Source organism: Aminipila butyrica, assembly GCF_010669305.1.
In the GTDB taxonomy this organism is placed as follows: Bacteria; Bacillota; Clostridia; order Peptostreptococcales; family Anaerovoracaceae; genus Aminipila; species Aminipila butyrica.
On sequence record NZ_CP048649.1, the window covers coordinates 2,360,754 to 2,476,096 of the forward strand.

111 protein-coding genes, 1 tRNA gene, 1 pseudogene, 1 riboswitch and 2 other annotated features (2 of these 116 cut by a window edge) are annotated in these 115,343 nt (G+C 45.1%); of the genes and pseudogenes, 20 read left to right on the top strand and 93 right to left on the bottom strand.

Translation table 11 applies throughout. The annotated features are described in order from the left end of the window. The 3 genes in view from spoVAE to Ami103574_RS11195 are tightly spaced (at most 12 nt apart) and all read right to left on the bottom strand, a layout consistent with a single transcriptional unit that may run on beyond the window. Nucleotides 1–225, bottom strand: the 5' portion of a protein-coding gene (spoVAE, locus tag Ami103574_RS11185; RefSeq protein ID WP_163067094.1) for a stage V sporulation protein AE. Its footprint begins 129 nt before the window's first position; 225 of the gene's 354 nt are visible here — the first part of the coding sequence; the start codon lies at nucleotides 223–225; the stop codon falls past the left edge of the window. A 12-nt stretch (nucleotides 226–237) separates the two neighbouring features. Then, a complete protein-coding gene (locus tag Ami103574_RS11190; RefSeq protein ID WP_163067095.1) occupies nucleotides 238–1,332 on the bottom strand; it encodes a stage V sporulation protein AD in 1,095 nt (364 codons plus the stop codon). Between the two features lie 12 nt (nucleotides 1,333–1,344). Continuing rightward, nucleotides 1,345–1,824: a SpoVA/SpoVAEb family sporulation membrane protein gene (locus Ami103574_RS11195; RefSeq protein ID WP_163067096.1), complete on the bottom strand. Its 480-nt coding sequence runs from the start codon at nucleotides 1,822–1,824 to the stop codon at nucleotides 1,345–1,347. 128 nt (nucleotides 1,825–1,952) lie between these two features. On the opposite strand from Ami103574_RS11195, the gene Ami103574_RS11200 reads away from it, so the two are divergent. Continuing rightward, complete coding sequence (locus Ami103574_RS11200) at nucleotides 1,953–2,537, top strand: Maf family protein (RefSeq protein WP_163067097.1); 585 nt, start codon at nucleotides 1,953–1,955, stop codon at nucleotides 2,535–2,537. 117 nt (nucleotides 2,538–2,654) lie between these two features. Here Ami103574_RS11200 and Ami103574_RS11205 read toward each other — a convergent pair whose 3' ends face one another. The 11 genes from Ami103574_RS11205 to rny form a co-directional block, all read right to left on the bottom strand. Continuing rightward, on the bottom strand, nucleotides 2,655–2,882 hold the full coding sequence (locus Ami103574_RS11205; protein ID WP_163067098.1) for a 4Fe-4S binding protein: 228 nt from the start codon (nucleotides 2,880–2,882) through the stop codon (nucleotides 2,655–2,657). A gap of 166 nt (nucleotides 2,883–3,048) precedes the next feature. Beyond that, on the bottom strand, nucleotides 3,049–4,209 hold the full coding sequence (locus Ami103574_RS11210) for an NAD(P)-dependent malic enzyme (protein WP_163067099.1): 1,161 nt from the start codon (nucleotides 4,207–4,209) through the stop codon (nucleotides 3,049–3,051). A 181-nt stretch (nucleotides 4,210–4,390) separates the two neighbouring features. Beyond that, nucleotides 4,391–5,671: an electron transfer flavoprotein subunit alpha/FixB family protein gene (locus Ami103574_RS11215; protein WP_163067100.1), complete on the bottom strand. Its 1,281-nt coding sequence runs from the start codon at nucleotides 5,669–5,671 to the stop codon at nucleotides 4,391–4,393. Nucleotides 5,672–5,690: 19 nt separating this feature from the next. Then, the gene (locus Ami103574_RS11220) at nucleotides 5,691–6,485 is read right to left on the bottom strand and encodes an electron transfer flavoprotein subunit beta/FixA family protein (RefSeq protein ID WP_163067101.1); all 795 of its coding nucleotides are present in this window, start codon (nucleotides 6,483–6,485) and stop codon (nucleotides 5,691–5,693) included. A 21-nt stretch (nucleotides 6,486–6,506) separates the two neighbouring features. Then, nucleotides 6,507–7,652, bottom strand: coding sequence for an acyl-CoA dehydrogenase (locus Ami103574_RS11225; protein ID WP_163067102.1), 1,146 nt, complete (start codon nucleotides 7,650–7,652; stop codon nucleotides 6,507–6,509). A gap of 293 nt (nucleotides 7,653–7,945) precedes the next feature. Then, a complete protein-coding gene (locus Ami103574_RS11230; RefSeq protein ID WP_246213134.1) occupies nucleotides 7,946–8,689 on the bottom strand; it encodes a sigma-70 family RNA polymerase sigma factor in 744 nt (247 codons plus the stop codon). Beyond that, entirely contained in the window at nucleotides 8,679–9,116 is a 438-nt protein-coding gene (gene spoIIAB, locus Ami103574_RS11235; RefSeq protein ID WP_163067104.1) for an anti-sigma F factor, read from the bottom strand. The genes Ami103574_RS11230 and spoIIAB overlap by 11 nt, the downstream gene beginning before the upstream one ends. Continuing rightward, entirely contained in the window at nucleotides 9,106–9,489 is a 384-nt protein-coding gene (spoIIAA, locus tag Ami103574_RS11240; RefSeq protein ID WP_163067105.1) for an anti-sigma F factor antagonist, read from the bottom strand. The genes spoIIAB and spoIIAA overlap by 11 nt, the downstream gene beginning before the upstream one ends. A gap of 109 nt (nucleotides 9,490–9,598) precedes the next feature. Continuing rightward, on the bottom strand, nucleotides 9,599–10,789 hold the full coding sequence (thiI, locus tag Ami103574_RS11245; RefSeq protein WP_163067106.1) for a tRNA uracil 4-sulfurtransferase ThiI: 1,191 nt from the start codon (nucleotides 10,787–10,789) through the stop codon (nucleotides 9,599–9,601). Nucleotides 10,790–10,880: 91 nt separating this feature from the next. Continuing rightward, nucleotides 10,881–12,068, bottom strand: a complete 1,188-nt coding sequence (locus Ami103574_RS11250; RefSeq protein ID WP_163067107.1) for a cysteine desulfurase family protein — start codon at nucleotides 12,066–12,068, stop codon at nucleotides 10,881–10,883. A gap of 185 nt (nucleotides 12,069–12,253) precedes the next feature. After that, nucleotides 12,254–13,783 carry a ribonuclease Y gene (gene rny / locus Ami103574_RS11255; protein WP_163067993.1) on the bottom strand — a complete coding sequence of 510 codons (1,530 nt, stop codon included), beginning with the start codon at nucleotides 13,781–13,783 and terminating at the stop codon, nucleotides 12,254–12,256. Between the two features lie 279 nt (nucleotides 13,784–14,062). Between rny and rodA the strand changes: the two genes are divergently transcribed. Continuing rightward, nucleotides 14,063–15,169, top strand: coding sequence for a rod shape-determining protein RodA (gene rodA / locus Ami103574_RS11260; protein ID WP_163067108.1), 1,107 nt, complete (start codon nucleotides 14,063–14,065; stop codon nucleotides 15,167–15,169). Between the two features lie 109 nt (nucleotides 15,170–15,278). On the opposite strand, the gene minD is transcribed toward rodA, so the two are convergent. The 6 genes from minD to radC all read right to left on the bottom strand — a co-directional run bounded on the left by minD (nucleotide 15,279) and on the right by radC (nucleotide 21,911). After that, complete coding sequence (minD, locus tag Ami103574_RS11265; protein ID WP_163067109.1) at nucleotides 15,279–16,007, bottom strand: septum site-determining protein MinD; 729 nt, start codon at nucleotides 16,005–16,007, stop codon at nucleotides 15,279–15,281. Between the two features lie 18 nt (nucleotides 16,008–16,025). Further along, a complete protein-coding gene (locus Ami103574_RS11270) occupies nucleotides 16,026–18,818 on the bottom strand; it encodes a penicillin-binding transpeptidase domain-containing protein (protein WP_163067110.1) in 2,793 nt (930 codons plus the stop codon). Next, nucleotides 18,803–19,312, bottom strand: coding sequence for a rod shape-determining protein MreD (gene mreD, locus Ami103574_RS11275; RefSeq protein ID WP_163067111.1), 510 nt, complete (start codon nucleotides 19,310–19,312; stop codon nucleotides 18,803–18,805). The genes Ami103574_RS11270 and mreD overlap by 16 nt, the downstream gene beginning before the upstream one ends. Further along, nucleotides 19,309–20,127 (bottom strand): rod shape-determining protein MreC, encoded by an 819-nt coding sequence (gene mreC / locus Ami103574_RS11280; RefSeq protein ID WP_163067112.1) that lies wholly within the window; start codon nucleotides 20,125–20,127, stop codon nucleotides 19,309–19,311. The genes mreD and mreC overlap by 4 nt, the downstream gene beginning before the upstream one ends. A 13-nt stretch (nucleotides 20,128–20,140) precedes the next feature. After that, complete coding sequence (mreB, locus tag Ami103574_RS11285) at nucleotides 20,141–21,172, bottom strand: rod shape-determining protein (protein WP_163067113.1); 1,032 nt, start codon at nucleotides 21,170–21,172, stop codon at nucleotides 20,141–20,143. A 61-nt stretch (nucleotides 21,173–21,233) separates the two neighbouring features. Further along, the gene (gene radC, locus Ami103574_RS11290; protein WP_163067114.1) at nucleotides 21,234–21,911 is read right to left on the bottom strand and encodes a RadC family protein; all 678 of its coding nucleotides are present in this window, start codon (nucleotides 21,909–21,911) and stop codon (nucleotides 21,234–21,236) included. A 187-nt stretch (nucleotides 21,912–22,098) separates the two neighbouring features. Between radC and Ami103574_RS11295 the strand changes: the two genes are divergently transcribed. Together Ami103574_RS11295 and sigK are read left to right on the top strand one after the other, a co-directional pair. Continuing rightward, nucleotides 22,099–22,266 (top strand): DUF1540 domain-containing protein, encoded by a 168-nt coding sequence (locus Ami103574_RS11295; protein ID WP_163067115.1) that lies wholly within the window; start codon nucleotides 22,099–22,101, stop codon nucleotides 22,264–22,266. 79 nt (nucleotides 22,267–22,345) lie between these two features. Next, on the top strand, nucleotides 22,346–22,972 hold the full coding sequence (gene sigK / locus Ami103574_RS11300) for an RNA polymerase sporulation sigma factor SigK (RefSeq protein ID WP_163067116.1): 627 nt from the start codon (nucleotides 22,346–22,348) through the stop codon (nucleotides 22,970–22,972). Between the two features lie 84 nt (nucleotides 22,973–23,056). Here sigK and Ami103574_RS11305 read toward each other — a convergent pair whose 3' ends face one another. Further along, entirely contained in the window at nucleotides 23,057–25,636 is a 2,580-nt protein-coding gene (locus Ami103574_RS11305; protein ID WP_163067117.1) for an ABC transporter substrate binding protein, read from the bottom strand. A 311-nt stretch (nucleotides 25,637–25,947) separates the two neighbouring features. Here Ami103574_RS11305 and Ami103574_RS11310 point away from each other — a divergent pair, with 311 nt between their 5' ends. Beyond that, the gene (locus Ami103574_RS11310; RefSeq protein ID WP_163067118.1) at nucleotides 25,948–27,489 is read left to right on the top strand and encodes a sensor domain-containing diguanylate cyclase; all 1,542 of its coding nucleotides are present in this window, start codon (nucleotides 25,948–25,950) and stop codon (nucleotides 27,487–27,489) included. A 106-nt stretch (nucleotides 27,490–27,595) separates the two neighbouring features. Here the strand turns inward: Ami103574_RS11310 and Ami103574_RS11315 are convergent, their stop codons facing one another. From Ami103574_RS11315 to sigG, 10 genes are all read right to left on the bottom strand, one after another. After that, a complete protein-coding gene (locus tag Ami103574_RS11315; RefSeq protein ID WP_163067119.1) occupies nucleotides 27,596–28,474 on the bottom strand; it encodes a cysteine ABC transporter substrate-binding protein in 879 nt (292 codons plus the stop codon). A 45-nt stretch (nucleotides 28,475–28,519) separates the two neighbouring features. After that, nucleotides 28,520–29,290 (bottom strand): amino acid ABC transporter ATP-binding protein, encoded by a 771-nt coding sequence (locus Ami103574_RS11320; RefSeq protein WP_163067120.1) that lies wholly within the window; start codon nucleotides 29,288–29,290, stop codon nucleotides 28,520–28,522. Nucleotides 29,291–29,328: 38 nt separating this feature from the next. Further along, a complete protein-coding gene (locus Ami103574_RS11325; protein ID WP_163067121.1) occupies nucleotides 29,329–30,006 on the bottom strand; it encodes an amino acid ABC transporter permease in 678 nt (225 codons plus the stop codon). Continuing rightward, nucleotides 29,987–30,646, bottom strand: coding sequence for an amino acid ABC transporter permease (locus Ami103574_RS11330; protein WP_163067122.1), 660 nt, complete (start codon nucleotides 30,644–30,646; stop codon nucleotides 29,987–29,989). Before Ami103574_RS11330 ends, Ami103574_RS11325 begins: the two co-directional genes overlap by 20 nt. Nucleotides 30,647–31,028: 382 nt before the next feature. After that, nucleotides 31,029–32,270 (bottom strand): DUF1015 domain-containing protein, encoded by a 1,242-nt coding sequence (locus tag Ami103574_RS11335; RefSeq protein ID WP_163067123.1) that lies wholly within the window; start codon nucleotides 32,268–32,270, stop codon nucleotides 31,029–31,031. 51 nt (nucleotides 32,271–32,321) lie between these two features. After that, a complete protein-coding gene (cmk, locus tag Ami103574_RS11340) occupies nucleotides 32,322–32,990 on the bottom strand; it encodes a (d)CMP kinase (RefSeq protein ID WP_163067124.1) in 669 nt (222 codons plus the stop codon). Nucleotides 32,991–33,003: 13 nt separating this feature from the next. Further along, a complete protein-coding gene (nrdR, locus tag Ami103574_RS11345) occupies nucleotides 33,004–33,471 on the bottom strand; it encodes a transcriptional regulator NrdR (RefSeq protein WP_163067125.1) in 468 nt (155 codons plus the stop codon). Between the two features lie 173 nt (nucleotides 33,472–33,644). After that, nucleotides 33,645–33,893 carry a PRC-barrel domain-containing protein gene (locus Ami103574_RS11350; RefSeq protein WP_163067126.1) on the bottom strand — a complete coding sequence of 83 codons (249 nt, stop codon included), beginning with the start codon at nucleotides 33,891–33,893 and terminating at the stop codon, nucleotides 33,645–33,647. A gap of 145 nt (nucleotides 33,894–34,038) precedes the next feature. Next, nucleotides 34,039–35,187, bottom strand: coding sequence for a trigger factor (gene tig, locus Ami103574_RS11355; RefSeq protein WP_163067127.1), 1,149 nt, complete (start codon nucleotides 35,185–35,187; stop codon nucleotides 34,039–34,041). Between the two features lie 132 nt (nucleotides 35,188–35,319). Then, entirely contained in the window at nucleotides 35,320–36,090 is a 771-nt protein-coding gene (gene sigG, locus Ami103574_RS11360) for an RNA polymerase sporulation sigma factor SigG (RefSeq protein WP_163067128.1), read from the bottom strand. 244 nt (nucleotides 36,091–36,334) lie between these two features. Next, nucleotides 36,335–36,505: riboswitch (Lysine riboswitch) on the top strand. A gap of 99 nt (nucleotides 36,506–36,604) precedes the next feature. Here sigG and dapA point away from each other — a divergent pair. The 3 genes from dapA (at nucleotide 36,605) to Ami103574_RS11375 (ending at nucleotide 39,345) form a co-directional block, all read left to right on the top strand. After that, nucleotides 36,605–37,486 (top strand): 4-hydroxy-tetrahydrodipicolinate synthase, encoded by an 882-nt coding sequence (gene dapA / locus Ami103574_RS11365; protein ID WP_163067129.1) that lies wholly within the window; start codon nucleotides 36,605–36,607, stop codon nucleotides 37,484–37,486. 13 nt (nucleotides 37,487–37,499) lie between these two features. Then, nucleotides 37,500–38,246, top strand: coding sequence for a 4-hydroxy-tetrahydrodipicolinate reductase (gene dapB / locus Ami103574_RS11370; RefSeq protein WP_163067130.1), 747 nt, complete (start codon nucleotides 37,500–37,502; stop codon nucleotides 38,244–38,246). A 109-nt stretch (nucleotides 38,247–38,355) separates the two neighbouring features. Beyond that, entirely contained in the window at nucleotides 38,356–39,345 is a 990-nt protein-coding gene (locus tag Ami103574_RS11375) for a diaminopimelate dehydrogenase (RefSeq protein WP_163067131.1), read from the top strand. Between the two features lie 126 nt (nucleotides 39,346–39,471). Here Ami103574_RS11375 and Ami103574_RS11380 read toward each other — a convergent pair whose 3' ends face one another. Beyond that, nucleotides 39,472–40,965: a glutamate synthase subunit beta gene (locus Ami103574_RS11380; protein WP_163067132.1), complete on the bottom strand. Its 1,494-nt coding sequence runs from the start codon at nucleotides 40,963–40,965 to the stop codon at nucleotides 39,472–39,474. Further along, entirely contained in the window at nucleotides 40,965–45,545 is a 4,581-nt protein-coding gene (gltB, locus tag Ami103574_RS11385) for a glutamate synthase large subunit (RefSeq protein ID WP_163067133.1), read from the bottom strand. Before gltB ends, Ami103574_RS11380 begins: the two co-directional genes overlap by 1 nt. A 497-nt stretch (nucleotides 45,546–46,042) precedes the next feature. Between gltB and Ami103574_RS11390 the strand changes: the two genes are divergently transcribed. Further along, nucleotides 46,043–48,130, top strand: a complete 2,088-nt coding sequence (locus Ami103574_RS11390) for a glutamine synthetase III family protein (RefSeq protein ID WP_163067134.1) — start codon at nucleotides 46,043–46,045, stop codon at nucleotides 48,128–48,130. A gap of 164 nt (nucleotides 48,131–48,294) precedes the next feature. Next, nucleotides 48,295–48,867 carry an ANTAR domain-containing response regulator gene (locus Ami103574_RS11395; RefSeq protein WP_163067135.1) on the top strand — a complete coding sequence of 191 codons (573 nt, stop codon included), beginning with the start codon at nucleotides 48,295–48,297 and terminating at the stop codon, nucleotides 48,865–48,867. A 45-nt stretch (nucleotides 48,868–48,912) separates the two neighbouring features. Here the strand turns inward: Ami103574_RS11395 and sigE are convergent, their stop codons facing one another. The 9 genes from sigE to Ami103574_RS11440 form a co-directional block, all read right to left on the bottom strand. Next, complete coding sequence (sigE, locus tag Ami103574_RS11400; RefSeq protein ID WP_163067136.1) at nucleotides 48,913–49,659, bottom strand: RNA polymerase sporulation sigma factor SigE; 747 nt, start codon at nucleotides 49,657–49,659, stop codon at nucleotides 48,913–48,915. Further along, entirely contained in the window at nucleotides 49,656–50,486 is an 831-nt protein-coding gene (locus Ami103574_RS11405; RefSeq protein WP_163067137.1) for a sigma-E processing peptidase SpoIIGA, read from the bottom strand. The genes sigE and Ami103574_RS11405 overlap by 4 nt, the downstream gene beginning before the upstream one ends. 101 nt (nucleotides 50,487–50,587) lie before the next feature. Next, complete coding sequence (gene rplT / locus Ami103574_RS11410; protein WP_163067138.1) at nucleotides 50,588–50,944, bottom strand: 50S ribosomal protein L20; 357 nt, start codon at nucleotides 50,942–50,944, stop codon at nucleotides 50,588–50,590. Between the two features lie 18 nt (nucleotides 50,945–50,962). Beyond that, nucleotides 50,963–51,163 carry a 50S ribosomal protein L35 gene (gene rpmI / locus Ami103574_RS11415; protein ID WP_163067139.1) on the bottom strand — a complete coding sequence of 67 codons (201 nt, stop codon included), beginning with the start codon at nucleotides 51,161–51,163 and terminating at the stop codon, nucleotides 50,963–50,965. A gap of 50 nt (nucleotides 51,164–51,213) precedes the next feature. Then, nucleotides 51,214–51,807, bottom strand: a complete 594-nt coding sequence (infC, locus tag Ami103574_RS11420) for a translation initiation factor IF-3 (protein ID WP_456298133.1) — start codon at nucleotides 51,805–51,807, stop codon at nucleotides 51,214–51,216. Beyond that, nucleotides 51,761–51,884, bottom strand: a sequence feature (ribosomal protein L20 leader region). Its footprint overlaps the gene before it by 47 nt. A 70-nt stretch (nucleotides 51,885–51,954) precedes the next feature. Then, nucleotides 51,955–52,635, bottom strand: a complete 681-nt coding sequence (gene lexA, locus Ami103574_RS11425; RefSeq protein ID WP_163067140.1) for a transcriptional repressor LexA — start codon at nucleotides 52,633–52,635, stop codon at nucleotides 51,955–51,957. A gap of 103 nt (nucleotides 52,636–52,738) precedes the next feature. Beyond that, nucleotides 52,739–53,935 carry a vWA domain-containing protein gene (locus Ami103574_RS11430; RefSeq protein ID WP_163067141.1) on the bottom strand — a complete coding sequence of 399 codons (1,197 nt, stop codon included), beginning with the start codon at nucleotides 53,933–53,935 and terminating at the stop codon, nucleotides 52,739–52,741. Nucleotides 53,936–53,939: 4 nt separating this feature from the next. Beyond that, a complete protein-coding gene (locus Ami103574_RS11435) occupies nucleotides 53,940–54,785 on the bottom strand; it encodes a MoxR family ATPase (protein ID WP_330587047.1) in 846 nt (281 codons plus the stop codon). A gap of 27 nt (nucleotides 54,786–54,812) precedes the next feature. Beyond that, the gene (locus Ami103574_RS11440; RefSeq protein ID WP_163067142.1) at nucleotides 54,813–56,057 is read right to left on the bottom strand and encodes an N-acetylmuramoyl-L-alanine amidase; all 1,245 of its coding nucleotides are present in this window, start codon (nucleotides 56,055–56,057) and stop codon (nucleotides 54,813–54,815) included. 230 nt (nucleotides 56,058–56,287) lie between these two features. Here Ami103574_RS11440 and Ami103574_RS11445 point away from each other — a divergent pair, with 230 nt between their 5' ends. Further along, complete coding sequence (locus Ami103574_RS11445; protein WP_163067143.1) at nucleotides 56,288–57,655, top strand: PhoH family protein; 1,368 nt, start codon at nucleotides 56,288–56,290, stop codon at nucleotides 57,653–57,655. Between the two features lie 88 nt (nucleotides 57,656–57,743). On the opposite strand, the gene Ami103574_RS11450 is transcribed toward Ami103574_RS11445, so the two are convergent. From Ami103574_RS11450 to Ami103574_RS11545, 20 genes are all read right to left on the bottom strand, one after another. Further along, nucleotides 57,744–59,144, bottom strand: coding sequence for an N-acetylmuramoyl-L-alanine amidase family protein (locus Ami103574_RS11450; RefSeq protein ID WP_163067144.1), 1,401 nt, complete (start codon nucleotides 59,142–59,144; stop codon nucleotides 57,744–57,746). A 163-nt stretch (nucleotides 59,145–59,307) separates the two neighbouring features. Further along, nucleotides 59,308–60,201: an EFR1 family ferrodoxin gene (locus Ami103574_RS11455; RefSeq protein WP_163067145.1), complete on the bottom strand. Its 894-nt coding sequence runs from the start codon at nucleotides 60,199–60,201 to the stop codon at nucleotides 59,308–59,310. Nucleotides 60,202–60,231: 30 nt separating this feature from the next. Continuing rightward, nucleotides 60,232–60,966, bottom strand: coding sequence for a pentapeptide repeat-containing protein (locus Ami103574_RS11460; protein WP_246213135.1), 735 nt, complete (start codon nucleotides 60,964–60,966; stop codon nucleotides 60,232–60,234). Between the two features lie 118 nt (nucleotides 60,967–61,084). Continuing rightward, entirely contained in the window at nucleotides 61,085–61,822 is a 738-nt protein-coding gene (locus tag Ami103574_RS11465) for a GNAT family N-acetyltransferase (RefSeq protein WP_163067146.1), read from the bottom strand. A gap of 161 nt (nucleotides 61,823–61,983) precedes the next feature. Beyond that, the gene (locus Ami103574_RS11470) at nucleotides 61,984–62,376 is read right to left on the bottom strand and encodes a metal-dependent transcriptional regulator (protein ID WP_163067147.1); all 393 of its coding nucleotides are present in this window, start codon (nucleotides 62,374–62,376) and stop codon (nucleotides 61,984–61,986) included. Nucleotides 62,377–62,458: 82 nt separating this feature from the next. Further along, complete coding sequence (locus Ami103574_RS11475) at nucleotides 62,459–63,163, bottom strand: ABC transporter ATP-binding protein (RefSeq protein WP_163067148.1); 705 nt, start codon at nucleotides 63,161–63,163, stop codon at nucleotides 62,459–62,461. Then, a complete protein-coding gene (locus tag Ami103574_RS11480) occupies nucleotides 63,163–64,374 on the bottom strand; it encodes an ABC transporter permease (RefSeq protein WP_163067149.1) in 1,212 nt (403 codons plus the stop codon). Before Ami103574_RS11480 ends, Ami103574_RS11475 begins: the two co-directional genes overlap by 1 nt. Next, nucleotides 64,356–64,808 (bottom strand): DUF4418 family protein, encoded by a 453-nt coding sequence (locus Ami103574_RS11485; RefSeq protein WP_163067150.1) that lies wholly within the window; start codon nucleotides 64,806–64,808, stop codon nucleotides 64,356–64,358. Before Ami103574_RS11485 ends, Ami103574_RS11480 begins: the two co-directional genes overlap by 19 nt. Nucleotides 64,809–64,844: 36 nt before the next feature. Next, nucleotides 64,845–65,291 carry an FMN-binding protein gene (locus tag Ami103574_RS11490; RefSeq protein ID WP_163067151.1) on the bottom strand — a complete coding sequence of 149 codons (447 nt, stop codon included), beginning with the start codon at nucleotides 65,289–65,291 and terminating at the stop codon, nucleotides 64,845–64,847. A 17-nt stretch (nucleotides 65,292–65,308) separates the two neighbouring features. Further along, a complete protein-coding gene (locus tag Ami103574_RS11495; RefSeq protein WP_163067152.1) occupies nucleotides 65,309–65,974 on the bottom strand; it encodes an ABC transporter ATP-binding protein in 666 nt (221 codons plus the stop codon). Nucleotides 65,975–65,989: 15 nt separating this feature from the next. Then, complete coding sequence (locus tag Ami103574_RS11500; protein WP_207710496.1) at nucleotides 65,990–67,126, bottom strand: ABC transporter permease; 1,137 nt, start codon at nucleotides 67,124–67,126, stop codon at nucleotides 65,990–65,992. Between the two features lie 4 nt (nucleotides 67,127–67,130). Continuing rightward, complete coding sequence (locus Ami103574_RS11505) at nucleotides 67,131–68,414, bottom strand: ABC transporter permease (RefSeq protein WP_163067154.1); 1,284 nt, start codon at nucleotides 68,412–68,414, stop codon at nucleotides 67,131–67,133. Between the two features lie 13 nt (nucleotides 68,415–68,427). Beyond that, entirely contained in the window at nucleotides 68,428–69,678 is a 1,251-nt protein-coding gene (locus Ami103574_RS11510) for a Fe-S-containing protein (protein WP_163067155.1), read from the bottom strand. A 115-nt stretch (nucleotides 69,679–69,793) separates the two neighbouring features. After that, nucleotides 69,794–70,435 (bottom strand): iron transporter, encoded by a 642-nt coding sequence (locus Ami103574_RS11515; RefSeq protein ID WP_246213136.1) that lies wholly within the window; start codon nucleotides 70,433–70,435, stop codon nucleotides 69,794–69,796. Between the two features lie 85 nt (nucleotides 70,436–70,520). After that, complete coding sequence (locus Ami103574_RS11520; protein ID WP_163067156.1) at nucleotides 70,521–71,999, bottom strand: FTR1 family protein; 1,479 nt, start codon at nucleotides 71,997–71,999, stop codon at nucleotides 70,521–70,523. 240 nt (nucleotides 72,000–72,239) lie between these two features. Next, nucleotides 72,240–73,661: a MocR-like pyridoxine biosynthesis transcription factor PdxR gene (pdxR, locus tag Ami103574_RS11525; RefSeq protein WP_163067157.1), complete on the bottom strand. Its 1,422-nt coding sequence runs from the start codon at nucleotides 73,659–73,661 to the stop codon at nucleotides 72,240–72,242. Between the two features lie 154 nt (nucleotides 73,662–73,815). Beyond that, a complete protein-coding gene (locus Ami103574_RS11530) occupies nucleotides 73,816–75,930 on the bottom strand; it encodes a heavy metal translocating P-type ATPase (protein ID WP_163067158.1) in 2,115 nt (704 codons plus the stop codon). Between the two features lie 94 nt (nucleotides 75,931–76,024). Further along, entirely contained in the window at nucleotides 76,025–76,393 is a 369-nt protein-coding gene (locus Ami103574_RS11535) for an ArsR/SmtB family transcription factor (protein WP_163067159.1), read from the bottom strand. A gap of 383 nt (nucleotides 76,394–76,776) precedes the next feature. Continuing rightward, the gene (locus Ami103574_RS11540; RefSeq protein WP_163067160.1) at nucleotides 76,777–77,694 is read right to left on the bottom strand and encodes a stalk domain-containing protein; all 918 of its coding nucleotides are present in this window, start codon (nucleotides 77,692–77,694) and stop codon (nucleotides 76,777–76,779) included. A gap of 278 nt (nucleotides 77,695–77,972) precedes the next feature. Beyond that, nucleotides 77,973–78,048, bottom strand: a tRNA-Arg gene (locus tag Ami103574_RS11545). Between the two features lie 206 nt (nucleotides 78,049–78,254). On the opposite strand from Ami103574_RS11545, the gene Ami103574_RS11550 reads away from it, so the two are divergent. After that, on the top strand, nucleotides 78,255–79,151 hold the full coding sequence (locus Ami103574_RS11550) for a stalk domain-containing protein (RefSeq protein ID WP_163067161.1): 897 nt from the start codon (nucleotides 78,255–78,257) through the stop codon (nucleotides 79,149–79,151). An 82-nt stretch (nucleotides 79,152–79,233) separates the two neighbouring features. Further along, nucleotides 79,234–79,773, top strand: a complete 540-nt coding sequence (locus Ami103574_RS11555; RefSeq protein ID WP_246213137.1) for a CDP-alcohol phosphatidyltransferase family protein — start codon at nucleotides 79,234–79,236, stop codon at nucleotides 79,771–79,773. Between the two features lie 172 nt (nucleotides 79,774–79,945). Here the strand turns inward: Ami103574_RS11555 and fucO are convergent, their stop codons facing one another. The 18 genes from fucO to Ami103574_RS11645 form a co-directional block, all read right to left on the bottom strand. Next, nucleotides 79,946–81,094 (bottom strand): lactaldehyde reductase, encoded by a 1,149-nt coding sequence (gene fucO, locus Ami103574_RS11560; RefSeq protein ID WP_163067162.1) that lies wholly within the window; start codon nucleotides 81,092–81,094, stop codon nucleotides 79,946–79,948. A 239-nt stretch (nucleotides 81,095–81,333) separates the two neighbouring features. After that, nucleotides 81,334–82,152, bottom strand: coding sequence for a MerR family transcriptional regulator (locus Ami103574_RS11565; RefSeq protein WP_163067163.1), 819 nt, complete (start codon nucleotides 82,150–82,152; stop codon nucleotides 81,334–81,336). Between the two features lie 110 nt (nucleotides 82,153–82,262). Further along, nucleotides 82,263–82,724, bottom strand: a complete 462-nt coding sequence (locus Ami103574_RS11570; RefSeq protein ID WP_163067164.1) for a hypothetical protein — start codon at nucleotides 82,722–82,724, stop codon at nucleotides 82,263–82,265. Between the two features lie 165 nt (nucleotides 82,725–82,889). Further along, the gene (locus tag Ami103574_RS11575; protein WP_163067165.1) at nucleotides 82,890–83,312 is read right to left on the bottom strand and encodes an N-acetyltransferase; all 423 of its coding nucleotides are present in this window, start codon (nucleotides 83,310–83,312) and stop codon (nucleotides 82,890–82,892) included. A gap of 14 nt (nucleotides 83,313–83,326) precedes the next feature. Further along, a complete protein-coding gene (locus tag Ami103574_RS11580) occupies nucleotides 83,327–84,826 on the bottom strand; it encodes a histidine kinase N-terminal 7TM domain-containing diguanylate cyclase (RefSeq protein WP_163067166.1) in 1,500 nt (499 codons plus the stop codon). A gap of 50 nt (nucleotides 84,827–84,876) precedes the next feature. Then, nucleotides 84,877–86,019 (bottom strand): GGDEF domain-containing protein, encoded by a 1,143-nt coding sequence (locus Ami103574_RS11585; RefSeq protein WP_163067167.1) that lies wholly within the window; start codon nucleotides 86,017–86,019, stop codon nucleotides 84,877–84,879. Nucleotides 86,020–86,210: 191 nt separating this feature from the next. Beyond that, on the bottom strand, nucleotides 86,211–88,175 hold the full coding sequence (gene thrS, locus Ami103574_RS11590; RefSeq protein ID WP_163067168.1) for a threonine--tRNA ligase: 1,965 nt from the start codon (nucleotides 88,173–88,175) through the stop codon (nucleotides 86,211–86,213). A 101-nt stretch (nucleotides 88,176–88,276) separates the two neighbouring features. Beyond that, nucleotides 88,277–88,552 (bottom strand) — a binding site (T-box leader). Between the two features lie 75 nt (nucleotides 88,553–88,627). Next, a complete protein-coding gene (gene cobT / locus Ami103574_RS11595) occupies nucleotides 88,628–89,698 on the bottom strand; it encodes a nicotinate-nucleotide--dimethylbenzimidazole phosphoribosyltransferase (protein WP_163067169.1) in 1,071 nt (356 codons plus the stop codon). Then, a complete protein-coding gene (locus tag Ami103574_RS11600; RefSeq protein ID WP_163067170.1) occupies nucleotides 89,652–90,722 on the bottom strand; it encodes a hypothetical protein in 1,071 nt (356 codons plus the stop codon). Before Ami103574_RS11600 ends, cobT begins: the two co-directional genes overlap by 47 nt. Beyond that, on the bottom strand, nucleotides 90,694–91,143 hold the full coding sequence (locus Ami103574_RS11605) for a hypothetical protein (protein WP_163067171.1): 450 nt from the start codon (nucleotides 91,141–91,143) through the stop codon (nucleotides 90,694–90,696). Before Ami103574_RS11605 ends, Ami103574_RS11600 begins: the two co-directional genes overlap by 29 nt. A 69-nt stretch (nucleotides 91,144–91,212) precedes the next feature. After that, complete coding sequence (locus tag Ami103574_RS11610) at nucleotides 91,213–91,617, bottom strand: hypothetical protein (RefSeq protein ID WP_163067172.1); 405 nt, start codon at nucleotides 91,615–91,617, stop codon at nucleotides 91,213–91,215. A gap of 79 nt (nucleotides 91,618–91,696) precedes the next feature. Then, complete coding sequence (locus Ami103574_RS11615; RefSeq protein WP_163067173.1) at nucleotides 91,697–91,843, bottom strand: hypothetical protein; 147 nt, start codon at nucleotides 91,841–91,843, stop codon at nucleotides 91,697–91,699. A gap of 2 nt (nucleotides 91,844–91,845) precedes the next feature. Beyond that, a complete protein-coding gene (locus Ami103574_RS11620) occupies nucleotides 91,846–92,019 on the bottom strand; it encodes a hypothetical protein (RefSeq protein WP_163067174.1) in 174 nt (57 codons plus the stop codon). Nucleotides 92,020–92,072: 53 nt separating this feature from the next. Further along, the gene (locus tag Ami103574_RS11625) at nucleotides 92,073–92,717 is read right to left on the bottom strand and encodes a hypothetical protein (protein ID WP_163067175.1); all 645 of its coding nucleotides are present in this window, start codon (nucleotides 92,715–92,717) and stop codon (nucleotides 92,073–92,075) included. Nucleotides 92,718–92,751: 34 nt separating this feature from the next. After that, nucleotides 92,752–93,690 (bottom strand): type II secretion system F family protein, encoded by a 939-nt coding sequence (locus Ami103574_RS11630; protein WP_163067176.1) that lies wholly within the window; start codon nucleotides 93,688–93,690, stop codon nucleotides 92,752–92,754. Beyond that, nucleotides 93,662–95,101 (bottom strand): P-loop NTPase family protein, encoded by a 1,440-nt coding sequence (locus Ami103574_RS11635; protein WP_163067177.1) that lies wholly within the window; start codon nucleotides 95,099–95,101, stop codon nucleotides 93,662–93,664. Before Ami103574_RS11635 ends, Ami103574_RS11630 begins: the two co-directional genes overlap by 29 nt. Next, nucleotides 95,083–95,862 carry a hypothetical protein gene (locus Ami103574_RS11640; protein WP_163067178.1) on the bottom strand — a complete coding sequence of 260 codons (780 nt, stop codon included), beginning with the start codon at nucleotides 95,860–95,862 and terminating at the stop codon, nucleotides 95,083–95,085. The genes Ami103574_RS11635 and Ami103574_RS11640 overlap by 19 nt, the downstream gene beginning before the upstream one ends. After that, complete coding sequence (locus Ami103574_RS11645; protein WP_163067179.1) at nucleotides 95,859–96,512, bottom strand: CpaB family protein; 654 nt, start codon at nucleotides 96,510–96,512, stop codon at nucleotides 95,859–95,861. Before Ami103574_RS11645 ends, Ami103574_RS11640 begins: the two co-directional genes overlap by 4 nt. Nucleotides 96,513–96,817: 305 nt before the next feature. Here Ami103574_RS11645 and Ami103574_RS11650 point away from each other — a divergent pair, with 305 nt between their 5' ends. Further along, nucleotides 96,818–98,371: an ABC-F family ATP-binding cassette domain-containing protein gene (locus Ami103574_RS11650; RefSeq protein ID WP_163067180.1), complete on the top strand. Its 1,554-nt coding sequence runs from the start codon at nucleotides 96,818–96,820 to the stop codon at nucleotides 98,369–98,371. 380 nt (nucleotides 98,372–98,751) lie between these two features. Here the strand turns inward: Ami103574_RS11650 and Ami103574_RS11655 are convergent. The 4 genes and pseudogenes from Ami103574_RS11655 to Ami103574_RS11670 all read right to left on the bottom strand — a co-directional run. Then, a pseudogene (locus Ami103574_RS11655) lies at nucleotides 98,752–98,880 on the bottom strand (IS66 family transposase); the annotation flags it as partial. 101 nt (nucleotides 98,881–98,981) lie between these two features. Further along, on the bottom strand, nucleotides 98,982–99,578 hold the full coding sequence (locus Ami103574_RS11660; RefSeq protein ID WP_163067181.1) for a hypothetical protein: 597 nt from the start codon (nucleotides 99,576–99,578) through the stop codon (nucleotides 98,982–98,984). A 114-nt stretch (nucleotides 99,579–99,692) separates the two neighbouring features. Then, nucleotides 99,693–100,184, bottom strand: a complete 492-nt coding sequence (locus Ami103574_RS11665; RefSeq protein ID WP_163067182.1) for a hypothetical protein — start codon at nucleotides 100,182–100,184, stop codon at nucleotides 99,693–99,695. Next, nucleotides 100,181–100,582 (bottom strand): hypothetical protein, encoded by a 402-nt coding sequence (locus Ami103574_RS11670; RefSeq protein WP_163067183.1) that lies wholly within the window; start codon nucleotides 100,580–100,582, stop codon nucleotides 100,181–100,183. Before Ami103574_RS11670 ends, Ami103574_RS11665 begins: the two co-directional genes overlap by 4 nt. A gap of 400 nt (nucleotides 100,583–100,982) precedes the next feature. Between Ami103574_RS11670 and Ami103574_RS11675 the strand changes: the two genes are divergently transcribed. The 5 genes from Ami103574_RS11675 (at nucleotide 100,983) to Ami103574_RS11695 (ending at nucleotide 106,039) form a co-directional block, all read left to right on the top strand. Next, nucleotides 100,983–101,750 (top strand): LytR/AlgR family response regulator transcription factor, encoded by a 768-nt coding sequence (locus Ami103574_RS11675; RefSeq protein ID WP_163067184.1) that lies wholly within the window; start codon nucleotides 100,983–100,985, stop codon nucleotides 101,748–101,750. Nucleotides 101,751–101,754: 4 nt separating this feature from the next. After that, entirely contained in the window at nucleotides 101,755–103,053 is a 1,299-nt protein-coding gene (locus Ami103574_RS11680; protein WP_163067185.1) for a sensor histidine kinase, read from the top strand. 196 nt (nucleotides 103,054–103,249) lie between these two features. After that, nucleotides 103,250–103,597, top strand: a complete 348-nt coding sequence (locus tag Ami103574_RS11685) for a PadR family transcriptional regulator (RefSeq protein ID WP_163067186.1) — start codon at nucleotides 103,250–103,252, stop codon at nucleotides 103,595–103,597. Further along, a complete protein-coding gene (locus Ami103574_RS11690; protein ID WP_246213138.1) occupies nucleotides 103,584–104,963 on the top strand; it encodes an FtsW/RodA/SpoVE family cell cycle protein in 1,380 nt (459 codons plus the stop codon). The genes Ami103574_RS11685 and Ami103574_RS11690 overlap by 14 nt, the downstream gene beginning before the upstream one ends. A gap of 224 nt (nucleotides 104,964–105,187) precedes the next feature. Continuing rightward, complete coding sequence (locus tag Ami103574_RS11695; protein ID WP_163067188.1) at nucleotides 105,188–106,039, top strand: DUF6612 family protein; 852 nt, start codon at nucleotides 105,188–105,190, stop codon at nucleotides 106,037–106,039. A gap of 79 nt (nucleotides 106,040–106,118) precedes the next feature. Here Ami103574_RS11695 and Ami103574_RS11700 read toward each other — a convergent pair whose 3' ends face one another. After that, nucleotides 106,119–106,991, bottom strand: a complete 873-nt coding sequence (locus tag Ami103574_RS11700; protein WP_163067189.1) for a LysR family transcriptional regulator — start codon at nucleotides 106,989–106,991, stop codon at nucleotides 106,119–106,121. Between the two features lie 105 nt (nucleotides 106,992–107,096). Here Ami103574_RS11700 and Ami103574_RS11705 point away from each other — a divergent pair, with 105 nt between their 5' ends. Next, on the top strand, nucleotides 107,097–108,095 hold the full coding sequence (locus Ami103574_RS11705; RefSeq protein WP_163067190.1) for a YeiH family protein: 999 nt from the start codon (nucleotides 107,097–107,099) through the stop codon (nucleotides 108,093–108,095). Between the two features lie 32 nt (nucleotides 108,096–108,127). On the opposite strand, the gene pduB is transcribed toward Ami103574_RS11705, so the two are convergent. The 8 genes from pduB to fmt all read right to left on the bottom strand — a co-directional run. Further along, a complete protein-coding gene (gene pduB, locus Ami103574_RS11710) occupies nucleotides 108,128–108,832 on the bottom strand; it encodes a propanediol utilization microcompartment protein PduB (RefSeq protein WP_163067191.1) in 705 nt (234 codons plus the stop codon). Between the two features lie 160 nt (nucleotides 108,833–108,992). Continuing rightward, entirely contained in the window at nucleotides 108,993–109,649 is a 657-nt protein-coding gene (rpe, locus tag Ami103574_RS11715) for a ribulose-phosphate 3-epimerase (protein WP_163067192.1), read from the bottom strand. After that, a complete protein-coding gene (rsgA, locus tag Ami103574_RS11720; protein WP_163067193.1) occupies nucleotides 109,643–110,512 on the bottom strand; it encodes a ribosome small subunit-dependent GTPase A in 870 nt (289 codons plus the stop codon). The genes rpe and rsgA overlap by 7 nt, the downstream gene beginning before the upstream one ends. Continuing rightward, nucleotides 110,512–112,461, bottom strand: a complete 1,950-nt coding sequence (pknB, locus tag Ami103574_RS11725; RefSeq protein WP_163067194.1) for a Stk1 family PASTA domain-containing Ser/Thr kinase — start codon at nucleotides 112,459–112,461, stop codon at nucleotides 110,512–110,514. Before pknB ends, rsgA begins: the two co-directional genes overlap by 1 nt. 20 nt (nucleotides 112,462–112,481) lie before the next feature. Then, on the bottom strand, nucleotides 112,482–113,210 hold the full coding sequence (locus tag Ami103574_RS11730) for a Stp1/IreP family PP2C-type Ser/Thr phosphatase (RefSeq protein WP_163067195.1): 729 nt from the start codon (nucleotides 113,208–113,210) through the stop codon (nucleotides 112,482–112,484). A 16-nt stretch (nucleotides 113,211–113,226) separates the two neighbouring features. Beyond that, the gene (gene rsmB / locus Ami103574_RS11735; protein ID WP_163067196.1) at nucleotides 113,227–114,522 is read right to left on the bottom strand and encodes a 16S rRNA (cytosine(967)-C(5))-methyltransferase RsmB; all 1,296 of its coding nucleotides are present in this window, start codon (nucleotides 114,520–114,522) and stop codon (nucleotides 113,227–113,229) included. Nucleotides 114,523–114,526: 4 nt separating this feature from the next. Beyond that, entirely contained in the window at nucleotides 114,527–115,228 is a 702-nt protein-coding gene (locus Ami103574_RS11740) for a zinc metallopeptidase (protein ID WP_163067197.1), read from the bottom strand. A gap of 11 nt (nucleotides 115,229–115,239) precedes the next feature. After that, on the bottom strand, nucleotides 115,240–115,343 hold the 3' end of the coding sequence (gene fmt, locus Ami103574_RS11745) for a methionyl-tRNA formyltransferase (RefSeq protein ID WP_163067198.1). It continues 853 nt past the right edge of the window; only the last 104 of its 957 coding nucleotides appear in the window; the start codon falls outside the window, past its right edge; its stop codon occupies nucleotides 115,240–115,242.

Below are 115,343 nucleotides of genomic sequence, written 5' to 3' on the forward strand. Positions count from 1 at the left end.
CATGGCCCCTTTGGCCAGGGCATAGCCAAACCCCGGCAGCGGCACCGTAGCCCCGTTTCCTGCCAGCTTTACCAGCGGCTCATAAATGCCCATACCTTGCAGGATAGCTCCCGTAACCACAAAAATGACTAAAATCCGCGGGGCTGTCAGCTTGGTCGTGTCCAACAGAACTTGGCCTACCACACAAATTAATCCCCCAATGCAAAAGCAATAAATATATTCCATAGTTCTTCCCTCCTAACAGGTCTCCACACATACTGCATGGGCGATTCCAGGTATGGATTCCCCCTGTCCGGGGCTGATCGTGGATAGCAGCGCCCCGGTGGAGATCAACAAGACACGCTTTAGCTGTCCCTTTTTCATCTGCTTGTACACATAGCCGGTAAAAACACTAGCGGAGCAGCCGCAGCCACTGCCTCCTGAATGGGTATCCTGTTCCTTTTCATAAATCATCACGCCGCAATCATCATATATATTGAGTAAATCCTTCATCGGAATACCTGCATCTGCCAGCAGATCAACAGCAATCTGCTTTCCTACATACCCCAAATCTCCGCTGAGGATTAAGTCATAATCCGCCAGCTGCCTGCCCGTATCCTCCAGGTGATTCAGCACCGTATCTACAAAGGCCGGAGCCATAGCTGCGCCCATTTGATTGGAGTCCTTTAGACCCGTATCAATAATCTTGCCCAGGGTACCATGGGTGACGCAAACTCTTTTTTCCGTGGATGGTGCACTGCTGCTACCATCTATCACCAGCGGCCGTTCTTCTAGAATGTCCTGTTTACCTGCGGCCAGCAAAATAGCGCCCGCAGCCGTTGCCGTCCATTGAGCGGAAGGGGGCCGCTGATTGCCGTGTTCTAAAGGCATTCGAAATTGCCGCTCTGCGGTACAGTAATGGCTGGATGCTCCTGCAACAATGTGATTGCAATAGCCTCCATCGATGAGAACACTGCCCATCAGCAAACTTTCAGCCATGGTGGAACACGCTCCATAGAGACCGATAAACGGAATCTGCATGTCCCTGGCCATAAAGGCAGAGGACATAAGCTGATTCAGCAAGTCTCCCGTAAGGATGGCCTCTATGTCTTTGGGTTCTTTCCCCCCCCTGGCCATGGCCATCTGAACGGCCTCTTTCAGCATTTTGCTCTCTGATTTTTCCCAGGTTTTCTCTCCAAAAGTATCTTCCTTTAAAACCATATCAAACCAGCTTCCCAACGGCCCTTGACCTTCTTTTACCCCCACAATAGCTCCTCCGCTGGCGATAAGAGGTCTATTCGAAAAGGCTAAAGTCTGTTTTCCCAGCTTATTTTTAGCTTTACTGTATGTCATACTTGCACCTCCCTAAAAAAATTTGTAGGCTGCCCAATAGAGCAAGCCGATGGCTGTGGCCACTGTAATGCCGCAGACCAGCACGGGTCCCGCCAGACTAAACAGTTTCGAACCCACACCTAACACCAACCCTTCTTTTTTATATTCCATGGCCGGTGCTACCATGGAATTGGCAAACCCTGTAATTGGCACGATGACTCCTGCTCCGGCAAACTTGGCAATGGTATCAAACACGCCAATTCCGGTTAGAAGCTGGGCCGTGCAGACAAGAATAATGGTCACAAAGTTTCCCGAAGCCTCCTTGCCCAACCCGCTTCCCATCAGCGCATTGTTAATAATCAGCGCTACCAGACAGATAGCTCCTCCCGAAAAAAAAGCCCGTACACAATTGGCAAAGTACTTGGGCCGCGGGGTAAACTGATCCGCATATTTTTCATAGGCTTTTGCCACCGCCTTTTTTTGCTGCTGTTGCTGCTGATCTTTGTTTTCCATATTTTTTTCCTCCGTTCCTTCTGATTCTGTTATAGTATTTCCCATATCTTTTAAATTACACCCGCTTGGAATCTCCATATTTTATGGTAAAATAGAAAGTGAAATTTATTTGAAAGAGAGACGGATTTATGTTCAAAGAAAACGTGATTTTAGCATCTTCATCTCCCAGACGGATTGACATGATGCGCCAGCACGGTATCCAACCGATAATCATGCCGGCAGATGTGGATGAAACCATCCCGGAAGGCGCGGGTATGGCGGATGCCGTCATGTACCTGGCCCTGAAAAAAGCCTTGTTTGTAGAAGAAAAAGTGTTGAGTTCAGACCATAACAACCCAGTGATTGTAGCTGCCGACACAGTAGTCTACAGCGATAAAATTATTGGAAAACCAAAGAACAGGCAAGACGCCTACGACATTCTGTGGGATTTAAAAGGAAAGTCCCATTTTGTGGCCACCGGAGTATGCCTATTGCAAGCAGGTACTTCTATTCGTCACTGTTTTTGTGAAGTAACGAAAGTATTTTTTAAGGATTTTACTACTCAGGAGTTAAATGCTTATTTAGATACCCCAGAGCCCTATGATAAGGCTGGTGCCTACGCCATCCAAGGTGAATTTGGCCGTTATGTAGACCATATTGAAGGGGATTTGGATAACGTCATTGGCTTTCCCTGGAAGCGGATTGAAAAAGAGGCTGAAAAACTTTTTAAATAGAAGCAGCGACTTAGAAGCAAAGCTAGAAATGGATACAGAGAGTAACAAACAAAAAAGGCCCGTAACGTATTCTGCAAACTTGCAGCATACGTTACGGGCCTTGCTATAAGTAGTGCCCTACTCTTCTCGCTCTCCATAATCTATGGCTTCTGCCGGACAGACTTTCACACAAATCCGGCAACCAGTACATCGATCTTTATCGATGATGTAATATTCCTTCCCTCTGGATATGGCATCAAACTTGCAGTTTCTTTTACATCCGCCGCAGCCGATACATTTGCTGCCGTCAATGTGGGCCACATATTTTCCTCTAGGTTTCTTTTCTGTTTTTTCTATTTCGCTCATATCTGCTTCCTGCCTTTCTTCTCATCCTCGGCGTTTTTTCTATCTATTGTAACATAAGAAGAAAGAACCGCCTAGAGGCTTTTATATCTTATGCAGACAAAACGGCACCATTCAACCGCTGGTGCCGTTTTCCCAAACAGATCTTACTATCTTAAAGATAAAAGCTTCACTGCTTTTTAGCTGCCTCGCCTACTCGCCGGGCCACATGCTCTGCTACCCGTGAATCAAAAGGAGACGGAATAATGTATTCCGGCTTCAGTTCTTCCTCTGAAACTAACTCAGCAATGGCATAAGCTGCTGCCAGCTTCATGTCATAAGTAATATCCCTGGCTCTTGCCTGGAGAGCGCCCTTAAAAATGCCCGGGAATGCCAGCACATTATTAATCTGATTGGGATAATCTGATCGGCCTGTGCCCATAACCTTTACTCCTGCCGCCAAGGCTTCCTCATAAGGAATTTCCGGTACCGGATTGGCCATGGCGAAGACGATGGCATCCGAATTCATGGTTTCCACCATCTCCTTAGACAGAACATTAGCCTTGGATACACCTACGAAAACATCTGCACCTTTTACCGCCTCAGCCAAGTCGCCTTTCAATTGCTGTTGGTTCGTCTTTTTCGCCAGCTCCTTCTTATACGGAGTCATGCCTTCTTCTCGTCCTTCATAAAGCGTACCTTTGGAATCGCAGGCTACCACATTTTTTACTCCTGCAACCAAAAGCATGTTGATGATAGCGGTTCCCGCAGCTCCCGGGCCATTGAGGACAACCTTGATCTGGTCGATGTCCTTGCCTACTAGCTTCAGGGCATTGAGCAGGGCCGCCGTTACGACCACCGCGGTTCCGTGCTGATCGTCATGAAATACCGGAATGTCCAGCTCTTCCTCCAGACGCCGTTCAATTTCAAAGCACTTAGGGGAAGAAATGTCCTCTAGATTAATTCCTCCGAAGCAAGGAGCCAGCAGTTTCACCGTGCGGATGATTTCTTCTGGGTCCTTGGTATCCAAACAAATGGGCACGGCATCCACATCTCCAAATTTTTTAAACAGTACCGCTTTTCCTTCCATAACCGGGATAGCCGCCTTGGCACCGATATCCCCCAGTCCTAGCACGGCTGTTCCGTCAGACACCACCGCCACCAAATTGCCCTTGGAGGTGTATTCATAGACCTTGCTGGGGTCCTCATGTATTTCTGTACAAGGCTGAGCCACTCCGGGAGTATAGGCGATGCTCAGATCATCCTTGTCTTCCAGCTTCATCTTGCAGGCAATAGCAATCTTGCCTTTTGTCTCGGCGTGCCTTTTCAATGCTTCTTCAAAATAATTCATCTTTTTCTCCATTTCTTTCTATCATCCATCTCCTTTTACCAATAAAATCCATCTATAGAAAAGGAAAACTGCTGGCACTTTACAGAAAAAAGGCGAATGACTGCGTCATTCGCCCCATGCTTCCGCTAAGCCTGACACACCCCGAGGGCTGCGTTCTGGACCAAAGCAGAAAGCGTTCATCTTATTTTGTTGTTGCGTCGTACAGTGCTTCTGCGTTATCCCACTCAGCGATAATCTCAGGAATTACCTTGTACAGGTCGCCACAGATAGCATAGTCAGCCATTTCCATAATCGGTGCATCTGGGTCCTTGTTGATTGCTACGATGATGTCGGAAGTCTGCATACCAGCCAAATGCTGAATAGCACCGGAAATACCGCAAGCAAAGTAAATCTTAGGCTTTACAGTTGTACCAGTCTGGCCTACCTGGTGGGAGTGATCGATCCAGCCAGCATCAACAGCTGCTCTGGAAGAACCTACTACACCGCCAACCTTATCGGCAAACTTCTTAATCAGGTCGAAACCAGCTGCATCGCCCAGACCTCTTCCGCCGGAGCAGATGATGTCTGCGTCTGTCAGGGAAACCATTTCCTTAGCAGACTTTACGATTTCTACAATCTGAACATGAATATCGTCCTGGCTCACTTCTGGCTTGAATACGGTCAGGATACCCTTTGCGCCTTCAACCTTATCTCTCTTCTGCATTACACCAGGTCGTACAGTGGACATCTGCGGTCTTGTTCTAGGGCAGATGATAGTAGCCATCAGGTTACCACCGAAAGCAGGACGAGTCTGCTTGATGCCAGTGGATGGATCGGATGGGTCCAGTGTAGATGTATCTAATGTTGTATTCTTATTTGCATAGTCAATGTAGCTGGATACCTTTACGTCTAATCTAGTGCAGTCTGCAGTCAGACCAGTGTTGCATCTAGCTGCTACTCTAGGAGCCAGGTCACGGCCGATGTGTGTCGCACCGTACAGTACGATTTCCGGCTTATGCACGTCGATAGCATCTGTCAGAACCTTTGTATAAGCATCTGTCGTGTACTGCTTCAACAGCGGGTGCTCGATCAGAATTACTTCTTCTGCACCGTATGCATAGCACTCATCAGTCAGGTGAGCCACGCTATCGCCTACCAGAACAGCACATACCTTTGTATCTTCACTGATTTCTCTAGCCAATCTGTGTCCTTCGCCAATCAGCTCCAGAGCCACGTTCATCAGCTTGCCTTCTCTCTGCTCAGCAAATACCCAGATGTTCTTGTATGCGCTTAAGTCAACAACTTCATCTCCGCCTGTATTTTCGATGGCATCGAACGGACACTTAGAAATACAAGCCTTACAAGCTGTACACTTTTCGTTGATAACAGCTAATTTTCCTTCCATGTCGATTGCATCGAATGGACAAGCTTTAATACAAAGCTTGCAGCCTTTACATTTATCATTTATTACTCGAATAGCCATTGTATAAATCCTCCTCCGCTTAGATTACGTGCTTACCTTTTAGATTTACTAAAAGTGTCTTTGCAACATCATTTACCGTGTCCCCTTCAATTGTTACACCCTTGCCCTTTGGAGCCGGTGTAAATGAACGGAATACGTTTGTAGGAGAAGCTTCCAAGCCTACTGTAGCCAGATCTACTTCGATATCTGCTGCATTCCAAACCTTGATCTCCTTCTGTCCAAAGATACCCTTCATGGACATGTATCTTGGATCGTTCAGTTCTTTGATGGTAGTCAGCATGCAAGGAGTCTGAAGCTTAATCAGCTCATAACCGTCTTCCATCTGTCTCTTCACTGTGATGTCCTTCATGTTTGCATCGATGTTGAACTCTTCTACGTAAGTTACCTGAGGAATGCCCAGCTTTTCAGCCAACTGAGGTCCTACCTGAGCTGTATCTCCGTCGATAGCCTGACGACCAGCAAACATCAGGTCAAAGTGACCCAGTTTCTTTACAGCAGCTTCCAACGTGTTGGAAGTAGCCCAAGTGTCAGAACCGCCTACTGCTCTGTCGGAGATTAAAACGCCTTCATCTGCGCCCTTAGCCAGACATTCAAACAGCAAATCTTTTGCCTGCGGAGGGCCCATGGTGATAACAGTAATATAAGTATCAGGATACTGATCCTTAATCTTTAAAGCCTCTTCTAAAGCGTTTGCATCATCGTGATTCAAAATGCTAGGTACGCCATCACGGATAAGCGTTCCTGTCTTAGGGTTAATCTTAATCTCGTTTGTATCAGGAACTTGTTTTGCGCATACGATAATCTTAAATGCCATTTTCTATTTCCTCCCTCTTCTTTATTTACCCAGTACAGCTGCTGCAATGACGATCTTCTGAACTTCAGATGTTCCTTCGTAGATTTCAGTAATCTTCGCGTCTCTCATCATTCGCTCTACTGGATAATCCTTCGTGTAACCATAACCGCCGTGTAACTGAACGCACTTAGTCGTTACATGCATAGCAGTTTCTGCTGCAAACAGCTTCGCCATAGCAGATTGTGTACCATAAGGAAGGTGCTTTTCCTTCAGATCTGCTGCCTGGTAAATCAAAAGTCTGGAAGCTTCAATGCGAGTCTTCATGTCAGCAACCTCAAACTGCAGCGCCTGCATCTGAGACAGCTTCTTACCAAACTGCTTTCTAGCCTTCATGTATTCTACAGTTACATCAAATGCGCCCTGTGCAATACCCAGCGCCTGAGATGCGATACCGATACGGCCGCCGTCCAGTGTTGACATAGCAACTTTGAAGCCGTCGCCAATTCCGCCTAACATTCTGTCAGCAGGAATTCTGCAGTTTACCATAACCAGCTCTGTAGTAGAAGATGCGCAAATACCCATCTTGTCTTCGGTCTTTCCAATGGAGAAGCCTTCGTCGTCCTTTTCTACGATAAATGCAGAAATGCCGCCTCTGGTTCCCTTGGATTTATCAGTCATAGCCATTACCACGAACGTTTCAGCGTATCCGCCGTTAGTAATGAACACTTTTGCACCGTTCAGGATGTAATGATCGCCGTCTTTTATAGCTCTCGTCTGCTGTCCAGCAGCATCTGTACCTGCATTTGGCTCAGTTAAACCGAACGCACCCAGCTTCTTGCCTGATAACAGGTCCGGCAGGTACTTCTTCTTCTGTTCTTCTGTACCCCAAGCAAAGATTGGCCAGCAACAAAGGGATGTGTGGGCGGAGCAGATAACGCCTGTTGACGCACATACTCTGGACAGTTCTTCTACTGTGATGGCATAGGAGAGAGCATCTCCGCCAGCTCCACCGTATTCAGTAGGGAACGGAACGCCAAGCAGACCGTATTTTGCCATTTTTTCAACTGTTTCAACCGGAAATCTGTGCTCCTGATCAATTTCAGCAGCCAGCGGTTCAACTTCATTAACAGCAAACTCTCTTACCATTTTTCTTACAAATTCTTGTTCTTTCGTTAGTTGAAAGTTCATGTAAATGCCTCCTTAAATTATAATAACGGCGCACTTCCCTAGGAGAAAAGTGTCCTTACGCTCGCTTATGTGTTTGAGTTTTCATACCTAAAATCCTCATAAGCTCATGTTAGTTAAATATATAACAGCATACAATATATATTTAACACCACTTCACTTATATTTGCAAGCACTTTTTAGCACATTTCCCGGCTTTTATACAAAATCCTAGATTTTCCAGTAATAATCAAAAAGTTCTGACAAATTTGCCGAAAAAAACAGGGCAAAAGTAGCTTTTACCCTGTAAAATCTGACTATTTTTCACAACTCAGGCGCATGTTTTCCAACACCCGTTTTTCTATGCGTGAGACTTGAACTTGTGATATTCCTAACAAATTAGCAATTTGCTGCTGAGTCATATCCCGGAAGTACCTGAGCACAATAATCTTTCTTTCCTTTTCTTCCAGCTTACCTATGATATTTTTTAAACAAATGACATCCACCAAGTTCTCCTCGGCAGATTGATAGCCTTGACTACCCTCAGCGCTATATTGCTGGAGACTTTCCGGATCATCCATGCTCTGCAGATTATACAGGGCATCTTCCGCTTCCATAATTTCCAGCACCTGCTCCGATGGCACGCCCATCTCCTGGGCCAGCTGACTCAACTTAGGGGAGGTGCCATTCTTATAATAGAGGGCTTCTCGCGCCTGTTTTAACTTTCTTATGTCTAGCTTCATCTGCCGGCTAATCTTTATCCGCCCGTCATCCCGTATATACCGCTTGATTTCACCTAAAATCATCGGCACCGCATATGTAGAAAACATGACATCGTAAGATGGGTTAAAGCGGTCAATAGATTTCAGTAACCCCAGATAGCCGATTTGAATCAGATCCTCCAATTCATAGCCGACACCTACATATTTTAAAGCCAAGCTCTTGACCAGACCGGTATTTTGCGAGACCAACAGCTCCCGTGCTGTTTCATCGCCCTCTTTGGCCCGCTGAATTAGATCATAGGTATCTTCTTTTCTGACAGCTGTGTAACTATAGCTCATACCCGGCATCCAACTTCTTCATCATCGATACCCTAGTTCCCTCTCCCGGCTTAGAGGTTACTTCCACCCGGTCTGTGAAGCTCTCCATAACGGTGAAACCCATACCAGCCCGTTCTTCCGTACTCCCGGTGGTGAACAAGGGCTCCCTGGCCTTTTGAATATCTTCAATGCCCACTCCGCTGTCCTCAACAGACAAAAAAATGGTCCGATCTTCGTCGTAACTGCATTCCACCGAGACTACGCCAGTGGGTTCATTTTTATAACCGTGGATGATGGCATTGCTCACGGCCTCCGACACGCTGGTCTTAATTTCGGCAATCTCCTCAATGGTGGGATCCAGCTCCGCAAAGAATCCGGCCACCGCTGTTCTGGCAAAGCTCTCGTTGGCAGAGAGACTTAAAAATTCAATCTTTACCTTATTTACCATTGGCTGATACCTCCATCTGTTCTTCCATTACCTGAAAGGTCTCTAGGGCTTCGTACAAGTCATCGCAGCAGCGGATGATGGTAAAGATTCCTGCCATTTCCAGTATAAGCCGCACGTATTTAGAGCAGCCGCAGATTCGAATCTCACCGCCTCGTTCCTTCACCTTGTTATATCTTCCCATGACGACCCCGATGCCGGAGCTGTCCATAAACTCCACTTTTGAAAAATTTAAAATCATATTTTTACTCTTGAAGGCGTCCATCGTCCGGTCAATTTCTTCTCTGGCTTGAGTTGCCTGATGATGATCCAGATCGCCTACGATACTTACTATCAAAACATCGTCTTTCATCTGAAAGTCCAAATAAGTCTGCATGTTAAAACCCCCTCACACGCTGCAAGTATTTCCAACAATTTCATTATATGCTTTCTGAAATAACTTGTCCTTAAGAGAATAAGGGGGTTTCATTCTATTTTTGTCGAAACTAATCTCGGGGAAATATGTGGACCATTTCCTTGGAAGCGATGGCCGCTTCAATGAGTTCTTCCACCTGCAAGCGGCTTTCCGATTCCAAGATTTTTTCCAGCTTAGGTTTGGTGCTAGGATGTTTCGGCAAAAATACCGTGCAGCAATCCTCATAGGGCTGGATAGACGTCTCGAAAGTTCCAATCTCCTGAGCCTTGTCCATTATATCCACCTTGTCCATGGCAATCAGCGGTCTCATAACTGGCATTTGTACGGAAGCATCGGTGACCACCAAGGATTCTGCTGTCTGACTAGCCACCTGGCCTAAATTCTCACCGGTAATCAGCATGGTGCAGCCGGTGTTCTGAGCTACCTGCTCCGCAATTCGCATCATGAACCGTCGAACCAGAATAGTGGTTTCCTCCTCTGGACAGTTCTGAACAATCTGCTCCTGAATCGGAAGCAGGTTAATCACGTGCATTTTAAAACGACCGCAGTAGGTGGCGACAATACCTGCCAGCTGTTCCACCTTTTCCTGAGCCCGCTCACTGGTGTAAGGATAAGAATGAAAGTGGACAGCCTCAATCATCATGCCCCGCTTGGCCATCATCCAAGCCGCCACCGGCGAATCAATGCCTCCAGACAACAGCACCATCCCCTTGCCATTGGTTCCTAACGGCAGTCCGCCAAATCCAGAAATTTTCTGCTCGTAAATATAGGACTTCTCCCGCCGTACATCCACGAACAGCAGACACTCCGGATTGTGCACATCTACCTTCAACACCTTACAGCCGATGAGAATCTTGGCACCAATCTGCCGGCCGATTTCCGGCGAGGTAACTGGAAAGGTTTTATCCGCTCTTTTTGCTTCCACCTTAAAAGTTTTTACACCTTTTTCCTCAATCAGCTGAGACATAACCGCTACAGCCGCCTCTCCAATCTTCTCCATATCCGACTCCACTTCCAAAGCAGGACTGATGGAGGCTACACCGAAGACCTTGGAGATCTGCCCGATTACCTCGGCCTTAGGGTAGCTCTTGTCCGTCCGCACAAAGATCAGACCCTCGTGGCGCCGAACCTCGGCTCCTTCAAACCGCTTCAGCATCTTCTTAATCCGATCTACCAGCATCCGCTCAAAGTACGGCTTGTTCATGCCTTTCAGGGCTACTTCCCCGCAGCGCACAATAAAAATATTTCGATCATCTGTCATCTGTTTATTTCCTTTCCTTGCAGCCTGAGCTGCTTCCTTCCTTATATATTGTCAGCACTAGCTTCGAGAGCGTTCTTCTTCCCTATACGCCTTACCGAAAGCTGCCCAATTTTCTAAATCGGCCCACCGCTTGTTTTAACTGCTCTACTACGTAGTCTATTTCTTCCATGGTATTAAACTCACTAAAGCTGAAACGGATTGCTCCTTCAATTTCCTTGTCCTTCAGTCCCATAGCTCTCAATACGTGACTCTGCCCTTTCTTGTTAGAGGAACAGGCCGAGCCCGTAGATACGTAGATGTCTGCCTGCTCCAGAGAATGGAGTAAAACCTCTCCCCGGGTTCCCAGAAAGGAGACGTTCAGCACAGAAGGACAGCAAAGACCACCATCCCAGCCAAGACTGTCTGTTTCCGGACTGTTTAGCCGCACTTCCGGAATTTCTGCCTGAATCCCACCTAGCAGGCGGGCCCGGGCGGCAGATACGGCTTTCATCCGTTCTTCCATGCGGCTGCTCATTTGCTGTACGGCCTGTCCAAAACCCGCGATAGCCGGCACATTTTCTGTTCCCGACCGCAGGTGCCGTTCCTGGCCTCCTCCCAGCAGATAGGGCTCTATAGACAATCCCTTGCGAATGTACAATGCACCGATACCCTTAGGCCCGTGAATCTTATGACCGCTGAGGGAAATCAGATCGGCATCCCGAGCTAAAACCGGCAGCTTGCCGAAAGCCTGCACGGCATCGGTATGGAAAAGAATATCCGTACCGTGCTTTTCATTGTACACTTGACGGAGGCTGCCAATCTCCTGAATAGGTTGAATGGTACCCACCTCGTTGTTTACCCCCATGACGGAAATGAGAATAGTATCCTCAGACAGGGCTGCTGCTAACGCATCCATATCCACCAGACCTTTTTGATCCACGCCGATACGCTCTACGGTAAATCCGGTGTGTGCCAGCCGTTCGACAGCCTCCAGCACAGCCGGATGCTCCACTGCCGTGGTGATTACCTTCCGTCCCCGACGTTGACGGGCAGCAGCTGCTCCGATTAAAGCCGTATTGTCTGCTTCTGTACCGCCGGAAGTAAAAATGATTTCTTCTTCCCTGGCTCCCATGGCATCCCCTAGACTTTTTCTGGCTGCCTTTACCGCTTTTTCCGCCGTCAATCCCAGTCGGTGCAGAGAAGAGGGATTGCCAAAATCCTCTTGGAGGAAAATCATCATCCGCTCCGCTGCCTCCCGGTATGGCTTGGTGGTCGAGCTGTTATCCAAATATACAAACATATGCTTTTGTCCTCTCTATTTGCAGGGATCTGCCTGATGAACCCCTTGCTGCTTCGTTGTCTTCTACGAGTATACCACAGACGTCCTTCCTGTTCACCGTTTTTTTTCGGCAACCCAGGAGAGGCAGACGTCCAAAAGACCCCGCAGAACAAACTGCAGGGTCTTCAATTCATTTCATCATAATATTATTTTGCGTAATCGATGGCCCTAGTCTCCCGAACCACATTGACTTTAATCTGTCCCGGATATTCTAACTCGCTTTCAATCTTCTTGGAGATCTCACGAGCCAGGAATACGACTTCTTCATCTTTGATTTCTTCCGGCTTGGCCACAATGCGAATCTCACGACCTGCTTGAATGGCATAGGCCTTGTCCACTCCCGGCGTAGTGGTAGCAATCTCTTCCAGCTTCTGCAAACGCTTAATATAGGATTCCAGCGTTTCCCGCCTAGCTCCCGGTCTTGCTGCTGAAAGGGCGTCTGCGGCTGCAATAAGCACAGCCTCGAGGCTCTTGGCTTCATAGTCTCCATGATGGGCCGCCATACCGTTGATGACAGCTTCGGACTCCTTATACTTTCTCAGTACATCAATACCGATGTCTACATGGGTTCCTTCTACTTCGTGATCCAGTGCCTTACCGATGTCATGGAGCAAACCAGCTCGTTTGGCCAGTTTGGAATCCAGACCCAGCTCGCTGGCCATGAGGCCTGCCAAGTGAGCAACCTCAATGGAATGGTTGAGCACATTCTGACCATAAGAGGTCCGATACTTTAACCGTCCCAGCAACTTAATCAACTCTGGGTGGAAGTTATGAATGCCAATCTCAAAGGTCGCTTGTTCTCCTGCTTCTTTGATGGTGGTGTTCACTTCCTTTTCCGCTTTTTCTACCATTTCTTCAATTCGCGCTGGATGAATTCGTCCATCGACGATTAACTTTTCCAAAGCAATTCTGGCAATTTCACGCTTTACCGGGTCGAACCCTGATAAAATAACGGCTTCCGGTGTATCATCAATAATTAAATCAATCCCTGTCAGGGTCTCGATGGCTCGGATATTTCTTCCTTCCCTACCGATGATTCGGCCTTTCATTTCATCATTTGGCAAAGCGACAACGGAGACCGTACTTTCGGCCACATGGTCAGCTGCACATCGCTGAATGGCCCCGGTAATAATCTCTTTTGCTTTCTTGTCCGCTTCTTCCTTCGCCTTCGACTCAATTTCCTTAATCATCACAGATGCTTCCACCCGGATGTCCTTTTCAACGTTAGACAGCAGAATCGATTTTGCTTCATCCGCCGTGTAACCGGAAATCCGTTCTAATTCCTGCACCTGTCTTTCGATAAAGCCGTCTAGCTCACTTTCTTTTTCAACTAAAGACTGCTCTTTCTTGGTGAGGCCTTCTTCTTTTTTTTCTAAATTATCAATCTTTCGATCTAAGGTCTCTTCTTTTTGAATCAGTCTCTTCTCTGATCGCTGGATTTCTGCTCTTCTTTCCCGAACCTCACGCTCAATTTCATTTCGCATTTTGTGAGCTTCTTCCTTGGCTTCTATAGTAATTTCCTTCTTGATGGTCTCAGACTTGTTCTCCGCATCAAGAATTAAATTTCTCGCTTTCTGTTCGGCACTCCCTATGGCTTTCTCTCCAACAGTTTTTCTGACTATATATCCAACCAATAGCCCTGCGGCTAAGATAATCAATCCAATCAATACTTGCATCAGCACATTTGTAATATAAAACACCTCCTTCTACGTTTACTTCCCATATTCATACAACACTTGAACTTGTCCTTACAGCCGCCGGTTCTAGGCAGCCAAGGTTCAAAAAAACATAAAAACATTGTTGAAATAGGCTTCTCAGCCCCACAAAAAATTATGCTGCGGCAAGGCCTACAGCCAAATAAATCTTTGCATTACTTAATTAATTATTGATATAATGACACAATACTATTATAATGTTTAAAGCAACTCCATGTCAAGATGAATGAAAGGCAAACTATGAAGTATTTTTGGAATCTCTTTAAAAATATAGACCGAGCTTTGGTAATTTTACCACTGTGCTTCGCACTTATCAGCATTGTCATGATCAGCAGCACGGCTTCCGAGGGGCATTTTGTGTTCAACAAGTATGTGACTATTCAAATAGTAGCTTACTTCTTGGGATTTGCAGCCATAGCGCTGGTCCTGCTCATCGACTATAAGGTATTTGAAAACTGGGAAAGGCCCCTATACATTACGTCTGTCTTAGTGCTGCTGACTGTCTACATTCCCCACTTGGGCGTCGAACAATACGGCTCCAGAGCTTGGATAAACCTGGGCATCATGAATTTTCAACCTTCAGAAATTGTTAAGATAACTTTTGTAATTCTCTTAGCTCTGTACTTCCGACGAAATCATGACAACCTGTGGAGCTATAAGGGAGTACTAATGTCAGCCTTGTACGCCTCTCCCTTTATTGTCATCGTCCTCAAGGAGGATTTAGGCGGAGCCATTGTCCTCTGCTTCATCTGGCTGGCCATGGTCTTTTATGCGGGTATTGATTATCGTATTTTAGGCAAGTTTTCCTGCCTCTTTGCCATCTCGCTGCCCATCGTGTACCGATTCATGGCTTCTCATCAAAAGGAGCGGATCGATGCCTTTCTCCACCCGACCAACCTGGGGCTAGGGGGCAACTATCAGGTTTGGCAGTCCAAAGTAGCCATTGGCTCCGGTGGTTTTTTCGGCAAGGGTCTTTTCCAAGGTACTCAGAAAGAACTAAAATTTGTGCCCGTACAGAAATCGGACTTTATCTATTCCGTCATCGTAGAGGAATTAGGCATGATTGGTGGTGCAGTGGTCATCCTGTTGTACGCCATTTTCCTCTACCGCATTGCCAAGATTGCTTACAACGCAAAAGATGATTTTGGGGCCTTGATTGCTGTGGGTTTCATCGGCATGTTTGGCTTCCAAGTGTTTGAAAATATTGCCATGACCATGGGCATTATGCCGGTTACCGGTATCACCTTGCCTTTTATCAGCTATGGTGGTTCCTCCGTACTGGCCAATCTGATTGCTTTAGGCCTGATTCTCAACGTAGGAATCCGCAGCAAGATTATTAACTTTTAAAACCTCAGCAAACCTACGGATTCCGTTTCTGCTGAAAAGTAATGGGAGCCAATTGCTGTAAAGACGAAAAAAAAACGATTCAATCTCTACTGAGACTGAATCGTTTTTTTCATGGCTTTATTTCCACCATCCGTTCCACAATGTGACTGAAGTTCTCCGCTATGTAGGTGCCCTTTTTCAGGACCACCGGAATACCATTATTGGCAGCAATGTGAATGTTATCGTCGTATTGGATAATACCCGTCATCGGCATCTTCAACATGTCATTAATCTCGCTGATGTTGGGCACCACCCCTAAGTTCATCAAGTCAGCCTTTACTTTGTTGACAATGTACATCCGTTCCTTGATGTTCATCCCTTGCAAAATCCGGTCCAGGGTATCTGCATCCCGGACCGCCACGTGCTCGGGGGTGGTGATGATAACCCCGGTGTCCGCACCGGCGGCGGCCATTTTCAAACCATCTCCAATACCAGAGGGTGCATCCACCAGCACATAGTCAAAACGGGCTTTCAATTTTTCGCAGAGCACCTGCATGTGCAACGGCGTCAAATCGCCCTTGTCCCGATGATGAGCAGCAGAAATGAAGTAGAGCTCTTCAAACCGCCTGTCCCGGATCAAGGCCTGCTTAATCCGGCATAGACCGGTAAGGGCATCGGCGATATCATAGACAACTTTATTTTCCAGGCCCAGGCACAAATCTAAATTGCGCAGTCCCATGTCCATATCGATCAGGACCACCTTGTACCCTTTTTGTGCCAGCGCAGCACCGGCGTTTGCGGTAAAGACTGTCTTGCCCACCCCGCCTTTTCCAGATGCTATCAAAATAACTTTGCCCATGGTCTCTTGCCTCCTAGTTTATTGTATGGTTGTACTCAAGCTAAAATTCTCATATGTCTTATCTAACTGCAAATATTTGCCGATGACTTCGCGAGCTACCGGTGCAGCATAACCTGCCGTACCGCCCTGAACAATCATAACTGCCACAGCAATCTTTGGATTGTCCGCAGGGGCCATGGTCAGCACCCAAGCGAAGTTATCGTAATTGCTCTTATAGGCATCGATCTTCTCATAGTCCACTGTGCCTTTGCTCAGGTTGATTACCGCCTGGCGTACTGCACCATCCTTTGTCCTGTAAATATCCGGTTCCGCCTTCATCAGACGCTTCATCTCTGTTTCCACCTGCTCAAAGGTCAGTTTTCCGTTAATCTGCCGGAGGTGCTGCTGGATGTAGGCCACTTCGTCAGGTGGATGAATCTTACCAGATTTTTCCGCTGTACCGGTCTTACCGGCTACTTCCACGGGGAAACCAGCAAAGATGCTCCGTAAACTCCCTTTCGAGCCGTTAACCACCAGCTTCATGCCTTCGATAATGTCATCAAGATACTTATCATTGCTGAGTTCAATCTTGGTGCCTGGTTCCCGCTCAATCGGCTGCTGGTCTTCAATCGCTCGAATCAGACTCACTTGATTGTGAACGCCCTTGTTGCCTAAAGTAGCCACGTAATTGGCCATCTGCAATGGCGTATAGGCATTTTCTCCCTGTCCGATAGCGATGTTAAACTCATCACCCAAGGTCCAGGTTGCATAGTTAAAGTAGGTGTATTTGCACAAATCCGCCAGAGAATCAATCATGTTCTCCTTGACGCCCAGCTTCATTTCCGTCAGCCGTTTAACTACCACATTCTTTGTTGGATTTTCTTCCGTCCAGCCGACGATAACGTCTATGCTCTTGTTGAGCTTTTCCTCGTCCTGAAGGGTGCTTTTCTCAAAGTATTTCTCTGCCTTACCCTTCAGCACCGTTCGCAGGCTGGATTTCATCTGCTCCATCTTCTTTTCCGCCGTCGGCACGCCGATTACCCGCTCGGGGATCTCGATGCCGGTAGGCTTTCCTAGCCCATACTGTTCCGCGTAAGAAGTAATGATATCAATGCTGATGGGCTTATTGTACCCCAGCTTGGTTCCTTTGTAATAGTCCTTGCCTGTAGCAATATCATAAAAGTAGTAATTACAGGACACTTCCAGAGCCTCTGCCAGGTCAATATTACCGTGAGAGCCGCCGCTTCTGTGCCAAATCAAGCAGGCGTAAGGCCGATTTCCCACCATGACCACACCACCATCGTGAAGTTTACGGTTTGGGTCCAAGCCGCTCTCCAGAGCCGCCGTAGCCGTAACCATCTTAAAGGTGGAACCAGGCTGTACCGGCGTCATCGTGGCAACGTTGTACAAAGGTGCTGGAGACATAGAGTCTCTGGGATTCTGGCTTTGCAAGGCGTTCCAGTCCTCCTTGCTGATTCCACTGGCAAACAAGTTTGGGTCGAAATCCGGCGCGCTGGCCAAAGCCAGTACATCTCCGGTCTCCACCTCAATAGCCACTACGGCTCCGACATTTGCGTTTTTATAGGCAGTGGAATAATGGTAATTACCATATTCGCTTTTAAATGTTCCGCCTACCTGAATTTGCTTCAGTGCCTGCTCTAAGGCATCTTCGGCAGTTTTCTGCAATTCTAGGTCGACGGTCAAGTATACGTCCTTACCCTTTTGAGGCTCTGTTTCACTAATCGTGCGGACTAGCTCACCGATAGCGTTAACCTGAACGTCTTTAATGCCATCTTTACCCTTTAAGGTCGTCTCATAGCCGCTTTCAATCCCCTCTTTTCCAATTAGGTCGTTGGCATTGTAGCCTAATTTGTCCACGTAATGTTCTTTATCGCTTTCAGAAATCTGCCCCAGATAGCCAATAATATGGGCGGCCGTGTTGATGTTGGGATAATAGCGCATAGTCTCCGACACCACCTTCACCTGAGGGAGTTCTGCACTGCGCTCTTCGATTTCCACGATGGTGTTGTCAGAAATCCCCTTAGCAATGCTGGCCGGTAAATACTTTCGTGCACCCATGGCCTTGACCTCGTTGCGAATGACCATAATCTTTCTAGCCTGCTCATTGGAAACCATAGGGTCGATGGCAAAGTAGGTCCGCAGCCGCTCAAAAGCCTCTTCTGCGGAAAGCTCTGTATTGGCTTCCTTTTTTTCCGTTAAAGTCTCTTTATCTAATTTATATCTGCCAAGAAAACTTTGTTTGTCCAGTTCTTTGGTGAATTCCATATTTTTTACTGAAATAGGTGGATAAATCTTATATACATTCTGTAATTCTGATTGAGCCTCGTACTTGTCCAGGGCATCGCCAATCTCATAGCGAATCCGCAGCTCATCAAAAGCTTTTTGGGCTGTAAAATTTGTGGGCATCTCCTGCTCCGTCAGCCACTCTGCAATATCGTTATCATAAGTATAGGAAAATTTGCCGTTTTCCATGATGATAGGCAGATTATCAAAGTATTGTTCGCCATTCTTTTCCAAAATGCGAACGACTTCACTGCACACCCGGTTCACCTCTTCGTCCGTAGCTTCCCCTGCATTAATTTGCAGCGTAAAAGCCTGCTTATTGCCAGCGATGACCCGGCCATACCGATCGAGGATTTCCCCTCTGGGCGCTTTCGTGTAAATACTCTTGGTGCTTATGTTGGTGGCTTTCTCCTTCCACACTTCATTTTCCATAACAGTCAGGACAAATAACCGTAAAAACAAAATCACCATCAGTACGATGACGACCAACACAATCTGACCATATCTCGATTTTAATGCTTTTTCCATATCAGATACCTGTCATTTCTATACTTAACTACCCGCTTGATAAAGACCAGGTACAGGACAAACACGATCAGGGAATTATAGAGGATGTATAAGGGCTGCAACTTTAACCAGTATAGCAGAGAATAGCTGCTGCCTAATCCTGACCGAATCAGAAAATATATAAAGTTGTAAAGAACGGTGGATCCTACCGAAACGAGGATGATTGAAGCCAAATGTTCCTTGTTAATGGTCTCTCTCATATGGATAACCAACAAACTCACCAACAGGTAGGTAAGGGCCGCCACGCCCACATATTGGGCCATACACACGTCTGCAAGCAAGCCAAAAACTACTCCTAAAACAGGCCCGTTGAAATCCTCATATAAGAAAGAGAAAATTACCACCAGACACAAAATCAGATTTGGAGTAGCACCATAAATGGAAAATAGATGTAATACTGTTCCCTGCAACAAAAATGCGACGAAAAAAATCAGGGCGGCCCATCTCTTCTTCATATTATGACCGCCACCTTCTGCAAGCTCTTAAAGGAAACGCTTGGCTTAATCTTCACTGTTTTCAGCTGGGTATCGCTGTTGTATTCCACCGATTTAATCTTGCCGATTTTAATGCCAGCTGGATAAAGCCCTAAGTTGGAAGTCACCAACTCATCCCCTTCCATAACACTGGCCTTGTTATCCAACATAAAACCCGACAGCGAGCCGCTGCTGTCTCCAGATACAATGCCAATCAAGCTCATATCTCGGAGCACCATAAAACTAACGCTGTTGGACTCATCGATGATGGATACCACTTTGGACCAACCCGGGCCCGTCTGAGAAACCCGTCCCACCAAACCATCCCCATTGATAACAATGCAGTCCTTCTTAATGCCGCTCTCCTCACCTCTGTCGATGGTAAAGAGATTGAACCAGTTGGAGCCGTCCAGCGAAACGATGTTTGCAGAAACCACATTCTGGCTGTCTGCCACGCTCTCATAATTTAACACATTGGATAGCTCCTGCAGCTGCTGCAACTCATCCTTTTTCATAGTCAGCTTAATCACCTGCTGTTGAAGTTTGCTGACTTCATCCTTTAACTCGTCGTTTTCTGCTACCACCTGTTTAAATTGCAATAGCCCTCTGGCATTGCCTTTTACGGTGTCTGTACCTCCTGACAGAGGCTTCTGGACAGCCGTCGTACCAGTCTGGAGCAAATCGCCTATAAAGCCCTGCTTCCCTCCTGTCTTGTAAGAGACAATGATGGTGATGCTCAAAAGCAACAGGACTGTTATCAATAAGCTAAATAATTTATGTTCTCTGATAAACCTCATGTTTCATGCTTTCCTATCTTCTCGAAACGCAAGCGTACCGCTTCAGTTTGTCTAAATCCTCTAGGCTCTTTCCCGTTCCCAAGGCCACCGCTTCAAAAGCGTTTTCTTCTACCATGACCAGCATGCCTGTCTTCTGGGAAATCAATTTATCCAGCTGAGAAAGCATACCGCCGCCGCCAGACAGAACCAGACCGTTGTTGACGATATCTGCTGCAATTTCAGGGGGCGCTTTTTCCAAGGTTGATTTGATACCATCAATGATTGTTTCCACCGACTCCTCCAAAGCGATGAGCATATCCCGGTTCGTCACCTCTACTGTCGCTGGCAAGCCGGAGATGATATCCCGGCCACGAGCCTTTTCAGTGAGGGTGATTTCATTTCCGTCCTCATCGGTCTCAATCATGGCACATCCCACCTTGATTTTTAATTCCTCTGCTGTTTTATCGCCGATGGCCAGGTTAAAGTTCTTTCGCATATAAGCCACGATGGCATCGTTCAGCTTATCTCCTGCATACCGCAGAGAAATACTAGTGACGATTCCCCCCAGAGCAATGATGGCGATATCTGTGGTGCCCCCGCCGATGTCGCAAATCATACAGCCTTCCGCCTCGTCAATAGCCAGATTGGAACCGATAGCAGCTGCCATTGGCTCTTCTAAGATGTAAACCTCTTTGGCTCCCATTTGGCGAACCACTTCTTCCACAGCCCGCTTCTCTACTTCGGTGACACCGCTGGGAACACCGATGGAAATCCGCAGATTGTTGGAGGTTTTGTTACCCAAGGCCCGGCGGATAAATACCCGGATCATTTCGGTAGTCATGTCAAAGTCGGAAATAACCCCTTCCCTCAGCGGACGGACCACCTCAATGGTAGCCGGCGTCTTGCCAATCATCCGCTTGGCTTGCGTTCCTGTGGCCATGACAGAATTGGTTAATTTATCCATAGCGATAACGGACGGCTCATTTAATACTATGCCCTTTTCCTTCATATATATCAAAGTATTAGCCGTACCTAAATCTATGCCCATATCATTTCTAAAAAACATACTAAATCCTCCACTACGTGCTGTTTCACTGTCCTAACTTGAGAAAATGCAACTGTAAGGCCTATATTAGATCCTCATTCTTAAAGCTGAAAAACGTGCCGTCACCGATGATGATGTGGTCCAACACCCGAATACCCAACACCTCACCGGCCTTGGCCAGACGCTTGGTAATTTCCAGGTCTTCTCTGCTGGGCTTGGGATTGCCACTAGGATGGTTGTACACAAAAATGACAGCCGATGCGCTTTTTTTCACTGCTTTGCAAAATATTTCTCTTGGATGAACGATTGTACTGTTGAGGTCGCCGATGGCGGCCGTCTCCACAGATATCACATCGCCCTTGGTGTTAAGTATTACAACATCAAAAAATTCCTTTTTATAGTATCTCATTTTTTCCATAAAAAGGTTTGCGATCACTTCCGGGTTATTTACATTGATCTTTAAGTCCCTCGGTTTTGTGGCAATCCGTCTTCCAAGTTCTACTGCCGCCACAATCTGACAAGCTTTCACTCGTCCGATGCCTTGAATTTCAGCTAGTTCTTCCGGTACACATTCCGTCAAAAAATGAATGCCGTTTTCTCTGCAAGTCAACACTTCATTAGCCAGCGCCACAGCGGATTTCCTGTTGGTGCCGGTGCGGATAATTACCGCTAAAAGTTCTGCGTTGGACAGAGCGGATGTACCGTAAATCACCAGTTTTTCCTGAGGTCTCTCATCTGCTGGAAGTTCCCTTATTATCATGTATTGTCCCCCTGCACCTAAAATGGTGCTCTCTCTCGCCTCCTTATTTTCTAATCCCCATTATTCGTATCTTATATTTTAGCATTTTAACGAAGCTTGCACAAGAGTAAAGAAGCCTAAAAATTATTAATAAATTTTAAGAACTTAGGCATACTAAAATCGCAAATATAATTTAGGAGGTAATGTGATGAACAATTCTTATGTAAATGAAAGCATTCGTTGTACCGTAAACCAATGTAAGAACCATGCGCAGAGCAAGGATAACTGCGCACTTTCTTCCATTCTGGTAGGTACTCATGAACACAACCCAACACAGGATCAGTGCACCGACTGTAAATCATTCCAGATGAAATAAGACCATGCTTATTTCATAAGGTCATGCACGACAGCCCCTTTCTGAGCATATAGTAAAAGTCCAGAGGGGGGTTACATAAATGGGCAATTCCTTTCCAAAACCACTCACATGCAAGGAAGAGGAATACTACCTTAAACTTTTTGAAGAAGGCGACCTGGAAGCAAAAAATACATTGATTGTGCGTAACCTCCGTTTAGTTGCGCATATCGTTAAGAAGTATTCCGGCGGCAGTGCCAATCCCGATGACCTAATCTCCATCGGTACCATTGGACTGATTAAAGCCATCAATACTTACAGCAGCAAGCGGTCCACCAGGCTGGCTACCTATGCCGCTAAGTGCATCGAAAATGAAATTCTCATGTCCATCCGTTCTGAAAAAAAACGCAAGCTAGAGATCTCTCTCAATGAACCCATTGGCACCGATAAGGATGGAAATGAAATAAATTTCAACGATATACTTGGTTCGGATCCAGACACCGTTTTAAATGATATCCATTTAAAATTGCAGATAAAAGCGCTTTATCATGCCATCTCCCACATATTGACCAGGCGGGAGCAGCTAATCGTCACGAAGCGATACGGCATTTCAGGGGAAGAGCCCCTGACCCAGAGAGAACTGGCAAAAAAATTAGGTATCAGCCGTTCTTATGTCAGCCGCATCGAAAAGAAAGCCGTAGGCAAATTAAGGGATTACCTAAAGCCCTAGTCTTCGCTTCCAAAAAAGAAAAAAGAGGAAACTCTACTTTTATAGCGGTTGCCTCTTTTTTCTTTTTATTTATTTCTAACTGCTTTATTTTAACGGATTTTTCAGATCTTCCACTTCTTTTCCAGTAATCGGCTGACTAAAGTAGTAGCCTTGGATGTAATCACAGCCAAATTTCCGCAGTCTGTGGTACTGGCTCTTTTTCTCCACCCCTTCCACCGTGATTTTTAAACCCAAACAGTGAACCAGGCGAATAATATTTTTGATAAAGGTATCTTTCCCTGGGGTCAGGTAAATGTCTACCAGGGATTTATCTAGCTTGATTTTGCTCACCGGAATATAGGTCAAGTAGTTGATAGACGAATAGCCTGTGCCGAAGTCATCCAAGGCCAGCCGAACACCGATAGAAAGAAAATCCTTAAACAGTTTCATTGCTTTTTCATTGTTGTTCATAAAAATACTTTCCGTTATTTCAATCTCGATCAGCTCCGGTGAAATCTGGTGTTCTTCCAGCAATTCTTTTAAGTATTGCACATAGGTTTTGTCCTTAATTTGCTTGCTGGAAAAATTGATAGCCACCGGGCGCAATTCCAGCCCGTGCTGCCGCCACATTGCCATTTGCTCCACTACCTGCTTGGTCACCAAGCGTCCGATGGTCAAAATAGCTTTTGTTTCCTCTGCCACAGAAATGAACTGATTCGGCGGAATATCGTAATCTTTTAGCCGGACCAAGGCTTCATAGCCTTCGGTCAGACCAGTGAGTGCATTCACTTGCGGCTGATACACACAGTAAAAGCCGTCCTGATTACAGGCTTCATCAATAATAATTTTGATGTCCTTTCGCTTCAAGGCCTCATCTTTCATGTGCGCATTATAGTAGACGCATTCGTTCTTTCCCAGATTTTTTGCCGCATACATGGCAAAGTCCGCATTAGAGAGAATCTCTCCTCCATCAGCCACATGCTCGTCAAAATAGGCGATGCCCATGCTGCTTTGAATGTAACGTTCCTTTTCCTCAAAGACAACCGGCTTGGTAAATATCTGCTTAATCTGTGTCAAAATCTTGCTGTCTGATTCCAATTTTGCCTTTTTAATAATCAACAGGAATTCGTCTCCTCCCAACCGGGAAGCATAAAAAAGTTTATCACTCATCAGTTCCAGCAGACGTCTAGAAGTCTCTTTTAAAACCTCATCACCGCAGGCATGTCCGTAAGAATCATTAATTTCCTTAAAATCATCGATATCCATGACGATTACAGCAAATTGTTCTCCTGCCTTGATAAGCTGATCCAACTTTTCCATAGCAGCCCGCCGGTTCGGCAGTTGAGTCAAAAAGTCATGCTCCGCCTGATAACGGATGTATTCTTTTTGTGATTCCAAGTATTCGTTGTATGCCTTGATGGCATCGTACTGCTGTTTTAATTTCTCTTCTGCCCCAATCAATTTATTGCAGGTTTCCTGCAACTTGTCATGGGATGCCTGTGCTTCCCTGGTCAGCCGCCGATGCTTCAAGTTGTCAGCAACCACCACCAGCAGCACAAGCAGACACGCCAATACGAACAGCAGCAGCGGAATCAGCACTTCCCTATACTCTTGCAAGAAAGTAATTTTCTTGTTGATGACCACCGCATCTTTAGGCACTAAGGATAGCTTGATATCATATTTCTTTAATACCTCATAATCAAAATAATATTGGCCCTCTCCTTCTGTCGACACAGGAATGTCTGCCACGTCGGCACCCTTGAGAATATCCATCACCATGGAAGCAGCAAGGTATCCAGAATTCTTATAAGAAGTCATTTTGCCGCCAATCAAACCTTCTCCTACACCGCCGATGGATACGCGGTATACCGGTATGTGCGTATAGGACACCAGCTGTTCAACACTTTGCTTTATCGCATATTGATTTTTATCTGCATCCTCGAAAAAACTCATATAAATCAGAATACTGTCCTCCGATAGAGCCTCCAGCCTTTGCTGAATTTCATCCAAGGTATAGGAAGAAGCGTTCAGCCCCCCAAAATGGTATCCTGGGTACCTGCCTTTCAAGGAATAGAACAGCTTTCGGTCCCCTTCCCCCGTCAAGGTGTCATCGTAGAGGGCAATGATCTTTTTAGCCTTCGGCTGGAATGTAAGTGCTATGTCAATAGTTTCTTTCAGATACATAGCCTCAACCGCTCCGGTAATATAAGGATTTTCCCCAGCTTTTACCGCATGCTCTTTGTCGTTGATGCAAAAGAATACCATGGGTATCTGTGGAAACAGTTCTTGCTGATGGGCCTCTGCAAATTCTAGAGCTGCATCATCCCCCAAGAGAATAGCATCATATTTTGGACCATTTTCCAGCTTGTAGCGGAGCATTTCATAGAATAGCTGGAGATTTGCTGCTTGATCATAATTCTTCATGTCCATATATTCGATGTCCAGCCGGATGTCGCTGCCTTTAAAGGCCTGTTGAATCCCCTCCTTCTGCAAGGCCAAGGTTTCAAAGCTTTCACTGTAGGAGCTGATAAAAAGTACCTGCTTAGCAGCCAGGTAATCCTGGCTGACTGGTGCCACAGCCTGTCTATAAAAGAAAAAGTAATAAATCGATGCGGCCAACGCAAAGACCAGAAAAATTGCACCAATTAAAATAATCCACTCCCATTTCTTTTCTTTCTTCAACATCTTGCTGCGGCTCCTCTCCATCTACTACATAAATCTCATTTCCAGGTAAGCGGTCGTTGCAATCCATTATGTACCATTATACTTCAGGACAAGTAAAAATTAAAGACTAAGTCTGCTCCTCGGTTTCATAAATATTACATCTATCCTGGATTTTTCCCCGTCTCCAGGTTTTTTTGCCAAGCTTATTATGATGGTCTGAGCTCTATGCTATTTTGTCGAAAAAAGAATAATACTTGACACCATCTAGGCCCTAATTATAAGATAAAATGGATTTCTTAAAATGATACAAAGGATGTATGGGAGAGCAGCTTATGGATAAGCAGAATAAAATTTTTCTAAAAACACTGATTTTGATTCAAGTCTTTTTGGGCGTGATGATGATTGGTATGCTCTCCCTACTGGCACACAACATTGCTGACAACAATGATCACACCCTTCACATGCTGGCTGTGGATGACACAAAACAGTCTATGAAGAAGATTATCGACGATATCATCACCCGCATTGACCTCAAGCGGGAAGACATCCAGAACAATACAGAAGCCATCATCGAAGTAACCGCTGTAGGTTTGTCTGGCAGCAATCCGGCCCAGTCAACGGCCGCTATCAGTCAAGCCTTGAAGCAGACCCCCTATGCCGAGACCATTCAGCTCTTGTACGAAGACAAAAACAATCATCAGAGCTACCTAGTCAAGCGAAGTACAGGCGATTATCAGAAGCTGACACCAGCGGAGTTGAGTTCCCTGAAATCCCAGCCGGGCATCCTGCGGGAAATACCAGTTGCCGGAGGCCTATTGACTTTACTGGCCACGCAAGAACAGTTGGATCTGCTGGTACAGGACCAGGTCCGGCAGGAACTGCACCAGTCTGGCTATCCAGAAGACCAATACGTCTGGGTGAACCACGTGCTAAACTTTGACGGCGGCGACCGATATGCCATCCGCATCATTCATCCAAATCTGGTCAATACCGAGGGGACCTATCTGTCCACCAACACCCCAGATATCAAGGGCAATTATCCTTATTCGGTAGAACTTGAGGGCATAAAAGCCAAAGGAGAGGTATTTCAATCTTATTACTTTATCAATAAGTCAGACAAGAAGATCACCGAGAGGCTGACTTATGCCAAGCTCTACAAACCCTACAACTGGGTGGTGGCCACTGGCACTCCCATGCGTGATATCTTTTCCTACACCGAACTGCTGGAAGCTCAAAACATGAAGGCCATCCGCCACACGATTCTGGTATACATCGCCACCTTGCTGCTTTTATCCAGCTTCGTCACCTTCATGATTGTCCGCATACAGCTGCAATATAAGAAACAGGTCGAACGTTTTGTAAAAATTGAAACGGAACTGGATCCCCTAACTCATTCCTTTACGAGAAAAGCCGCCGACACCATCTTTGCCGAGCAGTTTAAGGCTTACCAGCACACAGGAGTTTCTCCGATTCTCTATATGGCGGATATTGATAATTTCAAATGCATCAACGATACCTACGGCCACGCCGCAGGTGACATGGTGTTGAAAGCCATGTCTGCTGCGCTGCTGGAACTGGTGGAACCAGAAGGCCGTTTGTTCCGTTGGGGCGGAGAAGAGTTTGTCATCTGCACCTGGGGAGACTCAACCCCTACACCTGCCGAATTCGCCCAGCACGTGTTATCTATGGTTCACAGCCTAGTTTTTGAGCAGGATGGCAAAACCTTTCACATCACCCTCTCCTTAGGCAGTTCCTTCTTTGAGCCGGGAGATGAAACTTATACAGATGCCCTTAATCGGGCAGATACAGCCCTCTACCAGGCCAAACGGAATGGGAAGAACCAATATCAGCCTTATAAAAATCTGGAGCAGTAAGGGCATTACGGATTCCCTATCGACAAAAAAACAAACAGCGGCACCTTTCGGTACCGCTGTTTTTATCTTTACAGCCATGCAGTTTCCCTGCTGAGCTATTTTAAATTTACATCTGTCCGCCTTCTACGACCAGACTTTCCGGATCGACATTTTCACCATATACTGGCTTTAACGTCTCTTCAAAGTCTGCGTGGAAGAACTGTTCCCCTGCCATGGACTCAATCTCTGCGTTAAGCCACTCCAGCAGCTTGGTATTGCCCTTCTGCACCGCAGGAGCGATAGCGTCCGTATTACCCAGAGATTCGATACCTACTTTAAAGCCCTTATTGTTGATCGCCCAAGCCAGCACTTCTGTGTTGTCGGTGGAGAAGGCGTCTCCTCTGCCATCCAGCAGTGCGTCATAAGCTTCCTGATACTCGTCAAACTTCAGCAGTTTGATTTCTGGATGCTTCTCAGAGAAATACGTTTCAGCAGTCGTTCCCTTTACCACGATCAGTGTGCCATCTTTCAACTGAGAAACATCAGTAATCAGGTTTGCTTCAGGAGATACTACCCCTAAAGCCACCTTCATATATGGCAGAGCAAAATCTACTTTTTGCTTCCGCTCATCGGTGACAGTAAAGTTCGCGAGAATGATATCTACTTTACCGGACAGCAGGTATTCTACTCGGCTGGCAGCCTCTACATAGACGAATTCTACCGCGTTTTCATCTCCCAAGAGGTCTTTGGCAATGCGCTTCGCAAAGTAAATGTCATAGCCCTGCACCTCACCGTTAGCATCTACGTAACCAAAGGGATTCTTATCGCTGAATACGCCGATGCGAATCTTGCCGTCGGCCTTGATTTCCTCCAGGGTTCTAGCAGTTGCCTGAGCATCTCCGCCGTCCTTTGCGCCCTCTTCCTCCGAAGCCTGCTGGCCACATCCGGCTAAAAGGCCTATAGCTAAAATTAGGGTCAGTAAAATTAAACCAATTTTCTTTTTCATTTCATTCTCTCCTTCTTCATAAAAATAAATTATTTCTTAATATAGCTATTCTGTCTCTTCTGAGGCATCTTTAGCCTCATAGTGAAACATATTTAAAAACTGCTTCGCCCGTTCCGTCTGAGGGCAGTTAAAGAACTTCTCCGGCTGACCTTCCTCCACGATGACGCCTTTATCCATAAAGATGACCCGGTCTGCCACGGCCTGAGCAAACTCCATTTCGTGGGTAACGATGACCATCGTCATGCCCGTGTTGGCTAGCTCCAAGATTACCTGGAGCACCTCCCGAACCATTTCTGGGTCCAGGGCCGCTGTCACCTCGTCAAAAAGCATGACATCCGGCTGCATGATTAGCGAACGGACGATGGCTACTCGCTGCTTCTGCCCTCCAGACAGCTGTCTTGGATAGGCATCTCGCTTTTCCGCAAGACCGACCCGGGTCAGCAGCTCTATCGCTTCTTTTTCTACCTCTTGCCTGGCTCTGCCCTGGGCTTTCATGGGAGCCAGTAAAATGTTTTCCAGGATGGATAAATGGGGAAACAAGTCGTAACTCTGAAAGACCATGCCAATTTTCTGCCGGACCCGATGCAGCTGTTTGTTCTGAGCTGAGATTTCCTCTCCGTGAAAGCGAATCTGACCGCTGTTGATAGGTTCCAGCCCGTTGAGGCAGCGGAGAAAGGTGCTCTTGCCGCAGCCAGAAGGGCCAATGATTACTACCACTTCTCCCTTTGTCAGGGAAAAAGAGATATCCCGTAATACTTCCTGATTATCAAAGGATTTATGCAGATGTTCCGTCTGCAATAAGATTTCCTGTTTCATATTTTCCCGCCTTACTCTTATAATCTAAACAACTCTTCTTAATATTTTAAATTCTTTTCCAGCCGCCCTGCCACTTTAGAAAAGACGTAGCAGATGACAAAGTACATGAGGAATATCACCCCATAGATCCAAAGGGCTGCCGTGGGCGTAGTATATCGGGAGGCATCAATAATCTGTTTGCCTACCTTCACCACCTCTACCACACCAATGAGCACCACCAAGGAGGTGGTTTTAATCATTCTGGTCAGGAGATTGATGGCCACCGGCAGCATCCGCCGGAAGATCTGAGGGACGATTACATAGACATATACCTGCATTTTAGTTAGTCCCAGGCCGTAACCGCTCTCATACTGGTGCTTAGGGATGGAAATCAGTGCACTGCGAATGAGATCGCCGATTTCTGCTGTGCCCCAAAAAGTGAAGACGATGACCGCTGCCGTCTCTCCCTGCAGGTTGATGCCAAAGTTCTTGGACATACCGAAATATACCAGAAACAACAACACCAGCTGAGGCATGATGCGCACAATTTCCAAATAAACCCGACAAATTCCTTTTACCAGCTTCTGAGGTACATTCATTAAAATACCTACCAGCAGCCCCAAAGGAATGGAGAGCCCCATGGAAATCAGCGCAATCCGCAAGGTAACCCATAAACCCAGGCATAACCGTAAAAAGTTATTGCCCTGAAAGAGTACATTAATTCCCAAATCCTGCATAGCGAACCCTCCTTTCCAACCAGGTACAGAAGACTGAAATCGGCAGCAGGATAATCAGATAAGCGATCACCAGCATGAACAGTGCTTCATCCGTCTTATAATAAATGCCAATTAAGTCTTTAGCTACAAACATCAAATCTTCCAAGGCCACTACACTGAACACCGAAGTCTCCTTAATCAGGAAGATAATGTTGGCACAGAAGGCCGGAATACAAGTAGAGATGGCCTGAGGCAGAATCACGTAACGGAACACCTGCAAGCCGGTGAGCCCTAAACTGGCCCCGGATTCACTTTGAATGGTCGGCACACTTTCCAGCCCTGCCCGAAAAGCTTCTTCCATGTAACTGCCCCCCTGAAAGGTGAGACCGATGATGGCACAGCCCACTGAGCTGATGGAGATGCCCAGCTTAGGCAGACCAAAGTAGAGAAAAAACAGCTGAATCAACAGCGGCGTATTTCTAGACAGCTCAATATAGGCATTTACCAGCCAGCTCAGGACTGGTACGCGTTTATACAAGATCAGACTGCAAACAAATCCCACCACAATCGACAAGGCGATTCCTGCTGAAGCCAGCGTGAGCGTCAGCTTAGCCGCCTCTATGTACAGGGGGATGTACCTGATAATAAATTCAAAATCCATATTTATAAAACTCCTTTGCCTCCCCACAAGCCGGGGCCATTCCCCAAAAAAGGCAAGTACTCACAAGTACCTGCCTTTTCTCATGCTTATGCTTATATGAACCTTCCGGTCAGACCGTCATAGGCGCAGGAAATACTAAGCTGTTCATGGAGCACATACAACAGCTTCCGCACATAATCTGGTCAGCCAACACGGTATTCTTCTTTACTTTGTACATGATGCTCCTCCTTCACATTTTACTTATTTCCTAGCGAAATTATATGATATAATAACATAAAAGGAATCAGCTGTCAACTATGTTTTTGATATTAATCACAAAAATCCAAGGATTTTTTAATTAAATACACAAAACAACTCGGACAACTGATTCCTTCCCTCACCTTTACAGCTGGTGCACGAACAGACCGCTTCCCAGCTTAGGTTCAAACCAAGTGGACTTTGGCGGCATCACCATATCGTGATCCGCTACCGTCAGCAAATCCTCAATTCCTACCGGGTGTACGGCAAAAGCCACCAGCATATCCGTCTCCGTCCGCCGCTCCAATTCTTCCAAACCACGAATCCCACCGACGAAATCAATGCGCTTGTCAGTCCGGGGATCAGCTATACCTAAAATTGGGGCCAGCAGCTTGTCCTGTAAAATGGATACATCCAAGGAATCAATTACGTGGTCAGGCACCATAGCTGGACCTGCCGTCAGCTTGTACCACTTTTTCTGCAAATACATGCCAAAGATGTGCTTTCCCTCCGGCCTATAGGCATCCGTGCCCAGTTCTTCTACCTCAAATCCGGCTTCCTTTATCTTTGTTAAAAACTGCTCTGGGGTATGGCCATTTAAGTCTTTAACCACTCGATTGTAGTCGAATATTTTTAAATCGCTGTCTGGGAAGACTACGGCCATGAAGAAATTAAACTCTTCCTCTCCGGTGTAATCCGGATTCTCTTCCCGCCGCTTCAAACCAACCTTGCAGGCAGACGCACTCCGGTGGTGTCCATCGGCGATGTACAGAGCAGGAACTTCTCCAAAGAGCTCGCTTAAAGCCTGAATGGTGCTGTCATCATCGACAGTCCAAAGCACGTGCTGAATACCGTCTGGGGTCTCCAAGTCGTAAAGAGCTTCATGGTTGGCAATCCAGCCCTCCATCAAACTTCTGATTTTTTTATTATCCCGATAAGTGAGAAATACCGGTTCCGTATTGGCGTTGCAGATATCAAAGTGATTAATCCGGTCCTTTTCCTTTTCCACTCTGGTAAATTCATGTTTTTTAATATCGTTGTTCATATATTCGTCTACGGACACGCAGCCGACGATCCCCACCTGGGCCCGGCCATCCATTACCTGCTTGTACAAGTAAAGTACCGGCTTTTTCTCCTGAACAAAAACACCGTCTTCCAGATTCTGCGCGATATTTGCCTTGGCTCGCTGGTAAACGGAATGATCGTAGGGATTCTCTTGTTCCGGCATATCGATTTCTGAGCGGCATATGTGCAAGAAGCTGTAGGGATTGCCGTCAGCCATATGTGCGGCCTCTGCTCTATTCATCACGTCGTAAGGCAGGGATACCACCTTGTCCGCATATTTCTTTTCCGGCCTGATAGCCTTAAATGGTCTGATAATTGCCACGTTGTTACCTCCAAATTTCTACTGTTTTATTTTCATAAGTCAGGAAAGCAATCAGCTCTCCTGCTTGATGATTTCCATAATTTCTTCAATTACCTGCTGAATCGTTCGGCCGGTAGTATCAATTTCCACCGCATCCTCCGCCTTGCGCAAAGGATTTAAGGCTCTGGTGCTGTCGTTGTGATCTCGCTGGCGGATATCTGCCAGCACTTGCTCCAGGGACACTGGCTGCCCTTTATCCTTCAGCTCCTGGAATCGGCGTTCCGCCCGTTCTTCTGCCGAAGCGGTCATGAAAAACTTGAAAGACGCATCCGGCAGCACATTTGTACCAATATCCCGACCGTCCATAACCACGCTCTTGGTCTGGGCCATCTTTCGCTGGAGAGCCACCAGCTTGGTCCGAACCGCCGGTAAGGCGGAATACAAGGACGCCATCCTTGCTGCTTCTGGGGTGCGAATCTGATGGTTGACCACCTCCCCATCCAACAGGGTATCTCCTTGGTCAAAATCAATGTCTGTAGCCTCTAATATTTCCTCCAGAGCTTCCCCGTCATCGGCTTGTACGCCGTTTTTCAGCAGCTTGTAGCCGATGGCCCGGTACATGGCTCCCGTGTCGATGTAATCTGCTGACAGGAGCCTGGCCACCTCCTTGGCAATGGTGCTCTTTCCTGCACCGCTGGGTCCGTCTATTGCTACATTTATTTTTTCATCTCTGTTGTTCATCTCTTCCATCTCTCTATTTAGGCCTCTTCTCGTGTTCCAGCAACTTCTCAATCTCAGAGACAAAGGTTTTCACATCTGTAAACTGTCTGTACACCGATGCAAAGCGTACATAGGCCACCTCGTCCAATTTTTTCAGCTGTTCCATGATCAGCTCACCAATAAATTCACTTTGGACTTCCTTCTCCATGAGATTGTTCAGACCTCGCTCGATTTCGCTGACCACCTTTTCGATGTCCGATATGGGAACAGGCCGCTTCTCACAAGCTTTGATGATGCCATTCAGCACCTTGCTTCTGTCAAAAGCCTCTCGTCTGCCGTCTTTTTTCACCACCATCAACAGCATTTCCTCCACCTTTTCATAGGTGGTAAACCGCTTGTTGCAGTTCTCGCACTCTCTTCTCCGCCTAATGGCATGTCCCTCTTCCGTCGGCCGAGAATCAATGACCTTCGTATCGGGATTTTCACAAAATGGACATCTCATTTCCTCACCCCTATCCATCGTCAATATCGCTTTTAATGATATTTCCTACATATTAAAATTTCTGCCGCTTCTTTAGTCAAGCGGCAGCTTTATACAAGCCTTGTTTTATATTCTACTATATCTTGTGTATTTTGAAAAGAAATTATTGTATTTTCTCGTGGCTGCATACAATTTTATTCCAAGAATGTCTCAATATTTACCAGGATTACATCGTCTCCGATGGTTTTAATGTTCTCCCACTTGATTACATAATCCTCTTCACTGCGCCCAAACAGATTAAAAAAGTTTTTAGGCGAAGGAATGACCACACCCTCAATGGTTCCTTCCTCCAGATTGATCTCAATGTCGCTCACATAACCCATGCTTTTGCCATCAAAGATGTTGATTACCTCTTTGTTCTTGATATCCTCTGTACTTGTCATGCCACTTCCCCCTTTATCTTTCCTTCCGGCCACCAGGCCTGTACATGTACAATATATGAAAAATGCTATGGAATTATTCCATAGCATTTTTCTATATCCAGCCCTTTTAAAAAGGGGGTTTTGAGAATATATTTACCCTTGCATTTTATGCCTGGGTATTCGCGGCATCCGCGTTCTGCTCTGCCGGCACGACTTTTGCGTTATCCAGAGCGAACTGGATCACCTTTTCCAGAAGAAAACTCTTCATCAGGTTGTCCTTCCCTGCATATTCCTCGAAAGATTGGCCGTACTGATCCTTAAAGGCCTTGTCGTCGGTAACGCCTTGATCCGCTTTAAAGGCGGCCAGCTTTTCCTTATACTCCTTGTCAGAAATGGAAATCCCTTCTGCCTTGGCAATGGAGTACATAACCATCTCCTGAGAGATAATGGCTTCAGCATACTGCTGCTGGTAGTCCGCATACGCTTTCTCATCCATACCTGCATACTGCTTGACAAAGTCCTTTAACTCCATATTGTACTGCTTCGCATAGTTTTCGTAGTATTCCTCATTGGTGTCCTTAGCAGCCTGAACTTCCTTTTCTGGATATTTTAACACCTTGGCGTTGTCCATAATGGATGCCCAGAGTTGATTCTTTGTCTCCTCTTCTGCTGACTCCTGCTTGGTCTTATACAGTTCCTTCTTTACGCTCTTTTCATAATCTGCCAGGCTGGTTTCGCTGCTGTTGGCTTTGACGAATGCCAGGTCATAAGTTGGTGTCTCCGTAACCATGATAGCACCTAACGTCACATCAAAGTCCACATTCTGCCCATTCAATTCGTCTTTACCGTAATCTTCCGGGAAAGTCAAGTGCAGCGTTTTCATCTGACCTACTTTCATGCCAACGACTCCCGCATCAAATCCGTCAATATATCCGCTGCTGCCCAGGGTAATGGTGGTTCCCTCATCCCCTGTGCTGCCGTTTTCAAAAGGCACGCCGTCCAACTTGCCTACGTAGATCAGTTTTACGCTGTCACCCTCTGCTGCGGTACCTTCGGTCTTTTCAACCTGCTTGCCGGCAGCAGTGAGCCGCTTCTGTATCTCTGCCTGTACTTCCTCTGGGGTCACGCTGACTTTTGTCTCGGTCACCTGGACCCCTTTATAATCCCCCAATGTCACGTATTCTGATAAATCGTAATCGGAATACGGTACCTCATAGCTATTACCACATGCTGCAAGGGAGAGAGTCAAACAGGACAGGACTAGCAAAGCCGTCACTTTTCTCTTACCGCTGTTCATTCTAATCATTTCATCCATGCCTTTCTTTTTTTCAGTTTCGGCTATGCCCTCATAGCCGTCTGTCCATTTTAATTCAGATGATAGTATTATATTACATTCCGGTAAAAATGAAAAGGGCTTAAACGAGCTTTCCTGCGGGCTTCCCTTCTTCTATACGTATTTTCTCATATATTTCAGAGCATTTTTCTCTAGCCGGCTGACCTGAGCCTGACTGATTGAAATCTCCTCTGCCACTTCCATCTGAGTCTTCCCCTCGAAGAAACGCATGGTTAAAATATGCCGCTCTCTGGGGGATAGCTTTTTCATTGCCTCAGAAAGAGACAGATTTTCAATCCAGCGTGCATCGGTGTTCTTCATATCTTTCACCTGATCCATGACATAAATAGCATCTCCGTCGTCGTGAAATACTGGTTCAAAGAGAGATATGGGCTCCTGAATAGATTCCAATGCCAACACCACGTCTTCTCGCGCCATCTCCGTCTCTTTAGCAATCTCCGCCATGGTTGGTTCCCGCTGAAGTTCCCTAGACAGCTTTTCCCTGGCCTGTAAGGCCTTGTACGCTGTATCCCTCAGGGATCTGGAAACTCGAATAGGGTTATTATCTCTGAGATATCGCCGGATTTCACCGATAATCATCGGTACTGCATAGGTGGAAAACTTTACGCCATGGGAAGTATCAAAATTTTCCAAGGCCTTGATCAGTCCGATGCAGCCCACCTGAAACAGATCATCCGGATTCTCACCTCGATTGTTGAACCGTTGAATCACACTGAGCACCAATCGTAGATTCCCTTTAATGAATTCATCTCTAACCTCTTTATCTCCCCCTTTGACCGCCTCAATCATCCTCATCATTTCTGCATCTTTGTACACTGGCAGCTTTGCTGTGTTTACGCCACAAATTTCCACCTTGTTCGCCATAAATAAGGTCCTCCGAATCCCTGTTTGTTCCCCTTTAGCAGTGATTTTTTCCGCCTTTTGCAAGCGGCCTGTGACCTACTTTTATTTATGCGCAAAACCAGTCCTTTTTATACGGATTCCGAAAAAATACCTGTTAAAAAATATCTTCTTTTCCTGAAATGTTTTTTGTATTTTTGTACAAGTATTTTATGTTTTTTATTATTTTTTTGTTGACTTACAACAATTTTATAGATATAATAGCTCATAAGTTGATAGAGGCGCGGTTGATAAGAGTACCTTGCGGAGGCGGTAGCCAAGGAAGTAAGGGAAAGGAGAGATCGCCGAAGGGCAAGTCAGACATGATGAGTTTCTGGGCCAGGGTAAAACATACGCTGGACTCCTGCCGGACTATTTCGACAGAGGTGCTATCGATTGCAGCTTAACTTTGTGTTTTTTAGTTGCATCGATAGAGATGCAACTTTTTTATTGCCTTTTTAGAAAATTAGTTGAGAAGCAAGAATGAGGAGGAAAAAACATGGCAATTTTTACAGGCTGCGGCGTCGCCATCGCGACCCCTTTTTTACCTGACGGACAGGTGGACTTCCAAGCCTTCCGAGACTTAATTCAGTGGCAGATTGCTCAAGGCATTGACGCCATTGTCGTCTGCGGTACAACTGGCGAGTCCTCTACCTTAGACGACAGAGAACATATTGAGGCCGTCCAGTTTTGTGTAGATGTAGTCCAGGGGCGAGTGCCCGTCATCGGTGGAGCTGGAAGCAATGACACTCGTCACGGCATTCAGCTGGCTAAGGCACTGGAGCAAGCCGGCGCAGATGGGCTCCTGCTGGTGACCCCTTATTATAACAAATGCTCCCAAAGAGGCCTAATCCAGCACTACACCGCTACAGCAGACAGCGTGGATATTCCTTGTCTATTGTATTCCGTATCCAGTCGAACGGGAGTCAATATCGCTCCCCAGACCGTAGCTGCTTTAGCTGCCCACCCAAACATTGTCGGTATAAAGGAGGCTAGCGGAGACATCGCTCAGGTCGCTGAAATTGCCCGGCTGGTGCCGGAGGATTTCGCTATTTATTCCGGCAACGATGATATGGTAATACCGATAATGGCGCTAGGCGGTTTAGGCTACATCTCTGTGGTGGCCAATGTTGCCCCTAAGGATTCCATCCGCATGACCAGAAGCTTTCTGGAGGGAAATCTGAGAGAAGCCCGCGACTTGCAGCTTCACCTGAAGAGCTTAATCGACGCCCTCTTTGCCGATGTGAACCCGATTCCAGTAAAGGCCGCCCTTCATCTGATGGGCAAATGCCAACTAGAATATCGGCTGCCTCTGTGTCCACCCAACCGACAAGTCATGGAGCGGATTCGCCATGAAATGACTGTATACGGGCTGATATAGAAAGGAGGCCCCGATGGATATCATCTTACATGGTGCAAAAGGACAGATGGGTGTTTCCCTGGAAGCCCTCATCAGCGAAAGTTCTGACCTGCATATTGCCGCCGGAATTGATCCCCTTATAGATGGCGGCGAAGCCTATCCTGGCTTTAGTCAGCTGGCAGACTGTCCCATACCGGCTCAGGTGATTCTGGATTTTTCCAATCACGCAGCACTGTCAGGCCTGCTGACCTACGCCCTCCAGCGGCAGATTCCTCTGGTTCTGGCTACTACCGCTTTTACAGATGCGGAATATCAAATGGTTCTGGAGGCAGCCAAACAACTTCCTATTTTTCATGCCGCCAATCTGTCCGTCGGCATCCAAAGCGTGGTAAAGGCGCTCCAGGCTCTGGTTCCCCTCTTGGAGCCCGATTTCCATATGGAGATTGTGGAAAAGCATCACAGCCGCAAAGCCGATTCCCCCAGCGGAACAGCCCTCCGGCTGGCGGACACCATCAACGACTGCTGCACCCAGAAGAAGGAATACATATACGGCCGCCACGGTACAGACACCCAAGGCAACATCCGGCAGCTGGGCATTCACGCCATCCGAGGCGGCACCATTGCCGGGGAGCACATCCTTATCTTTGCCGGACCAGATGAACTCATTGAACTCAAGCATACCGCCTTGTCTCGGCGAATTTTTGCCTCAGGAGCCCTGCGAGCAGCCCGTTTCATTGTTGAACAAAACCCTGGTCTATTTTCTATGGCCGACCTAATATAATATAGGATACAAAAATCGGAAAGACTACCATTTATGTTTCCTACTTTCCCACGGTAACCCTAGGTATACAGCTACATAAAGCAGCTATAAATATAAAGGAGATAAGCATATGAACAATATTCAAATCGGAATTTTAGGCTACGGAAACTTGGGCCGAGGCGTTGAACTGGCCATTTCCCAGCAGCCTGATATGGAACTCACCGCCATTTTTACCAGAAGAAATCCCGCTGAAATTCAACCCAGCCTCAGCGGCGTCCCCATTTACAACGTTAAAGACGTGCTGAATTTCAAAAACTCCATTGACGTGATGATTCTCTGCGGAGGCAGCTCTACCGACCTGGATAGCCAAAGTCCCGCCTTCGCCTCTCACTTCAACATCGTGGACAGCTTCGACACCCATCCGGAGATTCCTCGCCACTTCAAATCCGTCAACACCTCAGCTCTGCTGACCAATCACACCGCCATCGTTTCTGCCGGCTGGGACCCAGGCCTTTTTTCCATCAACCGGCTTCTGGCAGAAAGCATCCTGCCCTTGGGTCACAGCTATACTTTCTGGGGAAAAGGCGTCAGCCAAGGCCATTCAGATGCCCTCCGACGCATAGAAGGCGTAGCCAACGCCATCCAGTATACCATTCCCCTGGAATCGGCCATGGAAGCCGTACGGCGGGGAGATGGCCCAGCGTTTACGCCTCGGCAGATGCACACCCGGGAATGCTACGTAGCCCTGCTGCCGGATGCAGACCCGGATACAGTGCGGGACCAAATTGTCCATATGCCTAGCTACTTTGCAGACTATGACACCACTGTTCACTTTGTCAGCCAAGAGGAATTACAAGAAAACCACTACGCCATGCCCCACGGAGGCTTTATCCAGCGAAGCGGAACCACTGGCAGTGACCAGGAAAACTGCCACATCTACGAATTTTCTCTTAAGCTGGATTCCAACCCGCAATTTACGGCCAATGTGCTAGCCTGCTACGCTAGATCCGCCTATCGGCTGGCCGCCGAAGGCTCTTACGGAGCAAAGACGGTATTGGAAATCCCACCAGCCTATCTGTCCAGCCGCTCCATCGAGCAGCTGCGGGCAGAAATCCTCTAGGCTTCCCACTATAGCAAAGACCGGGAGGACCGTCCCATCTTGGGACCGTCCTCCCGGTCTTTTTTCTCTGCCAACTAAAACGGCCTCTTTCACTGATTGCACGCCTTAGCTGCCGTATTTTTTCCCTTATAAATTGGTATACCCCATCAGGTACTGATCCACCGCTTGGGCCGCCTCCCGGCCTTCTCGAATAGCCCACACGACCAGCGACTGGCCTCTGCGCATATCTCCTGCTGCAAAAACCTTGTCCCGGCTAGTGTGATACGACATTTCACCGGTTGATTCCGCCCGCACATTGCTTCTCGGGTCCGTCTCCACTCCGAAAGCCTTAGCAACCTCCAAGTCACAGCCTAAAAATCCGGCGGCGATTAGCACCAAGTCGGCCGGAATAACTTTTTCCGACCCAGAAACCTCTTCCATGGTCATCTGCCCTGTCTTCGGATCTTTTTTCCAGGCCAGCTCTACCAGAACCGCCTCCTTCACCTGACCTTCTTTGTCGCAGATGAATTCCTTGACGGTAGTCTGATATCTCCGCGGATCTGCTCCAAAGACTGCTTTCGCTTCCTCCTGGCCGTAATCCGTCTTAGAGACCTTAGGCCACTGCGGCCACGGATTATCTGCGGCCCGCTGATCCGGCAGTTTCGGCATCATCTCCAACTGAACCACCGACTTGGCTCCCTGACGAATAGCTGTTCCCACGCAATCATTACCCGTATCGCCGCCGCCAATCACCAGTACATTCTGATCCTTTGCCGACAGGTAGGTCCCTTCCTCCAGAAAACTGTCCAGCAGGGCCTTCGTGGTAGAAGACAGAAAATCCACCGCAAAATGGATGCCTTTGCTCTCCCTGCCTGGAACCTGAATATCTCGAGGCCGGGCTGCTCCACAGGCTAGAATCACGCCATCGTATTCCTTGAGCAGCTTCTCTGCCTGCTTTTTACCGGAAATGCTTTCGTTCAAGCGAAAGACCACGCCCTCCGCCTTCATCAAATCAATCCGCCGCTTAACGATGTGTTTCTCCAGCTTCATATTCGGTATACCGTACATGAGCAAGCCTCCTGGCCGGTCACTTTTTTCAAAAACTGTCACCTGGTGGCCCCGCAGATTCAGTTGATCTGCTGCCGCCAGCCCAGCAGGCCCAGAACCGATAACGGCAATTTGCTTGCCAGAGCGTCCAGAAATTTTCCGAGGCTGCATGCTTCGGTTGCTGTAGCCCTCTTCAATGATAGCCAACTCGTTTTCTCGGATGGAGACACCAACACCATTCAACGCACAGGTGCAGGCATTCTCACAAGGAGCCGGACAGACTCTGGCCGTAAACTCCGGGAAATTATTTCGCTTTAGCAGCCGCTTCAAGGCTGCTTGATAGTTTCCGTGATACACAAAGTCATTCCATTCCGGAATTAAGTTATTCAAGGGACAGCCAGAGACCATGCCTCCCAGCGTCATTCCCGACTGACAAAAAGGGACACCACAGTCCATACACCGTGCCCCCTGTTCCATCTGCTCTTCTTTGGACAGGGCAATATGAAATTCATTATAATTCTTAATTCGGTCTAAAGGTTCTAAGGCCTCGCTGGTGCGCCTCTCATATTGTAAAAAGCCTGTTGACATCCCCATTACTGCATCCCTCCTTTTATCTCATAGAACGCTTCAATCTGCGCGGTCTGCTGATCCAGTCCCATCTCCTCATACTTTTGAATCAGTTGAAGCACATTCTTATAGTCATAGGGCATAATTTTCTTAAACAGCGGCAGATATTCGGTAAACTGTTCCAGCACTTCTTTACCTTTGCGGGAATGGGTAACTGCCACATGCTCCTGAATCAGCTGATTCAATTCCAGCACGTCTTCACTTCGGCTGAGGTTTTCCAGGGAAATAATATCCTTGTTCAACTTGGAGTACAGGTCTCCCTTTTCATCCAGCACATAAGCAACACCGCCGGACATACCTGCGGCTAAATTATTTCCCACAGCTCCCAGGATGACCACACGGCCTCCCGTCATGTATTCCAGTCCGTGATCGCCTACGCCTTCCACTACCGCATCTGCTCCCGAATTCCGCACGCAGAACCGTTCGCCGGCTACGCCGCTGAAAAAGGCTTTACCTGAGGTTGCTCCATACAGGGCCACATTTCCGATGATAATGTTTTCATCGTGCTTAAACGTGGATTGGCGGTGAGGATAAACAATAATTTTGCCCCCAGATAGTCCCTTGCCGATATAGTCGTTGCTATCCCCTTCCAACTCCAGTGTCAGACCCTTTGGAATGAAAGCGCCGAAACTCTGTCCGCCATACCCCTTACACTTAATGTAATAGGTGTCCTCCGACAGCTTGCTGCCAAATTCCTTCGTCAGAATGGAGCCAAATAAGGTACCAAAAGCTCGGTCCTGATTGTCAACCTGTACTTCCAGCGTCTTCTTTTCACCCTTTTCCATAGCAGGTTTGAACTCTTTGTACAGAACCGTCATGTCCTTACTTTCTTCCAGTTTGAAATCAAAGTCGTCCCCTTTTTTATGAATGCTGTTGAGCTGTTCTAAGGGTTCTCCCTCTCCTAAGATGGCTTGGATGTCCAAGCCGTAGGCTTCTGGGCCTGCCGATCCGGCCTTTGCTTTTAGTCGGTCCGTTCGGCCCACCATTTCAGCCACGGACTTAAAGCCCAACAAAGCCATGTATTCTCTCAGGTCTTCTGCTATAAAGCGCATAAAGTTAATTACGTGCTCCGGTTTGCCGGTAAATCGCTTTCGCAGTTCTGGATTCTGTGTAGCAATGCCCACCGGACAAGTATCCAGATTGCAGACCCGCATCATGACACAACCCATGGAAATCAGCGGTGCCGTTGCAAATCCAAACTCTTCCGCGCCTAGCAGCGCAGCGATGGCCACTTCTCGGCCGCTCATGAGCTTGCCGTCCGTCTCCAGAACCACCCGGCTTCGAAGGCCGTTCAGTCTCAAGGTTTGATGAGCTTCTGCCAACCCCAGCTCCCAAGGTAGTCCGGCGTTGTATACCGAATTTTTTGGAGCCGCTCCTGTGCCGCCATCATATCCTGAAATCAGAATAACCTGAGCCCCCGCTTTGGCCACGCCTGCGGCGATGGTGCCGACTCCTGCTTCGGATACCAGCTTGACTGAAATCCGAGCTTGAGAATTAGCACACTTGCAATCGTAAATCAGCTGGGCCAGATCTTCAATGGAATAGATATCATGATGAGGCGGCGGCGAGATGAGACCTACACCGGTGGTACTGTGCCGTGTCTTGGCAATCCACGGGTAGACCTTGTCTCCAGGCAGCTGACCGCCTTCTCCGGGCTTAGCCCCCTGTGCCAGCTTAATCTGGATTTCTTCTGCACTGACGAGGTATTCAGAGGTAACCCCAAACCGCCCTGAGGCAACCTGCTTGATTTTACTGCACCGATTGTTACCCTCTGCATCTGGCTGAAAGCGCTCGGCTTCCTCGCCGCCTTCGCCGCTGTTAGATTTTCCCTTTAGCTTGTTCATGGCGATAGCCATGGTCTCATGGGCCTCCTGGGAGATGGAACCGTAAGACATGGCCCCGGTCTTAAACCGCCGAACAATGGAATCGACACTTTCTACTTGCTCCAGTGGAATCGCCTTTTGACTCAGGTCAAAGTCCATCAGACTTCGCAGATGAGCCGCCCCCATCTCTTCATTAATCAGCTTGGTATATTCCTTAAAAAGACCGTAATCCCCAGTGCGCACAGCCTGTTGGAGCAGATGAATGGTCTGAGGGTTATATAAGTGTTCTTCTCCTCCGCTTCGAACCTTGTGACCGCCCAAGCTGTCCAGCACACTGTCTTGGTTCAGCCCCAGGGGATCAAAGGCCCTGGAATGCCGTTGGTTCACTTGTTTTTCAATTTGTTCCAGGGTGATTCCACCTACCCGGCTCACCGTATTGGTGAAATAACGGTCAATGACCGCTCTGCTGATGCCTACACCCTCAAATATTTGGGCTCCCTGATAGGATTGAACCGTGGAGATGCCCATCTTAGAGGCAATTTTGACGATGCCATGGAGAATGCCCTCGGTATAGTCGTGAATCGCTGCGTAATAATCCTTTTCCAGGATATTCTCCTCTACCATCTGCTTGATGGTATCCTGAGCCAGATACGGGTTGATGGCACTGGCCCCGTACCCCAGCAAGGTAGCAAAGTGATGGACTTCTCTAGGCTCTCCGCTTTCCAAAACCAGAGATAAAGCCATCCTCTTGCGGTTTCGCACCAGATGCTGCTGCACGGCAGAAACAGCCAGCAGAGACGGAATCGGCACGCTGTACTCGTCCACATCTCTGTCTGAGAGAATGATAATATTTGCCCCGTCCTTTAAGCATCGATCAACCTGAACAAATACATTGTCAATAGCCTTTTCCAGTGAAGTACCCTTATAATAATTGATGGAGACCGTGGCTACTTTAAAGCCTTCCGCCTTCATGTTTTTGATTTTCATAAAGTCTGTGTTAGTCAAAATCGGATTTCGCACAGACAGCAGGCGGCAGTTCTCTGGTACATCGTGGAGCAGATTGCCGTCCTTGCCCAGATAACTGTAGGTAGACGTAACAATCTCCTCCCGGATGGCGTCAATCGGGGGATTGGTTACTTGCGCAAACAACTGCTTGAAATAGTTGAACAGCGGCGGGTATTTTTCTGACAAAGCCGCCAGCGGTGTATCTGCTCCCATGGCAATGACCGGTTCATTGCCCGACAGGGCCATCGGTCTCAAATAGTCGATGACGTCTTCATAGGAATAGCCAAAGGCCTTCTGCATCCGCGACAATTCCTGATCTTTGTAAGAAAGCACTTTCTGGTTGGGTATGGACAGTTCTTTCAGCTGTACCATATTGTTTGCCAGCCATTCCCCGTAAGGCTGACTGCCAGCATAATAGTCTTTTACATCCTGATCGTTGAGGAGCTTGCCGGCTTTCGTATCCACCAGCAACATCCGGCCTGGCCGCAGCCGTTCTTTCACTTCAATTTCCTCCGGCGGCAGATCTAAAACGCCTACTTCGGAGGAGAGAATCAAATTACCATCCTTGGTGATGTAATACCGGGAAGGTCGCAGACCGTTTCGATCCAATACCGCCCCCACCAGGTCTCCGTCACTGAATACAATAGAGGCTGGTCCATCCCATGGTTCCATCATCGTGCCGTGGTAACGGTAAAAGTCCTTCTTCTTGCGGCTCATATTTTTGTCGTTGCTCCAAGGCTCTGGGATACACAGCATGACAGCTTTTGGAAAGTCCATCCCTGCCATGTATAAAAATTCCAGGGTATTGTCCAGCATAGCTGAATCAGACCCCCACCGAGGAACGACAGGCAGCACTCGATAAAAGTCTTCTCCTAAGGCATCGGAGTGCATGTTTTCCTCTCTGGACAGCATCTTATTTACATTGCCTCGAATGGTGTTAATTTCCCCGTTATGGACCATATACCGGTTGGGGTGAGCCTTTTCCCAAGAGGGCATGGTATTAGTAGAAAATCGGGAGTGTACGATGGCAATAGCGGAAACAAAGTCCTTGTCCTGCAAATCCAGATAGAACTGTCTCAGTTGATGAACTAAAAACATGCCTTTATAAACGATGGTTCGGCTGGACAGCGAACAGACATAGGTGCCGCTGCCTTCCCCTTCACTGCTATTTTCAAAAATCCGTCGGGCTACATACAGTTTCCGGTCGAATTCCAGTCCTGGTTTCAGATTTCTAGGTCTGCCAACAAAAGCCTGATAGATGGCCGGTTTGCATTCCAGGGCCCGCAGCCCCAGCGCGCTGTCACAGGTAGGTACCTGCCTCCAGCCTAAGAACGGAAGGCCTTCCTTTTCTACGATGACCTCAAAGCGCTTTTTTATTTGGTTTCGCAGCAGTTCCTGTTGGGGCAGGAAAAACATACCCACGGCAAAATCCCCGTTGGAGGGAAAGTCCAAGTGCTTCACTTGCTTGACAAAAAAACTGTGGGGAATTTGAGTAAGAATACCTACACCGTCTCCCGTCTCTCCGGTTGCATCCTTCCCAGCTCGATGTTCCAACCGTTCTACGATGGTCAGCGCATCCTCTACGGTCTGATGGCTCTTCAAGCCCTTGATGTTGACAGCTGCCCCAATACCGCAGTTGTCGTGCTCAAAGTTCTCATGGTATAAGCTTTCCCTTCTGGATTCCTTTCCGGCTACAGCCTGTCTATCTCCCTGTTTCATCTCTCCACGTCCTTCCGTTATGCGCATATCATGTATAATTTTCCAATTTATCAGTAAATTCTTACCCTATGCTCTATTTGATAATTTTCGTTAAATTTTCAGACAATTCCTAAAAATACTTTACTATTTTATACCCTAATAACCAATTTAGTCAACCATTTTTGTGTTCTTGTAACAATTTTTTATTTATTTTTCTCTTTTTTTCAGGCAGTCTGGGCTTTCAACTTGCCTTTTTAATGCTTATTGAAATCCCCTAAAAATTTGCTTTAAATTTTTCTTCCACTATTTATGCAGTTTTTCTGTATTTTCTAACAAACTTTTTTTTGAAAAGTTATTGACAGATACAGAAAAGTTTAGTATACTCACACCTATCGATTAGCAAAGGCGCTGCGAGTGAAAACTCGTAGTGCCTTTTTTCATAACGTAGGCAATATGATTGTTAACCAGTCCGGCTCCTTACATTCAGCCTATGTGAAAAAGAAAGGGAGGATATACCCATGAATAAGATTTCTGCCCTGTTTGGCAGCATGGTCTTCAACGATGCCATCATGAGAGAAAAATTGCCAAATGATACGTATAAGGCGCTACAGTCCCACATTGACCAGGGTACCCCCCTGTCTATGGAGACCGCCAATGTCATCGCCAGCGCCATGAAAGATTGGGCCCTGGAGCATGGAGCAACTCATTTCACTCACTGGTTCCAGCCCATGACTGGCATTACCGCAGAAAAACACGATAGCTTTATCTCGCCCACAGCCGGCGGCGGCATCGTGATGAACTTTTCCGGTAAGGAATTGATTAAAGGCGAGCCGGATGCCTCCAGTTTTCCTTCCGGCGGGATTCGCGCTACCTTTGAAGCCCGGGGCTACACCAACTGGGATCCCAGCTCCTACGCCTTCATCAAGGAAAACACCCTCTGCATTCCTACCGCCTTCTGCTCCTACGGAGGAGAAGCTTTAGATAAAAAGACTCCTCTGCTTCGGTCCATGGAGGCCATTGAAAAGCAGGCGCTGCGGGTGCTGCACCTGCTGGGCAAAGAATCCGTACGACGAATTACCACCACCGTAGGCCCTGAGCAAGAGTATTTTCTGGTTTCCAAAGAGTTGTATGAAAAGCGGAAGGACCTAATTTACTGCGGACGGACTCTCCTAGGTGCCAAACCGCCAAAAAGACAGGAGCTGGAAGATCATTACTTCGGTGCCATCAAACCGAAAGTGAATGACTTCATGGAAGAGCTGGACCAGGAGCTGTGGAAATTAGGGGTCTTAGCGAACACCGAACACAACGAAGTTGCTCCGGCGCAGCACGAACTGGCCCCAATCTTCGCCAGTGCCAACGTGGCCGCCGACCACAACCAACTGACCATGGAAATGATGAAGAAAGTTGCAGGCAAGCACGGCTTGGTCTGCCTGCTCCATGAAAAGCCTTTTGCTGGCATCAATGGCAGCGGCAAACACATCAACTGGTCTCTGGCTACAGACAGCGGAGAGAACCTGCTAAAACCGGGTAAAAAACCGATTGAAAATATTTCCTTCCTGCTCTTCCTCAGCGCTGTCATCCAGGCTGTAGATCAGTACCAAGATTTGCTGCGGGTCTCCGTGGCCAGCCCTAGCAACGACCATCGATTAGGCGGAAACGAGGCACCACCGGCCATTATTTCGATTTTTCTCGGGGACGACCTGCTGGAAGTGTTAGAAGCCGTTCAGGAGGGAAAGACGGAAGTTCCGCCTAAAAACCGCCAGATGGGTATCGGCGTTCAAGTCTTGCCAGACTTTAAGAAGGACACCACCGACCGAAACCGGACCTCTCCATTCGCCTTTACTGGCGGACGCTTTGAATTCCGTATGCCGGGTTCCACCACTTCGGTGTCTTGTCCGACTTACATGATTAACACGATTGTAGCTGATGCCCTCATGAACATCGCTGACAAGCTGGAAGGCTCCTCAAACATAGAACACGATGCACTGAACCTGGTGCGGGATATCTACCAGAATCATAAGCGGATTATTTTCAACGGCAACAATTATTCCGAGGAATGGGTAACTGAAGCAGAACGCCGCGGTTTGCTTCACCTAAAATCCGCCATGGATGCCTGCCCGCACTTTACCGATCAGAAAAATCTGGACCTTTTTGAACGGCAGCATGTTCTCACTCCAGTGGAAGCCATGGCCAGACAGGAAATCCTCTATGACGAATACTGCAAACTGATTAATATTGAAGCCCTGACCATGCTGGATATGGTCAACAAAGACATCCTTCCTGCGGTGCTGATTTACGTGAAGGATCTGTCCGAGGTGGTTCAAAGCAAGCAGGCAATTTCTGAAGATGTCCCATACGAGATGGAAAAGAATCTTATCCAGAGTCTGTCTGCAGCCTGTGATTCCCTGTACAAGAAAGCCATCACCCTGGATCAGCATCTGTTGGAAGTCAGCTCCATGGAGGATACCAGAGAAGCTGCCGAATATTTCTGTCAGACGATTATTCCAGTTATGAAGGAAATGCGGGTAGTCACCGATGAACTGGAAACGATTACAGCAGCCAAATACTGGCCGATGCCGACTTATGGGTCGCTGCTCTTTAGCTAGGAACTGCGCTTATAGCCGCCTTTCACCCTAGGATTGAATTGTTCGGATGCACCTGGCGTTCAAAAAGTTTTCTTGCTCTTGAGCTCCAGGTATGCTACAATACTTTTTTTAAAACCAGTGTATAGTAGCTCGATAAAAGTTGCCAACCAAAGGAGGTGTTCCCCTTGCAGAACATTTTGCTGGTCACCAGAAATACGAAAAGTAAAGACGCTCTTTTGAATTACTTGGAGCAGGACGAAAATCGGCAAGTTCAAACAGCCAACAGTGTAGAAACCGGAAAGCAAAAGTTGGCTGCATCGACTTTCGATTTAATCATCGTCAACTACCCCCTAGACTCCAATACAGATGCCTCTTTTTCCATCTACTGTGCCCAGAACACCTCCGCTGGAGTCATCGCCCTGCTGAAAAGCCGGGAAATCGATGCCCTCTCCGAACGTCTGGAAAAATACGGTATTATTGTCATCAACAAGCCCATTCTCAAAGTGGTGCTGAATCAGGCCATCAAGTTTGCGGAGTTATCCAAGAATCGAGTCCAGACTCTCAACCAGGAGAACCTCAAATTGCAGGATCAGATTGTTCAGATGAAGCTGGTAAACCGAGCCAAATGGGTCTTAATTCAGTATCTGAATATGACTGAAAATCAAGCTCATAAATACATTGAACAGCAGGCTATGGAACGACGCCTGCCTAAAAAAAAGATTGCTGCCCGCATATTAAAGATGTACGGAGGAGATTGACCAATCGTCAATCCCTTCCGTACATCTTTGCTTTCCCCTATTCTTTTAGCCCAACTTTTTGATTTCCCGGCGAAGTCTGGTGATAATCTTCTTCTCCAGCCTCGATATGTAGGACTGAGAAATGCCCATCTTATCGGCTACCTCCTTTTGCGTCATCTCTCGGCCGCTGATGAGGCCAAAGCGCATCTCCATAATCTGCTTTTCCCGGTGATTCAGCTTCTTTAAGGCATAGATCAACAGCTTGCGGTTGACCTCCTCTTCGATGTGACCGTAGACAATGTCGTTTTCCGTGCCCAAAATGTCCGAAAGCAGCAGTTCATTTCCGTCCCAGTCTACATTTAGCGGTTCATCAAAAGATACCTCACTTTTCAGCTTGTTATTTCGCCGGATATACATGAGAATTTCATTTTCAATGCACCGGGAAGCATAGGTGGCCAGCTTGATATTCCGCTCGGAGTTAAAGGTGTTCACCGCCTTAATCAAGCCAATGGTGCCGATAGAAATCAAATCTTCAATGTTAATTTTAGATCCTTCAAACTTCTTGGCGATGTAGACCACCAACCGCAAATTTCGCTCAATAAGCAGCGCTCTGGCATCCTCACTACCTTTGGAAAAAGATTCTAACAGCTCCTTTTCTTCCTGACTGTTGAGAGGCGGCGGCAGGACCTCGCTTCCTCCAATGTAGAAAATATCCTGAGGCTTTTCTCCCTTCAGCCGTCCCCGCTGCCGCAAGACAGACCACAGCCGCCCCTGTATCCACTGCTTTACCTTCTGTAATATCGTCCTACTCATGATGCAATTCCCCCCATTAAAAAGTCTTTACTCAACAGTATCTCATACGTTTCTTCTTCACCCAGCCGGCAAAACTCCCGGTCGTATACCGCCACCACGACGCTGCCTAGGTTTCTTCCCTCCACTCGGGCGTTATCTACCCGATACCCCTCCAAAAGTCCATGGGAAACGCCAATGGAGTTGTAGGGAATCAGACAGTATCGTCGACTTAAATCGGCATCTTCCAGCTGTTTTAACTGTGCTGCTGCTCCCTTACTGATAACCACCACCGCCTTTCCTGACAAAGGTTCCCGCAGAAAATTTCCTGAATCAATCAAGGCCCGGTGAACCAGCTGGTGTCCCCCTATTTCTATGATTACCTCTGTAAAAATTCGTTCTCGCAGTTGCTTGACGGCCATGACCCGAGAAAAAGCCAACACCAACAGCCAAGAAACCACCGCTCCAAAAGCCACATTTACATATCCGATATCTCCTATGTATAAGACTGCATTACTGGTCATACCGGAGATTCTGGTCAGATACAGCAGAAGGATGGTCATGCCACCCATAAAAGCCGAGACCAGATAGATGAGCACCATAGCCCGAAAAATTTTCTTATGAAAGACCACCCAAGCCAGCAAGGCAGAAAACAGCAGCTTCACCAAGGTTCCCATACCCATGCCCAAATTAGGCACAAATAAAATGAAGGAAAAGAGGCCGCAGAGAACGCCTCCAGCGGCCAACCGTTTTTTACTTGTCACCAAGCCTGCTATCTTTCCAGCTAAGTGTAAAATCAGCAGTCCCATGAGAAAGTTCTCCATAAATAAGTATTCTCCGTAAACTTCCACGCAAAAAACCCCCCTTGTCTGCTACATCATACTTGATTATAGCCCGGACAAGGGGGGACAAATTGTCATATTCAAATGTCGAATAATAAATTTAATTTCTGCTATTTTACTGCTTTCTTAGCTGTTTCGCACAGTTGTGTGAACGCTGGAGCATCGTAGATAGCCATTTCAGCCAACATCTTTCTATTGATTTCGATACCAGACTTTCTCAGGCCGTCCATCAATCTGCTGTAAGAGATGTCATTCATTCTAGCTCCTGCATTGATTCTAGCAATCCACAGTCTTCTGTACTCTCTCTTCTTGTTCTTTCTTCCTACATAAGCGGAACGCAGGGAACGCATTACAGCCGGATTGGCTGCACGGAATACCTTGCTCTTCTGGCCGTAGAAACCCTTTGCTAACTTTAATATCTTCTTATGTCTCTTATGAGCGTTTACGCCCTTTTTTACTCTTGCCATAATTCAAACCTCCTAATACTATTTATTCAATACAGCTTTAATTCTCTTGTGATCTGCGCTTCCAAGAATCGTGGCCTTTCTCAGACCTCTCTTTCTCTTGGCACACTTTTTAGTAAGAATATGGCTCTTATATGCCTTGTTTCTCTTTACTTTTCCTGTACCCGTCAACTTAAATCGCTTGCTTGCGCCTCTATGAGACTTCATCTTATTTTTAGCCATGGTAATATTCCTCCTACGTAAATTTATTCCTGTTATCTGCTATTTGCTATCTATTTATCCGCCTTCTCTGCCTTCGGTGCAAGAATCATGATCAAACTCCTACCCTCAAATTCAGGTTTTTTTTCAATCGTACCTACAGAAGAAACCGCCTCCGTAAACAACCGCATAACCTCCAGGCCCTTGTTGGCATGATCTCGCTCACGGCCCTTAAATCGCAGGCTAACCTTTACTCGGTCCCCGTCTTTTAAGAACTTGGTTGCGGTGTTTGCCTTCACCTGAATATCATGTACTTCAATAAATGTACTTAGACGAATTTCCTTTACAGAAGTAGTCTTTTGTTTTTTCTTTGCCTCTTTGTCTCTTTTTTGAAGTTCATAACGGTATTTGCCGTAATCAAGAATCTTACAAACTGGCGGCTTTGCATTTGGCGAGATGTTGACTAAGTCAAGCTTTTTTTCATTAGCCAGTGCCATCGCATCTTCTAGACTCATAATCCCAAGCTGCGCTCCATCGCTGTCAATAACTCTTAATTCCTTGTCACGAATTTCTTCGTTAATCAGATTCTCCTTGCTAATCTTCTTGCACCTCCTGCAAATTAATAAACAAATAAAGCGGATACACTTGTACCCGCTCCACAAAAACACTTCTGTGCTCTCTTTGCTTTATAAACCCTATCAACGTCGCCAATAAGGTGAGAAGCGGATAACTTCTTCTTTATCACTCAAACACTATACCATTTCTACCAAAGCCTGTCAAGGTATAAATTTAATTAAACCTAAATTTGGGGCTGATTAGTTTAAATACCGAAATACACCAGTGACCTTGCCTAAAATCTTTACTTCCTTTACCAGAATGGGACTCATGCTGGCATTTTCCGGCTGCAAGCGAATGTGATCGGCTTCCTTATAAAAGGTCTTAACGGTAGCTTCGCTTTCAAATCCGTCAATCATGGCCACCACAATTTCACCATTTCTGGCTGTATTCTGCTGTTCTACCAAAATGTAATCGCCGTCGAAGATACCAGCCTCAATCATGCTCTCGCCTTTAACAATCAGCATGAAGCTGACGCCCTTGCCTGCAAACCTGGCAGGGAGCGGGAAGGTATCTTCTACGTTCTGATCAGCCAAAATGGGAGTCCCTGCGGCAATCCGCCCAACCACTGGTATATCAATGACATCAATGCGAGCGGTATCTCCCCCGTGACTTTCCAGCCCTTCCTGGTTCTGAAAGATTCCTCTCTGGTGAGAGTCGGGGCCGACAATCATCAAGGCCCGAGGCTTGGATGGATCCTTTTTCAGATAACCTTTTAGCTCTAAGTTTTCAATATCTTTATGAACGGTGGATGTGGATTTTATATCTAAAGCGTTGCATATCTCCCGGACAGTAGGCGGATAGCCCTTCTGGCCGATTTCTTTTTTCATGTAGTCCAATATCCGCTGTTCTCGTTCTTTTAGCTCTTTTCGCTTCTCCATCTCTCCGCCTCCCATTATGCTTGCTTGGCTCCGCCCAGATGGCACAACCCTTCTTTATTGAGTATAACATAGTTTCGACAGTTTGTAAACATGCGTTCTGCAATTATGTTCGAACTAGAAGTTTTTTAATCCCTTCATCCAGCCCATCTACAGTTAGCTCAAACATCGGGAAAACGTCCCGAATCAGTCCTAGGGTATAGCTTCCATATACAAAATCCCAGTCCTCCCGGGGGATGGGGTTTAACCAAACCTGTTTCTTATACCGTTTTTTCAACTTGTGAAGCCAAGCCAACCCCGGTTCCTGATTATATAAGCTCATGACGGAATTGCCCCCGGGGCTCAGCAGCTCTGAAGGGGCCATGGTTCCATCCCCTACGAGAATCAGCTTATATTCGCTGTCCAGATTAGATAGAACCCAGTCTGTGTTAACCCAGTCTCCTTTCCGGCAGGTGGGCGTGGTATACAGATGGTCATAGATGCAGTTGTGGAAGTAATACACTTTCAAATCTTTAAAGTGGCTGGACTTGCTCACCGCCTGAAACAATCGGCTGCACAGCAGACTGTAAGGAGTCATCGATCCATCTGAATCAAAGAGCAGCAGCAGTTTGATTGTATTTTTCCGAGGCTTATCAAATACCAGCTTGAGATTTCCCCCGTTGTTCCCTGTGGCCTCAATGGTGGCGTCCAAGTTCAGCTCCGTCTTCGCCCCCTCTACTCTGGCAGAAAACTGCCGCAGTTTACGAAACGCCAGTTGAAACTGCCTGGTATCCAAAATATTATCCTGACGAAAATCCTTAAAATGCCGCTCTCCTGCCACCTGAACCGCAGACCGATGACGGCCGGTGCCTCCCGTGCGAATACCCTGGTTATTGTAACCGCCATAGCCCATTCGAGAAGTTCCGCCGGTGCCAATCCAATAATTGCCCCCATCGTGCTGTTCCTTCTGCTCTTCCAAACGCTCTTGAAACCGCTTTAGCAGTGCCTCCAGTTCCAGCAAAGCTTCCTCCGGCATGGGCCGATCCTCCAAGCTTCTTTCCCGATTCCCCTGATTCAGCCATCTCCAAAATTCTTCCGGTAAATCCTCTGGACTTTCTATTCCCCGGAAATACTCGGCAAAGACACTGTCAAACTTATCGTAATCCGCCTCACTTTTCACCAACAGACTTCTGCACAGATGATAAAAACTCAGCAGGCTGCTTTCTGCCAATCCCAAATCCAAGGCTTCCATCAAGGACATCCATTCGTTGAGAGAGACCGATAACCCTCTGGCCCGCAGCAAGTAGAAAAAATCTAAAAACATGTCCTTACCACCTTTTCAGCGAATAGCCCCTGTCCTTAATTTCATACATCGTATCGATGTCCTGATTCTTTTTCAAGAGCACGCCCACGTACGGAATCTCCTTGGCAATTTTATCCACGGAAATACCGCTCACCATCAGCGCCTGGAGCCAATCCAGCAGCTCTGAGGTGCTAGGTTTCTTCTGCAAATCCTTCATCTGACGGATGTTGTAAAAGGTGCTGATGGCCTCCTCTACCAGTTTCTTATCTATAGGACCAAAGTGAACCTGGATGATTTCCTCCATCTTATCCTTGGCCGGAAATTCGATATAGTGGAAGATACACCGCCGAAGAAAGGCGTCTGGCAGCTCCTTCTCCGCATTAGAGGTAATGATAACGATAGGACGGTTTTTTGTTCTAACAGTTTCCTTGGTCTCGTGGATATAGAATTCCATTTTATCCAGCTCCCACAAGAGGTCATTGGGAAATTCCAGATCCGCCTTGTCGATTTCGTCGATCAGCAGCACCACTTGGTCCTCGGAACTAAACGCCTCTCCCATTTTCCCCAGCTTGATGTATTGCCGAATATCGGCCACATTGCCTTCTCCCAACTGACTGTCATACAGCCGCTGGACCGTGTCATATACATACAAGCCTTCCTGAGCCTTGGTGGTGGATTTAATGCTCCAAACCAGCAGCTTCATGTCCAGGGCCTTGGCAATGGATTCCGCCAATACGGTCTTTCCCGTACCCGGCTCTCCTTTTATCAGCAGCGGCTTTTCCAGGGCAATAGCCACGTTGACGGCATTCATAAGTTCTTTGGATACCACGTAATCGTCACTTCCGGTAAATCGATTGATTTCGCTTTTCACTTGTCTTCTCCTTCTGTCTTCTTCTCTCTATTTAAAGGCTTGATTCATCGACTGAATGATGCCTTTAGCCACGGCCAAAGCATACCTGTCGGCATAGTCATCCCGTCGGATGAGGGCCAAGTCGCTTTCATTGGATAGGAACGCTCCTTCCACGATGATGGCCGGCATAGCAGTCTTGTTGAGTACCGCCATTTCCGGACTGTTTTTAATGCCTCTGCTGTTCGTGCCCAGCTCTGCTACCAATTGTTTTTGTACATTTTCTGCAATGTTCTTGCTGGTAATACCGTAGAGGTCCATCTCCGTCGCTCCCGCTGCGTTGGTCTTACTGTTGTAGAGCACTTCTGTGCCCTTCGCCGAGGCCGTCTCGCTGGAATTGTTGTGGATGGAGATGAAAATGGTGGCGCCCGCTGTGTTAGCCTTCTCCGACCGCTCCAGCAAGGTGTAATAGATATCCGTGCTGCGTATTAAATAGGTGTTCACCCCCGCACTCCTTAGGTATTCGTTCAGTTTAACTCCTATCGGCAGATTTACGTCTTTTTCCTGAAGCTGGTCGCTCTGACCTTTGTGGCCCAGAGAACCGCCGTCCTTCCCCCCGTGTCCGATGTCGATAAAGACGGTTTTGCCTTTGGCGGCGGCATTTAGTTGTTCGTAAGCCCAGGTGGTGTTAGTCGTATCCGGGTTCGTAGTCGGATTGTTGTTCTGTCCGTTGTTTTGATTGTCACTGTCGTCATCTGTATCATCGGGGTACACAACGGGTGCTTCCTGCTTGCTTGGTGAGGAAACCAGCACGCTCCTGGTGGAATCCTGCCAAGCCACGGTGCAGCCTAGCGCTTCGGCCGTAAAACGCACAGGAATCATGGTGCTCCCGTAATAGTCATCATCGTCATCAATAATCATCGGCGGTACGTCCAGACTCTGAAGCTGCCCATTGACCAAGGCTTTATCCGACCCGATGGTAAGCACCACTTCCGTGGTATCATACTTGACATATACGCTTTGAGTCGCATCTTGCCAGGTCACCGTGCCACCCATCTTTTCAAAGAGAGCTCTGGCCGGTATTAAAGTTGTTTCCTTTACAATAACTGGCGGCACATCCTTCTGTGAAAAAGCAACCTGCTGGCCGTTCAAAGCCAGATTCACCGGATATTCCGCACAAAATTTCAAGCCTTCATCCACATCCCACTGGGATATACCCGTGGCTCCGTAGGCTAAGCCTGTGCCTAGGATTAAAAGCGTCGCGATCATTACCGCTGTAACTACTATTTTTTTCATCTTATTCCCCTTTTTCTTTGCGTTTCGGTGGCTTCAGTCAACAATCGACATTCTTTATATTATACTATTTTAAAGAAGCTTTGAAAACAAAAGGCCACAAAAAAGGAAAATAATAATTTTGCAAATGGACGAGTGTTTATCTAAATTTTACAAGAATCACCTCCAATCTTTATATTTATCGTATAAACTGGAACCAGTAGTTTCCCCTATAGATAAGTATGGAGGTATTTATGCAAAAGATTTATGTCCTTGATACCAATGTTTTGATACAGTCACCCTACGCACTGCAATCCTTTGAAGACAATAAAATCGTTCTTCCAATTGTCGTCTTAGAGGAACTTGATAAATTGAAAAATGAAGATGGGGAGCGGGGCCGCAATGCACGTCAATCGATTAAATTTTTAGAACAATTAAGACAAATCGGAAATTTGTTTGAGGGTGTCCAGCTAGCCTCTGGGGGCCTCCTTAAAATAGAGCCCAATTTTGCTTCTGTGGAATTGCCTCACGGGTTTAAAAATGACTTAAATGACAACAGAATTTTAAAGGTGTGTTTAGATTTGATGGAAACTCATAAGCCCGTCATCTTGGTTACAAAGGATATCATCGTTAGACTGAAGTCGCAAATGCTGGGCATTACAACAGAAGATTTTACAGCAGAACAGTCCCCCACCTTGGATCAGCAATATACGGGCCGAATGGACGTGTACTCCTCTGATATGAAAATGAGTGAATTTAAAAAGAAGGGAATTCCCCTGGAAAACTTATACACCATAGAACAAGATGTCATTACATCGGTAGCTCCGGAATACAATCAATTTCTCATTATTCATTCTGAATTAAATCCAAAGAAAACCTTATTGGGCCGATTTGACGGAAAGAAAGCAGTAGCATTAAAAAGCCTCAAAGATGAACCCTTTGACATCAAGCCGAAAAATGTAGGACAACGTTTTTTGCAGGAAGCTCTAATGCAGGATGCCGATACAGCGCCGCTAGTCATTGTCAAAGGCCCTGCCGGTACGGCAAAAACCTTTTATTCTCTTGCCGTCGGCTTGCATCAAACCCTGGAGCCCGATAACAGGGCTTACAGAAAAATATTAATCACCAGATCCAACATTCAATTTGATGAAGAAATCGGTTTTCTTCCTGGCACAGAGCAAGAAAAGATTGCACCTTTGCTGCGTCCTATTATTGATAACTTAGAAATTCTGGTGGATCGAAATGCGACAGAACGCTATAAAAATGAACACGAGCTGAAAGATAAAATCGATGAATTGTTTGATCGGGGTATCATATCAGCTGAAGCCATGAACTTTATCCGAGGCCGCTCCATAACCCATACCTATTTAATTATTGATGAAGCGCAGAATTTAACACCAAGACAGGTGAAAGGAATCATTACCAGAGTTGGCAAAGGGACAAAGGTAATCTTGTTGGGAGACCCTCAGCAAATTGACAATCCCTTGTTAGACGAAAAAACCAACGGATTGAGCTATGCATCAGAAAAGATGAAGGGAAGTCCCTTGTGCTTTCAACTTGCCATGCTCCCCAGCGAATGTCTGCGGTCTGAATTAGCATATGACGCAGCCCAAAGAATGTAATAGATAGAAAATAAGCCAGCAAGTATAAAAACTTGCTGGCTTATTTTATTGATGCTGCTCTTTCTCAACGAATACGCTTAAGATCTGATTATTCACTATGGGATTTTAAAAATTTCACAATGCCGTCCGCATTATACCGTGCTACTTTGTCTCTCCATTCATCGCTTTTCAGCAATTCGATTTCTTCAAGGTTTGTATAGAATCCGTGTTCAATCAATACCGCTGGCATATTGGTATTTTTAATGACATACAGATTTCCTGTTTTAACACCCCGGTTACGAATACCGATTCCCGGGAAATTGGCATCGGCGATGGCTGTTGCCAACTGGTTGCTGAGCACACTTCCTTCATAGTGATAGATTTCCCACCCATTTGCGCTTGTCCATTCGTCCCCGTTACCAAAAGCATTGGCATGGATGCTCACAAAGATATCTCCATCCGAATTGTTTGCCTCTGCACATCTGTTGGCAAGACTAGGGTCTGAATCATCCTCTACGGTAAGAATGACTTCTACGCCTTCGGCTTCCAGGTAACGCTTCATTTTATTGGCAACAGCCCGGTTAAACTCGTATTCTCGCAATATGCCCTGTGGGCTTCGTTTTCCAGCTGTCGATGAGCCATGGCCAGGATCCAGCACAACGACCAACTTTCCGTCCTCCATCGGGTTAAAATAAGTACTTAGCGTTTTAAAGGCAACTTTTAAGGTTTTTCCGTCCGCAGACAAACTGACAACAGGGGTTGACGCTTCTTTTAAGTCACACACAACTCGGGCAGTGTTTTCACTGTAAGCAGCTGTTCTTACTGCCGTTAAGGGAGATGATTTCTGGTTATAAGTCAAATCGGATACTTGTGAATCAGCCAGAAAATTCTTCACATCCAATACAAATCGGTTGGGGGTAGTCAACATGGTGGTCACGTAGCCCTCTGACGATTTAATCGCTTCTGACAGTTCAATAGTTACAATGGTATTCTCCTTTTTTGAGTTTCCCTCTTTCAGGGAAACGGCGGTGATATTCCCTTTGATTTCCGGTTTTACCTCAGGATCTCCAGCCGATGAAATGGTAACAGTCCTGCTGGAATCAATCCAACCGACGCGGAATCCCAGTTCCTCTGCAACAAATCGCACAGGAATCACCGTTCTCTCGTTTTTTATGATGGCCGGAACATCCAGCGTTTTCTTCTTGCCATTTACGGTGGCGGTCTTGTCATTGATTTTAAGAATGACAGTTGTCGTGTCGTATTTTACCGTAACGGTATAACTGTCTTGATCCCATTTCACCGTTCCGCCAAGGGACTCGAAAACTGCTCTTGCCGGAACAAGGGTTCGATCATTCTGGATAAAAGGCATCACGTCTGCTGATACTTGCTTATTATTTATTACCAGATTAACGTCTGTTGTATTTGTTGCTGCGTCAACGGTTTGCCCCGTCATTGCACAGAAAAGTATTATAAATATAAATACCGCTGTGAAATTTAGTCTTTTTGTCATAAGAGTCCCCTTTTTGTATCACAAATCATCAATTTACTCTTACAGATTATAGCAGAAAAAATGACAAAAATCTATTTCTATCACCAAATGGTAACACGACTGACATATAAATGTTATACAATTCGTCCCGATGTCTTTCTGACCAGACTATATTTTCCAGCCGCTATCTCTTCTTCCCTCGTTCTACAGAAAGTAAATATTTTTTCACCCCCAGCCAAAAGAAACCTACTTTTATATCTTCCAGTGGAACTTGCATATGCGGCAAAAGCATTTCTGACATGTCTTCTAAGCAGTAGCCTTCTTTTATTATCACAAATTTACAAGTCCCTGGTTGCAAAGCTTTACTGGGGCAACCATAAATACAGTTTAAACATAAATGGCATTTATTTTCAAAGGTTGGTACACCGTTTATCATGGTTATATTCCCGGCAGGGCAGTGTTTAGCACACCAGCTGCAACCAGTGCACGCCTTTAGAACCTGTATCCGTTTACCCCAAAAGCGCCCTGCTGGTTTTTCCAGTTCTCCCATCACAGAAAACAACCTGTCAATCCATAGGGGCTTGCCTGTCTGTTGTATACCCGATAATAAGTCTTCTGTGATTTGTTGAACGGCTTTTGGCAATGCCTGCATCAGCAGATAAGGTAAGGGGCTTGGTGCAGACGCCATCCAGTTGGAGGGCATCACAATCATTTTATCATATCGAACCTGATAGCCTTTTTCCCTCAGCCCCTTTATGCTGCTCACGCGGCAGGCGGTATTGGGGCAAACCTCACCGCCGCCGGAAACCGAAATCACCGCCGCGTCCCCGGTATCTACTTCATTTAATTGAGCAATCCACTGATAAACAGCTTCTGGTGCATTAAAGGCATGAACAGGAAATAACAAAAGAAGCAAGTCACCAGCCGTTGGACAAGCAATTGGTCTGTAGGTGATTTTTTCAAGGCTGCATACACAACCTTTAGATTCCAAGTAGCTTTGAAAGGTCTTTGCAACCAGTTCGGTACTGCCGGTGCCGGAATAATAGGCAATTCTGATATTGGTGTACGCGTTCATCATTCCCTCCTCTAATCTTGCTTAATGAATAGACTATGCTCCGTCTGCCGACCAAGAGGCCGGACGAGAAATACCTGCTGGAAGTATAGTCTTCGAATTTCCTCTCGCTCCGTTAATTTGCATCTGTGTCAAGAAAATACTGGTGCTTAAGTCCGTATTCTTAATATTTGTGTCGCGCATATCAGCCCCTAAAAAGTTTGTACCTTGCAGACTGCAGCCTTCGAGATCTGCGGCAATCAGCAGGGCCATACTGAAATCTTTATGATTGAGATTTGCATGCTTGAAGTTTTGTGCAAAGTAATCTCTATCTATTTTTCCCTTAGCGTTTACAGCCATTATGTGGCTTACTTGCTTCAATATTTTATTAACATCTGTTCTGTAGCTTTCCATATCCAAATGCAGGATTTCTTCAGCAGGCAAACCGGTCAGCCGTTCATTTTCCCAAATCAGGGATTTAATATCCGATTCAAGAGCTTCGGCAGCAGGCAGGGATAAGGCCTCAATCAAATACCATTCCATTTGGTGAAGTTGAAAAACAATCTGAAAAACTTGAAAAATCTTGCTGCCATGATTTGAATTGCTTTTCCAATCAACTATAGGAAAACAATTTTGCGTTACTTTTTGTCCCGCTCCAAAGCAGTCATAAGCTAAACACCCCCGCAAATTTTTGCTTTTTAATGTGGTATGTATATCACAGCGAAAATCTGGCCTTAAATATTGACAGGGTATTCCGGCCTCTTTGTTTGCCGGAAATCCATCTGTTTTCATACAGTATAAAGCCACACAACATAAGCCGCTGCATTGTTCACAATCAATTTTCAATGTATCTTTTAAATCAGAATACCTCTTGTCTATTATCCTTTTTGTCATTCTTCCTCCCCAATATCTATCTGTCGGCCAGCTCATATGTTATATAAGGCCGATCCAGATGGTACCCTAGCTTCTCCGCTAACGCGACAGAGCGTAAATCATGAGCATCCCAGTGAGGATATATGTTCCTTTCTAAACAGGTTAAAATCAGCTTGGCTCCACATACTGTGGCGAGCCCTTTACGCCTGTATTCTGGTTTTGTGTCGATTTCTATTTCAATGCCTTCGTCATACACCGCATAAGGAGATGCACCTGCCACCAATTTTCCATCATGCAAAATTGCTGTGCCCACAGCCCTGTTCTGATAATGACAGAAATTTTCAAACTGAGAGCACAAATCAACAGACCAGGATTCACTTTTGGCCATTTCAAAAATTTCCTGGTCAAACAACTTTAACTCATAACAGGAATCCAGCTTCTTGATATAACCATTCAGCATTTCCACATCAAATGCATTGAACTGATTTTTTATTGCGTAGCGAAAAAATTTCTTTACTTTGTTCCCATAAAACCCTTCGATTAGCTGCTCCCAAGGCTGATCTTTAGGAATCAGCAGCTTTGAGCCGCTTATTTCGCGTAATAGCTCACGACTTGGCTCCCCTGCAAAAAAGCAAAAATCACCAATATCAATAACTGCTGAAGTGGGATTTTCATCGTTATCTGCAATGAGATTCCCCATATAGCCCTGTAAACAGGACCATATTAATGCTTCTTCCCAGCCATTAAACAGTGCCGCTGCTTTTCTTCTGTTCATATCCGCTCCTCTTATTTCTCCGTTAAATAGAAACTCTTTTTAATTTTATCTTATAAACAAAAGAAGTCAATCCCTTTTGGAATTGACTTCTTTTAAGTAATTTAGCAGATTATATATAGCGGTTTATATTCAATAGCCACTATATGATTATTCATAATTACTCATTCGCATTTTTGTTTTTGCCTATATATCTTCAGGTACTGGTGCATTGATTGTAAGCTTTCCAGACTAATGTTATGTTCAAAGCTGCATGCATCTTTTTCTGCAACAGATGGCTCAATGTCCAAGATTTCATTGAGAAAGGTATGGATAATATTGTATCGATTAGTGATAAGCTCAGCCTGTTTCAGTCCTTTAGGTGTAAGTGCTAAGCTGTAATATTTGTTTTTAGTGACTAATCCTTTTTGAGACAAGATATCCGTTGCACGGCATACACTCGCTTTGGTGACACCCATTTTAGATGCGATATAACTCGCTCGTATAACCCCTTCTTCACGGTAGAGGATATAAATTGTTTTTAGATAGTTTTCCATTGCAGCAGACAACTTTTCCATTTATTTTATCACCTTTTACCACACCGACGCCGTTTATTTATATAATTTGTTTAAGAAAACAATTTATTACGTTTTCCCTGACTTAGAGCTCTGTAGAAAATTTTGCGCAAGTATTAAATGGTACTCCTTCCGTTAACTTTCCTGATGCCATAGTCAACACTCTATTAGCAAACCCCAACGTATCCAGTTCATGTGTAACAGTCAAAATTGTTGTGCCGTTTTTGTTAATCCGCGCAAAAATCTCCATGATCTCTTTCGTTGTCTCTATATCCAAATCGGAAGTTGGTTCATCAGCAATAAGAATATTGGGCTCATTCATCAGTGCTCTTGCAATGAGGACACGACGAAGCTCGCCACCGGAGAGCTGAGAAGGAAACATATCTGCAAGATGAGATATCCCTACTTCATTAAGAAGAAAGGATGCTCGCCCAGAAGCATCTCCTTGTCTCTTGAAAAGGAAATATGGCAGTTTAACATTCTCAAATACAGTCAGATTGGAAAGTGCCCCGAAGCCTTGGGGGATATATCCCAATTGAGAATTTCTAATCGCCGATATTTCATGGTCTCTCAAGCTGTAGAGCTCGGTCCCCTCCAACTTGATACAGCCCGACGTGGGCCTCAAAAGCCCAGCAACAATATTGAGAAGAGTGCTTTTCCCGCTTCCTGAACGCCCGATAATGCTGACAAAATCACCTCGCTCAATGGATAAGTCTACGTTGTCCACCGCCGAAAAAACGTTTTCCCTACGCTTATATTCTTTACTTAATCCTTTTATTTCAAACAGCATTATTCCCCCTCCTTCACCGTAGTATAGATCTCCGAGCTTCCTATTTTAATTGCAGCATAAGCTGAAGCAAGTGGACCGACCGTAAAAGAGATCAGAAAGCTCATCGCCGCCAAGATGGATAAAGCTCCCCGTGAAGGCTGTAAGTAGGGTAGTCCTAGCAGTGAGCTGATATAGGTGCTGAAAGGGAAAACGACTAACGCTGCCGCTATCATTCCAGCTAGGCTGCCCAACAGGCTGACCAAACAAGCTTCACAAAGAATTAGTCTGACTAACTTGCTCTTTGTTGCCCCCAAAACCCTAAATATACTGAATTCTCTTTTCCTGCTATTTAGGGTAACAGAGAATACAATAATAAGGACACCGACTGCCAACACCCATAGGATAACCGTTAGCAAGAAAATATAGCTTGTCAGTCCCTGTAGATTGCTGGAAATATCATTCATCATATTTTTTGCCACAACTACATGTACATTCTCTTTGGCATAAGTCTGGAGTATGTTGTTTGCTACATCCTTTACCTCGTAGCCGTTTTTAATTTTTACCATGATGGACGAAATTAAATCGGTATTTTCTGCAACTGGATGTGCTTGCAGTCTCTCCGATTCCCGTGCCACCTTTTTTGCCGTGGAAAGATTCATAAACACAGAAGTATCAAACCCCATGCCCGTTTTCTCCAAACGACCGGCGATCAAGAAGTTTTGATCGAAGAATCTAAGCTTTTGTCCTACTTCCGCATTAATGCTGCTGCCGATTACAATTTGACCATCTGCAAGGGAATCTTTAAGCGAGCTTGACATCCATGGCTGGATGACAAAGTCTGTCTCGGGGTCAAAGCCAATGAGCTGAAGGGGATAAGCACAACACCCAGCGCTAAGTGTGGCAATATAAAGCTGGGGTGATGCCGCTTCCACCCCTTCAACACTGGCTACTTTTTCCGTGGTATCCACATCGAAGTAAAAAGTACTGGGTTCTCCTCGGAGTAAGGCACTTTGAAGATTCCCTTCATATCCATAGGGCACAGCAAGAATATCCGCACCCATTCTTTTTGACAGATTATCCATGCCATTCTCCAGGCTTTTTGACAACATGGTCCCGCCAAAAAGGACAAAAGCGAAAATAGCTACGATAAGAATCAGTCCGGTGGATCGAAACGGCTTGCGCTTTAGGTTATGAATAGCGATGCTAACAGTTGTTAATGGCTTGTTGTCCATTTGTTCTCTCCTGTATTTTTGGAACTCCGTCTCCAAAGATAAATTATATTTGCAGAACAAGTTACTAGTATTAAAATCTGGATTACAATCAAGGCTGGAAAGGTTGTCATCTGGCAAGCCATTGTAGCCATCTCACAGCCCCCAATCAGGACAGTAGGGATTAAAATTCCTATAATGCCTGTCAACGCTGTCATCATACTGATTCCCAACCGGATAAGCGGAGCCTTGACAACAACAAGCAGCAATCCGCCACACAGAACTAAAAGGCCGATGCCAATTTCAGCCTGTCCAGACCAGAAGCATTTCATTGGCACCATACCACCCGCTGCGGTTTCAATAGTTTTTGAACAAGTTTGGAAAATGCAGACTGGCACAAGTGCTGTCAATAATCCTAAGACAGCAACAACGATGCCAGACAATAATCTATTTTTCATATAATTGCCTCCTGAAAGTTAATTTTGACTAAAGTATTATTCTTTTGCCTCCTTAAGGGCATTGCTCACAGCTTCATTAAATTGATTGAAGGCAATCGTCGCACCAGATACGGCATCTACATCCTCTAGCTTTTGATTTTCTACCAGCGCCTGTGCATATTGATTCATGGCTTCGACCGCCAGCTGTGCCTTGTCATAATAATCCTTATTAGAAATTTCACCGTTTACCTTCCCGTAATTTTCGTCTTTCACCGTTCCGTCTTTTTGCCAGGTGACATATTGGCAATCGGTTATTACATTATCTTCGATAGTAATTGTTGCCTCACCATAGGCTCCCCGGTCATCCTCACTGCTTTGGCCGGTATACGTTCCTGCGGTATAATCTACCGGATTTCCTGCCTCGTCGGACGGTTCGCCGCACCCGGACAGCAGCCCCAAGGTAAGGGCAAATACAGCCACCACAGAAATAATCCTTTTTTTCATCTAATGCACCTCCTCCATCATGGCTTATTCTGAACAATCCTCGCAACTTTGCCATGCTCCAATACAACGGTTCGCTGAGCTTCCTCGGCAACTTCCGGATCGTGGGTAACAACCACGATGGTGCTGCCCTCTTTGTGAAGCTGCTTGAAAATATCAATCACGATACCCTCATTTGCTTCATCCAGGTTTCCTGTAGGTTCATCTGCGAGAATGAGCATCGGATAGTTGATAAGTGCTCGGGCAATACACACCCGCTGCTGCTCCCCACCCGAGAGCTGACTCGGCAAGTGTTTGGCTCGATCTCCTAACCCAACGCGTTCCAGTGCCTGCAAGGCTTCTTTTTCATCCGGCATGCTATGATAATACTGTGAAACCATTACATTTTCCAACGCTGTAAGGTAGTTAATTAAATGAAACTGCTGAAAAATCAGTCCAATCTTATCCCGACGGATATTGGTTAAACTTTTAGCACTTTCCTTTGAAATATTTAAGCCATCCAGTATAACAGAACCATTTGAAGGCTTGTCCATGCACCCAATGATGTTCATCATGGTGCTTTTCCCCGATCCAGAAGGACCCATGATTGCCAGCCATTCCCCCTGGGAAACTTCTAGATTAACATTCTGCAATGCCTTCACATTACCATAGATTTTTGAGATGTCTTTAAGCTCCAATAAATTCATAAATGTTTCCCTCCTTTATTCACCGCGCAAAACAATCGCAGGGTCTACATCGGTAGCACTCCTGACAGGCAACAAGCATGCAAGACCAGTTACCGCAATGGAAACAACCATTGTCACCGGTATTAACAGCGGCTGAAAGGATATGGAGCGGCTGAAAACACTCATGCTGACTGTTTGAGCGAATATAAATCCAAGTACGACACCGAGCAAACCGCCTAACCCGCCTAAAAACAACCCCTCTCCTAGGAATTCCATGACAATGCTTTTGTTAGAAGCACCTAATGCTTTTTTTAGTCCAATTTCTTTACGCCGTTCGGCGACAACCGCCATCATCGTGGTTGCGACACAAACCATGGTGAGGATTAGCACCACCACCGTCACAAGATAAACCAATGCCTGAAGCTTTGTTAAAACGGTTCCCTCTGATTGTGTGACACGTTTTACAAGGCGTGGCGTGACTTCTCCGACGTTATCACTTATTTGTTTTACAAGATTGTCCAAGGTGGCCTGAGAAGCAGAGATACTGCATTCCACCACATCAATCTCTCCGTTATTTCCCATCAGGTCCTCCAAGGTTGATAAAGACATATAGAGAAAGTCTTCCTCGGTTCCACCTGTTTGAACAATTCCAGATACCGTAAAGTCCTGACTGAAGCTCTCCCCGTTTGCAGCTATACCCGTTACGGTAAAGGCATCACCCGGAGAAAGGCGGATTAAGTCTGCTACGGTCTGCCCCACCAGCACAGCCTCCTTGTTTGCCGGCCATTCTCCAGAGACATACCAATAGGGACTGGTCTTTTTCACTTCTGCCAGATCTGTACCTGCCGCCATAAAGGGCTGCTCATTAATTTTAACAGTCTCATAGCGATACGGTGCGATACCTACAATGTCATTTGCGGGAATCAAATCCGTTACGTCCTTAACCGTATCCATACTAATCGCCGACTCCTCGCCAGCGGGCACAAAAATCAGATTTGCGCCGTAAGAACGAAATTCCTGGCCCATCTGCCGCGGAACATCGTAATAAATCGTAACAAGTCCGGATAGAATTGTCGCACCAATCGCTACCGCCAATAAAGCCACAAGCATTCTGGAGCGGCGGCGAATGAGTGAGCTCGTTATCATTCTAAAATACATCGTTTGTCTTTTCATATAATCACCTGCCATGTAAAACTTCTGCCGGGCGAAGGGACAACAGAAGCCGGATAGACGGAATGCTTCCGGCTAAGGTTACAATAAATACCAAAACTACTACAAGAGGTATCACCATCGGTTTGATAACAATGGCTGATCCAAAGACGGACTGTCCGATAATCTGAGCAAAGCCAAGCCCGGCAAAGTATCCGACAACACCCCCTACAACTGCTGTAACAAGTATCTCTGTTAAAACAAGCCACGAAATTGGCGCGTTATGCGCTCCAACTGCTTTTAGCAATCCGATTTCACGGCTGCGTTCCATCACGCTGGCCGTAACAAGGTTGGAAATGCCCAAGGCTGAACCAACTAAACTTAAAATGGTAATTAAAAGCATCAACAGCTGCGTTTTCTCTAAAATTGCGCCTTCGGATTCCGCAACTTGGCGAATAGGCTTTGCAACTGAATCCGTGATTACTTCTTGTATTTGATAAGAAATTGAACTGACGTAAGCCGTACAATACCACGTTTCCCATTCTTTAATAGAAAGACTTTTTGGATTTTGTGCTGCTTTGCGGGACAGTTCATTGTCAGGTGTTGTTAAAGCACTGACTTCAACTCGGCTTACAAGCCCTGCACGCCCTGTCAATTCCTGTGCCGTCTGCAAAGGGACATAAATTTGCTCGTCCTCATCACTTCCGGCATTAAAAACACCCTTAACCGTCAACTTCTTTGTTTTTCCTCGTAATTCAAGGGTAATCGTATCACCTACTTGAATATTATTTCTACCTGCCACAAGGCTGCCCACCATCGCAAAGTTTTCATCCTGATCGGTCAGCCAATCGCCGGATATTTCCCACCAGCTTTTCATACTTTTCATGCCGGTATCTAACGATTCCCCTGTGGGAAGATCTAAATGGTGTTTAAACCATGTGCCCACAAGCTTAGTATCCCTTGCTCCCGGCTCCAGCTTCACGGAGGTCTCCAGATACGGCGTAAAATCTACGATGTTAAACGCCCAAAATATGGTTTTAATATTTCCAAGTTCCGATTCATTCAAATATTGATCGGACCCGCCAGAACCTTCTGCAACACCATAAAGATCATCGAGCAGAGAAGCCGCTTTGGGAACGACATTAATATTTGCCCCATAGGTCTTTAGTTCCTGATTGACCTTATCCCCAACATCCATCATGACATTGAGCATGGCAGTGGCAAGGGAGGCTCCTAATGCAATCGTAAATGCAATCATGAGCATTTTTCCTTTTTGCCGGAATAGCGCCCCTTTGACCATTCTCCAGAACATAAAATCACCTCCCTTATTCAAACCTGCTCTTTTCGTTTTCCAAATTTTGTGTCTGTATCACCATACTACCGCCCTCTAAGCTATACGAGAGGGGAACCGGATTGCAGCCTCCCTTAAATCCGATTGTAGACTTATTCATGACCACATCGCAAAGCTTGCAGATCACTTCATCCTCCCGCTCATAATAACCGGTTGGACCGCAAATATCACAAGCATCCAGGCCCACTCCAAATGCTACTGTATTCTTCTTAATAACTATAAATCGAACTTCCGTACCGTTTGAGGCTGTATAAATATATCGATGCAAATGACCATCACTGATACTTTCAAGTGGTATAACAATTTCGCTGCCGACGATGTCCATGGGTTCGGCAGGAGAAAGCACGACTTCCCGTTGGTCATAAGCCCTTACCGCTGTCAAACTTAGAACCGCCAGAATATATCCTACTGCCACAACGGCGCACCAGCGTCTTTGCCTGCGTGAGGTTGCCCGGATTCGCCTATGCTGTGCGGGATTGACATAGGTTTCTTTAGGATGTAAGCTTTTTATCCATAATGCAACCGGCAGCAGCATAGTAACCGCCATGATTCCATATAGGAAAAAGTCATTATAGTTAACCGCTATTTTAATAAATTCAAATACACCTTTTGACATGGGAATAATACGCCTTGCCAGTAAAAACTGTGCAATGGTGGCAATTTGCTTGACCATATTAACCAGAAGGATAATAGTTAATAAAATGCGCACCGATTGAAAGGTTAGACTCCGTCCGACTTTATATAAAGCCAGCCCGGCCAGCCCCACAATCAGCAAACCTGTCAGATAGCCAATCATTTTAAAGAGAAAATCAGTGCCAAATATGCTTTCTCCTGTCATGACAAACTCTGTAGGATACAGAAATATATCCGGCAGGCAATAGAGCAACAGCGAGGCCACTAATGTAGCATTTATACCAGTCCATATTCTTTCATGAAGTACAGGCATTTTTTTTTGAAAAACACCCCAAGAAAGCATATAAAAAAGGATAGCTGCAAAGATGGCAACAGATAAAATACCAATATTGAAGTATTCTCTGTTAATCAGCACCGTCGTGGCTTTGAGAAACGATAATATAATCGCGAATACAACCCCAACTACAAATCCTCTAAATAGCCATTTGTTCTGTCTTTGCTTATTGTTAAGGTGTGCAAGTGTAAACAGCATTGCTAAAAGAATTCCGGTGGTAAGCGAATTCTGCACAACCTGTATGAGATATTTCAGCATGGTGTTACCACCTCCCCGTAAACATAAAGAATACGCGCCATGATAGTTTCGCGCCTGCGCGCGAACGAACCCATGGCGCGTATCCGTTCCCTTTAATATCTATCGAACAAACAGACTACCAAACTCTTGGAACATAATCAAAATCCCATTCTGCCACAAGAGGTTCAGTCCAATACCTTCCAGTAACGCCTGTTTCTTTATCAACATGGAGGAGGAAACCCTGTGCTTCAGGATTTTCAATCGTAAAGCGTACTTTATATGTACCAGCTGGACCCAGCTTGATATTTGCGCCATAGTGAGGGCCATCGCTGGCATTCATCGGCATGAAAGTTCCTTCTACTTTTGTTTTACCATCTTCACTGGTAATTTCATAATTAACTGTAAGATTTGGAACAAAATCACCTACGCCGTAACCCAAGTCATTCTTCAATGCGGATATATCTGCTTCTATATGCATGTCGGCTTCGGAAGCTGGCAGGCCTGCTTTATCAGCCGGTTCCATATCAACTGGCTGGAAATACACAGCGGCCACATTCAGCGGTGGTAATTCGATGTCATCACCAATAGGGAATTCCTCAAATCCGGCAGCCTCTCCTGGTGCAGCCACATCGTCTCCATTATCACCTGTTGATGTGCCAGCAGGTGGGTTGGCCGCGTTGTTGGAATTTCCGTCGGTCTCATCCCCATTTGAGCAGCCAGTGAACGCAATCGACATAACCATTGCCAGTGCGAGAACAAAAACAAATATTTTTTTCATGATCTATACCTCCTAAAATGTATAATTTAATCTTAACTCCAAGAAAGCTCAATTAACTGTCCTGGGAATTAACAAATGTTACGAATCAGCTGTGCGCTGTGGAATCTTTTTCAGCAAGCAGCTCTTCCAGTATGCCTCTGACTTCAGCTTTTAGCGCTTCATGCTTTGCTTTCTTTTCTTCAGCTTCCCGAAGGATACGCTCCTCGGCCCGCTTTTTTTCAGCCTCCAGGTGGATGGCATGATTCTTTTTTGTTTGAATGACAAAAAGAATTATAGCAATCACCAACAGAATCAACTGTGGTATCAAAGTCTGAAGGGTCGGATAGATGCCTAGTACGTCCAAAATATCATTGGTAGGAATCCAAGCCAGCCAATCAGGTGAAGACATCGTAATGATATCGCCTTCAATCAGTTCCTTAATGCCCGCACCAAGGAAGGAAATCGACATCAAAGACATCAACACACCAGTTGCTGTAAAGAAAGGCTTGATCGGAATTTTGATGCTAAGGAAATGAATAGCTAAATAAACAAATACCAAGCAAATACAACCGATTATAAAACCTGCCCACACACTGCCGACGTTGTTGTTAGACAACATAGGCTGGTAAAAGAGAACAACCTCAGCGCCTTCCCGAAAAACAGCCAAGAACGCAGTAAACGTCAGTGCAAAAGTACTTCCTAATAGGGACGACTTCTCGGTCTTGGTTTTAATATAAGATGTCCATGAATCGGTTTCAGATTTAGACAGCATCCAGTTGCTGACATAAAAAAGTACACACACAGCCAGTAGGGCGGTAACACCCTCTATAACTTCCTGAGAAGCACTGTTGGCTAGTTTTAATAAATTTAATAGCCAAGCCAGTACGAAGCTCGCCACAATGCCGACAATAGACCCTACATAAATAGGAGTCACCAGCCTCTTGCGGCGTCCGATATCATCACCCGCAGACTTAACTAAGTATGCCACGATAGCGCCTACGATAAGAATCGCCTCAAAGCCTTCACGCAGCATGATTGAAAAACAGGCAGCGAACGTGGCAACCGCAGCAGAGCTTCCGCCAGCAGCCGAAGCCCCCGAATTATTGGAAGCATTATTACTGCCAGTTGTGCCATCCAGCACATGAGCATCTTCCCGGAGCATGGACGCAAGCAAATCCACTTCTTTGTTAAACTCATCTGTACTTCCGCCGTTTTTAGTTACGGCTTTGCAAGCCGAGAACTGTAGCTCCATTTCCGTTTTTCTTGAGCCAGAGATATAGCCCATGGCAATTCGCTCAAAGCCAGTAGTCTCATAGTAGCCATAATAGCCATTGTTTATGGAGTCATATGCCCCCCTGGTATCTCCGGCAGCATAGCGTGCCTTGCCAGTTTCAAGCACAACCTCCATTGCGTCGACCACATCGTTCCAAGTCGAAGCTGGCTGTCCAGACTCTTTGTATTCGTCCCAAGTGGCATAGTAGGGCTCTGCTGCTGATTTCTCCGCAGTCTCAGCAAAGGCCATAGTAGGAAACATGCTGATGAGGATCATCATCATTGAAAGAACCGGAACTAATATTTTTCGCATTTTATACCTCCTTTCTCCAAATTTTAAAATAGTATCTATTAATACTATCTATCAGGTTAGCTTAAGCTAACATAAAGTACAAGGGCCAGTTTGAAGATTTTATAATAGGGCCAGACTTAGCCTAAAGTCAACTCTGTAGCCGATATTTGCTGAAAATCTGTGCTATACAAATAGGGAGAGAATCGTCTTATCCTTTTGATTTCACGATTCTCTCCCTATCTAAAATGCACAAAACTAGTATTAAAGTTCTTTTACAGCCCCCTTTTCATTTTTAAGCCACGCCTGGCGAAGCAGTTTAACTGCGGCGGGGACCTGCTCCAATAGCATACCCCCATAATTTAAAAGAACTAATCCGTTTTTCATGTTTTGTGTACAACTCCAAAACTCAGCTGTTGGCTGCACACCCACACCCATTTCATTGGCTTGCGCAATCAGTTCCTCTTCGGTTACAGCCCATTTTGCCTGCACCAATATATGAAGGCCTGCATGGGTCCCCCAAATATGAATCTTATCCTTAAATTCATGCCTCAGTGACTTAACAAGTACATCCCGCTTTTTTCGCTGATGCAAAATGGTTTTTCTCATGTGCTTTTCCCAAAACCCCTCACGCATAAAGAGTTCTAATGTCTTTTGAGTAAGAAAAGGTACAAATGTAGTATCATGGCAGTAACGCTCACACAATTTGTCTACTAGTTGTTCTGGAAGCACCATATAGGACACCCCTATAGCCGGAAATAACAAATCGGAAAAGGTCCCCATATAAATTACCCGATCGCTGCAAAACGAATGGATGGAGGGAATTGAGTTTATATCATACTGAAAACAACAGTTATAGTCATCTTCAATAATGAAGGTATCGTTGCATTTTGCCCACTCGGCCAATTCCACCCTACGCGTTTTGGGCATAATGATACCTGTCGGATATTGATGTGAGGGGGTCACATAGGCTGCTGCAACAGTCTTATTCTTTAACTGACTTATATCTATTCCATGTTCATCCATTTGTATCGGCCGAATATGAAAACCGTTGTTCTGGAAGGTCATACGGGTTCGATTATATGCCGGCTCTTCCATGGCAATATTCATATTTTGGTCCGTTAACACATGGCAAATAAGTTCTAGGCAAAATTGTGTCCCTGACCCAATAATAATCTGTTTGGCCTGGCACTTTACTTGTCTGTGATGATAGATATGTCTTTGTATTTCAGCGCGCAGACTTGGTTCGCCAAAAGGACAACCATACTGCAAAAATCCATTTTTATAATCAAGGAAGCACTTGTTTGTAAGTGCTTTCCATCTTCCGAAAGGAAACTCATCCGGGTGTAGCCTTTTATTTTGAAAATCATAAATTATATTTTTATCATCCTGGCTTTCTAATTCCAGCTGTGGCTTCCCTATTCCTTCTTGTTTATCCAATGCTTCCATAAGTGGCAGTTCGGCATAATACCCCTGGTGAGGTCTACTGATCAAAAATCCCTCTGAGGACAATTTATCATAAGCTAATTCAACCGTGTTCCTGCTTATCCGTAGGTCCATGGCTAACTTCCTGCTGGATAAAAGTTTTGTTCCACTCTTTATATCCCCTTTTATAATATCGTTCTTTATCTGCTGATATAATTGAACATATAAAGGCATCTCTTCATTCTCATCTAGCACAAACATATATCCATTCCTCCATAAAACCTTGCCGCATCTTCGATTAGCATAAGCTAACCTTTGCTCAAAATTATACACACACCAACTTCATCCAATCCATGGATTGAATGAAGCCTATCATTCTTGCTTAAATAAGTAAATCATTGTAATTTAAATATTTCTATATATCCTTTGTATTCATCACGCGCATTGCATTAAGAATGGCAATGAGGGCAACGCCCATATCCGCGAACACCGCTTCCCACATGGAAGCTACCCCAAAGGCACCTAAAACTAAAAACACCGCTTTGACACCTAACGCAAAGAATATATTTTGAAATACAATGTCTCTTGTTCTTTTTGCAATCTTCAGGGCAGAAGATATTTTGGAAGGCTCATCTGTCATGATGACAACATCCGCAGCTTCGATTGCCGCATCAGAACCTAGCCCGCCCATAGCTATTCCAATATCAGCTCTTGCAAGCACCGGCGCATCGTTGATGCCATCACCAACAAAGGCAATCTTCCCGTTGCGGCTTTTTCTGCTTTCCATTGCCTCTATCTTCTCTACCTTATCGGCTGGCAGCAGTTCGGCATACACCTCATCCAACCCCAGCTGCTTACCTACTTTTTCTCCCGCTGCTTTGCGATCGCCTGTCAGCATGACTGTTTTTTTAACGCCGAGAGATTTAAGTTCCCTAATTGCCTTAGCTGAATCTTCTTTCACCTCGTCAGAAATAATAATACTGCCCGCGTACTTCTTATTGACAGCAACATATACAACTGTACCAAAAGTTTCAACATCATCGTAGTGAACATTTGCACTACCCATTAGTCGAGCGTTACCAACAAGAATTTCCATGCCTTCGACTCTTACCTTAATGCCTTGACCGGCAATTTCCTCATACTCTTCCATACTATTTTTATCAATATCCCCATCATAGGCACTCAAAATAGAAAGAGTAATTGGATGACTTGAGTAACTTTCCGCATAAGCCGCATATTTAATTAATTCTTTTTCCGTAAAACCACTTTGCACATTTAAGCTTGTGACTTTGAATACACCTTTTGTTAAGGTACCAGTCTTATCAAACACAACGGCTTCAACATCGTTGAGCGCTTCCAAATAGTTACTGCCCTTGACTAAGATGCCTCTTTTCGAAGCGCCTCCAATGCCACCGAAGAATCCTAAAGGGATAGAAATAACCAACGCACATGGACAAGAAACCACTAAGAATACCAAGGCTCTATATATCCATTCAGAGAAGGTTGCTTCTTTTATTAATAAAGGCGGTATGATTGCCAGTGCTAAAGCTCCAAATACAACAACCGGCGTATAATAGCGTGCGAATTTTGTTATAAAATTCTCCGTCGGTGCTTTTCTGCTGCTGGCGTTTTGAACGAGATCCAAGATTTTAGATACAGTTGATTCACCGTAGTCTCTTATTACTTCAAGAGTCAAAATTCCGTTCTTATTGACAAATCCACTTAGGGCATCTGCGCCGGGTTTCAATTCACGAGGCACAGCTTCACCAGTCAACGCCGAAGTGTCCACCATCGATATACCCTCTATTACCTTACCATCTAAGGGAATTTTTTCTCCCGGTTTTACTACGATAATATCTCCAACATGTACCGTGTCAGGTGACACGGTCTTCAGCTCATCGCCAACCTTTAAATTTGCATGGTCCGGTCTTATATCCATTAGTGCACTGATCGATTTTCTGGAATGATCTACAGCTATATCCTGAAAGAGCTCGCCGACCAGATAAAACACCATAACAGCGACACCCTCCGGGTATTCCCCAACAAAGAATGCTCCGATTGTAGCAATGCTCATAAGGAAATGTTCCGTAAAGATCTGGCCGCGTGTAATACTTTTGATTGCCCGAAGCACAACCCTTCCTCCAACGATGATATAGCTCGCTACAAATATGGCAAGTTCCACCCACTGCGAAAACGGAAAAACGACGCCTACTGCAAAGATTCCACCGCCTATCACAAGTTTTATGATTTGCTTCTTGCGATTTTCATCATCATCCTGATCTGATATGCCAGACTTAACCGCCCCCTCTTCAAAAGAAACCTTAACGCCTGGCTCAATCTTTGTTACAACCTGCTCAACCTTCTTACTTAACTTAGAAATATCCGCATTAGGTTTAGTCTCCAGTGTAAGCTTCCTCGAGAGAAAGTTTACTGAAGCAAAGGTTACCTCATCCAAATTTTTCACTTCTGCTTCCATTTTTGCTGCACAATTTGCACAACCCAAGCCTTCAAGGATAAATATTTTTTCCATGTTAATCCTCCTTATAGTTTTTAAGGGCTCTCTACTATAGTCTATCAATTTTTCTCATGTCATAAGGGAATAAAGGAGGCCTCTTAAGTCCTTTTTACTTTTCCATTACATGGGCTAAACATTGCTCAAAAAGCAGCCCTATGTGGCTGTCATCCAATGCATAATACGCAATTTTACCATCTCTGCGATATTTAATTAATTGTGTTTGCCGAAGCACCTTAAGGTGATGAGAAATAGCAGGCTGAGTCATATTAAGAAGGGCGGTGATATCACATACACACATTTCTGAGAGCAGCAAAGCATTCACTATTTTAAGCCGAGTTGGATCATTCAGCACTTTAAAAAGCTCCGCCATTTGAAACAGTTGGTCATCCTGTGTCATTTCACTTTTTACCCGCTCTAATGTATCTTCATGTATAATAGTACAATTACACAAGGCGCCATCTTCCTTTTTATTTCTCATAAATTTGCCCTCCTGAAATAAATATATAAGCATTCGTTTATTCGTTATAGTAGCATACTATCCTTTTATAGTCAATACATCCGCCTTAAACGAATATAGTTCTAATCAATTATTATTTTTTAAATAAGACTCGTTTAGTCACCCATTATAAAGAATATAAACCACATCTAATGTGTGCCTTAAGTCAACATAAGCCATTAAAGTTATGATGAGTCACAAGGTTTCAAAAAACAAAAGAAGTCAATCCATTTTGGGAATTGACTTCTTTTAAGCAATTTCAGCAGGCTAGATAAGAATCGCTGCTTCCATTTAATACTATATTTCTGCTGTAACAATTGGCTTTGAAAGCCATTAGGATGCCTCTCCAAAGAAGCTTTGACCTCTTATGGACGCAAAAAAATCACAAATTCATAGCCATCTTTAGAGCTATCAGTATCAAATAACTGCACAATGTCTTTATCTTTCAAATTTCCTGAAAACAGCTTATACTCATCGTCATCCGTCACCTGATATATAACGACATCTTCTGACAACATATAGGTTTTGTCTCCGATAGTTATGCTTTCTCTGTTATTTCCTTGATCAATTTTTACAGGTCCCAAATTAGCACTTATTTCCTGAGCTCCCACAATCACACCGTTAGAAGCCAAGTCGAGTTTATATAAAATTGACTTGCTAAATCCATTAGCGCTCCATTTTACTTGAGACCAGTTTTTTATGATATCTGCATCAGAAGTTAATACATCTATCCATTTCTTTTCTTTATATCCAACAACATGCTGAACTTTCTTTCCAGCATCATTTACGTCCTTGGTTACCTCATTGAAAACTGAATAACCAGAAGAAACTGCTTTTAAGTCCTGAACGGTAGTATTTGTTTTATTCGTATCTGCGTTCGAAGCCTTATCCGTCACAGTTGACTGATTAGTCGTCGTCTGGCTCGTTGTAGCCTGATTTGCTGTCGTGCTCGGTGTCTGCGCCTTTGTATCATTCGTATCCTTTGTTTCACTTGTAATTATTTTTACCGTTTTACTTGTGTTGTCATAATCAATCCCTAGTGATAACAACTCACTTACCTTTCGTACAGGCAAATAGGTTGTACCCTTATATGTAATGCTGAACGGTACTGAACTTCCATCGGATAATTGATAATTTTCCCCTTGTTTAACGGCATTTTTACCATCTACGGTTATGTTGACCGTATTGAATTGTGCCTGAATATTGTCCGCTAAAGCCGTAGTTGGAACCACTAATAAGCAGGCAAAGATAAACCCTACAATAAACCCTTTAAACTGTTTCATTTTTTAACTCCTCTCTGGATTGTGATAAAAAATAGTTTCTTTCAGTTTACCCCTCTACAAATACATATTCAACCTTTAATCTTAAATTTTTCCAATATTAAATTAATTTCACTAATAAAAAAGTAACCGACATGCCTAAAAGTGGCACGCAAAAAGTCACACCTAGTGCGTGCCACGAGGTCAAAATAAGCCATTAAGCTTGCAGTCAAGTATAGATTAAAAAATAAAAAAACACCCTCCAAACGTTGCAAATGCAGTTATTTGAAGGGGGTTTTACTTGGTGAGGCACGAGGGATTCGAACCCCCAACCGACAGATTCGAAGTCTGCGACTCTATCCATTGAGCTAGTGCCCCATAGCTAATCAATAAAAAATAGTATATACCAACATTTGCATAAATGCAAGTACAAAGATTAGAAATATTCCTTCATCTGATAAATTTTTAAATAACCCGCATGTGTAAACATAAAAACAATCGGCTGACGGTTGATTTTTCATCTTGCTGATGTATAATTTAAATAAGTTATAATGGAAAATATACCCATAAAGAAGGAGAAAAAAATGAGTGGAAAATGGAAGAAGTTTTTAACCTGCTTTCTTACAGTTGCGATGCTGATTACGATGTCAACCCCTCTTGCCTTTGCCGCAGATCAGGTTCGTATTATCGATCAAGGCAGCTTTCTTCAGTTTGAAGTTCCGCCGCAGATTATTAAAGGACGAACAATGGTTCCGATGCGAGAAATCTTTGAAAATGTTTTTGGCTGTTCCGTAGAATGGAACTCTGCCGAAAAAAGCATTACCGCAGTATATCCAGACACGACACCCATAACAATTCAAATGAAAATTGGAGATCAAACTATGTATGTCAATGGTAAAGCTGTCCTAATTGATGTACCGCCTCAAATCGTGTCAGGTAAAACACTCGTGCCTCTAAAAGCGATTTCCAGTAGTTTAGGAGTGGGCATCGGATATGACAATGCTCATAAAGTTGTGGTATTAGGACTAGCTACAGATAATCCGCAAGAAGTATTAGCAATTGATGCACAAAATTATACAGATATTAAATTAACAGACATGTATGGTGATATCGACTTACTAAAGTTGTATACCGTACCCTCTCCTGATGCCGCGTATATGTATGAAGTAAAGGGACACCCCTATGAAAGTCAATATCAGGCACTTTTAACGATAAAGAAAGAGGGTTCCGTCTTTATCGATGTGTCAGTTGAAAAATTGAATAAGCCGGATATGAACAAAAAGGTGACTTGGACAGATGTAAACGGCACAACCTACACCCATACCGTCGATTCACTTTATACTTTGTTTCCTCTTTTAGAGATGAAAAATGGGCAGACATGGTGTCTGAAGACCTTTGGCGATGTTTACAGTGAGTACCAGGATATACCTGGAAGAGTCCTGTTAGACGCAATCCAGAGCTATGCCAAAACATATCTGTAATTTTGATGGCTTTAAAGTCCATACTAGAAATATAGCAAAATTAGTTGGCGTTTGAAATTAAATCGATTATATTCACTGGGAGGTGAAAGTCATTAAAAACATTCCCAACTGTATTACAGCTGTTCGGCTATTTTCTTCTATTGCTTTATTGCTTGTCAAACCACTCTCTGCGCTATTCTTTTTCTTTTATCTTATAGGTGGAGTGAGTGACGTTTTAGACGGATATATTGCAAGGAAATTCAACGTTTCCAGCAAATTCGGTCAGGTATTTGACAGCCTTTGCGATCTAGTATTTATCAGTATTGTGCTGCTAATTTTTATACCAATTATAAACCTATCATTGGGAATGATCTATTGGATAGCTGCCATTGCTGTAGTACGCTTGATTTCAATAGCCTTAGGTCTTGCCAAATATCATCAACTCGCTTTTTTGCACACTTATGCCAATAAGGCTACCGGCTTAGTTTTGTTTTTCTTTCCCTTTTTATTTTTTGTTTTGGGGAAAGAAATCACTGCTATTACCATTTGTTGTCTAGCCAGTATTTCGGCATCTGAGGAGTTATTAATTAACCTAACTTCAAAGACATTGCACAGAGATAGAGTGTCCATTTTCAGCAAATAAGCAAATTCAACTGAGAACTGCTTTTGCTGATAACAGAATTCAAGCTGGTCTAAGGAGTGACATTTTTAAAGGTGGAGGTAATTGTTTACCCCCACCTTTATTATAGAATTTATAGAGTCAAAATTGCTTCAAAATTAAATATATCACGGCAGCTTATGGCATAAAAAACACGCTAAATCAGTGATTCATATAAGACGGTAATATCCTCTACGCTGGTTTCTTTTGGATTTCCCGGCCTACAAGCATCGTCGTAAGCCGATTGAGCTAAGAACGGAATATCTTCTGCCTTGACGATGTCCTTTAAGTCTACCGGAATACCCACATCCTCAGACAACTGTTTTACCGCGTCGATGGCCACCTGGCGGTATTCCTCCTGAGACATGGCATCCACGCCTTCTACGCCCATAGCCCTTGCGATTTCCCGGTATTTTTCTCCGGTAGCCTCTGCATTATACGCCATAACTGTAGGAAGGATAATGGCATTGGCTATGCCGTGTGGCGTGTCGTACAGGGCTCCAAGCGGATGTGCCATGGAATGCACGATACCAAGGCCCACGTTGGAAAAGCCCATGCCTGCCACGTATTGGCCCAACGCCATATCGGTCCGTCCCTCGGCCGTATTATCCACAGCGCCTCTTAAAGAACGAGAGATAATCTCAATAGCCTTTAGATGGAACATATCGGACAATTCCCAAGCTCCTGCCGTAATATACCCTTCGATAGCGTGTGTCAGCGCATCCATACCCGTGGCTGCGGTCAGCCCCTTAGGCATGGAAGCCATCATTTCGGGATCCACAAAAGCCACTACCGGAATGTCCTTCGGATCTACGCAGACCATCTTCCGATTTTTCTCCACATCTGTGATTACATAGTTTATGGTCACCTCTGCCGCCGTTCCAGCCGTAGTCGGTACAGCAAAAATCGGCACAGATTTCTGCGTAGTAGGCGCAACGCCTTCCAAGCTTCTGATATCTTCAAAGTCTGGATTAGCAATGACGATGCCCACTCCCTTGGCCGTATCCATGGAGGAACCTCCACCCACAGCAATGATGTAGTCTGCTCCCGCTTTCTTAAATGCTTCTACACCCATCTGCACATTCTCAATGGTAGGGTTTACTTTGATGTTTGAATAAATTTCATAGGATAACCCCGCTTCCTCCAGCACGCCGATGACCTTTCCGGTTACACCGAACTCCAGCAGATCTGGGTCTGAGCAAAGAAACGCCTTTTTAAAGCCCCGTCCAACCGCCTCACTAGCGATATCTTTAATCGCACCTGCTCCATGGTAGGAAGTCTCATTCAATACAAATCTGTTTGCCATTTTTTCTCCTTTGCGTTTAAATAGGAATCGTTAATCTTGTTATTTCCACTTTTTTTCATTTTAACATGGCCCTTTTACTTTTTATACGGTAATTTTCAGACAATTTAGGGTGAAAATTTTTTATTTCTCCTGCTGGCAAGATCATGGCTAATCTTTAAGTAATCCTCATCTTCATGACAAAGACCGCCATCTCGATTTCAAGAAATGGCGGTCCCTGTGTTTCAATTATTTTTACATCCTTATTTCTTCTTTACCGGATAGCAAACCTCTGTCACCCATTCTTGGGGATTCTGGGTTTGAGCTGGGCTGACGTGATAAATGCAGAACATGGCCCCGTTAAACTCATACGCGTTATCCCGAACCCATTGTGCCACCCCTCGATGAACTTCCGTCAATCCCTGATAGTCGCCTTTGATGATGGCTGAAGCAAATTCGATACTAGGTACCTTTTTAAAAAATACATGTTCTGTATCCTCATAAGCCCCAACAACAGACATCTGAATTTCTACGTCGACATCGCTTTCTTTATATCCCACATCGTGGAAGACGGCCATACCATAACAAGGATCTGCTATCTGCATATTCCTGTCTGCCGTCTCCTTCATGAGCAGCTCCCATAAAATTCCCTCCCGGTCATAAGTGGGAATTACCTGACGTACGCTGGCTACATACCGTTCTGGCAGAGCCTTAATTGTTACATTATAGTTCATCGCTGTTTCATCCTTTCTCAGCCGTTCTATGGCTGTATCAAGGAGCAGCAACCGACGACTTACCTCCTCAGCCTCCTCCTGGACCTCGCTCTGCTTTATTTGCAAAAACTCCGCCAGCGCTTGGGGGTCATCGTAATGCGCCAGAATCTTTCCGATGGCGGAAAGGCCAAAGCCCATATCCTTCAGGGCCACAATCCGCCCGGCATCAGCCAATTGTTCTTCACTATAATAGCGATAACCCGTGCTGGTATCAATAGTCTGGGGAGTCAAGAGACGGATTTCATCGTAGTGCCGCAACATTCGAATGCTAATCCTTGATAGTTTTGAAAAATCACCTATTTTCAGCATATTTATTTCCTCACATATGTGTTTTTTGAGCTCATCTACAGTGTAGAGTATGCCACAGTGTAAGAGTCAAGGGGGTTTTTAAAAAAGTATCAAGGCTACCGACCAAGAAGCTATTCCCAGGTTATGCCAAGTATTTTACACACATTGCTTCGCGCCCGCTTGCTGCACGTATAGGAATCCAAGCTTAGCAGTTTTCCATTTTGATCGTACCTGCCTAACCGAATATCCTCATTAAACGAAAAATCTGTTCTGCTTCCATCTTCTTCAGGGACTACGAGCCTCACAGGTACTCCATATATTGTCTCTGTGGGAAGAGCTAAGGATTTTTTATGCTCCAAGCTGGCCAGGAATTTCATGATTGTTCTTCTTTCTTTAGGTGTAAATTGCATTTTTTCAGCTCCCACCACACCATTTACATTATACAAATGGGTCAAATAAAACGGATCCCCTTCCTTTATGCCAAATTGATTTTCCGGACAAAGCTGCCGACTCTGTAGGGCAGCCCCCCCTATAACTGCCAAGACAGCGACCAAGATGACAGCAATAACCCACTTTTTCTTACTAAGCAACATCTTTATACCTCATAAGTCATCTAACTTTACGCATATAGAATCCAATACACAATCATAAGCCTTCCAACTTACTTTTTGTGCACATAAGAATTATATCACCCATAATTGTCATAAAATGTATAATTTGCTGATTTTTTCGAACAAATTATATTTTTTTAAATTTTCCTACTTCCGCCATCCCATCACCAGCTCCGCTTCACCAGTATCCCCATCCTGCTGCTCTTTTTCAACAGTAAATCCTTCCCGGCTATAAAATTCAACCGCATGTACATTATGTTTATAAACCTGTAAGGATAATTCATCATGGCTCCGCTTCACATAATCCAGCAGCGCTTTACCCACACCTCTAGACTGGCAAGCGGCATCCACAAAAATCCCAGCAATATAATTATCCATCAGCCCGATAAACCCCTGGATGTCGCGGGAATCTTCCCAAACAAAGAGATTCGCCTGGGGCAGCATCTGTTTCACCATCTCATAGTGTCCCCGCCAATACTCTCCTTCAATAAAATCATGAGCCTGAAGGTTGGTTTCAAGCCATAGCTTCATAATACGTTCTAAATCGTCCTTGTTAAAATCCCTAATCATCTTAATCTCCATTCTTATTCATCATAAAAGTAAATCTGATTACGTCCCTTGTTCTTGGCTTTGTATAAGGCGGAATCCGCTTGAATCAGCATGTCTTTCAATGAATGAGCATTCCCTGCCGGAGAATAAGTCATGCCAATGCTGACAGTAACCTTCAACTCCTTCCCTTGATAGGAAATGCTCCTGTTCTCAATGTTTATACGAAGCTTTTCCACCACGGCATGTAGCTTTCTCACCGGGATATTTTCCAGCAAGACCACAATTTCCTCCCCGCCATAGCGTCCCGGCACATCATTTTCATGGAAATGCCCTTTGACCATAACCGCAATGGTTTTCAATACAATATCTCCGCAAGAGTGGCCGTACGTATCGTTCACTACCTTAAAGTTATCTAAATCAATCATCAGCAAGGCATAAGAACATCTTTTTGCCTTATTGCAACTTAGCATAAAATGAGCTTGGTCAAAAAAAGTAGCCCGGTTATAAATGTTCATCAGCGGATCAAATGTCGCTTTTCCATACAGCTTTTTTAATTCATTTTCTTTATCAGTAATATCGTGGAATACCAGACAGACTGCATTATTTTTGCCATTTTTTAAAATATCAGTTCGGGTTATCTTATAAAATCGTATTGTTCCATCGATTTCTAAGCGCAGCTCCCGTTCACCTTCAAGCGCCTTGACCTTCTCCATGATTTCTCCCGGTCCTAAATCATTCAGCTCAGGATACAGTGCCCTTGCTGCCTGGTTCGCATCTAACAGTCGAAAATCTTTGTCGTAAACAATAAATGCGTCAACCATGAATTCAATGACCTGGGCCCGTGCCAAAGGCACCACATTCAACAAATTTTGCCTACGTACAGAATATAAAAGAAGGCCCTGAGAAATCGAAACAGCAAAAGGATTCAAATCCAATCGCAAGTGATCCAAGGACAAGTTGTGATAGATGTTCACGAATAACGGAAAGAGAAGTGACAAGAGCAGACAAAGGCTCTGATTCCGTTGCAGCCTGCCTGTCCCTTTCAAATGCCTTATAATCCGTCGAAGACTCAAGAATACGAACACAAAACTATAGGCAATAGCTAAATAGCTCACTGGCCCCGGATCACCCTGGCAGTTGGCAATCAATCCATTGTAAAAATACTCAATACGGGTATAGTGCAGCCGAACCAGCGGAAATGCTTGGGCCGTAAACAGGTTCACTACAGGAATAGCAAAGAGCAGACCATATGCCCGTGGGCTGAAGCGCTTTTCCCCATAAACATCCCTTATAAAAAGATAATTTAGCAGTACGAAAAAAGGAGAGCCCATTTTTTGAACCCGCACGGCCATAAAAGCCGAATCCAAAGTAGGCGAAATAATTTCCAGTAGATACCCAGACACATATAAAAAAGTGCAGATAGAAGAAAGTATCAGAAAAAAAGACCGCTCCGAATTATGGCTTGCAATAGCATATATCAGCAAAATCACAGAGGCCACCGTCGAAATAAGCATAAACCAAACAAATATATTCAATTTAAGGACCTCCTCTATACCAAAATAATCTTGTATGTAAACAGCTTCTTTTATTCATAAACACAGATCGCATTGCCGGCCTTTTTAGCTTGATACAAAGCTCGGTCCGCATAAATAAAAAGCTTACTGCTGTCCATCGGCTCTGAGGCCGCCTCCAGTCCAAAGCTAATCAGCATCTTGAGTTCTGGTGATTCTGCAAAATCAAGCTCATTGGCTCTCTCTTGTATCTGCCGGCACACGCCTTCGGCTTCTTCCATACTCATATCCCAGAACAGCAAACAGAACTCATCCCCTCCATAGCGAAAAGCCCTAATATTCTCATGCTTTCCATCGCTTTCCTGCAAAATCTTTGCAAATTTAATTAAGCAGCGATCTCCTACATGGTGCCCCCAGGTGTCATTGATAATCTTGAATTTATCAATATCGATCATGGCAAGAATATTCACTGCCTCAGCAGCTCCTGCTTCCATTGCTTTCAATTCATCATGAAAGGCCTTTCGATTATGGATTCCCGTCATCTCATCCAAGTAGACCCGCTGTTGAAGCTGCCGCCTCTCAATTTCCTTTCGGATGCTGGCACTATTTTTCTTCCGCTCAAAACGAATGATGACCATGCATGCCACAGAAAAAGCGCTAAGGGTTATCAATGCAACCAAAAACTCGCTTAAACGATAAGTGCTGTGAAAAAGACTGACCTTATCCAAGTCCCATTGTATGAACAGCTCAGAGATGACCATGGATAGAATCCCGGTTGCGGCTGTAACCGCTGTTACCCAATAGTTGGCATAGATGATGGTCAACAAGATTGCTATAGCAAGAATATAATAGATGGTAGAAAACGCACTGTGCACCGTAAAAAGAACGAAATTGATGCACACAAAAACAAGAGAAACCGAATAAATCTTACAAGCCTGAGAAAAAAACCTTGACTTAATTATCCAGGTTTCCAACCCAATGCAAAGAAAATTCAGCACACTTGGAACCACCAGGAATTTCAGAAAAAAACGCTGAACGGTTGTTTGAAGCAGATCTGAATGAATTAAAAACAAACCCAGCACAAGCTCTACTAAAAAAGCAAAGAAAACTAAAGCCACAGATGTCTTATAATGAAGCTGAAGCCACTTTCCATCAATCTTCGTGTATTCTTCCTGTACGGTGTAAATATATCTGTTATTTAAATGTTCATTATCCATACTCTTCTTACCTTCTCCGGCAACATCTCATACCGGGCATTAATTATATCAGAAAATTTGCCTTTTTTATAGTATCATTTTTATACACTTGGACCAATTCAACCGGAATAGCCATTTAATTTTTTATTTCAAAGAAAAAGGACAGCTTTCGCTGCCCATTTTCCTCTAACCTATGATATTCCACAGATTCCTTACTTTTCCTCTTCCTCCACCCGGATTTCCCGGATAGCCTTGGTTCGAATCTCCTGACAAATTTCAGCTATAAACTGCTGAAGTGGTTTCTGGCCTTCGTCCCCTTCAAATCGGCTCCTTACGGATACAACCTTTTCCTCCGCTTCCTTCTGGCCCACCACCAGCATATACGGAACACGATCCAGTCTAGTCTCTCGAATCTTATAACCAATCTTCTCGCTGCGCTCGTCAATGGTTACCAAAATACCATTTTTCTGGAGCTCATCCCGAACGGCTTTCGCATAGTCGTGATACTTCTCCGAAATAGGCAGGATGCGCACCTGCTCTGGGCAGAGCCAAGTCGGGAATTTGCCGGCATATTTTTCAATCAACCAAGCCAGCGTTCTCTCATAGCAGCCCAAGGACGTGCGGTGGATGATATATGGCCGCTTTTTCTCTCCATCGGAATCTACATAAGACATGTCAAACCGTTCTGCCAAGAACATATCCAGCTGAATGGTAATCATGGTGTCTTCCTTGCCGTAGACATTCTTCGCCTGAATATCTAATTTTGGTCCATAGAAAGCGGCTTCCCCTTCTTCCTCGGTAAAATCGATACCGATGTGGTTGAGGATATTCCGCATCATATCCTGCACGTGGTTCCAAGTCTCCTCCGTCCCCAAGTATTTCTCCTGATTATTTGGATCCCACTTAGACATGCGGTACGTCACGTCCTTTTCCAGTCCTAAAGTAGTCAGGCAGTATTTAGCTAAATCTACACAGCCCTTGAACTCTTCTTCAATCTGATCTGGACGGACAATCAGATGACCTTCCGAAATAGTAAACTGGCGCACCCGAGTCAATCCGTGCATCTCGCCAGAATCCTCATTCCGGAACAGCGTAGAGGTTTCACCATAACGCAGCGGCAAATCTCGGTAGGACTTTTGGCTCTGCTTGTAAACGTAGTACTGGAATGGACAGGTCATCGGACGCAGGGCAAAAACTTCTGCATTCTCGTCTTCGTCATCCCCCAGCACAAACATGCCCTCTTTATAATGTCCCCAGTGATCAGAGATGATATATAGGTCCTTCTTAGCCATAAGTGGAGTCTTCGTCCTCAGATAGCCCCGCTTTTCCTCTTCATCTTCTACCCATCGCTGTAAGGTCTGAATCATCTTCGCACCCTTTGGCATCAGCAGCGGCAGTCCCTGTCCAATGACATCTACCGTAGCAAAGAGTTCCATTTCCCGGCCCAGCTTGTTGTGATCCCGCTTCTTGATTTCTTCCAGATACACCAGGTATTCCTTCAGCTCTTCCTTCTTTGTAAAGGCCGTTCCGTAAATTCTGGACAGCATCTTGTTCTTCTCGTTGCCTCTCCAGTATGCTCCGGAGGAAGAGATCAGTTTAAAAGCTTTAATCGGCTTGGTAGACATCAAGTGTGGTCCTGCACAGAGATCCACAAAATCTCCCTGCTGGTAGAAAGAAATTACAGCATCCTCTGGCAGATCCTGAATCAACTCTACCTTGTACGGCTCCGCCTTCTCTTCCATGAGCTTGATCGCCTCTTCTCTAGGCAAAGTAAAACTCTCCAGCTTGCTGCCTTCCTTGATAATCTTCTTCATCTCTCCTTCAATTTTATCTAAATCTTCTCTGGAGAATGGTTCGTGCTCAAAATCGTAGTAATAGCCCGTGTCGATAGAGGGTCCGATAGCTAGTTTGGCCTCTGGATACAGCCGCTTTACTGCCTGAGCCAGCACGTGGGAACAAGTATGGCGGTAAGCTGCCAAACCTTTTGGATCGCTGGCAGTTAAAATGCTCAACTGACAGTCTCGATCAATAACGGTCCTCAAATCGGCCACCTGGCCGTCAATTTCTCCGGCACAGGCCATTCTGGCCAAGCCCTCGCTGATATCTTCTGCTATCTCAATGATAGACTTTGCTTCGTTGTACTCTTTTACAGAGCCGTCTTTCAGTGTAATTTTCATGTAACTACTTCCTCCTGTTCAATTATTGTTTTTCATGGGCAGGAAAGACTCCATATAATGGCATTTGAACCATCAAAAAATCCCTTTCTGCACCACATGCAGAAAGGGACGAGTTATCTGTTCTCGCGGTTCCACCCTAATTGCTAAGCGATTTCCTTTTTCCATAGGCTTTTCAGCCAACAGCTGGCCTCCAAGACCGAACTATCCTCTATGAACGTGAAATCACAAAACCACTCATCTTGATTATAACGGAATCACCGGGCCGGATTAGGGCCACTCCGAGGTAGTTTTCAAATGGTTCTCTATTAAAGCGTTTCCAGCAGCCCGCTTCTCTCTGTAAATCTTTCCCACTTTACTCTTCTCATCAACGTGTTAATAATATTAAATTATCCTTTATTTTATCACCAATGATTCTCCGTTTCAAGCCCTAAAATAAATTTTATGAAAGGATTTTATTTCCGGATATCAATCCGATAGGAATCATCATACTGGATATCGCCAAAGGTTGCCATGTTGTTCATAACCGCACAGGCAGCCGAGATAATGTGAAAAGCCAAAGCACAGCCAGTGCCTTCTCCTAGCCGCATGTCCATCTCCAGGATAGGTTCCATGCCCAGTTCTTTAAAAATTAAGTCGTAAACAGGTTCCTTCGATTTGTGGCTGGAATAGAGGAAATCTTTTACATGAGGGTTCAGCAACACCGCCCCATACGCCGACAGGGCCGAGATAACTCCGTCGATAACGATAGGGACCCGAAAGTAAGCCGCCCCTAAAAAACAACCGACCATACCAGCGATATCCAACCCACCTACTTTAGCAATCACATCCAGCGGGTCTGAAGGGTTAGGCTGGTTCAAGCGGATAGCCTCGGTAATGACTTGCTTTTTATGCCGGAGAGCCTCATCTGTCAGTCCACCGCCTTTACCCACCGCACGTTCAGCAGATTCCCCAGTCAACGTCATAAACACGGCACTGGTAGAACTGGTATTGCCAATGCCCATCTCTCCCGTACCGATGAGCTGATACCCTTCTGACACAGCTAGTCCTACCATCTCAATGCCCACTTCTATGGCCTTTACTGCTTCTTCTCGGCTCATAGCTGGTCCTTTGGCAAAGTTATCCGTTCCATATTTGACCTTCCGATTATAGACCTTATCGTTGTTGTAGTCTGACATAATACCCACATCTACGACTTTGATATCCGCTCCTGCATGGGCAGACAGAACTCCCATACCGCAGATGCCCTTCGTCATATTCATGCCTTGGACCAAGGTGATATCCTGAGGAGAACCGGCCACGCCTTCAGCACAGATGCCGTTGTCCGCCACCATAACGATGGAGCACTTCTTCTCCACGTTATTTTTTACCTTCCCTGTAATGCCCGCCATCTTTACCGCCATGGTCTCCAGCTTTCCCAGGCTGCCCAGTGGCTTAATTAAGCTGTCCATGTGCTTCTGTGCCTCTGCCAAGGCCTCTTCATCGGCGCCCCGTATACCTTCTAAAACTTCCGCTAGTGTCTTCATCGTTTTCCTCGTCCTCCTTTGTGTCTAAGCCAGTTTGCCAATCCGGCTCAATTCCGTATATTTGTACAATTTCAAATAAGTTGCTCCGGGCTACATCCTCGGGAGTGACCACCAGTCCGCCATTGCTGTCCACATCATAACCAAACTGTTTCATAATGTACCAAATCAGGTGGGAGCAATGGGTCCGCTGAAGCGGTTCTCCTTCACCCCCTGACAGCTCCGGCAAAATGCCATAATCCACTCCCAGACAGTTGGCTGTTGCGTAGTCAGCCATGGCCTGTCCCAGTTCTGCCTGGGTGTAGCCTCTCGAAGCGGCAGCTTCTTCGCTAATCCTCAGATGAATCAACGTAGGATAAGACCGCCACTTCCCCGTCGTTCGATAGGCCGTAGGCGTTCCCAAATAGGTAGCTTCTATGGTTTTGGCTTCTTTACCTCTGTCGGCCTTGCTGACCACCATAGCACAGTGACCGTGTCGATACCCCATGGTATGCGTAGAAAGGCTCACTAGCACATCTCCCGGCTCCATATCCACCAGCCAACGACCTTTGATACTTTTTCCTTTTGCATCCCGCAGCCGCTCATTGTATGTGAATAATCCTATTTTAGCACAAGTATAAGGATAACCGTCAAAAAATATTTCCTGGAACCCCGCAATCTCCTCCTCATAATTCTCCTGAGCCATCAAATAGTCTACCGCCGGCTTTCCTAGACCGGTCTGTCGAAAAATTTCCTTGTACTCTGACTCCGTCAGCTGGGGACCGCCCTCTACCTCACTCATAGAAGTGGCTCTGCCCTCTTCGTCTACCCCATCGGCTGCGGTCCGCTCCGGGGCCTCCTTACCAAAGGCTCCCGCAGCCCGAATATCCTCAAAGAGAACCTCTAAAGGGATTCGTTCATAGTCTGGCCGATATACGGGATTCCGATCGGCCTGTCCCATAGCCAGCCACAGGATGGAAAAAGCGGCCATCACACCGACTGCCGCTCTCCTAAAATATTTATTTCCTGCTTTCCTCTGGCAATTCATATCGTGCTCTTCTTTCCAAGCTTGTCACCTTCACGAAAGGCAATCGGAACAAATCCTCCGTCGCCACCCGAATGTCCACGGTCACCGCTGGTATCCGGCTGAAATTCTCTGAAGCATAGCCACAGTCCTCATCCTCAAACACCGCCTCATAAGATACCGTCCCTCGGGACAAAGCTTTTGAATTTCTCTTTATGTATGCCAAATAATCTTTGATGTACGTCTGCCCCTGCTGCTGGTTGAAGACAATGCTCCCCTTAGCATAAGCGTCTTCTTCCAGAAACAAGGCCGCACCCGCTGCACATTCTTCCGCCGCCTCCTTTAATAAAAGCTGCTCCTGTCCGTACGCTCCTAAATCCCCCTGATATACCACAGCGGAAATGCTCACCAAAAAAATTCCCAGGAATGCGATAAATACTTTCATAGTTTACCCACCAGTCTTACTTCTATTCTCCCTACAGCACCATCCGGCCTCTTTTGCTTTTAACCCCGTTTATACCTTTTCACTTGCCGTATAGCTTTCGATGATGTAGTCATAGCTGTTGTCTTCTTCAGAGATACCATAAATCTGGTGAGCAGCCATCAGCTCCTGAATCTGTACCGTAACCTTATAATGAATCAGCCGATTTTCCCCGCTGGCGTAGCGGTATTTCACCTTTTCTTCCGCCTCAATATCAATATGTTCCTCTGGTATGCCTGTAAGCCTGATTATATCCTCCTTCAGCTTGTCCTTTATAGCTTCCGTAAAACAGCCTTGCTGTTTCGCTTCTTCCTTGGCCGCATAGACGGAAGCCTGAATGATGGAGGTCACTTGGCTGTTTTTTTGGTCCAGCCCCATCTGCATCATAAAGAGGAGCAATATGGGCAGCACACCCATCATCACAATAAACTGTTTCATTTGCTATCACTTTCTCTATCCCGCTTTATTTGTCTCATCCCATTTCGTTCTGCTTCCCTTCGCCACGCTCTCATTCAGGCTATGGCGTATAGGTCCTTACAGCAATCCCTTGCTCCCATATATATTCCAGCGAAGTGTGAATACTGTCTGGCCCATTTCCTGCTATCATATTAAAAATATAAATTCCCAGCATGACCATACTGATTAAAACCAAATACTGTTTCATCCCTAAGCCGCTTTCACAGAAGCCGCTACAGATAGAGCCATACTATTAGAGATTTCTGTAATGGCCTTGCTAGTCTTCGATCCGATGCCTTCCACATCCTTCTGAAAGCCCATGACAATGCCTGCAATAAAAATTCCCAGGGCGATAAATGCTGCTAAGACAATAATTTGCTTCATCCTGCTTCTCCTTTCTGCTTCTATGAGCATGTCCAACTGCTTGGGTCCCTCTCTTAAAAAAGCATCTGCAATATTTCCTTTTGATTGATAAAATACCCTACATAGATAAAATTTATAAAGATTAAGACCACGTTAATGATAACCGGGAAATACAACAAATCACTGATAATCTCATCCCGCCTTCGCTGCTGAGTCATGCGAATTTCTTTAATGCTTCGCTGGTGAGACAACAAAACCTCCGACAACTCCATCGGGTCCATCTCATCCCATCGCAGAAGCAAACCAGCAAACTCCTTGCCGATTGGCGTCTCCAGATAGTCCGCCATAACCTGCTGGGCCGCTCCCCGTCGATTTAGCCGCAACAAACTCAGCATGCGGATGTAACAAGCCTGCAAAACGCCTTCCCGCTCCGCCAGCTGCTCCAGGATGAAATCTGTGCTTACCTGCTTTCCCCTGTCGATGGAAATGACATTTCTCAGAAAGGATATGCCTTCGTAAATCTCTTTGTCTACCAGCTGACGCTTCCGTTGTTTGTCCCAGCTTTCCAGCCGACTGCGCAATCTTTTCCCCCAGCTCTGAACCGGCTCTTCCAGCCAACGGAGTGCCCCTCTCCGCAAATAATCTGCCTCTCGCTTACAGAGCAAATAACTCCCTGTGCAGATTAAGCCAATAGCTCCTACATGCATCCCATATTCCATCACATTCCCTCCCTTATGCCTTTTTCTTTCCTCGTTAATAATCAAACTTCTGCCTACTGACAATCTCCATAACAGCAATATTCATCAGAAACATCACCCCGCTGACCATAAAAAACAAGATGCCTTCTTTCGTAAACAACTGGTTGACAATATATTCCTTTAGGCTCATACCGATGTATTTTACAGATATAATTACAGTAAACACGTATAGGAGCGGAATCATATATACTACAATACGAATTGCTTCTGAATTCAATCTCTTTCGCTCCTCAAAAATAGCTCTAGCATCTCGAAGCTGTACCAGAATATCCTCAATAGCTACAGATACATTGAGGCCCCTTTCGGCAGCCAGCCGGATGTTATAAGCAAACATCCGACACCAGTTGGTGTTGATTACATCGGCAAATTTCCTCACTGCCAGGCGAATGTCTTGCTGATTGCCAGCGTTTCGCAGTTCCAAAAGCATCTTTAACACAAAGGGATTGCTGACTTTCGTATTCTTGCTCTCCTGTAGAAGCTTTTCTAATGCTTCATAAACGTTAAAATTGACAATTCGATACTGATTTAGAAAGTTGCTGACCAACATTTCCCCTTCAAAGCTGCTTCGCCTGCGAATGCCCTCAAAACGTATGCGCAAAATCAGATAGGGTGTAACCGCCATAATCGCTCCCAAAACCACTGCACTGTGCAGCGACAGGTTCCGGCTGGCCACCAAACCTACGGAGATGAAAACCAGAACCATTACCATTAGCAGGTAGCTCCCTTTTACATGTAACGTTGTTCTGGCGATACAGTCCAAATGCCGTTCAAGAAGTGAGACTTCTCGCAGCTGCCGCCGTCTTTCTCGAAGGCGGTGCCGAGTCCGCACTTTAGCCGCCCAGTGAACAAAGTCCTCCTGGTAAACCAATAGGCTACCGGTGAGAAAAATTAGATATATCATCACCTCAATGGAGATGTTTATCACCGTTTTCATCGATGTTCTCCTTTCCACCGAAGAGCTCCTCCAGCTTCTCCGGTTTATCTTCTTTCAGAGGAGACTTCGCTGCCAGCTCCTGCAACGTTTCTGCAAACCGCTGAAAGCTCACCCAATCTTCTTCTTTTCCCGCCAGCTCTTTCTCTCGGCTAATTCGATAACGCCAGTTCCAACTGTCCTGCATTGGATCATACCGACAAATAGGGAAGATGACAATGCGATCTCCTGCTTTGTCAAAAGATATTTCATAGATGCCGGTCAGCCGCTTCTGCCCCTTATCCCTCATCTGAGCAAAATGCAGAATGTAGTCAAAACTATCCGCTGTCCTTCTGGCGATTAACTCCATGCTGCCCCCCAAGCTCAGCACAATCTCCGCAGCCACATCGTAAGGAAAATTCAAGGGATTCCGCTGATGAAAGGTGATTTTCAACCGCCTAGTTCCCTTGCTGGCAATCCGGAGCACTGTATCTAAGGCCAAGCCGTCTCTGGCCTCTGCCATAATCAGATAGTCTGCATCACTTCGCAGCAGGTGTTTAACCACACTTTTCATCTTATCGTCCTTGGCCAAAATCTGCACGACGGGAGCGTTTGGTATCAGTTTGTGCAGACTGATCTCCGGGTCTGTCTCCAGCATGACTCCCTCCAAATTTTGGTCTTCATAGCTTTGGAGGGTGGCCAGAAAGGATGTTTTTCCGCTTTTCATGGCTCCAGTTACGGCTGTAGAATAACCTAGCCGCACCATCTCCTTAAAAAGGGGAATGCTGTTCCAAGGAATCGTTCCCCGTCTGGCCTGCTCCTCAAAAGTATATTCTGGGATAATATAACGCCGAAATATAATTACATCCTGTCCCGGCTTAACGGAGCTCCCCCGAAATACAGTGATTCTAGTTCCATCCAGGGTATAGAGTTCATGGAAATCCTTATCTAGCCGTTCCTCCGGAGTCAGGAGCAGAAACGCCCGTACCAACTGTTCCCGCCGCTCCTGAGAGATAGTCTGTGGCTTTAATACCATCCCCCCTTCCTCTTGAAAGTATATGCGCTCCCCAATTACCTTGCAGGAACTGCTCTGCCCATAATCCTCGGAGAACCACGGAGCAATTCCTGCTAGTCCCCAGTTCTCATGGTAAATGGCTTCCTCCAATCCCCTATACCATTCTGGATAAATAGTGTCTTCAGCCCGGTGTTTCTTCACAAAGAGCCGAATTTTATTTTTAAAGAACATGACTTCCTTATGAAAGCCAATGATGGCGTTCTTTTGGATGGAAAGCATCCGCTGGATGTCCTTATCCTCTTCTTCCCATTCTTGCTGGAATTCCATGTTGACTAGCTTACACAAGGTTTCAAAGTTAAACAAGGTTCCTGACCCTTGCTCCTCCTGAGCAATGAAATGATCTAAATAAAATTTTTCCATAACTTACTCTTCCTTTGTCGTTTTATCGGAGGCAACCCTGCTTCCTGAGCCAAAGTACTCGCCAGGTTAGAAATATCCTCTTCATAGCAATCTGTACGAAAGTCCAGCAAGGTCTTGTGCTCCCGCTCTGCCTGACGCCCCCAGCTGCATAGTTGAACCCTGGCAAGCTTCTCCTTATCCAGAAAAAGTCGTTCTCCCACATATTTCAAAGTGTGAGGATCTTCTTCTATATACCTATTGACAATCCAGCCCTCAAAGCTGATCTGTACCTTTTCATACAAAGGCTTTAGCTGCTCATATCGGCTTAAGTTAGATTCCTGCTGAGTCAAAATCAAATATCGCTTGGCAGCAGAAAGTAATCCTCCCAAGGCTAAACCACTGTCCAAACAGCTTCCGGTATCTACTAGGACCAAATCAAAACTGCTTGCCGCAGCTTCTAACAGATAGCGGGCAGCCTCCGGAAAGTAATATCGCTCTTCCTGCTCGTTTTCCAACCCGCCCAGCACATATAGATTACCTTTGTACCGACAATCTCGGGCCAACTCCTTGCTGATTAGTAACTTACTTTCCATCTGAAGCTTGAAATTGTCGATGGTTCTAATCCCACCTTTCAAGTAGCTGTCACTCTTCCTACCGTTCAAAGCCATGAACAAAATGTTTAGCTTGCTGTTTTGCGCCGCCAACAGTTCCGCCACCGACTGCGTAATCATGGTCACCCCTGATTTGTGGTCTACTCCATGAAAGGCAAACAAATTCTTCATATAACGTTCTCTCCTTTTTGTACCAGTAAAAACTTCATGCCCTGGCCCTCTGCCAATTCCCACATCTGCCGATAAGTATCCAGTGAGGTAATAATCTCTACATGAGCGATTACTGAGCTGCTAAAATCCCTTTCTAGGATTTCCTGGCTGAAATTTTCCTCCGTGCCCACCACCTCCTGTTCATCAGCATCCTTCACATAAGCCACGTCAAAGGTTCCTAGAAAAAATTGGCCTTTGTTATCATAGATATCAATCTCATCCCCCTTTCTGAGAGAACTGCTCCTGCTGTCAATCCAGCTATCTTTTACGGCAAATATGGAGCGGTCTTCCAGCAAAACTTTGTCTCTGCGGGTAAACATACTTGGGACCACTTGAGCCAATTTGAGGATGTTCTGATTGGCCACATGTCCGTTTATCTTATAAAAGGTCTGGGGCGTTATAGCTCCCGGAATAGTGCTCTGGGGAATATTTTTAATCTCTAAAAAGTCCTTTTCCCTAACCACCGTTCCCTGTTTAATATTTTCCTTGGCTACCATGATGCTTTCCATGACCAGCTGCTCCCTGCCAGACCGCTCCCACCAGACCATAGCCAGTATGGCCAACACAATTAGGGTGATGCCTAACAGCGGTCTCATCATTTTCCATCTCATCTCATTCCCCCTCTTTCTTTTTACATTTTTTTACATATCATATTTTTATTATACCCATCCTTTTTTCTTTGTCAACCATTTTTTTACATTTATTGAAGTTTATGTTTTACGTTATTATATTTATAGAGACTACATTCCTTCCCGCCACAGAAAAGCTTATCATCCTGCCAAAAGACGGTCACCACTCTCCTAGAAAACAGGAAAAATCTCTTATAAACATTGACTTTTACCCCTTTTACCCATAAAATAAAATGGTTCGGCCTTTTAATCTCTGGCCGAAGCTTAATCATAGAATGGAGTTAATCATGAGTTTATTAATAGTAGAAAATGTATCTCACGGCTTTGGCGGTCGAACAATTCTAGAATCGGCCTCCTTCCGTTTGCTGAAGGGTGAACACGTGGGACTGATTGGCGCGAATGGCGAAGGCAAATCCACCTTTTTAAACATCATTATCGGCAATATCCAGCCTGACGAGGGCAAGGTCGAGTGGTCCAAGAACGTCACCGTAGGATACCTGGATCAGCATTCTTCCCTTAAAGCGGGTATGACCATCCGTGACGTGCTCCGGGATGCTTTTAAGCACATGTTTGAGCTAGAGCAAAAAATGCTGAGTCTATATGATCAGATGGCCGAAGAAAATGCGGATGTGGAGACCCTTATGGAAGATGCCGGGGAAATCCAGCAGATTTTAGATCATAGTGGTTTTTATATCATTGATGCCAAGATTAACGAAGTGGCCAGCGGTCTGGGCTTGACCTCCATTGGTCTGGAAAAGGATGTAGCCGAGCTTTCCGGAGGCCAGCGGACCAAGGTGCTGCTGACCAAGCTTTTACTGGAGGATCCTTCCATTCTCCTGCTGGACGAGCCGACCAACTACCTGGACTTTGAGCACATTGAATGGCTCAAACGCTATTTGCAGGAATATGAAAACGCTTTTATCCTTATCTCTCATGATGTAGAATTTTTAAATTCCGTGGTCAATGTAATTTACCACGTGAACAACGGTGAACTGAGCCGATATACCGGGGATTACAACAACTTTCTCCACATGCACGAAATCAAGCAGAAACAGCAGGAGCGTGCCTACGAACGCCAGCAGGCGGAAATTGAACGGATGGAGGATTTCATCGCCCGGAACAAAGCCAGGGTCGCTACTCGAGGGATGGCAAACAGCCGTCAAAAGATGCTGGATCGCATTGACGTGATTGAAAAGCCTCGAGAAAAGCCAAAACCGTCCTTCCAGTTCAAAGAAGCCAGAACCCCTAGCCGCTACTTGGTTCAGGCTAAAGATCTAATCATCGGCTATCAGGAGCCTTTGACCCGGCCTCTAAATTTTGAAATCGAACGAGGTATGAAGCTAGCCATCACCGGCACCAATGGTCTAGGCAAAACCACCCTGCTAAAAACCATCTTGGGAAAAATTAAATCTCTTGGGGGAGAGGTGGAATTAGGCGATTACTTGGCTCCTGGCTATTTTGAGCAGGAAGCAGGCCGAGACAGTGAAATCACTGCTCTAGACTATATCTGGGAGCGGTTCCCGTCCTATACCAACGGAGAAGTGCGTTCAGCCCTGGCCAAATGCGGACTGACCAATGAACACATCACCAGCCAGATGCGGGTGCTCAGCGGCGGAGAAAACGCTAAAGTCCGACTTTGCGAGCTCATGCAGAAGGAAGCCAACTGGCTGATTCTCGACGAGCCCACCAACCACCTGGATGTAGAGGCCAAAGACGAATTGAAGCGGGCTCTGATGGCCTACAAGGGTTCTATCCTGCTGGTATGCCACGAACCCCTGTTTTATGAAGACTGGGTGACTAACGTGTGGAACGTGGAAGACTGGACCTTAAAGATTGTATAAGATAGATCTATAACAGAAAATAACAGTTGCATAAAGAGAGCGGTCTTACAGGAAAAACCTGCAAGGCCGCTCTTTGCTTGTAATTTTATTGGTCCTTATGCTTTCTATTTATATATTTTCCCCATTTACCTCAACCTCCTTAACCTCTGCGGTATCCAGAGCACGCTCACACAAGATTTTCGGCGTGATGCTGCACTAAAATACAGGCCTGAAATATGGGACTACCAAGCTAAAGTATCCCGGTGCTGTGCACTCACACTCGTTCTCTCACTGAACTCCAGCATAAGTCCTAGATTCCATCGAAAAAATAATGAATTTTCATAGGTCTCTGGATACAGAATTATATCCCCTGTTTGGGTATCTTCATAAATTTTTTTCCTTGCCTTTTTCGGCGTATTGGCAAATAACCAGTTTTTACGTCCACTATCATAAGGTCGAATACTGTTTTCTGCTGAGTTATTGGATATGGAACATCACCCATCCAAAAGATAGTTTTCTAAGTACTGCTTCTGGTTTATGACATAGGCGACGGCTTTATTATTAAGTTCTTACTTTTAAAGCATAGCAGCAAAAAACTCTGTAATTTAAAGTCAATAGCGGTTTTCCTTTTTTACAGTTCTACCACTTGGGTATATTTTAAAGTACCTGATTTTTTAAAATATTTAAGTTCTAAAGAAACTCCTTTGGATTGTTTTGGGTAACAGATATTTGAAGCAGTAACTACTTTTGTATCAATACCATTTAAAAACTTGTGTTGCTCATGAACTATTTTCGATTGACTGTAATAAGGAGTAGCATATCCTTTTACGTACTCACCTACCTTTAAAGGCGCACTTTGCTTAACAGCTTGATAGGTTTTCTCTGTACCAAATGTATACCCTACCATTCCTTCAACAGTTTTTTTATAACCTGCTGTTATTGATCCAGTAAATTCATGTGCATAAGAAAAGGAGTGGCTTATAGAATCTATTTCGCCATCTCGTTGAGATGGTTTTCCTATATAAAAATTAATTGTTTTTCCATCTACCTGTGTGTAATTTAATTGAGGGTTTTTAAACACCCATTTGTAAGTATAAACATCTGACATCGGAGCTATAGCATCATTTGTGCTTATATTTGAGTCTGCAAAAGCCTGTGAACTCATTGTAAATAGCATCGTGAAAATTAATGCCACTTGCGCTATTTTAGTATAAATTTTCTTATTCATAATTTCGTAATTCCTCCATTTAAATTGAAAAATAGTAAATTGATTGCATTTCACGCTTTTAAGTTATATAACTGGTCAAATAAGCTTGTACAGAAAAAAGCTTCGACAATATACTTATTCAAGTACAGTGTTTCCTTTAATTTTAAATTCGATATTTTTTTGTGTGTTATCTTTCGTTACATATTCTAGTTTAACAATCATTTTATCGTTTGATATATTGTCTATCTTTTCTGAATTTGTTTTTTGAGATGAGAATGTTCCCAAATAAATCTCTTTGTCTTCAATTAAATTACGTCCGCTATTGCTTTCAAAAGACGTCAAAAATAGGGTTTCGTTATTCGACTCTATCTCTAGTTTAAGATTCTTTATATCTAGTGCTAAATTCCCTATATACTCTAACTTCCCAGGTGAAATATATAAATTATTCTTGTTAGTCTGTATAAAGCCATCTGATAAAATCCAATTGCTATTTCCCCCTACAATATTATATAAAGTTTGGCTTTCGGCATTCTCTAAAATAGAATATTTGTGATTTAAATTCATGAAGGCAACCGCGCTGATAATATTGCTTAAAACCAAACAGAAAATAATAATATTTTTCTTCATAAAATTCTCCTTTTTTTAATTTCGCTCATAGTAACCTCCATAAATTCAATATCTACGGGTTTATATATTGTTATTTTGATTCTATCTATCTCATGCTTTAAAACCCCTGGACCAACTAGATATAAAGCTTGATTTGCTGTATATACATCACATAAAATTCTATAATAAATTTGTATATTCTTTTCAACTGGAACTTTTACATAACAAGTAGATTGTAATACCCAAGAATCATTTTGCTTGAAATTGAATTTAGCTTCAAATTCTGCAGTACTTACATTAATTGTAGTATCTGTCGTTACGCCAAAAGAATGCAAAACTTCATTAGCTCCCCTTGCCCTTGGTCCTATAACCCATGACCCGTGTCTAACGCCTCCTGATACTTTTTTTACCTTTTCCATTACGTAGTATGTGCTACTACTAAAAACATTGTCAAAAATTTTCTAAGCATTTTTTCTCCTTTTCAAAACACAATAATATATTTATATTCTAGCAATATCAAATATATTATTTTCAAAGTAAAAAAACAAATTACTCCTTCATTCGCTCATTTAATCCCCCCTCATCAAACACCTTAAGACAACTTATAAATCCAATGTACCTATCAAACATCCAATTGCTGAAACCAGAAATTTAATGAATGAAAGCTACTGTATTGATCATATCTTAAAAAAATTCTTTTTCAACTCCTGTAAGCTGAAATGTGGTTTTATGGGGCTGAAATGTTGCCACAGGGTCCATTGAAATAGTCTATATTACATGATATACTAACTGTAAAAACAAGGGGAATATGGGGGAATTATGAAAGTTTTAATTGTAGAAGACCAAAAAATAGAAGCAGAATTTATAGAAAAAATTGTAATTAAAATCCAAAATACGGAAGGGATTTGGTGCAGCAATGCTGAAGACGCTTTGCTGTCACTCCAAGCACAAGAATTTGATTTATTTATCTTAGATGTGCAATTGCCTGGTGCAGACGGTTTCTCCCTGGCTAAGCAGATTCGCCAACAAAAAAAGTATCAGCTTACACCAATCTTATTTGTCACAGGGTCGAAGCGAAACTCTTTAGAAGCGTTTCAAAAATATCATTGTTACGATTATATTGAAAAACCTTTTGGACAGCAGGACTTATATGACAAGCTCTCCGAACTAATCGAATCTATCTCCTATAAAAAGCAGGCAGCAGCAACACATTCTGCTATAAATTCCAGACAAGAATTTGCCTGCATATCTTCACGAAATGGGGAGTTTTATCTGAATAAAAAACAATTTTTATTTGTTGAAATAAGAAATAGCAATGCAATTTTTTATTTTGCTGACAAGACGATTGAACGATCCGGCGTAAGTTTGTCAGGACTGCTAGAAGATTTTAACGATGAATTTATTCTTCGATGCCATAAGTCCTTTGCTCTTAATATCCGCAACACTCAATGTATTACTGCTGTAAACTACCGCTTATGGTCTGCTTCTTTTGCACAAACAGAAAAAACGGTAGATATTAGCCATAAATATTATGAACTTGTACAACATGCCATGCAGAAATTAGCTGTGAGTTCTGAGGAGGATTAATAAAATGACGATTTGGCAATCTTTTATGGGTACATTAATGGAGAACGCTACTGTCCTAACTCTTATGAGTCTTTTCAGCCCAGTGTATACGAAATCAAAAGGTCGCTTCATTTCAGCAATTATCATTTCAGCTGTCGTTGTAACCTTTGGTGAATATATACACTTACCGATTGTTATTCGTTTTATTGTAAATTACGGGTTTGCCGCCGTTTTCTATTCGCTGTTTTTTCATCGCAAGCTGCAATATACACTATTTGAATTTCTATTTGCAATAGACGTCAGTATAGTCATTGAATTTTTACTTATTGTATTACAAAACTTTTTTTGGCCAGGCAATCTTGAAGTTTGGCAAAGCTTTGTGCATCTGGGCATTCTACTGGGGCTCTCCATCGTCTGCACCAAATTTGTTCGCATGGTAATAAGTTTTCAGGCTTTTTATGAGACGTATCGGCAGAGCTTTTGTTTGGTTACTATCAGCATTTTCGCTGTTCTTTTGCTAGAACTTTTTATTTGGGATACGGCACGATATAGTCTATACGCTAACCTAGGGCTAATTTGCTTGTTTATCTTAATGTGGCTAGTTTTAAACTTTTACTTGCTTAAAGTTCTGGTTACCGATGAGCGCAAAAAGACTTTAGTTTCAGCATATGAACAGTATGAAGAAACTACAGAAACCCTTTTAGACTGTTTGTATTCGGATCAACATGAATATAATAGACACCTGCAAACAATTTTAAGAATGTGTGAGGAAAACGATACAACGAAGACGGAAATCATGACATATGTCATGGAAATGGGACAAAACGAGGATAAAGAAAAACAACAGATCTTTCTTTGTCCTGCCGGAAGTGGGCTGATAAATGGCTTGATTTATACCAAGGCAAAAGAGGCCGCCGATAACAACATAAAGTTGATTCACTTATCAGAGAGCAAGGTTCCTTCTTTTCCTTGTCTCAATTATGAATTGATAGAACTCCTAGGAAACCTCCTTGACAATGCATTGGAATACTTGAAAAAGCAACCTAAAAACAAGGCAAAAGAAATTTATCTGGACCTTGGATATGATCAGGGTAAAGTTTTTATTAAAGTAAAAAATTCTTACTATGCAGCCACTACGGAAAGTGAGTTTTGGGTAAAAAAAGGCTACACGACAAAATCAAGTTCAAAACACGGCTATGGGCTTTACAACGTAAAGCAAATTGTGGCGAAATATAAAGGTGATTTTAATATTTTTACAGAAGCACTGTATATCAACATCTGTATTTATTTTGAGAACTCTAACGGAAAATCAGATTCAATATAATCAATCAAAGGTTGTACGCTTCAATAAGATTTAAGACCGAAGATGTTCACTTTAGTTATAATTTTTTATTGACATATATAGATTATCTATATATTATTGTATAGGCAATCTATATATCAATAATGTAAAATTTATACACTATTGGATTTTTTAAAAAGCATAGAAGTCGTACTAAAATCATGGAGGAGGAAACAAAATGGCTATAGATAAAGGCCTATTATCTGGCAGCACTACAACTCTTATTTTAAAGCTGTTAGAAGAAACAGATCGATATGGATATGAAATGATTGAAGCCCTATCAGAAAAATCGGATCACACCTTTGATTTAAAGGCAGGTACTCTGTACCCGCTTTTACACAATTTAGAAAAAAAGCAGCTGGTAGAATCCTATGAAGAAAAAGCCGGAACAGATCGAACTCGCAAGTATTATCACTTGACACCAAAGGGCAAAAAGGTATTGCAAGAAAAACAGCAGGAATGGATTGTTTATACCAATGCAGTTAATAAAGTGTTGAACGGAGGACTCAGCTATGCAGCCATTTGATGAGATAACAAGATACAGGGACACCGTTTGCCAGCAAATTCGCTGGAAGAAAGCCCAGGTAGGTGTTTCAACTGAAATCGAAAATCACCTCTGCGACCAGCGGGATGCTTACATGGCAAACGGAGACGACGAAAAAAGAGCTACGACCAAAGCCATTACACAGATGGGAGACGCCGTGTGGATTGGCCAAGAACTAGATAAAACCCATCGGCCAAAACCCCAGTGGACTCTAATTGCGCTGACAGGTATCCTCATGGGGATTGGTATGCTGGTGCACTATTTTATTGATACCGCCGAAAGTTCTCACTATACCTTCAGCCCGTTGCCTTTCATAGTGGCCTGGGTTCTGTTTGTAGCCTGCTATTTTATCGATTTCTCTGTGTTCGGTCGATACCCTCTTCAATTCTACATGGCTACTCTTATCCTTTCGATAGCAGGGATTTCATTGAGCACAGCAACGTATTATGGCCAGGCATTCTGGGTGCTAGGACCCTTTTCCATCAGCTTCGCCTATTTGTCCCTGCTCTTTCCTGTTGCCTTTGCTCTACTGGTTTATGCCATGAGGAGCCGAGGCTATTGGGGGATTTTATTAAGCGGTATAGGATTTTTCCCTTTAGCTATAATTTTATTAATGACGCCAACCCTTGTGGGGTTTGTTTCATATACCCTTTCTGCCTTATGTGTGCTGTGCTTTGCCATAAGCCGAGGCTGGTTCAAGGTACATAAAACACGCGGCTTATTGCTTGTGCTCCTGCCAACTTTTACGACACTGACCTTCAGCCTTCTATTCCTAGCACAATATTATACTCAAAGATTTTGGAGTTTCTTTCATCCTGATCAGAATCCATTCGGCACTGGATACGTATATAATCTCATTCGAGACTTTCTATCACAAGCCCAATTCTTTGGCCAAGGTGATTTCCCTGAAAGTGGAGTTGTTCCGGCTAGCTTACCCTTTATTAAAACGGTCTACCCCCTCACCTTTTTAGCGCATCAATTTGGGGTTGTCTTTTTAGCTGTCATCATAGTTTTTTTAGCAATATTTGCTGTCTTCAGCCTATATAAAGCATGGAAGGAAAAGAGCGTCCTAGGCGCCCTTATCGCCCTGTCCATAGCGCTTACTTTTATCCTTCAATGCACATTCTACCTTGCTGCTAACCTGGGCTACGGATTAATCGCGCCCTTGTCCTTACCATTCATTTCTTATGGGAAGTCAGCCTTGTTTCTCAACGCGGCTTTGACTGGCTTTATGTTATCTATATTTCGCACGGGAGAGGCCTATGAAGAGCACCAGATAACGTCCAGAAGAGAATTAGCTTTCATTTCCTACAAAGATGGAACCTTAAGCATCCGTTTAAAAGGTTGAGGACATCGAATTTGCTAAAGGTATACCAGCTGGCGAGACAGTATATCTAACCAAATAACGTGGGTTTTGGCCGGCTTCTTTTGGAAATCGCATAGGTAACAAAAACCCTCTATTGGTTAAATTTGGGTTGACATTTGTGACAAATTCCTTTATAGTAAACACATTGTCGTGTAAAAATTTAACAAAATTAACATGTGCAGAAGCATATGGAAAGGAAGGAAATCATGAAAATTTCACGAAGATTGACCACACTGGGATTGGCTGTTGCTCTGGTGGCCGGATTAGCTGGCTGCGGAGGCGGCAGTTCCTCTGATGTACTCAAGACAGCCCAGAAGAAACTGGCAGACGTGAAGAGCGTAACCTATGAGATGGACATGGATATGGGTTTGTCCGTAGCCGATCAGTCCTTTACCAGCAAAACGCTGGCTACCATTGACTATATTCAAGATCCTCTAGCCATGAAAATTCAGATGTCCATGGACATGGGGGCACAGGGCTCCGCTGACATTACCATGTATGCAGAAAAAGTAGATGACAAATATGTTATGTATATGTCTCCTGACGGCACAAGCTGGATGAAAAACACATCCGATGATGCCAGTGAGTTCGGCATGTACGATGCTCAGGATACCATGGGGGTATATCTCGATGGCTTCACAAACTTGACAGAGGCTGGAACTGAAGCGATCAACGGCAGCGATGCCGTGCGCTATGATGGCGTTATTTCCAAGGATTCCCTGGAAGATGTTTTGACCGCCTCTGGTGTATTAGATCAGTTTGCTCAGTACGGGCTGACCGAAGAGGAACTGGATACCCTTTATGAGGGGCTGGACGATTTGGCTGCTTCCATCTGGATTGACAAGGAAAGTGAGCTTCCCGTAAAGTATACCATGGATATGACCACCCTCATGCAGCAGTTGTTTGCTAAAGTGCAAGAGGGAAGCAATACCAAGAACCTGCCTGCGGATATGAAGGTAGATTCCTTAGTTGTAAGTCTGACCCTGTCTAACTTTAATGGTGTAAAAGCCATTGATATTCCGGCTGAAGCCAGAAACGGTGTCGAAACTGATTTTTAAATACTTACACAGGCTGCCTAAAACAGCCATAAAAACAGAGCCCAAGTGATTGCAGAAGCAGCCACTGGGCTCTGTTTTTTTAAGAATTCAGACATAAGGATATAAAATCCTTCATCTGGTCCGTCAAATATTTGTTTTTGTGATAAATTATTTTGAATTTGCGTTCAAAGCGAATGCCTTCTATCCCTTTTACACACAGGCTTCCTGCTTGGGCTTCCTTTTCTACGGCTCGTTTGGAAATAATTGATATGCCAAGCCCTTCCGCTACAGCCATCTTGATGGTATCCGCATTGTTACAGACCCAAGAAGCCTTCCAAGAGATGTTATGGGCAGCAAGGCCCTCTTCAAACGTTTTACGAGTCCCACTGCCTTTCTCCCGTATGATAAACTCTTCTTTTTCAAGCTCAACGGCAGCTATTGCCGAGAGACTGGCAAAGCGGTGCTTCATACCGCAGATGAGAACCAGTTCATCATCCATGAAAGGAAAGCTAATCAAATCTGGCGAGCTGGTATCCCCTTCCACCAGAGCGATATCCGTTTGATCTTGCAAGATTCGCTTTTCAATCTGCTGGGTATTGCTTTCAAAAACCTCAATAGTCGTCTTGGGATTTGATTTTTTGTAAAGAGAGACGAGCTCAGGCAAGACGTTGGCGCCAATAGTAACGCTTACCCCCAGACGAATAGCCCCATGCTCATGTAACGCTCTCATATCCTTTTCAATGTCTCCATTCATGCGAATCATATGCCGCCCATAGCCAAGTAGTCGTTCACCGGCTTCCGTCAGATATAACTTTCTTGAAAGCCGCTCAAATAACCGTACATCATAATACCTTTCCAGTTCTGCAACAGCTTGGCTGATAGCAGATTGTGATATAAAAAGTTCTTCTGCGGCGGCGGTCATGCTCATATGGTCACAGACGGATACAAAGATTTTAAAGTGGCGCAAGGTCATTTCTCTACCTCCATACATTACTATATACTTATCTATATAATAAGATAATAATATTTTACTTATCAATCGTCAAGCAGTATGATAAAGGGCATGGAGGTGATTTTATTGAAATCTATTATACATAAGCTACCAGGTATTGGTCTTGCAGCCGTTATCGCCATTCCCGCCTGGTTTATCGGCAAAAGCTTCCCGATTATCGGCGGCCCTGTTCTAGGTATCCTTTTCGGTATGCTGTTAGCCTTCTGGAAAAGGCCTGCTCCTTTTAATGAAGGCATTCAATATACAGCAAAGAAGCTGCTGCAATACGCTATTATTCTTCTTGGCTTTGATATGAATCTCTACGACATCTTTAAAGTGGGCGGTCAGACTCTTACGTTTATGATATTTACACTGACCATGGCCTTTACGACTGCTTTTGCCGCAGGGAAGTTACTAAAAGTAGATTCTAAAACCAATATCCTGATTGGTGTCGGCACGGCGATTTGTGGTGGCTCTGCCATTGCCGCAACAGCACCCGTAATTGAGGCCAATGAGGAGGAAGTCGCCCGCTCCATCTCGACTATTTTCTTTTTCAATGTTATCGCGGCCTTTTTATTTCCCTTTCTTGGGCATATTCTTCATATGAGTAGCTCCGACTTTGGCCTCTGGGCAGGCACGGCGGTCAATGATACCTCTTCTGTAGTAGCTGCCGGCTATGCCTTCAGCGACGAAGCCGGTAATCTTGCGGTAATTGTAAAGTTAACTCGAACCTTGATGATTGTACCCGTTACCCTTGGGCTGGCATTTTATACCTCTCGCAAACGGGCAGAACAGCCAGAAGACCTCAAAGGGCATAAATGCTATAATTTCAGAACAATATTTCCTTGGTTTGTAATCGGATTCATCGCTGCATCTATTGTGAATACCTTTCTGCCAATGCCCCAGGAAATAGGAGATTTAGCCCCACAACTAGGAAAATTCCTTATTATTATGGCCATGGCTGCTATTGGCCTTAATACGAATATTATCGAACTGATAAAAAGTGGTGCAAAACCCATTTTATTAGGATTAATCTGCTGGATTGTGCTATCTTTGACGGCCTTAGCTGTCCTCAACCTGCTATAGTAGCTAGAGGTCTGCCACTATTTAATACCTGGTTATGCTCTGCTTGTCATCGGCTGAGGATTATGTCCCATATTTCGCAGGACTGCCAGTCCTGCTTGTCTGGCCGCTGATAGGGACTGCTTTACCGCTGCCGCATCTCCAGAAAAAGAGATAATGACCTCGTTAGTAAAAGCAGTTCCTCTAGTGGAACTGGCATATTTGTTCATTTCTACATTTCCCGCCTTCATGGCGGCATCGGCCATGAGCATGCCCACTGCTGCAGGGGCTCCTACCGTAATGCCAAAAGCTTTTCCTTCTGGTGCGTTAAAAGCTTTACTCAGAGCCTGACTGGCTCTGGCCGTATAGTGGATTTCTACGTGGCCTGCTTCACAAGTATATACATTGCGAAAACAATCTTCCAACTCTTGCAGCATGATTTCCACGGCTTTTCTAGAGTCGGTTACATCCGCCGAGGCGAAAATCACAGAAATTCCGTGTCCGGCTCCGCCCTTGGTGTCTCGACACAACTCGATGCGGGCAATCTCTGCATTGGTAGCCTTTACTGCCGCATCAGCCGCCATGGCATGGGTACCGCCCCCTATACGGGCACTGACCATGCCGATAGACTTGAACTGGGGGGCCAGCGCTAACTCCTGCCGCAGATTTTCGTCCAGATTAGCAATCACAATACCAACCGTATCCCCTATGGCCGTTCCTACAAATTCCGGCAGATTACCGGTCTGACTATCTTCTATCATTATATCTTCCATCATCATTTATATTTCATTCCTATCTCTTTCAATCTCTAACTACTTTTGTTTTTCTGTATATTGATGCGCCATATTTTCTTGTACAGGCTCAATTTAAAAGGAGCAAACAAACCTCGCAAGGAATTTGCCCCTTCTTTTAATTCACATCTTATCCAACAAAAATGTCTAGAAATTCCTTAACCCGAGCTTCCACGTCAGGTGCACCGAAAACGGCAGAACCTGCCACGACCAACTCCACGCCGGCATCAATCACCTCTTTTACGTTGTCCAAGCCAATACCGCCATCGATCTCAATCTCATAGTTTAAACCATGCATATCCTTAATCTGCTTCAGTGCCTCGACCTTAGCTAGAGAAGAAGGAATAAACTTTTGTCCGCCGAATCCCGGATTAACGGACATGACCAACACCAAGTCCACCTCCTCCAAGATAAAATCCAGCGTACTTAGGGAAGTACCCGGATTGATGGATACCCCAGCTTTCACACCTAGGGATTTAATATGCTGAATGGTCCGATGGAGGTGAGGACATGCCTCCTGATGAACTACAATAAACTCCGTCTGGTCGGTGACAAAGTCCTCTATGTACTGGTCAGGATTCTCAATCATCAGATGCACGTCAAAGGGCAGAGCGGTCTTGCCGCAGAGGCTCTTCATTACAGTAGCTCCGTAACTGATGTTCGGTACGAAATGACCGTCCATCACGTCTACATGAATAACTTGAGCTCCAGCCTTTTCAATGAGATGTACCTGTTCCCCAAGCCTAGAAAAATCTGCTGACAATATCGAAGGTGCTAATCTTACCATTTTTTGCTTTTCTCCCTTATTTCTTTTATCTGCTCCACATAAGAGCCGTATCTGCTTTTGTTGATTTTACCTTCCGTAACAGCTTCCCGAATGCGGCAGTCCGGCTCCTTTATATGCCGACAGTTGTCGTATCGGCACTGGCCTAAATAGTCCTGCATCTCCGGATATAAGTGCGCTAACTCCTCTTCATCAGCTTCCAATACCTCAAAGGAGGTAAATCCCGGAGTGTCGAAAAGCATAGCCCCAAAAGCCGTGTCAAAAATCTCCACGTGTCTGGTTGTATGCTTGCCTCTCTTAGTTTTTTGACTGATTTCTCCAGTTTCTGCCGCCACTTGAGGCTCTAGTGCATTTAAAATGGTGGATTTCCCCACGCCAGAAGGTCCTGCCAGGGCACATTTTTTGCCTTTCAACCATGTTTTCAGCTCGTCCATGCCTTGACCCGTTTTTCCACTGACTAGCATCAGTGGATACAGCCCACCATAAATATCCTTTACCCGCTGAAGTTCGGCTTCCTCTGCTAGGTCGGCCTTGTTGGCGCAGAGAATAATCTCCAAATTACTCTTTTCCGCCATAACCAAAAACCGGTCAATAATAGCAAAATTAGGCTGAGGCTGAGTGATAGCAAAGACTACAGCAAAACAGTCCACATTGACGATAGGCGGCCTGATAAAGGCATTTTTTCTGGGCTTTATTTCAGTAATGAGGGCATCGCTGCCCTCATGTAACTGAATTTTCACTTCATCACCTACCGTCACCTTGATGCCGTCCTTTTTAAACAGGCCTCTGGCTTTACACTGGTAGACCTGCTCTCCTGCCTTCACGTAATAAAACCCGGCGATTCCCTTTACTACGGTACCTTCCATCAATCTATTTCTCCCGTATTAAAGTTTACATTCTTTTTCATCTCTACATCATTGTCAAAAAGTACGGTGACGGTGCCCTGTCCGGTACCCGACAGGGAGATAACCTCACTGCCCTGCTCTTTCAGCCGCTGTTCTCTGGTAAAGATATTCCTGGTGCCGGATTCGTCAGAGACAGTTACCGTCAGGAAGAAGACTAGATTTTTAGCATTGCTGAAATCCACGTCTAACGCTACGGATTTTGGCCCGGAAACCTCCGTTCCGGTGCTGACTTTTACGTTGATGGCTTCGCCCTTGTCTACCGTCTCACCTGCGGCAATCTGCTGCCACATAATCTGTCCTTGACCGTAAGCTTCACTGGTGCCTTCGCTGGTCTCACCCAAAGTCAAACCTACTGCTTTCAGTTCCTCTTTGGCCTTCTCCAAGGTCAGACCCAACAGCTTCGGCATGGCTACCGTATCCGATTCACCCCCGCTGACTACAAAGTCAATAGACTTTCCCGGTTTGGCTTCGTCCTCGGCCTCTGGGGTTTGACTGATAACCGTATCCTTCGGCATGTCGCTTTCGCCGATGGTCACATCTCCCACCTCGTAGCCATATTTCTTAATCAGATAGACTGCATCCTCATAACTCTTTCCCACAATATTGGGAACAGTCCCTTCCTTCGCCCCCTTACTGATGCTGACCACCACAACTTTCCCTTTTTTCACCTTGGAGTCTGCATCGGGATTCTGAGAGACAATCTGACCTTCATCGTATTCGCTGTCGTAGACTGTATCGCCCTCTTCCAGCGTCAGTCCCAGAGCGTCCAGTTCTTCTTTTGCCTCAGCGACCGTTTTTCCGGCCAAATCTGGCACGGTGATTTCACCGTTCGCCCCCCAGTTGGACACTAGGTGGTAAATCAAGCCACTGACCGGAATCGCACAGATTAGTGCCACCACAATGGCCGTCACCTTCACCTTATTCAAGCGAACTTTTTTCTTGCCGCCCTTGTTCTTGTCTTTCTTATCCACTTTTCCCGTACTCCCTTCTATAGGAACCGTTCCTGGTTCCTCTTCCGGCTCTGAGTTTCCATAGGCCCGGCTTCCTTCACCAGATCGGCTCCCCAGATAAACGGAATTGCCTACAATGCTGGAAATCAAGTCTACATTTTTTAGTGCCTCCATCATTTCATCTGCTGATTTAAACCGATTGACCTGAATCTTATCCGTTGCCTTCATGATGATTTGCTCCAAAATCGGCGGAACTCCGCTGACCACCTGGGATGGTGGGAGAATATCATTGTTCATATGCATCAGGGCTACTGTCACCGGGTTATCCCCATCGAAAGGCACCTTTCCTGTAATCATTTCGTACATGACAATACCCAGGGAATAGATATCAGATTTTTCATCCACATAACCGCCCCTGGCCTGTTCTGGTGAAAAATAATGAACAGATCCCATGACTGTATCGGCATTGCCCACGATGGTGGCATTATCTACGAATTTAGCGATGCCGAAATCTGTAATCTTGGCCACGCCGTCTTTGGTCACCAGCACGTTGTGCGGCTTCACATCCTTATGTATGATATGATTTTTGTGAGCACAGGAAAGACCAGCAGCAATCTGCTGCCCAATATCGATGGCCCTTTTATAGTCCAAAGGTCCTTCGTCCTTAATGATATCGCTTAAAATCTTGCCTTCTACCAGCTCCATGACGATATAGTTAATATTGCCTTCCCGGCCTACATCGTACACACCTACGATATTGGAATGGACCAGGCTTGCTGCCGCCTGAGATTCCTTTTTGAAATTTTCTACCAGCTTTAAGTCCTTGATGAATTCCGGTTTTAAAATTTTAATCGCTACATACCGGTTCAAAAGCTTGTCTCTGGATTTATATACAACGGCCATGCCGCCTTCGCCAATCTGCTCCAGCAGTTCATATCGGCCCGCTAATACTCTGCTCATATGAAACTCTCCCTTTAGTACTACATCTTTACACAGACTACTGTGATATTATCATTCCCGCCTGAACGGTTCGCTCTGGTAATGAGCTGATTGCACAGTTCGGACATCTGTAAGCCCGATGACAAAATCTCTTGAATTCTGCTGTCCTCTACTTCGCCGTGAAGCCCATCTGTACACAGCAGCAGGATATCATCCTTCATTAACTTGACTTCAAAAATATCCGGCTCTGCCGTCTCATCCCCGCCCAGAGCTCTGGTAATGATATGCCTTTTGTCATGTGTTCTGGCCGCTTCCTCTGTGAGAGCCCCAGATTTGATCAACGTATTCACGTATGTATGATCTTCGGTAATCTGAGTTAAATCACCATTTCTCAGGAGATAGGCCCGGCTGTCGCCGATATTGACGACATAGGCCTTTCTCCGAGTTACATACGCTAAGACCAGGGTTGTGGCCATTCCGCTGTCTTCGCTGCTCTGCCTGGACAGATTACAAATCAGGGAATTGGCCTCCTGTATACATTGTACGAAATAATTTTTAATTTCATCCCGGCCTTTGGCCTGCTTCACTGGATTCCTCTTCACGTAGTCCGCCACAAAACTGACCGCACTGCGGCTGGCCACTTCCCCCGAGTTGTTGCCTCCTACGCCGTCGGCCACAATATAAATTTTGTCCTCCGGAATAACAAAGCAGGAATCTTCGTTATTTTTTCTCTTTAACCCTCGATCACTTTTAAACCCTACTTGAACCATTGTTTCTCCAATTAAGCTAAATTAAGCTGTCACTTCGCACCATTTTACACACATAAAATCCATCTGTCTTATCTATATGCGGCATAAACTGGCGCTCTTCTACTATGCTAAAATTTTTATTCTTTCTTAAAAATTCTTTAATTACATCTTCATTTTCTTTTTTATTTATGGTGCAGGTACTGTACTGAAGAACGCCGCCTTTTTTTACATACTTAGATGCTACCGTGAGAATTTCCAGCTGCTTCACCGGCAGGCTGTCAAATTCACTGACCCGCTTCTTGTACTTGATTTCTGGCTTCCTGCGGATAACACCTAAGCCAGAGCAAGGGACATCTGCCAACACTCGGTCAGCTTTTTCCAGAAGTTCCGAATCCACCTTGGTCGCATCCCAAGGCCAAGTCCTAAGGATGGATACCCCAAGCCGATCAGCCTCCTTGGTAATCAAGGCCAGCTTTCTCAGATAAATATCCGTCGCCACAATCTGCCCCCGATTGCTCATCCGCTCGGCCGCAGCTAATGTCTTGCCCCCAGGTGCAGCACACACATCCACCATCATTTCTCCAGCCTGAGGGTCCAGCATCTCCACGGTTCGAATAGAACTTTCATCTTGAACCGAGAAGAGACCGTTTTTATATAGCGTATCTTCTAAAATCTGACTTCCTTTCGTGACCAAAAGGCCGCTTTGGCAAATCAGACTCTCCTTGATTTCAAAATTTTTCTCCGTCAACCGCCGTATCAAATCTTCCTTGCCGGTCTTCAACGTATTTACCCGGATACACAGTCCCGGATTTCCCTGGGAATGTTTCAAGATTGCTTCTGCTGTGTCTGCTCCATACTGGTCCATCCATAAATCTACAATCCATTCCTCACAGGAATATTTGATAGATAGATATTTTACAGGATCTTCGCTGCGATCCGGCAAGCGAACGGCATGACGACTGCGAATATAAGCGCGCAAAACCCCATTTATAAAGCCTTCCCGTCCCCGGCAAAACTTCTTGGCCAGCACCACACTTTCGTTAACCGCTGCATATTCTGGCACAGAATCCATATAACCCAACTGGTAAATACCCATGCGTAAGACCACCAGATCACTGGTCTTCACCTTTTCGATGTCTCTGGTAATGTAATGCGCGATGATGTAGTCCAACAGCATCTTGTTTTCCAAGACCCCATAGACCAGACTTCGGACAAAAGACGGAGACGAAGGTCTTCCACAGATGATTTGGTGATTTAAGGCCAAGTTAGAGTAGGCATTTTTCGTCTCCACATCCATCAAAGCATGATAAGCTGTCTTTCGATTTGCATCCATCTTACTAATTCCTTTCTCTCAGCATGAGAAGCCGCAGCAGGTTTGCCAGCGCTGTGGCAAGTGCAGCCAGATAGGTCAAGGCCGCAGCAGACAACACTTTTCTCGCCCCTCTTGTCTCTTCTTCATAGGCGAGAATGCCCAGTCCCTCCATCTGTTTCATGGCCCGGCGGCTGGCATTGAGCTCCACCGGCAGAGTCACTGCGTGGAATACCACTACAGCGACGAAAAACAAGATACCGAGGTCCATGAGCAGACTGCCCCTGGCATAGTTTCCCCCATTGGCTATAATAATACCAATAATCATTAAAGGCCAGGACAGCATAGAAGCAAAGTTCACCACGGGTACAATGGTGTTGCGAATCTTCAGCGGCAGATAGAACTCTGCATGCTGAATGGCGTGACCAGATTCGTGAGCTGCAATGCTCACCGAAGCCACAGAGGGTTCGTTATACACCTTAGCCGACAGCCTCATGACCCGGCCTCTGGGATCATAATGATCAGAAAGGGTTCCTCCGGTCATTTCAATCCGCACATCCCGCAGCCCGTTGCTGTCGAGAATGATTCGCGCAGCCTGAGCTCCAGTCATATTCCGACTGTTGCGAACTCCCGCATATTTCCTGTACGCCCCGCTTACCCGGCCTTGGGCATAAATAGAAAAAATCATAGCGGGTATCAATAACAAAATCGTCCAATCATAATACCACATCTCTTACACCTCTAATCTACTTTTTCAAATTGCGCTCCCACATCTAAGTGGTTCCCCTTTAGATAATCGGACACCTTTACCCGCTTTTTCCCCGGTACCTGGATTTCCGTGACCA

Bases quoted from the DNA above. Each gene is read 5' to 3' on its own strand.
- Ami103574_RS11190 (WP_163067095.1), bottom strand. From the start codon at position 1,332: ATGACATACAGTAAAGCTAAAAATAAGCTGGGAAAACAGACTTTAGCC.
- Ami103574_RS11195 (WP_163067096.1), bottom strand. From the start codon at position 1,824: ATGGAAAACAAAGATCAGCAGCAACAGCAGCAAAAAAAGGCGGTGGCA.
- Ami103574_RS11200 (WP_163067097.1), top strand. From the start codon at position 1,953: ATGTTCAAAGAAAACGTGATTTTAGCATCTTCATCTCCCAGACGGATT.
- Ami103574_RS11205 (WP_163067098.1), bottom strand. From the start codon at position 2,882: ATGAGCGAAATAGAAAAAACAGAAAAGAAACCTAGAGGAAAATATGTG.
- Ami103574_RS11210 (WP_163067099.1), bottom strand. From the start codon at position 4,209: ATGAATTATTTTGAAGAAGCATTGAAAAGGCACGCCGAGACAAAAGGC.
- Ami103574_RS11215 (WP_163067100.1), bottom strand. From the start codon at position 5,671: ATGGCTATTCGAGTAATAAATGATAAATGTAAAGGCTGCAAGCTTTGT.
- Ami103574_RS11220 (WP_163067101.1), bottom strand. From the start codon at position 6,485: ATGGCATTTAAGATTATCGTATGCGCAAAACAAGTTCCTGATACAAAC.
- Ami103574_RS11225 (WP_163067102.1), bottom strand. From the start codon at position 7,652: ATGAACTTTCAACTAACGAAAGAACAAGAATTTGTAAGAAAAATGGTA.
- Ami103574_RS11230 (WP_246213134.1), bottom strand. From the start codon at position 8,689: ATGAGCTATAGTTACACAGCTGTCAGAAAAGAAGATACCTATGATCTA.
- spoIIAB (WP_163067104.1), bottom strand. From the start codon at position 9,116: ATGGTAAATAAGGTAAAGATTGAATTTTTAAGTCTCTCTGCCAACGAG.
- spoIIAA (WP_163067105.1), bottom strand. From the start codon at position 9,489: ATGCAGACTTATTTGGACTTTCAGATGAAAGACGATGTTTTGATAGTA.
- thiI (WP_163067106.1), bottom strand. From the start codon at position 10,789: ATGACAGATGATCGAAATATTTTTATTGTGCGCTGCGGGGAAGTAGCC.
- Ami103574_RS11250 (WP_163067107.1), bottom strand. From the start codon at position 12,068: ATGTTTGTATATTTGGATAACAGCTCGACCACCAAGCCATACCGGGAG.
- rny (WP_163067993.1), bottom strand. From the start codon at position 13,783: ATGCAAGTATTGATTGGATTGATTATCTTAGCCGCAGGGCTATTGGTT.
- rodA (WP_163067108.1), top strand. From the start codon at position 14,063: ATGAAGTATTTTTGGAATCTCTTTAAAAATATAGACCGAGCTTTGGTA.
- minD (WP_163067109.1), bottom strand. From the start codon at position 16,007: ATGGGCAAAGTTATTTTGATAGCATCTGGAAAAGGCGGGGTGGGCAAG.
- Ami103574_RS11270 (WP_163067110.1), bottom strand. From the start codon at position 18,818: ATGGAAAAAGCATTAAAATCGAGATATGGTCAGATTGTGTTGGTCGTC.
- mreD (WP_163067111.1), bottom strand. From the start codon at position 19,312: ATGAAGAAGAGATGGGCCGCCCTGATTTTTTTCGTCGCATTTTTGTTG.
- mreC (WP_163067112.1), bottom strand. From the start codon at position 20,127: ATGAGGTTTATCAGAGAACATAAATTATTTAGCTTATTGATAACAGTC.
- mreB (WP_163067113.1), bottom strand. From the start codon at position 21,172: ATGTTTTTTAGAAATGATATGGGCATAGATTTAGGTACGGCTAATACT.
- radC (WP_163067114.1), bottom strand. From the start codon at position 21,911: ATGATAATAAGGGAACTTCCAGCAGATGAGAGACCTCAGGAAAAACTG.
- Ami103574_RS11295 (WP_163067115.1), top strand. From the start codon at position 22,099: ATGAACAATTCTTATGTAAATGAAAGCATTCGTTGTACCGTAAACCAA.
- sigK (WP_163067116.1), top strand. From the start codon at position 22,346: ATGGGCAATTCCTTTCCAAAACCACTCACATGCAAGGAAGAGGAATAC.
- Ami103574_RS11305 (WP_163067117.1), bottom strand. From the start codon at position 25,636: ATGTTGAAGAAAGAAAAGAAATGGGAGTGGATTATTTTAATTGGTGCA.
- Ami103574_RS11310 (WP_163067118.1), top strand. From the start codon at position 25,948: ATGGATAAGCAGAATAAAATTTTTCTAAAAACACTGATTTTGATTCAA.
- Ami103574_RS11315 (WP_163067119.1), bottom strand. From the start codon at position 28,474: ATGAAAAAGAAAATTGGTTTAATTTTACTGACCCTAATTTTAGCTATA.
- Ami103574_RS11320 (WP_163067120.1), bottom strand. From the start codon at position 29,290: ATGAAACAGGAAATCTTATTGCAGACGGAACATCTGCATAAATCCTTT.
- Ami103574_RS11325 (WP_163067121.1), bottom strand. From the start codon at position 30,006: ATGCAGGATTTGGGAATTAATGTACTCTTTCAGGGCAATAACTTTTTA.
- Ami103574_RS11330 (WP_163067122.1), bottom strand. From the start codon at position 30,646: ATGGATTTTGAATTTATTATCAGGTACATCCCCCTGTACATAGAGGCG.
- cmk (WP_163067124.1), bottom strand. From the start codon at position 32,990: ATGAACAACAGAGATGAAAAAATAAATGTAGCAATAGACGGACCCAGC.
- nrdR (WP_163067125.1), bottom strand. From the start codon at position 33,471: ATGAGATGTCCATTTTGTGAAAATCCCGATACGAAGGTCATTGATTCT.
- Ami103574_RS11350 (WP_163067126.1), bottom strand. From the start codon at position 33,893: ATGACAAGTACAGAGGATATCAAGAACAAAGAGGTAATCAACATCTTT.
- tig (WP_163067127.1), bottom strand. From the start codon at position 35,187: ATGGATGAAATGATTAGAATGAACAGCGGTAAGAGAAAAGTGACGGCT.
- sigG (WP_163067128.1), bottom strand. From the start codon at position 36,090: ATGGCGAACAAGGTGGAAATTTGTGGCGTAAACACAGCAAAGCTGCCA.
- dapA (WP_163067129.1), top strand. From the start codon at position 36,605: ATGGCAATTTTTACAGGCTGCGGCGTCGCCATCGCGACCCCTTTTTTA.
- dapB (WP_163067130.1), top strand. From the start codon at position 37,500: ATGGATATCATCTTACATGGTGCAAAAGGACAGATGGGTGTTTCCCTG.
- Ami103574_RS11375 (WP_163067131.1), top strand. From the start codon at position 38,356: ATGAACAATATTCAAATCGGAATTTTAGGCTACGGAAACTTGGGCCGA.
- Ami103574_RS11380 (WP_163067132.1), bottom strand. From the start codon at position 40,965: ATGGGGATGTCAACAGGCTTTTTACAATATGAGAGGCGCACCAGCGAG.
- gltB (WP_163067133.1), bottom strand. From the start codon at position 45,545: ATGAAACAGGGAGATAGACAGGCTGTAGCCGGAAAGGAATCCAGAAGG.
- Ami103574_RS11390 (WP_163067134.1), top strand. From the start codon at position 46,043: ATGAATAAGATTTCTGCCCTGTTTGGCAGCATGGTCTTCAACGATGCC.
- sigE (WP_163067136.1), bottom strand. From the start codon at position 49,659: ATGAGTAGGACGATATTACAGAAGGTAAAGCAGTGGATACAGGGGCGG.
- rplT (WP_163067138.1), bottom strand. From the start codon at position 50,944: ATGGCAAGAGTAAAAAAGGGCGTAAACGCTCATAAGAGACATAAGAAG.
- rpmI (WP_163067139.1), bottom strand. From the start codon at position 51,163: ATGGCTAAAAATAAGATGAAGTCTCATAGAGGCGCAAGCAAGCGATTT.
- lexA (WP_163067140.1), bottom strand. From the start codon at position 52,635: ATGGAGAAGCGAAAAGAGCTAAAAGAACGAGAACAGCGGATATTGGAC.
- Ami103574_RS11430 (WP_163067141.1), bottom strand. From the start codon at position 53,935: ATGTTTTTAGATTTTTTCTACTTGCTGCGGGCCAGAGGGTTATCGGTC.
- Ami103574_RS11440 (WP_163067142.1), bottom strand. From the start codon at position 56,057: ATGAAAAAAATAGTAGTTACAGCGGTAATGATCGCGACGCTTTTAATC.
- Ami103574_RS11445 (WP_163067143.1), top strand. From the start codon at position 56,288: ATGCAAAAGATTTATGTCCTTGATACCAATGTTTTGATACAGTCACCC.
- Ami103574_RS11450 (WP_163067144.1), bottom strand. From the start codon at position 59,144: ATGACAAAAAGACTAAATTTCACAGCGGTATTTATATTTATAATACTT.
- Ami103574_RS11455 (WP_163067145.1), bottom strand. From the start codon at position 60,201: ATGATGAACGCGTACACCAATATCAGAATTGCCTATTATTCCGGCACC.
- Ami103574_RS11460 (WP_246213135.1), bottom strand. From the start codon at position 60,966: ATGAAAACAGATGGATTTCCGGCAAACAAAGAGGCCGGAATACCCTGT.
- Ami103574_RS11465 (WP_163067146.1), bottom strand. From the start codon at position 61,822: ATGAACAGAAGAAAAGCAGCGGCACTGTTTAATGGCTGGGAAGAAGCA.
- Ami103574_RS11470 (WP_163067147.1), bottom strand. From the start codon at position 62,376: ATGGAAAAGTTGTCTGCTGCAATGGAAAACTATCTAAAAACAATTTAT.
- Ami103574_RS11475 (WP_163067148.1), bottom strand. From the start codon at position 63,163: ATGCTGTTTGAAATAAAAGGATTAAGTAAAGAATATAAGCGTAGGGAA.
- Ami103574_RS11480 (WP_163067149.1), bottom strand. From the start codon at position 64,374: ATGGACAACAAGCCATTAACAACTGTTAGCATCGCTATTCATAACCTA.
- Ami103574_RS11485 (WP_163067150.1), bottom strand. From the start codon at position 64,808: ATGAAAAATAGATTATTGTCTGGCATCGTTGTTGCTGTCTTAGGATTA.
- Ami103574_RS11490 (WP_163067151.1), bottom strand. From the start codon at position 65,291: ATGAAAAAAAGGATTATTTCTGTGGTGGCTGTATTTGCCCTTACCTTG.
- Ami103574_RS11495 (WP_163067152.1), bottom strand. From the start codon at position 65,974: ATGAATTTATTGGAGCTTAAAGACATCTCAAAAATCTATGGTAATGTG.
- Ami103574_RS11500 (WP_207710496.1), bottom strand. From the start codon at position 67,126: ATGAAAAGACAAACGATGTATTTTAGAATGATAACGAGCTCACTCATT.
- Ami103574_RS11505 (WP_163067154.1), bottom strand. From the start codon at position 68,414: ATGTTCTGGAGAATGGTCAAAGGGGCGCTATTCCGGCAAAAAGGAAAA.
- Ami103574_RS11510 (WP_163067155.1), bottom strand. From the start codon at position 69,678: ATGCTGAAATATCTCATACAGGTTGTGCAGAATTCGCTTACCACCGGA.
- Ami103574_RS11515 (WP_246213136.1), bottom strand. From the start codon at position 70,435: ATGAAAAAAATATTTGTTTTTGTTCTCGCACTGGCAATGGTTATGTCG.
- Ami103574_RS11520 (WP_163067156.1), bottom strand. From the start codon at position 71,999: ATGCGAAAAATATTAGTTCCGGTTCTTTCAATGATGATGATCCTCATC.
- pdxR (WP_163067157.1), bottom strand. From the start codon at position 73,661: ATGTTTGTGCTAGATGAGAATGAAGAGATGCCTTTATATGTTCAATTA.
- Ami103574_RS11530 (WP_163067158.1), bottom strand. From the start codon at position 75,930: ATGGAAAAAATATTTATCCTTGAAGGCTTGGGTTGTGCAAATTGTGCA.
- Ami103574_RS11535 (WP_163067159.1), bottom strand. From the start codon at position 76,393: ATGAGAAATAAAAAGGAAGATGGCGCCTTGTGTAATTGTACTATTATA.
- Ami103574_RS11540 (WP_163067160.1), bottom strand. From the start codon at position 77,694: ATGAAACAGTTTAAAGGGTTTATTGTAGGGTTTATCTTTGCCTGCTTA.
- Ami103574_RS11550 (WP_163067161.1), top strand. From the start codon at position 78,255: ATGAGTGGAAAATGGAAGAAGTTTTTAACCTGCTTTCTTACAGTTGCG.
- fucO (WP_163067162.1), bottom strand. From the start codon at position 81,094: ATGGCAAACAGATTTGTATTGAATGAGACTTCCTACCATGGAGCAGGT.
- Ami103574_RS11565 (WP_163067163.1), bottom strand. From the start codon at position 82,152: ATGCTGAAAATAGGTGATTTTTCAAAACTATCAAGGATTAGCATTCGA.
- Ami103574_RS11570 (WP_163067164.1), bottom strand. From the start codon at position 82,724: ATGTTGCTTAGTAAGAAAAAGTGGGTTATTGCTGTCATCTTGGTCGCT.
- Ami103574_RS11575 (WP_163067165.1), bottom strand. From the start codon at position 83,312: ATGATTAGGGATTTTAACAAGGACGATTTAGAACGTATTATGAAGCTA.
- Ami103574_RS11585 (WP_163067167.1), bottom strand. From the start codon at position 86,019: ATGGATAATGAACATTTAAATAACAGATATATTTACACCGTACAGGAA.
- thrS (WP_163067168.1), bottom strand. From the start codon at position 88,175: ATGAAAATTACACTGAAAGACGGCTCTGTAAAAGAGTACAACGAAGCA.
- cobT (WP_163067169.1), bottom strand. From the start codon at position 89,698: ATGAAGACACTAGCGGAAGTTTTAGAAGGTATACGGGGCGCCGATGAA.
- Ami103574_RS11600 (WP_163067170.1), bottom strand. From the start codon at position 90,722: ATGAATTGCCAGAGGAAAGCAGGAAATAAATATTTTAGGAGAGCGGCA.
- Ami103574_RS11605 (WP_163067171.1), bottom strand. From the start codon at position 91,143: ATGAAAGTATTTATCGCATTCCTGGGAATTTTTTTGGTGAGCATTTCC.
- Ami103574_RS11610 (WP_163067172.1), bottom strand. From the start codon at position 91,617: ATGAAACAGTTTATTGTGATGATGGGTGTGCTGCCCATATTGCTCCTC.
- Ami103574_RS11615 (WP_163067173.1), bottom strand. From the start codon at position 91,843: ATGAAACAGTATTTGGTTTTAATCAGTATGGTCATGCTGGGAATTTAT.
- Ami103574_RS11620 (WP_163067174.1), bottom strand. From the start codon at position 92,019: ATGAAGCAAATTATTGTCTTAGCAGCATTTATCGCCCTGGGAATTTTT.
- Ami103574_RS11625 (WP_163067175.1), bottom strand. From the start codon at position 92,717: ATGGAATATGGGATGCATGTAGGAGCTATTGGCTTAATCTGCACAGGG.
- Ami103574_RS11630 (WP_163067176.1), bottom strand. From the start codon at position 93,690: ATGAAAACGGTGATAAACATCTCCATTGAGGTGATGATATATCTAATT.
- Ami103574_RS11635 (WP_163067177.1), bottom strand. From the start codon at position 95,101: ATGGAAAAATTTTATTTAGATCATTTCATTGCTCAGGAGGAGCAAGGG.
- Ami103574_RS11640 (WP_163067178.1), bottom strand. From the start codon at position 95,862: ATGAAGAATTTGTTTGCCTTTCATGGAGTAGACCACAAATCAGGGGTG.
- Ami103574_RS11645 (WP_163067179.1), bottom strand. From the start codon at position 96,512: ATGAGATGGAAAATGATGAGACCGCTGTTAGGCATCACCCTAATTGTG.
- Ami103574_RS11650 (WP_163067180.1), top strand. From the start codon at position 96,818: ATGAGTTTATTAATAGTAGAAAATGTATCTCACGGCTTTGGCGGTCGA.
- Ami103574_RS11660 (WP_163067181.1), bottom strand. From the start codon at position 99,578: ATGAATAAGAAAATTTATACTAAAATAGCGCAAGTGGCATTAATTTTC.
- Ami103574_RS11665 (WP_163067182.1), bottom strand. From the start codon at position 100,184: ATGAAGAAAAATATTATTATTTTCTGTTTGGTTTTAAGCAATATTATC.
- Ami103574_RS11670 (WP_163067183.1), bottom strand. From the start codon at position 100,582: ATGGAAAAGGTAAAAAAAGTATCAGGAGGCGTTAGACACGGGTCATGG.
- Ami103574_RS11675 (WP_163067184.1), top strand. From the start codon at position 100,983: ATGAAAGTTTTAATTGTAGAAGACCAAAAAATAGAAGCAGAATTTATA.
- Ami103574_RS11680 (WP_163067185.1), top strand. From the start codon at position 101,755: ATGACGATTTGGCAATCTTTTATGGGTACATTAATGGAGAACGCTACT.
- Ami103574_RS11685 (WP_163067186.1), top strand. From the start codon at position 103,250: ATGGCTATAGATAAAGGCCTATTATCTGGCAGCACTACAACTCTTATT.
- Ami103574_RS11690 (WP_246213138.1), top strand. From the start codon at position 103,584: ATGCAGCCATTTGATGAGATAACAAGATACAGGGACACCGTTTGCCAG.
- Ami103574_RS11695 (WP_163067188.1), top strand. From the start codon at position 105,188: ATGAAAATTTCACGAAGATTGACCACACTGGGATTGGCTGTTGCTCTG.
- Ami103574_RS11700 (WP_163067189.1), bottom strand. From the start codon at position 106,991: ATGACCTTGCGCCACTTTAAAATCTTTGTATCCGTCTGTGACCATATG.
- pduB (WP_163067191.1), bottom strand. From the start codon at position 108,832: ATGATAGAAGATAGTCAGACCGGTAATCTGCCGGAATTTGTAGGAACG.
- rpe (WP_163067192.1), bottom strand. From the start codon at position 109,649: ATGGTAAGATTAGCACCTTCGATATTGTCAGCAGATTTTTCTAGGCTT.
- rsgA (WP_163067193.1), bottom strand. From the start codon at position 110,512: ATGGAAGGTACCGTAGTAAAGGGAATCGCCGGGTTTTATTACGTGAAG.
- pknB (WP_163067194.1), bottom strand. From the start codon at position 112,461: ATGAGCAGAGTATTAGCGGGCCGATATGAACTGCTGGAGCAGATTGGC.
- Ami103574_RS11730 (WP_163067195.1), bottom strand. From the start codon at position 113,210: ATGGTTCAAGTAGGGTTTAAAAGTGATCGAGGGTTAAAGAGAAAAAAT.
- rsmB (WP_163067196.1), bottom strand. From the start codon at position 114,522: ATGGATGCAAATCGAAAGACAGCTTATCATGCTTTGATGGATGTGGAG.
- Ami103574_RS11740 (WP_163067197.1), bottom strand. From the start codon at position 115,228: ATGTGGTATTATGATTGGACGATTTTGTTATTGATACCCGCTATGATT.